Source organism: Achromobacter sp. 1L-A-4-B-C2, assembly GCF_057291955.1.
On sequence record NZ_JBXAWP010000004.1, the window covers coordinates 169139 to 284481 of the forward strand.

The 115343-nt window shown below is 65.8% G+C and carries 97 protein-coding genes, 1 pseudogene and 1 riboswitch (2 of these 99 running past the window's edge); of the genes and pseudogenes, 35 read left to right on the forward strand and 63 right to left on the reverse strand.

Translation table 11 applies throughout. The features are described from left to right. A protein-coding gene (locus tag AC0Z35_RS19460; RefSeq protein WP_485132540.1) for a DUF342 domain-containing protein crosses the window boundary here: on the forward strand, window positions 1-716 show its 3' portion. 1063 nt of this gene lie to the left of the window's left edge; only the last 716 of its 1779 coding nucleotides appear in the window; the start codon falls outside the window, past its left edge; the stop codon is at window positions 714-716. 16 nt (window positions 717-732) lie between these two features. Here AC0Z35_RS19460 and AC0Z35_RS19465 read toward each other — a convergent pair whose 3' ends face one another. The 6 genes from AC0Z35_RS19465 to AC0Z35_RS19490 are packed head-to-tail and all read right to left on the reverse strand — an operon-like array spanning window position 733 to window position 6516. Further along, window positions 733-1539 (reverse strand): SDR family oxidoreductase, encoded by an 807-nt coding sequence (locus AC0Z35_RS19465; protein ID WP_485132541.1) that lies wholly within the window; start codon window positions 1537-1539, stop codon window positions 733-735. A gap of 13 nt (window positions 1540-1552) precedes the next feature. Beyond that, the gene (locus AC0Z35_RS19470) at window positions 1553-2161 is read right to left on the reverse strand and encodes a cysteine hydrolase family protein (RefSeq protein WP_104145201.1); all 609 of its coding nucleotides are present in this window, start codon (window positions 2159-2161) and stop codon (window positions 1553-1555) included. After that, window positions 2161-2694 (reverse strand): aromatic-ring-hydroxylating dioxygenase subunit beta, encoded by a 534-nt coding sequence (locus AC0Z35_RS19475; protein WP_046806562.1) that lies wholly within the window; start codon window positions 2692-2694, stop codon window positions 2161-2163. Before AC0Z35_RS19475 ends, AC0Z35_RS19470 begins: the two co-directional genes overlap by 1 nt. After that, a complete protein-coding gene (locus AC0Z35_RS19480; protein ID WP_319308533.1) occupies window positions 2685-4028 on the reverse strand; it encodes an aromatic ring-hydroxylating dioxygenase subunit alpha in 1344 nt (447 codons plus the stop codon). The genes AC0Z35_RS19475 and AC0Z35_RS19480 overlap by 10 nt, the downstream gene beginning before the upstream one ends. A gap of 9 nt (window positions 4029-4037) precedes the next feature. Continuing rightward, window positions 4038-5282, reverse strand: coding sequence for a dienelactone hydrolase family protein (locus AC0Z35_RS19485; protein WP_046806564.1), 1245 nt, complete (start codon window positions 5280-5282; stop codon window positions 4038-4040). Window positions 5283-5337: 55 nt separating this feature from the next. Then, window positions 5338-6516 (reverse strand): ABC transporter substrate-binding protein, encoded by a 1179-nt coding sequence (locus tag AC0Z35_RS19490; RefSeq protein WP_485132542.1) that lies wholly within the window; start codon window positions 6514-6516, stop codon window positions 5338-5340. 277 nt (window positions 6517-6793) lie between these two features. On the opposite strand from AC0Z35_RS19490, the gene AC0Z35_RS19495 reads away from it, so the two are divergent. Continuing rightward, window positions 6794-7780: an AraC family transcriptional regulator gene (locus AC0Z35_RS19495; protein WP_046806566.1), complete on the forward strand. Its 987-nt coding sequence runs from the start codon at window positions 6794-6796 to the stop codon at window positions 7778-7780. Between the two features lie 49 nt (window positions 7781-7829). Here AC0Z35_RS19495 and AC0Z35_RS19500 read toward each other — a convergent pair whose 3' ends face one another. The 17 genes from AC0Z35_RS19500 to AC0Z35_RS19580 form a co-directional block, all read right to left on the reverse strand. Then, window positions 7830-8237 (reverse strand): RidA family protein, encoded by a 408-nt coding sequence (locus AC0Z35_RS19500; RefSeq protein WP_006217230.1) that lies wholly within the window; start codon window positions 8235-8237, stop codon window positions 7830-7832. A gap of 50 nt (window positions 8238-8287) precedes the next feature. Beyond that, window positions 8288-8713 (reverse strand): acyl-CoA thioesterase, encoded by a 426-nt coding sequence (locus tag AC0Z35_RS19505; RefSeq protein ID WP_046806567.1) that lies wholly within the window; start codon window positions 8711-8713, stop codon window positions 8288-8290. A gap of 45 nt (window positions 8714-8758) precedes the next feature. Continuing rightward, window positions 8759-10399, reverse strand: a complete 1641-nt coding sequence (locus AC0Z35_RS19510; protein WP_046806568.1) for an AMP-binding protein — start codon at window positions 10397-10399, stop codon at window positions 8759-8761. A 72-nt stretch (window positions 10400-10471) separates the two neighbouring features. Beyond that, on the reverse strand, window positions 10472-11641 hold the full coding sequence (locus AC0Z35_RS19515) for an acyl-CoA dehydrogenase family protein (protein ID WP_120157379.1): 1170 nt from the start codon (window positions 11639-11641) through the stop codon (window positions 10472-10474). 2 nt (window positions 11642-11643) lie between these two features. Further along, window positions 11644-12501: an enoyl-CoA hydratase family protein gene (locus AC0Z35_RS19520; protein WP_046806569.1), complete on the reverse strand. Its 858-nt coding sequence runs from the start codon at window positions 12499-12501 to the stop codon at window positions 11644-11646. A gap of 41 nt (window positions 12502-12542) precedes the next feature. Further along, on the reverse strand, window positions 12543-13334 hold the full coding sequence (locus tag AC0Z35_RS19525; RefSeq protein ID WP_046806570.1) for an SDR family NAD(P)-dependent oxidoreductase: 792 nt from the start codon (window positions 13332-13334) through the stop codon (window positions 12543-12545). Then, the gene (locus tag AC0Z35_RS19530) at window positions 13331-15682 is read right to left on the reverse strand and encodes a bifunctional salicylyl-CoA 5-hydroxylase/oxidoreductase (protein ID WP_120153697.1); all 2352 of its coding nucleotides are present in this window, start codon (window positions 15680-15682) and stop codon (window positions 13331-13333) included. The genes AC0Z35_RS19525 and AC0Z35_RS19530 overlap by 4 nt, the downstream gene beginning before the upstream one ends. 708 nt (window positions 15683-16390) lie before the next feature. Then, entirely contained in the window at window positions 16391-19006 is a 2616-nt protein-coding gene (locus AC0Z35_RS19535; RefSeq protein ID WP_104144760.1) for a sensor domain-containing protein, read from the reverse strand. Beyond that, the gene (gene siaD / locus AC0Z35_RS19540) at window positions 19007-19807 is read right to left on the reverse strand and encodes a biofilm regulation diguanylate cyclase SiaD (RefSeq protein ID WP_104144761.1); all 801 of its coding nucleotides are present in this window, start codon (window positions 19805-19807) and stop codon (window positions 19007-19009) included. Next, on the reverse strand, window positions 19804-20181 hold the full coding sequence (gene siaC / locus AC0Z35_RS19545) for a biofilm regulation phosphoprotein SiaC (protein ID WP_104144762.1): 378 nt from the start codon (window positions 20179-20181) through the stop codon (window positions 19804-19806). Before siaC ends, siaD begins: the two co-directional genes overlap by 4 nt. 40 nt (window positions 20182-20221) lie before the next feature. After that, a complete protein-coding gene (gene siaB, locus AC0Z35_RS19550) occupies window positions 20222-20761 on the reverse strand; it encodes a biofilm regulation protein kinase SiaB (protein WP_046807395.1) in 540 nt (179 codons plus the stop codon). Between the two features lie 24 nt (window positions 20762-20785). Further along, a complete protein-coding gene (siaA, locus tag AC0Z35_RS19555; protein WP_205571601.1) occupies window positions 20786-22774 on the reverse strand; it encodes a biofilm regulation protein phosphatase SiaA in 1989 nt (662 codons plus the stop codon). Between the two features lie 252 nt (window positions 22775-23026). Next, a complete protein-coding gene (locus AC0Z35_RS19560; RefSeq protein WP_046807400.1) occupies window positions 23027-23731 on the reverse strand; it encodes an ABC transporter ATP-binding protein in 705 nt (234 codons plus the stop codon). Continuing rightward, a complete protein-coding gene (locus tag AC0Z35_RS19565; protein WP_485132543.1) occupies window positions 23731-24522 on the reverse strand; it encodes an ABC transporter ATP-binding protein in 792 nt (263 codons plus the stop codon). Before AC0Z35_RS19565 ends, AC0Z35_RS19560 begins: the two co-directional genes overlap by 1 nt. Further along, a complete protein-coding gene (locus AC0Z35_RS19570) occupies window positions 24519-25484 on the reverse strand; it encodes a branched-chain amino acid ABC transporter permease (protein ID WP_104144764.1) in 966 nt (321 codons plus the stop codon). The genes AC0Z35_RS19565 and AC0Z35_RS19570 overlap by 4 nt, the downstream gene beginning before the upstream one ends. After that, window positions 25484-26404, reverse strand: coding sequence for a branched-chain amino acid ABC transporter permease (locus tag AC0Z35_RS19575; RefSeq protein WP_046807392.1), 921 nt, complete (start codon window positions 26402-26404; stop codon window positions 25484-25486). Before AC0Z35_RS19575 ends, AC0Z35_RS19570 begins: the two co-directional genes overlap by 1 nt. Before the next feature lie 131 nt (window positions 26405-26535). Further along, window positions 26536-27699: an ABC transporter substrate-binding protein gene (locus tag AC0Z35_RS19580; RefSeq protein WP_046807391.1), complete on the reverse strand. Its 1164-nt coding sequence runs from the start codon at window positions 27697-27699 to the stop codon at window positions 26536-26538. 268 nt (window positions 27700-27967) lie between these two features. On the opposite strand from AC0Z35_RS19580, the gene AC0Z35_RS19585 reads away from it, so the two are divergent. From AC0Z35_RS19585 to AC0Z35_RS19610, 6 genes are all read left to right on the forward strand, one after another. After that, on the forward strand, window positions 27968-28462 hold the full coding sequence (locus AC0Z35_RS19585) for a MarR family winged helix-turn-helix transcriptional regulator (RefSeq protein WP_046807390.1): 495 nt from the start codon (window positions 27968-27970) through the stop codon (window positions 28460-28462). Window positions 28463-28523: 61 nt separating this feature from the next. Beyond that, window positions 28524-29564, forward strand: coding sequence for a hypothetical protein (locus AC0Z35_RS19590; RefSeq protein ID WP_046807389.1), 1041 nt, complete (start codon window positions 28524-28526; stop codon window positions 29562-29564). A gap of 145 nt (window positions 29565-29709) precedes the next feature. Continuing rightward, window positions 29710-30936, forward strand: a complete 1227-nt coding sequence (gene argJ / locus AC0Z35_RS19595) for a bifunctional glutamate N-acetyltransferase/amino-acid acetyltransferase ArgJ (protein WP_046807388.1) — start codon at window positions 29710-29712, stop codon at window positions 30934-30936. Window positions 30937-30942: 6 nt separating this feature from the next. Beyond that, window positions 30943-31809: an ATP-binding protein gene (locus AC0Z35_RS19600; protein WP_485132544.1), complete on the forward strand. Its 867-nt coding sequence runs from the start codon at window positions 30943-30945 to the stop codon at window positions 31807-31809. Next, complete coding sequence (locus tag AC0Z35_RS19605; protein WP_219991637.1) at window positions 31802-32764, forward strand: Nudix family hydrolase; 963 nt, start codon at window positions 31802-31804, stop codon at window positions 32762-32764. Before AC0Z35_RS19600 ends, AC0Z35_RS19605 begins: the two co-directional genes overlap by 8 nt. A gap of 141 nt (window positions 32765-32905) precedes the next feature. Next, the gene (locus AC0Z35_RS19610; protein WP_120153681.1) at window positions 32906-33571 is read left to right on the forward strand and encodes a TetR/AcrR family transcriptional regulator; all 666 of its coding nucleotides are present in this window, start codon (window positions 32906-32908) and stop codon (window positions 33569-33571) included. Between the two features lie 12 nt (window positions 33572-33583). On the opposite strand, the gene AC0Z35_RS19615 is transcribed toward AC0Z35_RS19610, so the two are convergent. From AC0Z35_RS19615 to AC0Z35_RS19645, 7 genes are all read right to left on the reverse strand, one after another. Next, window positions 33584-35098: an efflux transporter outer membrane subunit gene (locus AC0Z35_RS19615; RefSeq protein ID WP_120153679.1), complete on the reverse strand. Its 1515-nt coding sequence runs from the start codon at window positions 35096-35098 to the stop codon at window positions 33584-33586. Next, on the reverse strand, window positions 35095-38208 hold the full coding sequence (locus AC0Z35_RS19620; RefSeq protein WP_046807384.1) for a multidrug efflux RND transporter permease subunit: 3114 nt from the start codon (window positions 38206-38208) through the stop codon (window positions 35095-35097). The genes AC0Z35_RS19615 and AC0Z35_RS19620 overlap by 4 nt, the downstream gene beginning before the upstream one ends. Beyond that, on the reverse strand, window positions 38205-41303 hold the full coding sequence (locus AC0Z35_RS19625; protein ID WP_046807383.1) for an MdtB/MuxB family multidrug efflux RND transporter permease subunit: 3099 nt from the start codon (window positions 41301-41303) through the stop codon (window positions 38205-38207). Before AC0Z35_RS19625 ends, AC0Z35_RS19620 begins: the two co-directional genes overlap by 4 nt. Window positions 41304-41315: 12 nt before the next feature. Then, entirely contained in the window at window positions 41316-42590 is a 1275-nt protein-coding gene (locus AC0Z35_RS19630; RefSeq protein ID WP_120153677.1) for an MdtA/MuxA family multidrug efflux RND transporter periplasmic adaptor subunit, read from the reverse strand. 137 nt (window positions 42591-42727) lie between these two features. After that, window positions 42728-43480 carry a cell division protein ZapD gene (zapD, locus tag AC0Z35_RS19635; RefSeq protein WP_485132545.1) on the reverse strand — a complete coding sequence of 251 codons (753 nt, stop codon included), beginning with the start codon at window positions 43478-43480 and terminating at the stop codon, window positions 42728-42730. A gap of 69 nt (window positions 43481-43549) precedes the next feature. Then, window positions 43550-44167: a dephospho-CoA kinase gene (gene coaE, locus AC0Z35_RS19640; protein ID WP_104144771.1), complete on the reverse strand. Its 618-nt coding sequence runs from the start codon at window positions 44165-44167 to the stop codon at window positions 43550-43552. Window positions 44168-44190: 23 nt separating this feature from the next. Further along, window positions 44191-45054, reverse strand: coding sequence for a prepilin peptidase (locus AC0Z35_RS19645; RefSeq protein ID WP_120153672.1), 864 nt, complete (start codon window positions 45052-45054; stop codon window positions 44191-44193). Window positions 45055-45259: 205 nt separating this feature from the next. Between AC0Z35_RS19645 and AC0Z35_RS19650 the strand changes: the two genes are divergently transcribed. Next, window positions 45260-46027, forward strand: coding sequence for a copper resistance protein NlpE N-terminal domain-containing protein (locus AC0Z35_RS19650; protein WP_046807378.1), 768 nt, complete (start codon window positions 45260-45262; stop codon window positions 46025-46027). 86 nt (window positions 46028-46113) lie between these two features. Here the strand turns inward: AC0Z35_RS19650 and AC0Z35_RS19655 are convergent, their stop codons facing one another. The 4 genes from AC0Z35_RS19655 to AC0Z35_RS19670 all read right to left on the reverse strand — a co-directional run bounded on the left by AC0Z35_RS19655 (window position 46114) and on the right by AC0Z35_RS19670 (window position 48844). Continuing rightward, window positions 46114-46728, reverse strand: a complete 615-nt coding sequence (locus AC0Z35_RS19655; protein WP_485132546.1) for a response regulator transcription factor — start codon at window positions 46726-46728, stop codon at window positions 46114-46116. 128 nt (window positions 46729-46856) lie between these two features. After that, window positions 46857-47711 carry a pantoate--beta-alanine ligase gene (gene panC, locus AC0Z35_RS19660; protein ID WP_046807377.1) on the reverse strand — a complete coding sequence of 285 codons (855 nt, stop codon included), beginning with the start codon at window positions 47709-47711 and terminating at the stop codon, window positions 46857-46859. Window positions 47712-47747: 36 nt separating this feature from the next. Further along, on the reverse strand, window positions 47748-48638 hold the full coding sequence (locus tag AC0Z35_RS19665) for a segregation and condensation protein A (RefSeq protein WP_046807376.1): 891 nt from the start codon (window positions 48636-48638) through the stop codon (window positions 47748-47750). Between the two features lie 17 nt (window positions 48639-48655). Then, window positions 48656-48844, reverse strand: a complete 189-nt coding sequence (locus tag AC0Z35_RS19670; protein ID WP_046807375.1) for a DUF3460 family protein — start codon at window positions 48842-48844, stop codon at window positions 48656-48658. Between the two features lie 171 nt (window positions 48845-49015). Between AC0Z35_RS19670 and AC0Z35_RS19675 the strand changes: the two genes are divergently transcribed. Next, entirely contained in the window at window positions 49016-50398 is a 1383-nt protein-coding gene (locus AC0Z35_RS19675) for a DHA2 family efflux MFS transporter permease subunit (RefSeq protein ID WP_370512782.1), read from the forward strand. Continuing rightward, complete coding sequence (glpK, locus tag AC0Z35_RS19680) at window positions 50385-51905, forward strand: glycerol kinase GlpK (protein ID WP_485132547.1); 1521 nt, start codon at window positions 50385-50387, stop codon at window positions 51903-51905. The genes AC0Z35_RS19675 and glpK overlap by 14 nt, the downstream gene beginning before the upstream one ends. Window positions 51906-52587: 682 nt before the next feature. Here glpK and AC0Z35_RS19685 read toward each other — a convergent pair. Continuing rightward, window positions 52588-56199 carry an indolepyruvate ferredoxin oxidoreductase family protein gene (locus AC0Z35_RS19685; protein WP_485132548.1) on the reverse strand — a complete coding sequence of 1204 codons (3612 nt, stop codon included), beginning with the start codon at window positions 56197-56199 and terminating at the stop codon, window positions 52588-52590. Window positions 56200-56372: 173 nt separating this feature from the next. On the opposite strand from AC0Z35_RS19685, the gene mutY reads away from it, so the two are divergent. Next, window positions 56373-57452, forward strand: a complete 1080-nt coding sequence (mutY, locus tag AC0Z35_RS19690) for an A/G-specific adenine glycosylase (RefSeq protein WP_162941147.1) — start codon at window positions 56373-56375, stop codon at window positions 57450-57452. 30 nt (window positions 57453-57482) lie between these two features. On the opposite strand, the gene AC0Z35_RS19695 is transcribed toward mutY, so the two are convergent. Next, window positions 57483-58313 (reverse strand): helix-turn-helix transcriptional regulator, encoded by an 831-nt coding sequence (locus AC0Z35_RS19695; RefSeq protein WP_485132549.1) that lies wholly within the window; start codon window positions 58311-58313, stop codon window positions 57483-57485. A gap of 93 nt (window positions 58314-58406) precedes the next feature. Here AC0Z35_RS19695 and AC0Z35_RS19700 point away from each other — a divergent pair, with 93 nt between their 5' ends. Further along, complete coding sequence (locus AC0Z35_RS19700) at window positions 58407-59177, forward strand: class I SAM-dependent methyltransferase (RefSeq protein ID WP_104144779.1); 771 nt, start codon at window positions 58407-58409, stop codon at window positions 59175-59177. A 104-nt stretch (window positions 59178-59281) separates the two neighbouring features. On the opposite strand, the gene AC0Z35_RS19705 is transcribed toward AC0Z35_RS19700, so the two are convergent. From AC0Z35_RS19705 to AC0Z35_RS19720, 4 genes are read right to left on the reverse strand one after another with little or no spacing between them, the layout of a single operon-like run. Further along, on the reverse strand, window positions 59282-60865 hold the full coding sequence (locus AC0Z35_RS19705; protein ID WP_485132550.1) for a mannitol dehydrogenase family protein: 1584 nt from the start codon (window positions 60863-60865) through the stop codon (window positions 59282-59284). Beyond that, complete coding sequence (manD, locus tag AC0Z35_RS19710) at window positions 60853-62064, reverse strand: D-mannonate dehydratase ManD (RefSeq protein ID WP_314365387.1); 1212 nt, start codon at window positions 62062-62064, stop codon at window positions 60853-60855. Before manD ends, AC0Z35_RS19705 begins: the two co-directional genes overlap by 13 nt. Window positions 62065-62123: 59 nt before the next feature. Further along, on the reverse strand, window positions 62124-63161 hold the full coding sequence (locus AC0Z35_RS19715) for an L-idonate 5-dehydrogenase (protein WP_485132551.1): 1038 nt from the start codon (window positions 63159-63161) through the stop codon (window positions 62124-62126). Window positions 63162-63190: 29 nt separating this feature from the next. After that, window positions 63191-63919, reverse strand: a complete 729-nt coding sequence (locus AC0Z35_RS19720; protein WP_485132552.1) for a FadR/GntR family transcriptional regulator — start codon at window positions 63917-63919, stop codon at window positions 63191-63193. A 214-nt stretch (window positions 63920-64133) separates the two neighbouring features. On the opposite strand from AC0Z35_RS19720, the gene iaaH reads away from it, so the two are divergent. Then, the gene (gene iaaH, locus AC0Z35_RS19725) at window positions 64134-65612 is read left to right on the forward strand and encodes an indoleacetamide hydrolase (protein ID WP_485132553.1); all 1479 of its coding nucleotides are present in this window, start codon (window positions 64134-64136) and stop codon (window positions 65610-65612) included. A gap of 121 nt (window positions 65613-65733) precedes the next feature. Here the strand turns inward: iaaH and AC0Z35_RS19730 are convergent, their stop codons facing one another. The 3 genes from AC0Z35_RS19730 to metH form a co-directional block, all read right to left on the reverse strand. Beyond that, a complete protein-coding gene (locus tag AC0Z35_RS19730) occupies window positions 65734-68043 on the reverse strand; it encodes a cyanase (RefSeq protein WP_485132554.1) in 2310 nt (769 codons plus the stop codon). 125 nt (window positions 68044-68168) lie between these two features. Continuing rightward, complete coding sequence (gene cynS, locus AC0Z35_RS19735; protein WP_104144785.1) at window positions 68169-68621, reverse strand: cyanase; 453 nt, start codon at window positions 68619-68621, stop codon at window positions 68169-68171. A 464-nt stretch (window positions 68622-69085) separates the two neighbouring features. After that, on the reverse strand, window positions 69086-72859 hold the full coding sequence (gene metH, locus AC0Z35_RS19740; protein WP_104144871.1) for a methionine synthase: 3774 nt from the start codon (window positions 72857-72859) through the stop codon (window positions 69086-69088). A 458-nt stretch (window positions 72860-73317) separates the two neighbouring features. Here metH and AC0Z35_RS19745 point away from each other — a divergent pair, with 458 nt between their 5' ends. The 6 genes from AC0Z35_RS19745 to AC0Z35_RS19770 all read left to right on the forward strand — a co-directional run bounded on the left by AC0Z35_RS19745 (window position 73318) and on the right by AC0Z35_RS19770 (window position 80659). Then, complete coding sequence (locus AC0Z35_RS19745) at window positions 73318-75357, forward strand: TonB-dependent receptor (protein ID WP_314365400.1); 2040 nt, start codon at window positions 73318-73320, stop codon at window positions 75355-75357. A 52-nt stretch (window positions 75358-75409) separates the two neighbouring features. Continuing rightward, window positions 75410-76468, forward strand: coding sequence for a cobalamin-binding protein (locus AC0Z35_RS19750; protein ID WP_485132555.1), 1059 nt, complete (start codon window positions 75410-75412; stop codon window positions 76466-76468). A gap of 270 nt (window positions 76469-76738) precedes the next feature. Next, the gene (locus tag AC0Z35_RS19755) at window positions 76739-77548 is read left to right on the forward strand and encodes a thiazole synthase (RefSeq protein WP_046807651.1); all 810 of its coding nucleotides are present in this window, start codon (window positions 76739-76741) and stop codon (window positions 77546-77548) included. Then, the gene (gene thiD, locus AC0Z35_RS19760; protein ID WP_314365409.1) at window positions 77545-78387 is read left to right on the forward strand and encodes a bifunctional hydroxymethylpyrimidine kinase/phosphomethylpyrimidine kinase; all 843 of its coding nucleotides are present in this window, start codon (window positions 77545-77547) and stop codon (window positions 78385-78387) included. Before AC0Z35_RS19755 ends, thiD begins: the two co-directional genes overlap by 4 nt. Window positions 78388-78567: 180 nt before the next feature. After that, window positions 78568-79248 carry a protein-L-isoaspartate O-methyltransferase family protein gene (locus AC0Z35_RS19765; protein ID WP_046807653.1) on the forward strand — a complete coding sequence of 227 codons (681 nt, stop codon included), beginning with the start codon at window positions 78568-78570 and terminating at the stop codon, window positions 79246-79248. 79 nt (window positions 79249-79327) lie between these two features. Continuing rightward, window positions 79328-80659, forward strand: a complete 1332-nt coding sequence (locus AC0Z35_RS19770) for a TolC family outer membrane protein (RefSeq protein WP_046807654.1) — start codon at window positions 79328-79330, stop codon at window positions 80657-80659. Window positions 80660-80791: 132 nt separating this feature from the next. On the opposite strand, the gene rfaE2 is transcribed toward AC0Z35_RS19770, so the two are convergent. From rfaE2 to ubiE, 6 genes are all read right to left on the reverse strand, one after another. Then, entirely contained in the window at window positions 80792-81280 is a 489-nt protein-coding gene (gene rfaE2 / locus AC0Z35_RS19775) for a D-glycero-beta-D-manno-heptose 1-phosphate adenylyltransferase (protein WP_120153649.1), read from the reverse strand. A 41-nt stretch (window positions 81281-81321) separates the two neighbouring features. Further along, the gene (locus AC0Z35_RS19780; RefSeq protein ID WP_046807656.1) at window positions 81322-82200 is read right to left on the reverse strand and encodes a ferritin-like domain-containing protein; all 879 of its coding nucleotides are present in this window, start codon (window positions 82198-82200) and stop codon (window positions 81322-81324) included. A 182-nt stretch (window positions 82201-82382) separates the two neighbouring features. Beyond that, complete coding sequence (gene ubiB / locus AC0Z35_RS19785) at window positions 82383-83936, reverse strand: ubiquinone biosynthesis regulatory protein kinase UbiB (protein WP_046807657.1); 1554 nt, start codon at window positions 83934-83936, stop codon at window positions 82383-82385. A gap of 3 nt (window positions 83937-83939) precedes the next feature. Continuing rightward, window positions 83940-84578, reverse strand: a complete 639-nt coding sequence (locus AC0Z35_RS19790) for a ubiquinone biosynthesis accessory factor UbiJ (RefSeq protein ID WP_104144787.1) — start codon at window positions 84576-84578, stop codon at window positions 83940-83942. Window positions 84579-84765: 187 nt separating this feature from the next. Next, a complete protein-coding gene (locus AC0Z35_RS19795; RefSeq protein ID WP_046807659.1) occupies window positions 84766-85767 on the reverse strand; it encodes a Tim44 domain-containing protein in 1002 nt (333 codons plus the stop codon). Window positions 85768-85944: 177 nt separating this feature from the next. Then, window positions 85945-86721 carry a bifunctional demethylmenaquinone methyltransferase/2-methoxy-6-polyprenyl-1,4-benzoquinol methylase UbiE gene (gene ubiE / locus AC0Z35_RS19800; RefSeq protein ID WP_046807660.1) on the reverse strand — a complete coding sequence of 259 codons (777 nt, stop codon included), beginning with the start codon at window positions 86719-86721 and terminating at the stop codon, window positions 85945-85947. A gap of 163 nt (window positions 86722-86884) precedes the next feature. On the opposite strand from ubiE, the gene phoB reads away from it, so the two are divergent. From phoB to serA, 8 genes are all read left to right on the forward strand, one after another. Beyond that, window positions 86885-87583 (forward strand): phosphate regulon transcriptional regulator PhoB, encoded by a 699-nt coding sequence (phoB, locus tag AC0Z35_RS19805; RefSeq protein WP_006227196.1) that lies wholly within the window; start codon window positions 86885-86887, stop codon window positions 87581-87583. Between the two features lie 12 nt (window positions 87584-87595). Then, a complete protein-coding gene (gene phoR / locus AC0Z35_RS19810) occupies window positions 87596-88903 on the forward strand; it encodes a phosphate regulon sensor histidine kinase PhoR (RefSeq protein ID WP_046807661.1) in 1308 nt (435 codons plus the stop codon). A 155-nt stretch (window positions 88904-89058) separates the two neighbouring features. Then, the gene (locus AC0Z35_RS19815) at window positions 89059-89745 is read left to right on the forward strand and encodes a heavy metal response regulator transcription factor (RefSeq protein WP_319307164.1); all 687 of its coding nucleotides are present in this window, start codon (window positions 89059-89061) and stop codon (window positions 89743-89745) included. 213 nt (window positions 89746-89958) lie between these two features. Continuing rightward, the gene (locus tag AC0Z35_RS19820; protein ID WP_120153644.1) at window positions 89959-91335 is read left to right on the forward strand and encodes a heavy metal sensor histidine kinase; all 1377 of its coding nucleotides are present in this window, start codon (window positions 89959-89961) and stop codon (window positions 91333-91335) included. 124 nt (window positions 91336-91459) lie between these two features. Next, window positions 91460-93283, forward strand: coding sequence for a copper resistance system multicopper oxidase (locus tag AC0Z35_RS19825; protein ID WP_485132714.1), 1824 nt, complete (start codon window positions 91460-91462; stop codon window positions 93281-93283). 3 nt (window positions 93284-93286) lie between these two features. After that, a complete protein-coding gene (locus AC0Z35_RS19830; protein ID WP_485132556.1) occupies window positions 93287-94264 on the forward strand; it encodes a copper resistance protein B in 978 nt (325 codons plus the stop codon). A gap of 125 nt (window positions 94265-94389) precedes the next feature. Further along, on the forward strand, window positions 94390-94845 hold the full coding sequence (locus tag AC0Z35_RS19835; RefSeq protein WP_082134595.1) for a DUF411 domain-containing protein: 456 nt from the start codon (window positions 94390-94392) through the stop codon (window positions 94843-94845). A gap of 96 nt (window positions 94846-94941) precedes the next feature. Beyond that, on the forward strand, window positions 94942-96138 hold the full coding sequence (gene serA, locus AC0Z35_RS19840) for a phosphoglycerate dehydrogenase (RefSeq protein WP_046806577.1): 1197 nt from the start codon (window positions 94942-94944) through the stop codon (window positions 96136-96138). Window positions 96139-96206: 68 nt separating this feature from the next. On the opposite strand, the gene AC0Z35_RS19845 is transcribed toward serA, so the two are convergent. Further along, window positions 96207-97094, reverse strand: a complete 888-nt coding sequence (locus tag AC0Z35_RS19845) for a LysR family transcriptional regulator (protein ID WP_485132557.1) — start codon at window positions 97092-97094, stop codon at window positions 96207-96209. 149 nt (window positions 97095-97243) lie between these two features. Between AC0Z35_RS19845 and AC0Z35_RS19850 the strand changes: the two genes are divergently transcribed. After that, window positions 97244-97675 carry a VOC family protein gene (locus tag AC0Z35_RS19850; RefSeq protein ID WP_046806579.1) on the forward strand — a complete coding sequence of 144 codons (432 nt, stop codon included), beginning with the start codon at window positions 97244-97246 and terminating at the stop codon, window positions 97673-97675. 37 nt (window positions 97676-97712) lie between these two features. Here the strand turns inward: AC0Z35_RS19850 and AC0Z35_RS19855 are convergent, their stop codons facing one another. Both AC0Z35_RS19855 and AC0Z35_RS19860 read right to left on the reverse strand, forming a co-directional pair. Next, complete coding sequence (locus tag AC0Z35_RS19855; RefSeq protein ID WP_485132558.1) at window positions 97713-98414, reverse strand: GntR family transcriptional regulator; 702 nt, start codon at window positions 98412-98414, stop codon at window positions 97713-97715. A gap of 150 nt (window positions 98415-98564) precedes the next feature. Next, window positions 98565-99203: a trimeric intracellular cation channel family protein gene (locus tag AC0Z35_RS19860; protein ID WP_046806581.1), complete on the reverse strand. Its 639-nt coding sequence runs from the start codon at window positions 99201-99203 to the stop codon at window positions 98565-98567. 234 nt (window positions 99204-99437) lie between these two features. Between AC0Z35_RS19860 and AC0Z35_RS19865 the strand changes: the two genes are divergently transcribed. After that, window positions 99438-100307, forward strand: a complete 870-nt coding sequence (locus AC0Z35_RS19865; RefSeq protein ID WP_046806582.1) for a universal stress protein — start codon at window positions 99438-99440, stop codon at window positions 100305-100307. Between the two features lie 71 nt (window positions 100308-100378). On the opposite strand, the gene AC0Z35_RS19870 is transcribed toward AC0Z35_RS19865, so the two are convergent. The 3 genes from AC0Z35_RS19870 to metX form a co-directional block, all read right to left on the reverse strand. Then, window positions 100379-101689, reverse strand: coding sequence for a muropeptide transporter (locus AC0Z35_RS19870; RefSeq protein ID WP_255444674.1), 1311 nt, complete (start codon window positions 101687-101689; stop codon window positions 100379-100381). Window positions 101690-101736: 47 nt separating this feature from the next. Then, window positions 101737-102351, reverse strand: a complete 615-nt coding sequence (metW, locus tag AC0Z35_RS19875) for a methionine biosynthesis protein MetW (protein ID WP_046806583.1) — start codon at window positions 102349-102351, stop codon at window positions 101737-101739. Further along, window positions 102348-103646, reverse strand: a complete 1299-nt coding sequence (gene metX, locus AC0Z35_RS19880) for a homoserine O-succinyltransferase MetX (protein WP_185975416.1) — start codon at window positions 103644-103646, stop codon at window positions 102348-102350. The genes metW and metX overlap by 4 nt, the downstream gene beginning before the upstream one ends. Further along, a riboswitch (SAM riboswitch) is annotated at window positions 103636-103717 on the reverse strand. (Overlaps the previous gene by 11 nt.) A 150-nt stretch (window positions 103718-103867) precedes the next feature. Between metX and AC0Z35_RS19885 the strand changes: the two genes are divergently transcribed. Beyond that, window positions 103868-104875, forward strand: coding sequence for an Ldh family oxidoreductase (locus AC0Z35_RS19885; protein ID WP_046806584.1), 1008 nt, complete (start codon window positions 103868-103870; stop codon window positions 104873-104875). Between the two features lie 22 nt (window positions 104876-104897). Here AC0Z35_RS19885 and AC0Z35_RS19890 read toward each other — a convergent pair whose 3' ends face one another. After that, window positions 104898-105794, reverse strand: coding sequence for an AEC family transporter (locus tag AC0Z35_RS19890; protein WP_046806585.1), 897 nt, complete (start codon window positions 105792-105794; stop codon window positions 104898-104900). A 119-nt stretch (window positions 105795-105913) separates the two neighbouring features. Between AC0Z35_RS19890 and AC0Z35_RS19895 the strand changes: the two genes are divergently transcribed. Continuing rightward, complete coding sequence (locus tag AC0Z35_RS19895) at window positions 105914-106276, forward strand: helix-turn-helix domain-containing protein (protein ID WP_082134597.1); 363 nt, start codon at window positions 105914-105916, stop codon at window positions 106274-106276. On the opposite strand, the gene AC0Z35_RS19900 is transcribed toward AC0Z35_RS19895, so the two are convergent. Further along, a complete protein-coding gene (locus AC0Z35_RS19900) occupies window positions 106266-106838 on the reverse strand; it encodes a hypothetical protein (protein WP_046806586.1) in 573 nt (190 codons plus the stop codon). The genes AC0Z35_RS19895 and AC0Z35_RS19900 overlap by 11 nt on opposite strands. A 43-nt stretch (window positions 106839-106881) precedes the next feature. Here AC0Z35_RS19900 and AC0Z35_RS19905 point away from each other — a divergent pair, with 43 nt between their 5' ends. From AC0Z35_RS19905 to AC0Z35_RS19915, 3 genes are all read left to right on the forward strand, one after another. Further along, on the forward strand, window positions 106882-107790 hold the full coding sequence (locus AC0Z35_RS19905; RefSeq protein WP_082134598.1) for an alpha/beta hydrolase: 909 nt from the start codon (window positions 106882-106884) through the stop codon (window positions 107788-107790). A gap of 32 nt (window positions 107791-107822) precedes the next feature. Further along, entirely contained in the window at window positions 107823-109394 is a 1572-nt protein-coding gene (gene gshA, locus AC0Z35_RS19910) for a glutamate--cysteine ligase (RefSeq protein WP_485132559.1), read from the forward strand. 85 nt (window positions 109395-109479) lie between these two features. Next, the gene (locus AC0Z35_RS19915) at window positions 109480-109998 is read left to right on the forward strand and encodes a lipocalin family protein (RefSeq protein WP_046806589.1); all 519 of its coding nucleotides are present in this window, start codon (window positions 109480-109482) and stop codon (window positions 109996-109998) included. 64 nt (window positions 109999-110062) lie between these two features. On the opposite strand, the pseudogene AC0Z35_RS19920 reads toward AC0Z35_RS19915, so the two are convergent. The 6 genes and pseudogenes from AC0Z35_RS19920 to AC0Z35_RS19945 all read right to left on the reverse strand — a co-directional run. After that, window positions 110063-111004: pseudogene (locus AC0Z35_RS19920) on the reverse strand (M14 family metallopeptidase); the annotation flags it as partial. Window positions 111005-111056: 52 nt separating this feature from the next. Next, window positions 111057-112049, reverse strand: a complete 993-nt coding sequence (locus AC0Z35_RS19925) for a Bug family tripartite tricarboxylate transporter substrate binding protein (RefSeq protein WP_120153628.1) — start codon at window positions 112047-112049, stop codon at window positions 111057-111059. A 160-nt stretch (window positions 112050-112209) separates the two neighbouring features. Next, a complete protein-coding gene (locus AC0Z35_RS19930; RefSeq protein WP_046806592.1) occupies window positions 112210-113124 on the reverse strand; it encodes a LysR family transcriptional regulator in 915 nt (304 codons plus the stop codon). A gap of 11 nt (window positions 113125-113135) precedes the next feature. Then, window positions 113136-114020, reverse strand: a complete 885-nt coding sequence (locus tag AC0Z35_RS19935) for an alpha/beta hydrolase (RefSeq protein ID WP_120153626.1) — start codon at window positions 114018-114020, stop codon at window positions 113136-113138. Then, window positions 114013-114774, reverse strand: coding sequence for a GntR family transcriptional regulator (locus AC0Z35_RS19940; RefSeq protein WP_120157374.1), 762 nt, complete (start codon window positions 114772-114774; stop codon window positions 114013-114015). The genes AC0Z35_RS19935 and AC0Z35_RS19940 overlap by 8 nt, the downstream gene beginning before the upstream one ends. A gap of 74 nt (window positions 114775-114848) precedes the next feature. Next, window positions 114849-115343, reverse strand: the 3' portion of a protein-coding gene (locus AC0Z35_RS19945; protein ID WP_046806594.1) for an ABC transporter ATP-binding protein. 198 nt of this gene lie beyond the right edge of the window; the window shows 495 of its 693 coding nt (coding positions 199-693); its start codon lies beyond the right edge, outside the window; it ends in the stop codon at window positions 114849-114851.

Genomic DNA, 115343 nt, shown 5'->3' on the forward strand with positions numbered 1-115343 from the left:
TCGAAGCGGCCCTGGTGGAAGCCGGTGGCAGCGTCACGGTCAAGGGCGGCATCATCGGCATGGCGGAAGCCTTGCAGGACCCGACCGCCACCGCGCGCACCGCGCACATCGTCTGTGGCGGCATGCTGCGCGCCAAGTTCATCGAAAACGCGATCATCAGCGCCGGGCAGGACGTCGAAGTGGAACGCGAGATCCGCCAGAGCAGCATCGCGGCGGGCGGCAGCGTCCACGTCGGGCCGCCCAACACGCAGCAAAGCGCCATCACCGGCGGCCAGATCCGCGCGCTGAACGCCGTGCGCGCCGGCACCATCGGTTCACCGTCGGGCATCCCCACCCTGGTCCAAGCCGGGCTGGACCCGCACGCCGACATCAAGCGTTCCGCGTTGACGCGCAAGCGCCTGAAGATGAACGAGGAAAAGGCCAAGCTGGAACAGCTGCTGATGTTCTTGCAGGCCAATCCGCAACGCGCCCCGGGCGACGTGGTCGAGCGCGCGCGCAACACCCACGTCAAGCTCAGCGGCGACTTGATCGCCCTGGACGAGGAAGAGGGGCAACTGGTGCGCGACCTGCAACCGCTGCACACCGCCACCGTCACCGCTACCCGCCGCTTTTGCAGCGGCGCGAAGATTCAGCTGGGCAACAAGGTGCAGGAATTCCTGGAAGACCAGGTGGGCGGCAAGGCCGGTCTGGAAGAAGGCGAGATCGTTATCCGCTAGCTCGGCTCGAGCCGGCTCAGGGTGCCAGTTCCTTGAACCACACGCGCGGCGAAATGCCACGGTCGGGGCCCAGGATGGAAAAGCCGCCGTCCACCGGGATGTCCACACCCGTCATCCACGAGGCCGCGTCCGAGCACGCGAAGCACACGGCGGCGGCAATTTCGTCGCCCGACCCGATCCGGCCCAGCGGATGAAAATGCGCCCCCACGGCGTCCGCCGCCTGGCGCGATCCGCCCGACAGCTGTTCAACGGACGGCGACCACGTCCACGCCGGCGACACCGCCAGCACGCGCACGCCGGCCGGCGCCAATTCCACCGCGAAGTTCTTGGTGATTTGCAGCATGGCCGCCTTGGATGCCGGATACAGCGCGCGCCCGGCCGCGCCGAACTTGCCGCCCGTGCTGCCCATGTTGACCACCACGCCCCCGCGCGGCAAATGCGGCGCGGCCAGCTGCGTGAAGATGGCGGCGGACACCAGGTTGGTGTCCAGCGTGGCGTGCCATTCGTCGCGCGATGACGCCAGCCCGCGGTCGGCGTACTGGCAGGCGTTGTTCACCAGAATGTCCAGCCGGCCAAAGCGCGCCAGCGCGGCGTCGATGCAGCGCTGAATCTGCGCATCCTCGCCGATGTCGGTCTCGCAATACAGCGCGCGCCCGTCCAGTTCTTGCGCCAGTGCCTGGCCGGCCGGTGCGTTGCGCCCCACCAGCACCACGTTGGCGCCCGCCGCCGCCAGGCCGCGCGCGATGTCCGCGCCCAGGCCCTGCGTGCTGCCGGTGATGATGGCGGTCTTGCCGGCCAAGCCGGGAAAGCCTGAAAAGTCCATGAAGAATCCTTGATCAATGCGGCGCGGCTGCCCAGCGCATCGCTTGCGCCACCGAACCCGTTTGCGCAATCAGCCGCATGCTGGCCAGCGAGGCCTCATGCACGGACAGGTCGGCGGACGCGCACGCGTCCTCGGCCACCATCACCTCAAAACCAATATCGGCGGCGTGGCGCACCGTGCCTTCCACCACCGAATGCGTGGCCACGCCGGCCACCACCAGCCGGCGCGCGCCGATCACGCGCAGCGTTTCCTCTAGCGGCGTGCCGTAGAAGGCGCTGATGCGGGTGTGCTTCACCACGAACTCGCGCGGGCTTGCCGCCACGGGTTGCAGCCCGTCGTAGAACTCGCTGCCCCACTGGCCCTCTGGTACCGCGCCAATCGACGCCACGTTGCGAAAGATGGCGCAGTTGGGCAGCAGGTCGGCGTAGTCCGGACGAAACGCAATGCGCACGTGCACGATAGGCAACGATTGCGCGCGCGCACCGTCCAGCAGCGCCGCCGCGCTATCCAGCAGGCGCTGGCGCGCGCCATTGTCCGCATCCAGCCCGACGCGGATCTTGCCGTCGGGATGCAGCACGTCGTTCTGGTAGTGCAGCGCCAGCACCGCGGTATCCGCCGACATCACACGAACACCTCGAACACATCGTGCACGTCGTCGCAATTGACCAGGTCCACGCGCTTCATGCGGATGCGCCAGCTGTCGCCTTCGGCGGCCAGCTTGTGCGTGTAGCGGCCCGCCAGCTGGCGCGGCTGTCGCTTGCGCCATTCGGTCATCTGGAACGCGGAATGCACCACCAGGTTGCCGCCCGCGTCCACGCCTTCCACCTGCACCCCGCCCACCAGCCGCACGCTGCGCGTAGGCGGCTGCTGCGACCAGTTGCGCGGATGCTCCAGCCGCCGGATGCGCACGTCGCGCAGCATGCGGTCTTCCCAGAACAGCGAGATATGGTCGTACGGGCTTTGCTGCCCGTGCACGCGCGGCATCCAGTACATGCCGTCCTGCGTCCACAGCGCCTGCCAGTCGTCGTAGCGGCGCTCGTCCAGCAGCCGGGCCTCGCGATACAGGAACTGCGCGATGCGGTGATACGCATCGGCGGGCACCTCGGCGGGCGACAGGTCGGCCGTGCCGACATCGAAATCCAGGTCTAGCAGCATGCGCCTTCTCCCGTGGCGGGCGCGTTCGACGCCGCGCCGGCCTCCATGTAGGTCTTCCACGCGCGGAACTGGTTGCGCATGGGCAGTTCGCTGGTGCCGTTGACGGACACCATGCCGTCCGCGTCGCTGCGGTCGCTGCCGTGATAGCGGTGCATGCTGACCCATTCGCCGCCGCGCGTGGCGTTGCCTTCCTGACAGCGGTTGTAGAGCTCGATGTCGTCGGGCATGACGTTGGACGACGGCGAATTGATGACATTGGCGTACAGCATTGCACGCTTGAAGACGCCGTCGGGCGCGCCCTTGCAGCGGAACGTCTGGATTTCGATCAGCGTGCGGTCCACGGCGATGGGGCGAATCACGCGAAATTGCTGGAACACCGTGTGAGGCGAGCCGCTGCCGTAGATGACGGTGTTGTGGCGGTTCATGCCCAGGATTTCACGCGCGCGGTCTTCACCATACGCGGCGCTCAGCGTGTCGAAGTGCGCGCGCGATACCGGATCGCGTTCGGCGGCGCCGGGGTTGAAGATGCCTTCCATATAGCCGTGGCCGTTGTCGTAGGCGCGCAGCTCCAGCTTTTCCCAGAATTCGTAGGGCTCGCCGTTGCCGTCCATGATGTGCAGCTCAAGCGGCATTTCGCCCATTTCCTTGGCCTCGTCGCGCGCCGCCGCGTAGGACGATTCGTGCGTGACGCGGGCGTGCATCGTGTCGTGCAGGTTTTCGTAGAACACCTTCCAGTTCGACCGCTGCATCACGCGGAAAATGCCGCCGGCCACTTCCACCTCGCCCACCGGCGAGCGGTCGCACAGGTTGTCGATGGACGAGCGCACGCCGCCCAGGAAGTCGACCAGCGCCGGGCCTTCCTTGGCCTGGCTGGCGAACACGAAGCCGCGATAGCTTTCCACGCGCGCCAGGCGGCGCATCGAGAACGCCGGGTCGGTGGGGTCATACGACGTACCTTCCAGGCCCTGCTTGAGCGGCACGCCCAGATGGCTGCCGTCCAGCTTGAACGTCCAGGCGTGGTACGGGCAGCGAAAGAACTTGCCCACGCAGCCCTCGCCGTCCGCCACCACCTTGGCGCCCTTGTGCGGGCAGCGGTTGTACAGCACGTGCACGCGGCCATCGGACGCGCGCACCATCAGCACGTCCTGGTCGCCCACGCGGGTGGTGTGATAGTCGCCCGTCTTGGGCACCTGGCTTTCATGGCCCACGTAGATCCAGGCGCGGCCGTAGATGCGTTGCATCTCCAGGTCGAAGATGGCCGGATCGGTGTAGACGCCTCGGTGCACGCTGTCGCCGCGCACCATCTCGGACAGTTGTTGGTCGGTGTAAGACATCAGGCGCTCCTACTTGTTCTCGCTGTCTTTCCAACGCGCCATCAGCGTGTTGGACGGCAGGGTTTCATCCAGCAACTTGGCGGCGGTCTCGCGGCCCGCCACCGGCAAGCCGGTGGGGTCCAGCAGGCCCACCTGCACCAGCACGCTGGCCTGGTCCCAATAGATGTGCTCGTGATAGAGCTTGTCGCCCCGAAACTTCACCACGGCAAGCAGCGGAATTTCCACGGTGCGGCCGGTGGGCGGCACGCCGGGCAGCATCCAGTCGATCTCGGTGGTGTGCGTGAAGCAGAACAGCAGTTCGTCCACGATCTGGGTGGCGCCCACGGTGCGCGACAGCGGAATCAGGCGCGTGTCGGGCGGGTTGCCGTTGACGAAATGGTGCTGGTAAAAACGTGACAGTTCCTTGTGGCCCACGCCGCCCGTCATGGTGGGGATGTGGTTCACGTAGGGTTCGGCCACCATCGTCGCCATCGTGGCGGCCACGTCGCGCGTGCCGAATTCGTATTCGCAGTGCTTGTCCCACAAGTACGAATAATCGAACTCGGGGCCGATGGCGCGTTGCAGCGCGGCCATGCTGCGCTGGTGCGCCATCAACGCGGCGGGCTTGTCGTAGTGATCGCCGCCCGTGCGCGCAAAAGCGTGGTCCATGCCCGGGTACACATACAGCTCGACGCCGGGCTTGCCCCCCAGCGCGTCCAGGATGCGCTGGCGCGCGGCGGGCGGACAGAAACCGTCCTGCTCGGCAATGTGCAGCACCAGGCGGCCGCGCAGGTTGGCGGCTTCGTCCAGGCTGTCTTCGATGCCCACGCCGTAATAGCCCACGGCCACGTCCACATCGGTGCGGCAGGCGGCCAGGTAGGCCAGCTTGCCGCCCAGGCAATAGCCCAGTACGCCGACGCCGCCCTGCTGCTCGGGCAAGTCGCGCAGCAGGGTGATGGTGGCGGCAATGTCTTTCAAGCCCTGCTCGACGTCAAAGCCCTGATACAGCTCGAACGCGCGCGGCATGTCGGCCGGGCCGTCGGTCAGTTCAATGCCGGGCTGCTGGCGCCAGAACAGGTCGGGCACCAGCACCACATAGCCCTCTTCGGCCAGCAGCTGCGCGGCGCGGCGCATGAAGTCGTTCACGCCGAAGATTTCCTGGCACAGCACCAGCCCCGGGCCGTGGCCCGAGGCGGGCACGGCCAGATAGGCGCTGAAGGTCTTGCCGTCGTGCGAGGGAACGGTCACCTCGCGCGTCGTGATGGATGGGGTCATGCGGTTCTCCTGTGTTGCAACGTGCCCGCGGCGCGATTGCCGTGGCGGCCGGCGCCTATTTCATCTGGCAGGCGGCGGCGAACGGGTCCTGGTACTGCGTCAGCACCGTGCCCGACAGCTTGTTGGCCAGCTTGCCGTCCGCGCCCGCCTCGACGACGCGCAGGTAGTAGTTCTGGATGGGGTATTGGTTGCGGTTGAACTTGAAGTCGCCTCGCACCGATTTGAAATCCGCGCGCCGCAGCGCCGGGCGCAGCGCGTCGGCGTCCAGCTTGCCGCCCGTTTGCCGCACGGCGCTGTCCAGCAGCATGGCCGCGTCATAGCCCTGCGAGGCATACAGCGTGGGCGTGCGCTTGTAGGTCTTCTTGAAGTCTTCGACGAATTTCCGGTTGGCCGGGTTGTCCAGGTCGGTGGCCCACTGCGACGTGTTGCGCATGCCCGCAATCGGCGCGCCCACCGCCGCGATGGTGTCTTCGTCACCCGAGAAACCGGGCGCCAATAGCGCGATGTCCTTGGACAGGCCCGCGCCGTTGAATTGCTTGATGAAGTTCACGCCCATGCCGCCGGGCAAAAAGAAAAACACCGCATCGGGCTTGCTGGCGCGCAGCCGGGTAATCTCTACGCCGTAGTCCAATTGGCCCAGCTGCGTGTAGATCTCCTCGGACAGCCCGCCCTTGTACAGACGCTTGAAGCCGTTGAGCGATTCGCGGCCACCCGGGTAGTCGGGCGCAATCAGCGCCACGCGCTTATAGCCCTGGTCCATGGCGTACTTGCCCATGGCGGCGGGGATGTCCTCGTTCTGCCAGGCCACCGCGAAAAAGTTGGGGTTGCACCCGGCGCCCGCGTAGTTCTCGGGGCCCGTGTTGGTGCTGAGGTACACCGTGTTCGATTGCAAGATGGCGGGCATCACCGGCAGCAGCACGTTCGAGAACACAATGCCCGTCATGACATCCACGCGGTCGCGCTTGAGCAGGCGTTCCACCGCCTGGCGGCCTGCGTCCGCCTTCTGCTGGTCATCGGCCACGATGACCTCGGCAGGCAGGCCGCCCAGCTTGCCACCGGTATGTTGCAGCGCCAGATTGAAGCCGTCGCGGATCTCATTGCCCAGCGCCGACCCTGGCCCGGACAACGTCGTCAGCAATCCCACCTTGACCTTGTCGGCCGCCCCGGCGCTTGCCATGGCGGACATACAGACCAGCGCCGCCAGCGCGCGCCGGCTCCAAAGATGTTGAATCATGGGCTACCCCGTTTTCGCCGCCAGCCACGCTGGCGCAAAGCTGACAGATCCCGTCTGCCGTCGGTACACGCATGCCGCCGATCGAAGTCGCCAAGCTTACGCGCCGTGACGACGCCCTCCAATACCCACAAGAGAGCTTGGGCTAGCGTATGCCGCCCGGGCGCGCCGCTCTATCCGTTTCCGCCCAGCCTTATCCGGGATTCACTTAATTCCAAACCCTGGACGATTAATTTATTCTGGCCCCAGATACGGGAGCGTTCCCGTTCCGGAGGCTTCCATGCACGGCTGGTCACGACGAGAACTTGCGCCGCTATTCAAGCGCCGCGTGTTCAGCTCCACGCAACAGGACGAGACTCGCACGCGCGTGTCCGAAGCGCTGAAGGAACACCGGCTGACCTGGAAGGGCGGCCGCGTGGACGCCGAGCTGAACCGGGGCCGGTTTGGCGCGCTGACGGTCTGTACGTTGCGCTACGGCGCCGAAGTGCATATTGAGCCCGACCGCTTGCAGGATTTCATGCTGGTGCAGGTGCCGCTGCGCGGCCGCGCGCGCATTGAATGCGGCGACGACTGCGTGGACGCCCACCCCGATTGCGCCGCCGTCATCGCACCGAACCGCCCGCTGCGGCTGCACTGGGAGGCCGGCTGCGAACAGCTGCTGTTGAAGATTCCACGCGGCAAGCTCGAAGCCATCGGCCGCCGCGCCTTTGGCGAGGCCGCCACCCTGCCGCTGGACTTCAGCCCCGCGCTGCGCCTGGACAACCCCGTGGGCGCGGCCTGGCGCAGCATGGTCACCAGCATGATTCACCTGCTGCCCACGCTGGATGACGGCGCCCTGCGCCCGCCTTCGGCATGGCTGGAACACCTGGAAGACACGCTGGTGCTGCACCTGCTGTACAACCAGCCCAACAGCTGGCAGTCGCACGCGGGCCAGTCGCCCCGCTTGCCGCGCCGCCTGACGCTGGCGGAATCGTATATGCGCGAGCACCTGTCGGCCCCGCTGACCTTGACCGACATCGCCCGCCACGCCGGCGCCAGCGCCACCGCGCTGACCCGCTTGTTTCAGGAACACCGGGATACCACGCCCATGATTGCGCTGCGCGCGTTGCGGCTGGACACGGCGCGACAAAAGCTCAAGACAGACGCCCACGCCAGCGTCACCGACGTGGCGCTGGGCGTGGGCTTTGGGCACTTGGGAAGGTTCTCGGAGTATTACCGGGAACGGTTTGGCGAACTGCCGCGCGAGACGCGGCGTGGGCAAGGGTAGAACGCGGCCCGGGGCAAAGCGCCGGAATCAAGCCGCCCTTGGCACCGGCTCAGGCAGCGGGCACCACCGCCGTCACTTCGATTTCAACCTTGGCGCGGTCCTCGACCAGGTCCGCCACTTCCACCGCCGTCATCGCCGGAAAGTGCCGGCCGATGAACTCGCGGTAGTGCTTGCCGATGGCCGGATACGCCGCCACATAGGCCTCCTTGTCGGTGACGTACCACGTCATGCGCACGATGTGTTCGGGCTTGGCGCCGCCTTCGGCCAGGATGGCGACAATGTTCGACAGCGTCTGGCGGACCTGGTCCGCCAGATCATCCGATTCGAATTGCTGCTGCCCATTCCACCCCACCTGCCCGCCCACGAACACGAGCTTGCTGCCCACCGTCATTTCGGTAAGCACACCATTCGAATAGCCCCGGGGCGCCATCCAATCCGGCGGTTGCAGAATCTTCATAACGTCTCATCCTATTTATAAAAAACAAACGACTGGGTGGTCTCGCGGCGTCAGGCCGCGGGAACCAGATAAGCCTGCATGCGTTCCCGCAGGTCGGCAGGCATGGGCATGGACTTCATCGTCCGTAAATCCACCGTCACGATCGTCAGCGTGGCCGACAAGCGCAACTGTCCGTCCGGCCCTTCAAAGCGCACCAGCGCCTTGAACGACGCGCCGCCGATACGCTGGACTTCAAGCGTTTGGCGCAGGCGTTCATGCCAGCGGCTGGGCGCGCTGAAATCGCACGTCACCGACGCCATGGGCGTGCCGATATGCCGGTCCACATGCAGGGCATGGAAAGGCAGGCCCATGCCCTTGTCGAACCATTCTTCGACAAAGTCATTGATCATTTCAAAATAGCGGGGGTAGAACACAATGCCCGCCGGGTCGCAATGACGAAAGCGGACTTCTACCTGACTGGTGAATGCTGCGGCCATGATGAGTTCCTGAGTTTCTGATTTCCTGATTTCCCGACTTCGCGTTCAAGCCATCTTGCGCAGTGCAAAGCGTTGCAGCTTGCCGGTTTCGGTACGGGGCAATGCGGCCACGAATTCAATGGCGCGCGGATATTTGTACGGGGCGATGCTGGCCTTTACGAACGCCTGCATGTCGGCCACCAACGCATCGCTGGCCGTGTAGCCGGGCTTGAGCACCACAAACGCCTTGACCAACTGGCCGCGCTCGTCGTCCTGCGCGCCGACCACGCCGCACTCGGCCACGGCTTCGTGGCGCAGCAGCGCGTCTTCCACTTCCGGCCCGGCGATGTTGTAGCCGGCCGAGACGATCATGTCGTCGTTGCGCGCCTGATAGTACAGATAGCCGTCATCGTCCTGCATGAACGTGTCGCCCGGCAGGTTCCAGCCCTGCTGTACAAACCGGCGCTGGCGCTCGTCGGCCAGGTAGCGGCAGCCGGTGGGGCCTTTGATGGCCAGTCGGCCGACCGTGCCGTTGGGCACCGGCTTCATATCGTCGTCCACCACTTGCGCCACATAGCCCGGCACCACCTTGCCGATGGCGCCGCGCTTGACGGCCTCGGGCGGGCTGGACACGAACACATGGATCATTTCGGTGCCGCCGATGCCATCGATCATTTCGATGCCGCTGGCCTGCTTCCACAACTGACGCGTGGCGTCCGGCAACGCTTCGCCCGCCGACACGCTTTTCTTCAGCGACGACAAATCAAACTTGCCGACCAGCGCGGCCATCTGGCGGTAGAACGTGGGCGCGGTGAAAACGATGGTGGCGCGGAAGTCCTGGATCAGCTCAAGCAGGCTTTCCGGCGACAGCTTTTCCGCCAGCACCGTGCTGGCGCCCACGCGCAGGGGAAAGCACAGCAGCCCGCCTAGGCCAAACGTGAAGGCCAGCGGCGGCGTGCCGCAGAAGATATCGTCGGGGCCGGGCTTGATCACATGCTTGGGGAACAGGTCGCACATCGCCAGCACGTCGCGATGAAAGTGCATGCAGCCCTTGGGCGAGCCCGTGGTGCCGCTGGTAAAGGCGATCAGGCACACGTCGTCGGCGGCGGTATCGCAAGCGGTGAAATCGTCGGGCTTGGTGGCGGCCAGCGCGTCCAGCGCATCGGGCGCGGCATCATTGAAAAACATCACCTGCGTCAGCTGCGGGCAATGATGCTCGTGGTCGGGCTGTGCGCAGAACTGCGCTTCTTCCTTCAGGCGCGCATCGCACAGCACCGCCTGGATCTGCGCCTTTTCGATGATCTGCTTGAGTTCCTTGGCGCGCAGCAGCGGCATCGTCGGCACCGTCACCAGCCCCGCCTTGATCGCGGCCAGCCAGGCCGCCGCCATCATCGGGTTGTTCGGTCCGCGCAGCAGCAGACGATTGCCGGGCGCGAGGCCCATGTCCTCGGTCAGCACGCGCGCAATGCGGTTGGTCAGCGCGGCCAGCTCGCGATAGCTCATCGTGGCTTGCTTGTCGCCGTCGCGCCAGCGCAGCGCAACGCGATCGCCAAAGCCGCGATCGGCCATGGCATCCACCAGTTCAACAGCGCAATTGAACCGCTTGGGGTAGGCCACGTCGGGGCCATCAAGCAGGAACTCGGGCCATTGATCGCCCGGGGGTAGATTGTCCCGGGCAAAGGTGTCGATGTGGGCGGATACTTCCATGAAATTCCCCTTGATGTGCGATGCGGTGCGGTGTGGTTTTTTCTTGCTGGAAGGCGAGGGCTCGATGGCCCCTTACGACTTCAACAATTCACGGGCAATGATCAACTTCTGCACTTCGGTGGCGCCTTCGTAAATACGCAGCGCTCTGATTTCCCTGTAAAGCTTCTCCACCGGCATCCCCGATACCACGCCCGCGCCGCCAAACATCTGCAAGGCGCGGTCGATCACGGTCTGCGCCGATTCCGTGGCCGTCATCTTGGCCATCGCGGCTTCGCGCGTGGTGCGCAGCTTTTGCACGTCGCGCATCCACGCGGCGCGATACGTCAGCAACGCCGAGGCGTCGATGGCGGTCGCCATGTCGCCCAGCGCGGCTTGCGTCAGTTGCAGGTCGGCCAGCGTCTGGCCGAACATGCGGCGCGACTTGGCGCGCGCCAGGCCTTCGTCCAGCGCGCGGCGTGCAAACCCCAGCGCTGCCGCCGCCACCGAGGCGCGGAAAATATCCAGCGTCATCATGGCCAGCTTGAAGCCCTGGCCCGCATCGCCCAAACGATGCGAGGCCGGCACGCGGCAATTGTCGAACGTGATCGTGGCCAGCGGGTGCGGCGCGATCAGTTCGATGCGTTCGCTGACGTCAAACCCCGGCGTGTCGGCATCCACCACGAAGGCACTGATACCGCGCGCGCCCGGGGCCTCGCCGGTGCGAGCGAAGACCACATAGAAATCCGCGATGCCGCCGTTCGAGATCCACGTCTTGGTGCCGTTCAGTACGTAATGATCGCCGTCCTGCCTGGCTTCGCAGGCCAGCGCGGCCACGTCGGAACCGGCATCGGGTTCCGACAGCGCAAAGGCGGCAATGGCTTCGCCCCGCGCCACGCGCGGCAGGTAGCGTTGGCGCAATTCGTCCGAGCCCATCAACGAGATGGCGCCGCTGCCCAGCCCTTGCATCGCAAAGGCAAAATCCGCCAAGCCTTCGTGGCGCGCAAACGTTTCGCGCAGGATGCACACGGCGCGCGAATCGACTTCCGGCAGCGCGCCGCCCCAGGCACCGCCCGGGCCGCCCGCCACCGCGTAGCGCAACCAGCCGGCCTGGCCCATGGCCTTGACCAGCTTCTTGCACGCGGCGTCCGCGTCGTGATGGTCAACGTCGCCCAGCGACGCCTCGCACCAGGCGTCCACCTCGTGCGCCAGCTTGCGGTGCGCATCGTCAAAAAAAGGCCAGTCCAGCCAGCTTGCGTCACGCATCATCAGTTCCCCTCGAAGACCGGCTTTTGCTTGGCCACGAAGGCCTCGTAGGCGCGATGGAAGTCCCGCGTCTGCATGCAGATGGCCTGGGCCTCGGCTTCAGCCTCGATGGCCTCGTCCACGCCCATGTTCCATTCCTGATGCAGCAACTTCTTGGTGACGCCATGCGCGAACGTCGGGCCGGCGGCCAGTTGCGCGGCCAGCGTCTGCGCGGCTTCGGCCAGCTTGGCCGAATCATGCAGCGCGTTGAAGAAACCCCAGCTGGCGCCCTCGTCCGCCGTCATGGCGCGGCCGGTGTACAGCAATTCGGATGCGCGGCCCTGGCCGATCATGCGCGGCAGCAAGGTGCACGCGCCCATGTCGGCGCCCGCCAAACCCACGCGGGTGAACAGGAACGCTGTGCGCGCGGCCGGCGTGCCCAAACGCATATCGGCGGCCAGCGCCACCATGGCGCCCGCACCCGCGCACACGCCATCCACCGCCGCCACGATGGGCTGCGGGCAGGCGCGCATCGCCTTGACCAGGTCGCCCGTCATGCGGGTGAAGTCCAGCAGCTCGGGCATGCTCATCTTGGTCAGCGGCCCGATAATCTCGTGCACATCGCCACCCGAGCAGAAGTTGCCGCCCGCGCCCGTCACCACCACGACCTTCACGTCGGTGGCATACACCAGCGAACGGAACAGGTCGCGCAGTTCGGCGTACGAATCGAACGTCAACGGGTTCTTGCGTTCGGGCCGGTTCAGCGTGACCGTGCCGATCTTGCCGTCGGCCGACACCTCCCACAGAAACGTCTGCGCCTGATAGCCGGCCAGCGGACGCTTGTGGTGCTTCATGGTGTGCTCTTCGGACTGCTTGCTCATGGTGTCTCCGTTCGTTATCCAGGGGTTGATGGGGCGCCGGCCTAGCCGGTCATCACTTCGCCGCCGTCCACGGCGATCGCCTGCCCGTTGACCGAGGCAGAGGCCGGCAACGCCAGCCATGCCACCGTTTCGGCCACTTCCTCGGGCTGCACCAGGCGGCCCTGCGGGTTGCGCTCGGCCAGTTTGGCGCGGGCGGCGTCCGGCGTCATGCCGGTCTTGTCGACGATATTGGCCACCGCGCCGCGCACGATGTCGGTCTCGGTGTAGCCCGGGCACACCGCGTTCACGGTGACGCCCTTCTGCGCGGTTTCCAGCGCCAGTGAACGGGTCAGCCCGATCACGCCATGCTTGGCGGCGCAGTAAGCACTGACATACCCATAGCCGATCAGGCCCGCCGTGCTGGCCACGTTGATGACACGGCCCCATTTTTCTTGCAGCATGCCGGGCAACGCAGCCTGGATGCAGTGAAACGTGCCGGTCAGGTTCACCGCGATCATCTGGTGCCACAGCGCGGCGTCGGTGCGGTCAAAGCGCTGGCTGACCGCCTGGCCCGCGTTGTTCACCAACACCAGCACCGGGCCGAATTCTGCTTCTGCCTGTGCAAACGCGGCGCGTACCGACGCTTCGTCCGCGATGTCGGCGCTAACGGACTGCACCTGCCCCAACGCGGCCAGGCTATCCGTGGCCGCTTCCAGCGCCGCGCCATCACGGCCCAGCAGCGTCACGCGTGCACCACGCGCCAGCAGCGCACGCGCGCTGGCCAGCCCGATGCCGCGCGCGCCCCCCGTCACCAAGGCGTGGCGCCCCGCCAGCGGTTGCGCAAGACTTGTCATTTGATATCCAGTTGCGCCATCGCGGCAGCGCGTTCGAAGTTGGTTTCCAGCTGGCGCTTGCCTGCAAAGTACTGGCTGGGCCAGGCCACATCGCGGTAGCCGACGCGCGCCGCTTCACGCAGCGTCCACGAGGCATCGGCCAGATGGGGACGCGCCAGTGCGCACAGGTCCGCCCGGCCCGAGGCGATGATGCCGTTGGCATGGTCCGCTTCGAAAATGGCGCCCACCGCGATGGTGGGAATGCCCGCCTCGTTGCGCACGCGGTCCGCGAACGGCGTCTGGAACATGCGGCCGTAAACCGGCTTCTCTTCCTTGCTGACCTGACCGGACGAGCAATCGATCATGTCGGCGCCCGCCGCCTTGAAATGGCGCGCGATCTCCACCGCGTCGTCGGCGGTGATGCCGCCTTCCACCCAATCGCTGGCCGAAATCCGCACCGACATCGGCTTGTCCTGCGGCCACACCTCGCGCACCGCCTTGAAGACCTCCAACGGGAAGCGCAAGCGGTTTTCCAGGCTGCCGCCGTACTCGTCGTCCCGATGGTTCGTCAGCGGCGAAATGAAACTGGACAGCAGGTAGCCGTGCGCGCAGTGCAGCTCCAGCCAATCGAAACCGGCCGCTTGCGCGCGCCGAGCCGCCGCCACAAAGTTGTCGCGCGCATCGTCCATGTCGGCACGCGTCATCGCGCGCGGCGTCTGCGACACCCCTTCGATGTACGGCAGCGCCGAGGCCGATAGCAACGGCCAATTCCCTTCCGCCAACGGGTGATCGATCTTCTGCCAGCCCAGCTGCGTTGACCCCTTGCGGCCCGCATGGCCCAGCTGCACACCGATCCGCGCATCGCTATTGCCATGCACGAAATCCACAATGCGCTTGAACGCCTGCGTCTGCTCGTCGTTCCACAGGCCCGGGCACCCCGGCGTGATGCGCCCATCCGGCGACACGCAAGTCATCTCAACCATGACCAGCCCCGCGCCGCCCATGGCGCGCGCCCCCAGGTGCACCAGATGAAAATCACCCGGCACGCCGTCCGTGCACGAATACATCGCCATCGGCGACACCAGAATGCGATTCTTCAAGCGCACGCCGCGCACCTGATACGGCGTCAGCATCGGAATGGCCGGACGCTGACCCGGCGCCGCCGGCGCACCGGCACGTTCCGCAATCCAGCGCTCAAACCCTTCCAACCACGCCGGATCACGCAAGCGCAGGTTTTCATGCGAGATGCGCTGCGAACGCGTCAGCAACGAATACGCAAATTGCTCCGGCTCCAGTTCGGCGTAACGCTCAACGTTCTCGAACCACTCGGTGGAATTGCGCGCCGCGTTCTGAATCTTCAGCACCTCGACGCTGCGCACCTCTTCATAGTGCTTCAGCCCCGCCTCGACGCTGCCCTCGGCGCCGCTCAGGCAGCGCGCCAGCTCGATGGAATCCTCAAGCGCCAGCTTGGTGCCCGAGCCAATGGAAAAGTGCGCCGTGTGCGCCGCATCGCCCATCAGCACCACCGGCACCCGACGCTGACCGCGCGCCGTCTCCAGCGTATTCCAGTGCACCCAGGTGTTGCAGATCACCCGCGGGAAACGGATCCAGATCGCCGAGCCACGCAGGTGCGACGCATTGCTGATCAGCGCATTGCCATCCAGCCAGGGCGCAAACAGCTTTTCGCAGTACGCAATGCCCTCTTCCTGGCTCATCTGCTCAATGCCCGCCGCCTGCCACGTCTCTTCAGGCGTCTCGACAATAAACGTCGACATGCCATCTTCGTACCGATACGCATGCGCCTGGAACCAGCCGTGTTCCGTCTGCACGAACGCAAACGTGAACGCATCAAACACCTTCTTCGTGCCCAGCCACACAAAGCGGCAACGGCGCTGGTCAATATCCGGGTGGAACGTATCCGCGTAACGCGTACGGATCTGGCTGTTGATGCCGTCCGACGCAATCACCAGGTCCGCGTCGTACTCGCGGGCAATGGCCTGATCGTCCTGAACAAAGTTCTCGAACACCAGCTTCACGCCCACATCCTCGCAACGCGCCTGCAAGATGTTCAACAGCTTCTTGCGCCCAATCCCAATAAAGCCGTGCCCGCTGCTGCGGATGCTGCGGCCCTTGAAATGGATGTCGATGTCATCCCAATGGTTGAACGCATCGCCAATGGTCTGAGCGGACACGGGATCGGCTTCACGCAAGTTCTGCATGGTGGCATCCGAAAACACCACGCCCCATCCAAAGGTGTCATACGGACGATTACGTTCGATGACCGTCACTTCGTTAGCGGGGTTCTGCAACTTCATGAGCAGACCAAAATACAGGCCGGCGGGACCGCCGCCGATGCAGACTATTTTCATTGCCGTATACGCTCCGAGGTACGCGACAGTCGCTCGTGTATCGGAGCGGGGCGCCGCGGATATTTAGGTCTGGATAGTTTAGGCTTGAAATATATACCTGAAGTGAGGGGTGCGCAAATGCGGGAAAGCTATTAGGAAAACCAGAAAAAAGGGACACGGCAACGAACGTCACCGCGAAAAAGACAAACCGTACAGACCGCAAAATAGTGCCGCACCCGCCGCGCGGAGCCAGCAAGGCAAATCGAAAGAAAGGAATAGAAGCAGGGGAGAGAGGCAGAGAACGAGAGCCAGAGCCAGCGCGCCAACGCACGCAAGACCCGCCCCGAAAAGCGCGAGAGCGCCCCCCACCGACGCACAAAAGCGCGTAAGCCCCAAAAGGCCGCCCGCGCGGCCGGCCTGGGGCGGGCCCCGCAAGACCTTCCGCCCCACCCCACCCGTGGCTAAACCCTCAAGAACCCCACCCGCCCCAGCGACCGATCACAATGCCCGATCGCAGCCCGGCGCGGCGGCGGCACGGGGCGGTGGGGAGTCGATAAGCCCGAGGGAATCCGAAGGCAGTCGCCGCAGGCGACAACGAGGATGACGACGGGGCAGTCCGGAGCGAAGGCTCCGGACCGCAATCGTTGACCCGCCGCCCCGTGCCGTCGCCGCGCCGGGCGTCAAAAGAACCCAACACCCGCCCCTAGAACGCCAACCCAAAACAGCCACCTACCTCCCCCGCAACCACTCCTCCAACTCCCCCGCCGGCAACGGTGGCGAAAACAAAAACCCCTGCCCCGCCGCGCACCCCTGCTCGATCAAAAACCGTCGCTGCTCTTCATTCTCGACGCCTTCAGCCACCACAGGCAGGCTCAAGCTTTCACCAATCCGTATCACCGCACTGGTCAACGCCCGCGCCGCATCATCGCTTTCCAGCCCCTGCACAAAGCTGCGATCCAGTTTCAGCTCATCGACGATCAGCCGCCGCAAGTGCCCCAGGCTGGAATACCCGGTTCCGAAGTCATCCATCGACAGCCGCACCCCCAGGCGATGCAGCTCCGCAATCGTGCGCAGCGTCCCGGCCGTGGCATCCAGCACCACCCCTTCCGTGATCTCAAGCATCAGATCCGCCGGCGCCAGCCCAAACTCCGCCAACGTCGCCGCAATCATCCGGGGCAGATTCAGATTATGGAAATTCGTGGCCGACAAGTTCACCGACACCGACGGCACCCGCAAACCGTTATTGCGCCAGATCGCCAACTGCGAACACGCCTCGCGCAGCGCCCAGTCCCCCAGGTCGCCGATCAGCCCGCATTCCTCGGCCAACGGCACGAACCGCGCCGGCGAAATATCGCCCAACGTCGGATGGCGCCATCGCGCCAGCGCCTCAATTCCATACAGACTGCCGTTCTTCAACCCCACCTGCGGTTGATAATGCAGCCGCAACGCCTTCGCTTCCAACGCATCCCGCAGCGCCGCTTCCAGCGCCAGACGTTCTTGCGCCTGACGGTTCATTTCCGCGCTGAAGAAAGAAATGCGGTTCCGCCCCGCCGTCTTCGCCTGATACATCGCCATGTCCGCATGGCGCAGCAACGTATCCATATCGCGGCCGTTCTCCGGGAACACGCTGATCCCGATACTGACCGACGGATTCAACGTCACGCCACCCACCGAAAACGGCTGGGCCAACGCCACCAGGACATGTTCCGCCGCCGCCGTCAGACGGCCATGCTCGAAGTCCGGCATCAGCATCACAAACTCGTCGCCCGACAAGCGGCCCACGATGTCCGACGCCCGCGCCAGCCGGCGCAAACGCTGCGCCACATCCCGCAGCAACGCATCGCCGATGGGATGTCCCAGCGTATCGTTCACCTGCTTGAACCGATCCAGGTCCAGGAACAACACCGCCACCCGCTTGCGTTCCGGCTCCGCCCGCGCAATCGCCTGCTCGGCCTGCGCCAGCAACAGATTGCGGTTCGGCAAGCCCGTCAGCTCGTCATAGAACGCCAACTGACGAATCCGCGCGCGCGCTTCCTCGCGTTCCAGCGCCAGCGCGCACAGATACACACACACATCCACCAGCCGATGATGAAAATCGTCCGGCAGGCGGCGTTCGCGGAAGTAAAAGCCGAACGTACCGATCACCCGGCCATCGCTGGACTTGATGGGCGACGACCAGCATGCCTTGATGTCTTCAGGCAGCGGCAGATGGCGGTAGTCGTCCCACAGCGGGTCCGTCGCGATGTCCGGCACGATGACCGGCCGACCCAGGAACGCCGACGTGCCGCAGGCGCCCACATTCGGACCAATCTTTACCCCGTCCAGCGCGCTGGAGTAGGCGTCCGGCATGCTCGGCGACGCCAGCGGGCGCAGATGCCCCGTATCGTCCACCCGCAACACCGTCGCCGCCACTTCGGGCGCCAGGCGCTCGACCTCGCGGCACACCATGTTCATGACCTCGACCACCGACGCCTCGTTCACCATGGCTTGCAGCACGCGGCGTTGCAGCACCTCGTGCACCTTGGTGGGCGTAATGTCGGTCAGCACATCCACGATGTTGACCAGCGTGCCACGGTCATCGAAGACCGAGTTGGCCATGACCGACACCCACAACGGCTTGCCGCAGCGGTCATAGACCAGCACGTCTTTATGGAAGCCTTCGCGGCAAGCGATGCGGCGGTCCAGTTCTTCGCGCGTGCCGCCGTCCGGGCGTCCGCCCGCCAGCAACTCGCCCAGTTCCTGATGCAGCGCGTCGCCGCGCGCAAAGCCCAGCATGCGCTGAAAGCCGTCGTTCACGTAGACGATGCGGCCATCGCAACCGGACACTGCCACCGCGTTGCCCGTTTCGTTGATGCCCAGCAGCAGCAAGCGAATCTCTTCCTGCCGTTCCGCGTCGGCAATCGACTTGCGCGACACCACCGACACGCGCGTGATGGCACCGTCCTCGTCGGGCAAAGGCAGGTACGTGGCTTCGATCCACAGGCTGCCGCCGTCCTTCATGCGGTAGCGACACGTGCCGGAAAAATGTTCGCCCCGACGCAAGCGCGTCCAGATGCGTTCGCCGCTGGCGATGCCCTTGCCTTCATCCATGCTGTCGCACAGCATGTCGTGGCGCAGCGTCAGCGCCTCTTCGCGGGTATAGCCAACCGCCGCCAGGAAATTGGCGTTGGCCTTCAATAGCGCGCCATCGGCGTCAAAGTCGAACAGCAACAGCGCCCGATCCATCGACGCCAGGTAATTCTGGGTATGCCACGCGGCGCCCTGGGGGCCCGCGCTTGAAACGCTTGCCTGATGAGTGTCAAGCATAAGGGGCTCCATACCGGAAAACAGCAGTTCCGGTTTCATTCAGCGCTTTGGAAAACCAAGGGCGACGCGATCGCGTCCGTCCTGCTTGGCCAGATACAGCGCCTGGTCCGCTCGGCTTAGCGTTTCGGAAAAGGTTTCTCCGGATTGGTAGTGCGCCATGCCGATGCTGACCGTCAGCCTCAATACGTCGTGCTCGCCCGCCGCCACCGCCAGCCCGCGCACCGCGCCGACCAGCCTGTCCATGACGCCTTGGGCGGCTTCGGGTTGCGTGTTGGGCAGCATCACCAGGAATTCTTCGCCACCCCAACGTCCGCATAGATCACCGGCGCGCAGGCTTTCGCGCAGCACCCCGGCCAGTTCAACCAGCGCGCGGTCGCCGGTTTCGTGCCCATAGCGGTCGTTGACCGCCTTGAAGTGGTCCACATCCAGCATGGCAACCACGAAGCTCTCGTTGCTGCGCGAGGCGCGGCCCACTTCCTGCTTGATCATGTCCATCAGCGCGCGCCGGTTCAGCAGGCCCGTCAGCGGATCGCGGCTGGACGTTTCCTCCAGCGCGGTGTTCAAGTCCCGCATCATGTTCTGGTAGTGATCGGAAATGCGGGCAATGCGCGTCAAGCGGCGCAGTTGGCGGTCGAACTGGTCGCACAGGCCCAGCTCGCGCTCGTGCGCCATCGATTGGTACGCGTCCGACAACTGCGTCACGCGTTCGATACGCGCCATCTGTTCGGCCGTGTGCCGCCACAGCGCTTCAAGCGCCTCGCGCAGCGGGTGGCCGGTATGGGCAGGGTCCGCCAGCAGTTCGGCGATGCGGCGATCCAGCTCGGCGGCGCCCGGCTTCATTCGCGGCCAACCACCGAAAACGGAAAGGTGCAGTCTTCCTTGAATTCCTCGGCCAGCTCGCCGACGCGTTCGTTGCGCTTGTCGTAGAACCAGGTCACGCTGACCGGCTGGCCCTTGCAATGGGCCGCTTCCAGCAGGTCGAAGATGTCCATGACGGATTTGATGCTGCTGGTGTTCAGGTACAGCAGCTCCAGTTCCAGGCGCAACGGGGCCGTCGTGCCCAGCAGATAGGCTTCGACCCATTCAATGACCGGGCCGAACAATTCAAACGAATTCTCGGGGTAGGAGTCGCCGCGCATCGCCAGCACGCCGGCAGCGGCGTCGGCGGTGATGGCGGGCGTGGACTGCGTCCCGGGAATGTTCAGGTCTTTCATCAGATACTCCGAAAATGATTCTTGGCTGCGCACGTAGCCTTCAGATCACAACGCTAAGGCTGAAGAACGCAATGCCCTCGCCCGCCGTGGGCGTCAGGCTGGCTTCCAGCGGAGCGCCGGCGCGCCGCGCAATATCGATCAGGCCCAGGCCCGCGCCCGAGGCCACGCCCTGGGCGCGCGGCTTGTGCAGCTGCGCCTTGTATTCGGCCTTGAGCGCCGCCTTGTCCAGCGCGGCCAGTTCGCGGATGCGCGCAACCAGCGCGTGGCCGTCCTCGGCCTTGACCCGGTTGCCCGCCGACACCACGTAGCGGCTTTCGTCGCGGCGGCCAATGACCACCGTGGCGCAGGCTTCGGCATCGCCATTGGCGGTGGCGTATTGGCGGATGTTCTGGATCATTTCGATATAGACCGAAAAGACATCCATGGCTTCCGCCGGTCGCGCATGTTCCGCGTTCAGGTAGTTCTTGAGCGCGTTGCCGATTTCCTCGATCAGGCTGCGGGAGATCGGCCCGTTAAAGCAAAGCAGGGTCCGGTTCTGGTTGAACCGTTCGCCCAACGCGTAGAGATCGGAGGCATTCATAGGGGGTTACCGCCCTGATAACGTTTATTCGAAACGGAAAGACAGCAGGGTGATGTCGTCACGCTGGGGACGGCCACCCTGGTACTGCGCCAGCGCCTGCGAAAACGCGGCTGCTTGCTCGGTTAACGGCTGCCGCGCGTGTCTCTTGAGCATTTCCGCAAAACGCGTGTTGCCGAAACCGAATCCGTGCTCGCCGCCGGCCTGGTCCAGGAAGCCGTCGGTGGCCAGGTAATACGTCCAGCCGGATTGCAGCGGCACGTCGATGTTTTCATAGACGCCCACCCGCTTGTCGCCCAGCGCGCGCTTGCCGCCCTGGATTTCGCGCAGGGTCTCGCCATCGCTGGCGTACAGGCTGATCTTCGCGCCGGCATAGCGCAGGCGCGCGGATTGGCGGTCAATATATACCAGGCCCGCATCGGTATTCGTGGCCAGCGCGCGCGGCAATTGCGCATCCGCAAGCATCGCGCGGATGGCGCCGTCGGTGCGGGTTAGCACCCCGGCCGGGTCGCTGGGGCCGACCTCGGTAATCGCCAGATCGATCGCGGCGCGCGCCAGCATCGTCATCAGCGCGCCCGGCACGCCGTGGCCCGCGCAATCCATGATGCCCAACAGGCAGTTGGCGCCATCGGAACGGAAAACGTAGAAGTCGCCGCCGACCACATCGCGCGGCTTCCACAGCACGAAGTGGTGCGCGCCCAGCGATTGCGTCATCTGGCGGTCGGGCAGGATAGCGCGCTGGATCAGGCTGGCGTAGTCGATGGAATCGCCGATCTTCTTGTGCGCGGCCGCCATGGCGCGGTTGGCGTCTTCCAGGGCAGAGGTGCGCTCGCGCACCTTGCTTTCCAGTTCGGCCGTGTGCTGGCGGACCTTGTCGGCCATGACGCCGAACGCGCGGCTGAGGTCGCCGATTTCGTCCTGGCCGCCCGGCGGCAGGCGCACGTCGTAACTGCCGTCGGCGATGGCGCGTGCCGATTGCTGCAAGCGGCGCAAGGGGCGCAGCATCAGGCGTTCAATGGCGTAGCCAAAGCACAGCAGCATGGCGGCGAACAGCACCACCAGGCCGATGGCGGCCGGCCACAGCCAGTCGGTGTCCAGCACGCGCGCGGCGCCCAGGTCCACCAGGGTGAGCACGTGCCAGTGCAGTTCGGGCATATACGCCACCGACACCAGCTGGCGCGCGCCATCCATGACGACCCAGGCCGTCTGCACCGATTGCGGGTCCGCCTGCGCGGCATGCATGGCCGCGCGCAACTCTTCCCGGCCCGGCCCCGCGTCCAGCAGGCTGAACACCCGCCCGCGGTCCGCCGCGCCGCCGCCCGCGCCCGAGTTATAGGCGATCAGCGTGGGGTCCATGTGCGCCTGGATGGCGCCGTCTTCGTCAACGATGATCGGCGTAACGCCAGGTTGGCCGCTGTTGACGAATTCGCGCAGGAAGCCGCCCACATCCAGCCCCGCACCGGTCAGCCCCACCACCTTGTCGCCGTCGCGCACCTGCGCGTTGATCCAGACCTTGGTGGTCTTGAGCTTCAGGTCTGGGTTGACGTTGATGTTGTACTTGGCCGGCGACTTCAGCGTGGCGTAGAACCAGCCGTCGTCCGCTGCCGAGGGGCTGAGCGTATAGCGCGGCGCCTCGGACAGCGGCTGGTCGTCGTTGAAGTAGTAGTTGCCGGAGGCGGCGCTGGCGATAAAGTAGGCGCGCCCAAGCAAGTCGCGCCGATAGCCGTCGGCCTCGCGAAAGAACAGCTCGCGGGCGGCGGGATCGTTTTCGTTGCGCAGCCAGCGGCGAGTGACTTCGCTGTCGGCCAGCCGCAACGACAAGGCCAGTTCGCGCGACACCGGCGCCAGGATGCGTTGCCGGTTCAGCTGCGTGAAGTTATCGGCGAAGGCGCGTCCGAAGTGGTCCCGGACGCCGTCCAGCACCAACCAACCGATGACGGCGGCAGGCGCCAAGGCGACCACGCACGCCAGCAACAGCGCCATCAATGATTTTTTGCGCAAACCCCATTTCGCCATGCGAAGTCTTCCTGACAACTTGATAAGACATAACGTGCGTCACGTGCGTACCCAGTCGGCAAGCACACGCGATGGGGACAGGCGCGACAAGTGTAGAGAACAGCGGGGGCTTTTGAAACAGCTGCAAACGTCTGGATTCGAGCCAGACACCTTGTGTTTCAACGCAGCAATGAAAATGGCGGTTTATTGCGTTTTATTTCCTACTTTTTTCTTATTATTTTTCCGCTCACCCGCCCCTGTGCAGCTTTATTACTACACGCCCAGATAGCGTTCCCATAGGCCACGGTCCGCGTCCAGCGCGGGCGAGTCGCCCGTCCAGACCACTTTGCCGCGTTCCAGGATGACGTGCTGATCCGCCAGGCTGAGCAACCTTTCGACATATTTATCGATGACCAGGATGGTCTGCCCGGCTTCGCGCAGACGCGCCAGGCAATGCCAGATCTCTTCGCGGATCTTGGGGGCCAGCCCTTCGGTGGCTTCGTCCAGGATCAAGAGGCGCGGATTGGTCACTAGTGCCCGGCCGATAGCCAGCATCTGCTGCTCGCCGCCCGACAACTGGTTGCCCATGTTGCGGGCGCGTTCGCGCAGGCGGGGGAACAGGTCGAAGACGCGGTCGGGCGTCCACGGGTCGGTAATGTCGGGGTTGCGGCCCGCCACGAAAGCGGTCAGGTGTTCGCGCACGCTCAGGTTCGGAAAGCACTGGCGACCTTCCGGCACGATGGCCACGCCGGCCCGCGCGATACGGTCCGTGCTCCAGCCGCTGATGTCCTGGCCCGCAAAGTGAATCTTGCCGCCGCGCAGCGGCAACTGGCCGAACAGGGTGCGCAGCAGCGTGGTCTTGCCCATGCCGTTGCGGCCCAGCAGCGTCACCACCTGCCCCGCGCCAATTTGCAGGTCCACGCCGAACAGCACCTGGCTGGCGCCGTAGCCGCTCTTGGCCGATTCAATGGTCAGCATCATGCGGTCTCCTCGTCGCCCAGGTAGGCTTGGCGCACTTCGGGATTGGCGCGGATGTCGTCGGGGGTGCCGGTGGCGATGACGCGGCCATACACCAGCACCGACAAGCGGTCGGCCAGGCGGAACACCGCCTGCATGTCGTGTTCGACCAGCAGCATGGCGGCCCGGCCGCGCAGGCTTTCGATCAGCTCGGTCAGGCGGACGGTTTCGTCCGGCCCCATGCCGGCCATGGGCTCGTCCAGCAACAGCACACTGGGACGCGCGGCCAGCGCCAGCGCGAATTCCACCTTGCGCTGCTCGCCGTGCGGCAGGGTGCCGGCCGGGCGGTCCAGCAGACTGGCATCGATGGCGCATTCACGCGCCAGCTCGCGCGCCTGTTCGTACAGCGCGGCCTCGGCGGCGCGCGGCTTCCAGAACCGGAAGCTGCTGCCCGCGTGCGCCTGCACCGCCAGGACCAGGTTGTCCAACACGTTGGACTGCTTGAAGATATTGGTGATCTGGTACGACCGGGACAAACCGGCCGCCACCCGCTGGTGCGCGTTCAGGCCGGTCACGTCGCGTCCGCCGACCGTCAGCGTGCCGGAGTCGGCCGCCAAGGTGCCGGACAACAGATGGATCAACGTGGACTTGCCGGCGCCGTTGGGACCGATCAAGGCGTGGATCTCACCCGGATTCAAGGACAGCGACACATTGTCGGTGGCCACCAGCGCACCAAAGCGGCGCACCAGGCCGGTGGCTTGCAAGGCGGGCGTATTTGCCGAGGTGGCCTGGGCAACGGATGACAGGCTCATGATCCCACCTTGCCGGATTGGGCAGCGGCGCGTCCGCCGAACATCGGGCCGAACAGGCCCACCAGACCGCGCGGCGCGCCGAACACCACGCACAGCAGCAACACGCCCAGCGGCAGGTGCCAGTATTCCGTCCACAAGCGCAGCACTTCTTCCAGCGTCAGCATCACGACCGCGCCGGCCACACCGCCCCAACGCAGCCCGATGCCGCCCACCAGCACCATGATCAGCAGGTTGGCCGACTGCGTCCAATGCATCAGGCTGGGGGAAATGAACAGGTTGTGATTGGCCAGCAGCGCGCCCGCCAGGCCCGCCGCCGCGCCGCTGAGCGTGAACGCCACCAGCTTGATGCGGTAGACGGGATAGCCCATGGACTCCATGCGCGATTCGTTTTCGCGAATGCCCTGCAAGGCGGTGCCAAAGCGCGACGACACCACGCGGCTGAACACCCACATCAGCAGCGCAAACAGCACCAGCACCAGGTAATAGAAGCTGACGTCATTGGCCAGGTCGATGCCCGGCAAGGTGGAATAGCCGGGCAGGTTCAGCCCGTCTTCCCCGCCGTACTGGCGCAGCGAAATGAAGATGTAGAACAGCATCTGCGCGAACGCCAGCGTGATCATGATGAAGTAGACGCCACGCGTGCGCAGCGAGATCGCCCCCGTGATCGCGGCCAGCACGGCCGCCAGCAGCATCGCCACCGGCCAGACGATAAACGCCGATGTGATGCCCGACATCGCCAGGATGCCCACGGCGTAGGCGCCCGCGCCAAAGAAGGCCGCGTGGCCCAGCGCCACCATGCCGCCGTAACCCAGGATCAGGTTCAGGCTGGTCGCGGCCAGGGCGTAGATCAGCACGCGGCGCACGAATGAAATGTAGAAGTCCAGGCCCAGCGCGGGCGCGATCAGCGGGAATGCCGCCAGCGCCAACAACAGGACCACCGTCCAGATTGTGCTTTTCATCATCAACCCCGCGCCGGAAAGAGGCCCGAGGGCCGGAACACCAGCACGGCCGCCATCAATACGTAGATGGCGATGGCGGCCAGCGTCGGACCGACACTGGACGCGACAGCGGGCGAAAAGACCTGGCGCAGCAACATGGGCAGGAAGGCACGCCCCGCCGTGTCGACCATGCCCACCAGCAAGGCGCCGACAAACGCGCCACGAATCGATCCGATGCCGCCGATGACGATGCACACCAGCACCAGGATCAGGATTTCTTCGCCCATGCCGACCTGCACCGACGTGATCGGCCCCAGCAACGCGCCGGCCACGGCGGCCAGCATGGCGCCCAGCACGAACACGCCCAGGAACAGCAAGGGCACGCGCACGCCCATCAGCGTGGCCATCTGGCGATTGGACGCGCCGGCCCGCACCAGCACGCCGGCGCGGGTGCGCGTCACGAACCAGTACAGCCCTGCGGCGGCGGCCACGCCGAACACGATGATCATCAGCCGATAGGCCGGGTACAGCAGGTCGGGCAGCAGCCGCACCGGACCTGACAACACAGCCGGCATGTTCAGCATGACGGGCGCCGGCCCCCAGATCATCTTGACCAGGTCATTGGCGATAAGGATGACGGCGTAGGTGCCCAGCACCTGGGCCAGATGGTCGCGCAGCGCAAGGCGGCGGATAAGCGTCAGTTCCAGCACCACGCCGACCAGGCCGGTGGCGACGGCCGCCACCAGGACGGCGGCGGTAAATGAACCTGTGCGCTGCATGGTTTCGGCGGCGACATAGGCGCCGGCCATGTAGAGCGAGCCGTGAGCCAGATTCATGATGTCCATGATGCCGAAAACCAGGGTCAGCCCGGCCGCGATCAAAAACAACATCAACCCAAACTGCAGACCGTTCAGCAATTGCTCGACGATCAGCGTAAACGTCATGAACACTTCCCCCTGCCGCGCGCCTGGATGGCGGTGCGCGTGCGATTCAAACCTACATGGGACGGCGGCGCGCGCCGGCCGCGTCCGGCTGGGCCGGAAACCACGGCTGACGCGCGCTTGGGCGTCTTACCTCAGAGCTTGCACTCGCCGACGTAGACGTCCTGGTACTTGTCGAACACCTTGCCGACCAGCTTGTTGGTGATGCGGCCGCTGCCGTCCTTGTCGACGACGCGCAGGTAATAGGCCTGGATCGGATAGTGGTTCTTGCCGTAGGTGAAGCTGCCGCGCACCGACGGGTAGTCGGCCTTTTCCAGGGCGGCGATGACGGCCGCGCGATCCGAGGCCTTGCCGCCGGCCTGCTTGACGGCGGCGTCCATGGCCATGATCACGTCGTACGCCTGGGCGGCGTAAACCGACGGGTAACGGCCGTTGTATTCCTTGCGGAAGGCGTCCACGAACACCTTGTTCTGCGGCACGTCCAGGTCATGCGCCCACTGGGCGGTGTTGTACATGCCCAGCATGGGTTCGCCCACGGCCTGGATCACGTCTTCGTCAGCCGAGAAGCCCGGGCCGATCAGCTTGACGCTTTGCGACAGGCCGGCCGACACGAACTGCTTGACGAAGTTGATGCCCATGCCGCCCGGCAGGAAGATGTAGACGGCGTCCGGTTTGGCGGCGCGAATCTGCGCGATCTCGGCGGCGTAGTCGATCTGGCCCAGCTTGGTGTAGACCTCGTCGCCCGGGGCGGTCTTGTAGCCGCGCTTGAAGCCCGTCAACGCGTCCTTGCCCGCCGGATAGTCGGGGGCCATGATGAACATTTTCTTGAAGCCACGGTCGGCGGCGACCTTGCCGGCGGCTTCGTGGAAGGCGTCGTTCTGGTACGACGTGCCGAACCAGTAGTTATTGCACTGGGCACCGGCGAACTGGCTGGGGCCCGGGTTGTTCGACAGGTACGGCACCTTGGCGGCGAACAGGGCGGGGCCGACGGCCAGCGCCACGTTCGAGCCGATCGGGCCGGTGAAGAAATCGATTTTTTCGCGCTGGATATAACGCGTGACCAATTGGCGGGCCTGGTCAGGGTTGCCGCCCATGTCGGTCTGCACGAATTCGGCGGGCTGGCCGCCCAGCTTGCTGCCCAGTTGCTTGATGGCCAGGTTGAAGCCATCGCGCGCTTCGGCGCCCAGCGCCGAGAACGGGCCGGAGATATCGTTGGCGATGCCGACCTTGACGGCGTCGGCCATGGCCACGGCCGGAACCAGCGCGGCGGCGGCGATAAGGGAAGTGATCAAACGCATGGTGGTGTGCTCCGTGCGCGAGCCCGCGCAGAGGGTGTTCTTATTGAGGGTGCGATTCGAATGACTTCTGCGCGCGGCATAGGGAAAGCTGGCGCGGTTCATAGTTTAGGTTTAAAGTATTCTTCAAAACAAGACTAGGGTTTTTACCAGCGGGGTTTCTACCGCGGGTTTACCAGCCCCCCATCAACGATGACCACTTCGACGACACGCTGGGTACGGCGCACGCGCGACAGTACCCGACATCTTGCCGAACCTCAAGAAAACGCCGATGACTGACGCTCCTGATCTCGAATCCCGCGCCGCGCCCGACGACCACCATGCGTTGCGCCTCTGGCTGCGCATGCTCACCTGCGCCAATCTCGTCGAAAGCGAGATCCGCAGCCGCCTGCGTAACGAGTTCGACACCACCCTGCCCCGCTTCGACCTGATGGCGCAATTGCAACGCGCGCCCAAGGGCATGAAGATGGGCGAGCTCTCGCGGCACATGATGGTCACCAACGGCAATATCACCGGCATTACCGACCAGCTTGAAAAGGAAGGGCTGGTGGTGCGCACCAAGGTCGAGTCCGACCGCCGCAGTTCGCTCATCAAGCTCACGCCGCAGGGCAAGAAAAGCTTTGCCCGCATGGCGCGCGCCCATGAAACCTGGGTCAAGTCCATGTTTGGCGACCTGCCCGAGTCCACCCGCAACGCGCTGTTCCAGGCGCTGGGCGAACTGAAGCTGCAAGTAGTGGCCACCCGCTCGGAATCGGCCAAGCCATAAGCCCGCGCTTTGCCCCCGCCAGCGCTGAAAACCGACCCCGGTTTGGCGCATAATTGCCGCCATGATTCCGGTTTCCCTTCCTGGCGGTAATTTCTATGTGCTGATGGCAGCGTCGCTGGCCTGCCTGGCGACCTTGCTGACCTGGCTGGCCGTGCTGGCGACCACGCCCAGCGCGCGGCTGTGGCTGGGCGACCACCGGCGCATCGGCACGACGCTGATGACCATTCTTGCGCTGGTCGGCGCCATCTTTCCTTATCAGCAGTTCAGCCTGTGGTTTGCCGCCCACCGCGACGCCGAGGCCGACGCCGGCCGCAAGACCACGCTGGCCCACGCCACGCGCCTGTCCGGCGTGGACATGCCCGCCGGCACCGTGCTCAGCCTGACCCGGCCGGGGGAACTGGCCTCGTTCGACCGCGCCGTTTTCCCCGACGCGCAACCCGCCGCCATCCTGGGCGTGTCCGCCACCCGCCTGTTCCGCTACGCCGCCACGCCCAAGCAACCCGAAACCCTGTCCGTGGAAATTGCCCGCGACCAGGCCCAGGAAGGCTGGCTGTGCGCGCACGGACATCGGCTGGAATTCGTGTTGCAAGGCGGCCAGCCGCGCTTTGCCAGCTGCCATCTGGCGGTGGGCAATACCCTGGACCAGCAGCCGGTGCCGCCGGGCGCCTGGTTGAAAGTGGACGAGGCCGCGCGCGGCACGCCGCCCGACGCGGGCGCCAGCACGCCGCGCTGGTTGCTGCGTACCGAGGGCAGCGACGCGGTGACGTTGCGCCAACTGCCCTTGCTGAAGGTGGACATGCGGCTGGACAGCCAGCGCCGCCTGCTGGATTTTGAAGGCCTGCTGGCGCGCGAGACGACGCTGGGCGCCATGACCTACCCGCCCGGCACCCGCGTGCTGGCCGCCAACCCGCGCCTGCCCGGCGCGCAAGCAGGCGACCTGTTGTTTTCGCCGTCGCGCGGGCGCTCGGCGCGCCGCAATGGGGGTGAAGACGTCGACGCCGGCAACTCGGTGCTGCAAGCGCCCGACGGCACGGTGCGCAGCGTGCTGACCAACCGCCAGGCCGGCGTGCTGGACGTGGCGGCCATGCGGATGGCCCCCTGACCGCCTTGCCCGCCAGGGGCCACCCTGCCCCACCAGCCGCCGCCTGACAAACCCCTGCCGCAAACCGGTGGGATAATACGAAGCTTTCCCCCGCGCGCCGCCTTACCGGCGGCGATTTTGTCCTGCCTACTCAAGAGACGAAGTCATGGCCGTTAATTTGCAGATCCCCTCCGAGTCCGAAATTTTTCCTGTAGCCGGTGTTGAAATCGGCGTCACCGAGGCCGGCATCCGCAAAGCCAACCGACGTGACCTGACCGTGTTCCGCCTGGCCGAAGGCACCAGCGTGGCGGGCGTGTTCACGCGCAACCGCTTCTGCGCCGCCCCGGTGCAGGTCTGCCAGGCCCACCTGGCCGCCGGCGGCCCCATCAGCGCGCTGGTCATCAACACCGGCAACGCCAACGCCGGCACGGGCGAAGAAGGCTTGAAGAAAGCGCAGGACACCTGCGAAGCGCTGGGCAAGCTGCTGGGCGTGCCCGCCGCCGAAGTCCTGCCGTTCTCCACCGGCGTCATCCTTGAGCCCCTGCCGCTGGACCGCCTGGTCGCCGGCCTGCCGGGCGCCATCGCCAACCTGGGCGCCGACCATTGGTCCAGCGCCGCGCACGGCATCATGACGACCGACACGCTGCCCAAGATCTCGTCGGCCAAGGTGCTGATCGACGGCAAGACCGTCACCTTCACCGGCATCAGCAAGGGCGCCGGCATGATCCGCCCCAACATGGCGACCATGCTCAGCTTCCTGGCCACCGATGCCGGCATTGCCCAGCCGCTGTTGCGCAAGCTGGCCGGTGAAATCGCCGACGCGTCGTTCAACCGCATCACGGTTGACGGCGACACGTCCACCAACGATTCCTTCATCATCGCCGCCACCGGCAAATCGGGCGTGAACGTCAACAGCGAATCAGACGCCGCCTACGCCGCCGTGCGCGACGCGCTGACCGCCGCCGCGCTGGAGCTGGCCACCAAGATCGTGCGTGACGCCGAAGGCGCCACCAAGTTCATGACCATCCGCGTCGAAGAGGCCGGCACCACCGAAGAAGCGCTGAAGGTGGCTTACGCCGTGGCGCATTCGCCGCTGGTCAAGACCGCGTTCTTCGCGTCGGACCCCAACCTGGGCCGCATCCTGGCGGCCGTGGGCTACGCCGGTATCGACGACCTGGACGTGTCAAACATCCGCCTGTGGCTGGACGATGTGCTGGTGGCCAAGAACGGCGGCCGCAACCCCGACTACCAGGAAGCCGATGGCCAGCGCGTGATGAAGCAGGCCGAAATCCTGGTGCGCATCGCGCTGGGTCGGGGCCAGGTGTCTGACACCGTCTACACCTGCGACTTCTCGCACGAATACGTGTCCATCAACGCCGACTACCGTTCGTGATCGGCCATGAGCGCTAGCGAGTTCACCACCCTTATCCAGCGCGCCGAGCGCGTGTTGGCGCAGCTTGAGGCCTTTCTGCCGCCGGCCACGCCCGAGATCGACTGGAGCGCGCACGCGTTCCGTTGGCGCAAGCGCGGCTCGCGCGGTTGGCTCGATGCGGTGCGCCACGTGGCGCGCATCGACATGCAGGACCTTCAGCACATCGAGCGCCAGAAGGCCACCATCGACCGCAACACGCAGCAGTTTCTGGCGAACAAGCCGGCCAATAACGTGCTGATGACCGGCGCGCGCGGCACCGGCAAGAGCTCGCTGGTCAAGGCGATGCTGGCGGCGTACGGCGACCAGGGCCTGCGCCTGATCGAAGTGGACAAGTCCGACCTGGGCGACCTGGCCGACATCGTCGAACTGGTCGCGCCGCGCCCCGAACGCTTCATCGTCTTCTGCGACGACCTGTCGTTTGAAGAAGGCGAGCCCGGCTACAAGGCGTTGAAGTCGGTGCTGGACGGCTCGGTGTCGGCCTCGGGCGACAACGTGCTGATCTACGCCACGTCCAACCGGCGTCATCTGATGCCCGAATACATGAGCGAGAACCTTCAGGCCAAGTATCAGCCCGATGGCGAAATCCACCCCGGCGAAACCGTCGAGGAAAAGATCTCGCTGTCGGAACGCTTTGGCCTGTGGCTGTCGTTCTATCCGTTCAAGCAGGATGACTACCTGGACATCGTCTACCACTGGCTGCGCGAGCTGGGCTGCCCGGAGGCGCACATCGAGCCCTCGCGCACCGAGGCGCTGCAATGGACGATTGAACGCGGATCGCGTTCGGGCCGCGTGGCCTATCAGTTCGCGCGCGATTGGGCGGCCCGCCATGTCTGAAAAGATCGTTGACGTTGCAGCGGGCCTGATCCTGCGTCCCGACGGCATGCTGCTCTTGGGCCAGCGGCCCGAGGGCAAGCCCTGGTCGGGCTGGTGGGAGCTGCCGGGCGGCAAGCTGGAACCTGGCGAAACGGTGCTGCAAGCGCTGGCCCGCGAATTGCAGGAAGAGCTGGGCATCCGCGTGACGCAGTCGCGCCCGTGGGTGACCTATGTGCATGTCTATCCCCACACCACGGTGCGCCTGGCGTTCTGCCATGTCACGGCGTGGGAAGGCGAACCGCAAGGACTGGAAAACCAGCGCCTGGAATGGGTCAACCCCGCCAACGCGGCATCGGTCGGCGACTTGCTGCCCGCCACGCTGCCGCCGCTGCGCTGGCTGCAACTGCCCACCACTTATGGCATCAGCTCGATCGGCTCGCGTGCGGGCGTGGCCGCGTTCCTGGGCCGGCTGGACGCAGCGCTTGCGCGTGGCGTGAAGCTCGTGCAACTGCGTGAACCGCAATGGCCCGATGGCGCCGGTGCGGCATCGCTGCATGAAGTTTTTCAGCAAGTGATCAAGCGCTGCCGCGCCGCCGGCGCGCGTGTGCTGGTCAACAGCGCGCACCCCGCCGCATGGTGGAAAGAAGCCGACGGCGTACACCTGCGCACTGCGGATGCCGCCCGCTTGCACGCACGGCCCGAATTGCCGGCCGGCGCGCTGGTTGGCGTGTCCGCGCACGACAACGCGCAAGTCGTCCACGCCCGTGAACTCGGCGCCGACTTTGCCGTGCTGGGTCCCGTGCTGGACACGCCCAGCCACCCTGGCGCCGCGACGCTCGGCTGGGAAGGCTTTGTGGCGGGTAATCGCGACGCGGGCATACCCGTATTCGCGCTGGGCGGCCAGTCCACCGCCACCGTGTCGCACGCACTACGTCATGGTGCGCACGGCATCGCGGGTATACGTGGCGTGATCTAACTACCCTGCGGGGCCGGAAGTCTGGCAAGATGTAAGTCTTATCGGCCCCGCCGCCGGCTCGTCCGGCGCCGCTCCGGTCCTGATAGCCGGGTGCCCCGCGTGGCGGGCCACGACAGCTCTCTCGTCATGAAGGAACCTGTCATGTCCCGCCGTGCGAATACCGAGCGCCAAATACTCCAAGCCCTTGAAGCCCAGATCCTGGAAACAGGCATGGGCGGAGTCGGCATCAACGCCATCGCCAAGCGCGCAGGCGTCAGCAAAGAACTCATCTACCGCTACTTTGACGGCATGTCGGGCCTGCTGCTGGCGTGGATGAAAGAACAAGATTTCTGGACACGCAACCCCGGCTTGTTGACCACGGAGGAATCCAGCCAGCGCACGCCGGCCGATCTGATTCTGACGATGCTGCGCGCGCAGATTGAAACGCTATCAGGCAATGAAACCTTGCGCGAGGTGCGGCGCTGGGAGCTGATCGAACAGAACGACGTCACCGCAACGCTTGCCGAACGCCGCGAAAATGCCGCGCGCGGATTCATCGAGCGCGTTGACGAACTTGCGCCTGACGTAGACGTGCCCGCCGTAGCGGGCGTGATACTGGCCGGGGCGGTCTACCTGACATTGCGCGCCAAAACCGCCACGCACTTTTTAGGCTTGCCGCTGCATGAGCCTGAAGGCTGGGCGCGCATCGACAAAGCGCTGGAATACCTGGTCGCGCACAGCTTTCCGGATGAGCTCAATGCCGAAGCGTTATCGACATTGGAAGCGCGCCGCCAAAGCAGCGCGGCGTCCGGCGAACCCGTCGTGTGAACGGCTGCGCGCTCAGTTCACGGGGGCCGTCGTCGAAGCGGGCGCTGGCGCCGCGTCGGCCTGCTGCACCGCTGGCAGGCCATCCCACCCCCCACCCAACGCCACAATCAAATTCACGCTGGCCACCAGGCGCGTGCCCAGCAGGCTTAGCGCATTGCGCTCGCTGTTAAGCGCGGTGGCGTCCACTACCGCCACGCTCAGATAGTCCACCAGGCCGGCCTTGTACTGGTTCTGGATCAGGCGCAACGACTCGCGCGCGGACTCCAGCGCGCGGCGTTGCACGGTCTGTTCGTTTTCCATGACGCGCAGCTGGATCAGATAGTCCTCAACTTCGCGCAGGCCCACCAACGCCGCTTGGCGATAGGCCGCCGCTTGCGAGTCGTAGGCGGCGCGCGCCTGTTCGACTTGTGCGGCGCGCGCGCCGCCATCGAACAGGGTCAGCGCCAACGCCGGGCCCAACGACCAGAAGCGCGCGGGCGCCGTCAGCAGGTCGGCGAACTGGCCGTTGCGAAAGCCGCCGTCGGCCGACAGGATCAGCGAGGGGAACCACGCGGCCTCGGCCACGCCGATCTGCGCATTGGCCGCGGCCGCGCGACGTTCTGCGGCGGCGATGTCCGGCCGCCGCTCAAGCAGTTCGGACGGCAGCCCCACCGGAATCTGCGGCAGCTGCAAGGCAAATACCGCCGGCGGCAGGCTGAACTGCGACGGGGCCTGCCCCATCAACACGGCGATGGCGTGCTCGTACTGGCCGCGCTGCCAGTCCAGGTCAATCGACTGGGCGCGCGTGCTTTCCACCTGCGTGCGCGCCACGGCGATGTCGGCCTGCCCCGCCACGCCCACTTCATAGCGGTTTTGCGTCAGTTGCAGCGACTTTTCATACGCCGCCACGGTAGCGTCCAGCAAACGTTTCTGTTCGTCCAGCACGCGCAGTTGCAGATAGGTCTGCACCAGCGCCGCCTGCGCGCTCAGGCGCGTGGCGGCCAAGTCGGCCAGGCTGGCCGCCGCGCTGGCCTCGGACGATTCCGTGCTGCGGCGCACGCGTCCCCACACGTCCAGTTCCCAGCTGACGCTACCCGTCACGGAATACTGGTTCGACACATTGCTGCCATTGCCTGACGACGATGACGAGCCCGTGCCGACGCCCGCGCGCGACATGCCGGCGCTGGCGCCCACGGTGGGATAGAAGCCCGCGCGCGCGGCGCGCACCAGGCCCAGCGCCTGACGGTAGTTGGCCTCGGCCTGGGCAATGGTCTGGTTCGACGTGTTCAAGCGCTCGACCAGCGAATTCAACGTGTCGTCGCCATACACCTGCCACCACTTGCCACGGTCGGCCACGTCACGCGGTTCCGCCCGCTTCCAGCCGTCTACCTGCTCTTGCCCCTGCCCTTCCTTGTAGGACGCGCCCACATCCAGCGCGGGGCGTTGGTAATCAGGGCCGACCGCGCACGCGCCAAGCAGCGCGCACAGCGCCAGCGTGACGGCGCTGCGGGGTAGGAAGGATGCGGCAAACGGCTTGGGTCGGATCATGTAGGTTCTATGGAAGCAGGGGCGTCATTTCGCCGGGCGCGCCAGCGCGATGCCCACAGGCGAAAACGGTCCAGGTAAAGATAGACCACGGGGGTGGTGTACAGCGTCAGGATCTGGCTGAGGACCAGGCCGCCCACGATGGTGATGCCCAGCGGCTGGCGCATCTCGACGCCCGCGCCGGTTGCCAGCACCAGCGGCAGCGCGCCGAAGATGGCGGCCATGGTCGTCATCATGATGGGGCGAAAGCGCGTCACGCACGCCTGGAAGATCGCTTCACGCGGCGCCATGCCCTGCACGCGCTGCGCTTCCAGCGCAAAGTCCACCATCATGATGGCGTTCTTTTTCACGATGCCGATCAACAGGAACACGCCGATCAGCGCAATCAGCGTGAAGTCCTGCCGCACCAGCAGCAGCGCCAGCAGCGCGCCCAGCCCGGCGGACGGCAAGGTGGACAGGATCGTCAGCGGATGCACGAAGCTCTCGTACAAAATGCCCAGCACGATATACATCGTGACCAGCGCCGCCAGGATCAGCCACGGCTGCTGCGCCAGCGTTTGCTGCAAAGCGGCGGCGGTGCCCTGGAAGCCCGCCTGGATCTGGTCCGACGGCAAGCCGATGCGCGCCACGGCCGCATCGATGGCGGCGGTGGCCTGGCCCAGCGACACGCCGGGCGCCAGGCTGAACGACACCGTGTCCGCCACGAACAAACCCTGGTGCTGCACGCTGAGTGGCGCGTTGCCGTTTTCCAGGCTTGCAAACGCCAGCAGCGGCACGCGCGCGCCGGTCGACGTGATGACTTCCACCTGCTTGAGCGATTCAATGTCTTCGGCAAACCTGGGCTCCAGCCCCAGCACCACGTGGTACTGGTTCAGCGGCCCGTACATCACCGACACCTGCCGCTGGCTGAACGAATTGTTCAGCACCGTGGATATCGTGGACATGCTGACGCCCAGCCGCGTTGCGGCCTCGCGGTCGATCACCAGGTTGATCTGGCGGCCCTTGTCCTCGACGTCGGTATCCACGTCGGTGATTTCAGGAATCTTCGCCATCGCCTGCTGCACCTTGGGCATCCAGGTGCGCAGCAATTGCAGGTCGCCCGACATCAGCGTGTAGTCGTACGAGCCCTGGCTCTGACGCCCACCGATGCGGATGTCCTGCTGCGACACCAGGAACATGCGCGCGCCCGGCATGTTTTGCAGTTTGCCGCGCAGCCGGTTGATGACCACATCGGCCGACACCTTGCGCTCTTCCAGCGGCTTGAGCTGGATCTGCATGAAGCTGCTGTTGCTGCCGCCGCGCCCGCCCGCGTACCCCGTCATGCTTTGCACCGCCGGGTCCGCCAGCACCACCTTGCGCAGCGCGTCCAGCTTGGGAACGGTGGCCTGGAACGAGGTGCCCTGGTCGACCCGGAAAAAGCCCAGCAGCTGGCCCGTATCCTGCTGTGGGAAAAAGCCCTTGGGCACCGCCATGTACAGGTACACGTTCAGGCCCACGGCCACGGCCAGCGTCAGCATCATCAGGCGCCCATGCGCCAGCGCCCAGCGCAGGCTGCGGCGATAGCCGTCCAGCATGGCTTCAAAGCCGCGTTCGGACCAGCGCGCGAGCCGTCCGGGCGGCTTGGCGTCCTTGGGCTCGGGACGCAACAGCCGCGCGCACATCATGGGCGTCAACGTCAACGACACCACCAGCGACACCATGATGGCGGCCGACAGCGTGACGGCGAATTCGCGGAACAGCCGCCCCACCACGCCGCCCATCAGCAGGATGGGGATGAACACCGCCACCAGCGACAGGCTCATGGACAGCACCGTGAAGCCCACTTCGCGCGACCCGCGCAGCGCCGCGCGCATGGGCGACATGCCGTTCTCGACATGCCGCATGATGTTTTCCAGCACCACGATGGCGTCGTCCACCACAAAGCCGGTAGCCACGATCAGCGCCATCAGCGAAATGGTGTTCAGCGTGAAGCCGCACATATACATGATGCAGAACGTGCCGATCAGCGATACCGGCACGGCCACGCTGGGGATGATGGCCGCGCGCCAGCGGCGCAGGAACAGCAGCACCACCAGCACCACCAAGCCCACGGCGATGATCAGGGTGAGTTCGGCTTCGTGCAGCGATGCGCGGATGCTGGGCGTGCGGTCTTGCGCGACCGTCATGTTCACGTCGGCCGGCATCAGCGCCTGCAACACGGGCAGCTGCGCGCGCACGGCGTTCACGGCTTCGATGATGTTGGCGTCGGCCTGCCGACGCACGATCATCAGGATGGCCTTTCGGTCGTTGTAGAAGCCGGTCTGATACAGGTCTTCGACGGAATCCTCGACCTTGGCCACATCCGACACGCGCACCGGCGCGCCGTCTTTCCAGGCCACGATCAGCGGCCGATATTGCTCGGCGCGGCTGAGCTGGTCGCTGACCATGATCTGCCAGTGGTAGCGGTCGTTTTCCAGCACGCCCTTGGGGCGGTTCGAGTTGGCGTTGGCCAGCGTGCTGCGCAGCTGGTCCAGCGACACGCCGCGATTGGCCAGCGCGCCGGGCAGCACCGTGACGCGCACGGCCGGCAGCGAACTGCCGCCCACGGTGACTTCGCCCACGCCGTCCACCTGCGCCAGCTTCTGCGCCACGATGGTGGAGGCGATGTCGTACAGCTGGCCCTGGCCCAGCGTGTCGGACGTCAGCGCCAAGGTCATGATGGGCGCGTCCGACGGGTTGGACTTGTGATACGTGGGATTGCTGCGCAAGCCGGAAGGCAGCAACGAACGCGCCGCGTTGATGGCGGCCTGCACGTCGCGCGCCGCGCCGTTGATATCGCGCGACAAATCAAATTGCAGCGTCACGCGGGTAGACCCCTGCGAGCTGCTGGACGTCATTTCAGTCACGCCCGCGATGCTGCCCAGCGACCGCTCAAGCGGCGTGGCCACGCTGGATGCCATGGTCTCGGGGCTGGCGCCGGGCAGGCTGGCCGACACCGAAATCGTGGGGATATCCACCTGCGGCAAGGGCGCCACCGGCAACAGGAAAAACGCCAGCAGCCCCGCCATCACAACCGCCACGCTAAGCAGCGTGGTCGCTACCGGCCGGACGATGAAGGGCGCCGACATGATCATGACGCGTCCCCGGCGGCGGGCGCGCGCACGCCACGCCAGCGGCGCGACAGGCGGTCGAACATCAGGTAGATGACGGGCGTGGTGAACAGCGTCAGCACCTGGCTGAGCAGCAGGCCGCCCACCATCACCAGGCCCAGCGGCTGGCGCAATTCAGCGCCGGTGCCCGAAGACAGCATCAGCGGCAAGGCGCCGAACAGGGCGGCAAGCGTGGTCATCAAGATGGGCCGGAAGCGCAGCAGCGCGGCTTCATGGATGGCGGCGCGCGGGCTCAGGCCGCGCTTACGCTCGGCGTCCAGCGCGAAGTCGATCATCATGATGGCGTTCTTTTTCACGATGCCGATGAGCAGGATGATGCCAATGATGCCGATCATGTCCAGCTCGGTGCCGCTGATCAACAGCGCCAGCAAGGCGCCCACGCCGGCGGACGGCAGGGTCGACAGGATGGTGATGGGGTGGATGTAGCTTTCGTACAGCACGCCCAGCACGATGTACATGGTGACGACGGCGGCCAGGATCAGCCACAACGTGCTGGTCAGCGAATTCTGGAACGCCAGCGCGGCGCCCTGGAAGCGGGTCTCGACCCCGGCGGGCATGCCGATCTCGGCTTCGGCGGCGGTGATGGCTTCGACCGCGTTGGACAAGGACGCGCCCGGCGCCAGGTTGAACGACACCGTGACCATCGGGAACTGGTCCAGCCGGTTCACGGCAAGCACCGTACGCCCTTCGGTGATGTGCGCCACGGACGACAGCGGCACCTGCGTGCCCGCGGCCGTGGGCACATGGATCTGCCCCAGCGCGGACGGGTTCATCTGGAACTGTGGCTGCACTTCCAGCACCACGCGGTACTGGTTCGATTGCGTGAAGATCGTGGAGATCAGGCGCTGGCCGAAGGCGTCGTACAGCGCTTCGTCGATGACGGCGGCGGTAATGCCCAGGCGCGAGGCCGCATCGCGGTCGATCTCGACCCAGGTCTGCAAGCCGTCGTCCTGCAAGTCATCCGTTACGTCCTTCAGGCCCGGCACCTGGCGCAGCCGGTCCACCAGCTTGGGCGTCCATTCGCTCAGCACCTTCAGGTCGGGGTTGGACAGCGTCATCTGATATTGCGTGCGGCTGACGCGGTCTTCGATGGTCAGGTCCTGCACGGGCTGCATGTAGACGGTCAGGCCGTCCTGCTTGCCCAGCGATTCCTGCAAGCGCGCCATCACCGTGCGCAAATCGCCGCTGCGCTCGGCTTGCGGCTTTAGGGAAATCTGCATGCGGCCGGCGCTAAGCGTGGCGTTGCTGCCGTCGACACCGATGAACGAGGACACGGCCTGCACGTCCGGATCTTGCAGCACCAGCCGCGCGGCGGCCTGCTGGCGTTCGGCCATGGCCGGGAACGAAATGGATTGCGGCGCCTGCGTGATGGCCTGGATCAACCCGGTGTCCTGCTGCGGGAAAAAGCCCTTGGGCACCACCATGTACAGCACCACGGTCAGCGCGAACGTGCCCAGCGCCACCAGCAAGGTCAGCGGCTGATGGCGCAGCACCACTTGCAGCATCCGGTCATAGCCGGCGATGACGCGATCAATGAAGTTGCCGGTGGCGGTGTGAAAACGCCCGTGCTTCTGTTCCGATTCCGCGCGCAGCAGGCGTGCGCACATCATCGGCGTCAGAGTCAGCGACACCACCAGTGAAATCAGGATGGACACCGCCAGCGTGATGGCGAATTCGCGGAACAGCCGGCCCACGACTTCGGTCATGAACAACAGCGGAATCAGCACGGCGATCAGCGAGAACGTCAGCGAGATCAGCGTGAAGCCGATCTGCGAGGCACCCTTGAGCGCCGCCTGCATCGGCGTTTCGCCTTCTTCGATGTGGCGCGCGATGTTCTCGATCATGACGATGGCGTCGTCCACCACGAAGCCGGTGGCGATCGTCAGCGCCATCAGCGTCAGGTTGTTGATGGAGAACCCGGCCAGATACATGATGCCGAACGTGCCCACCAGCGACAGCGGCACCACGACGCTGGGGATCAGCGTGGCGGTCAGGCTGCGCAGGAACACGAAGGTCACCATCACCACCAGCCCCACGGCCAGCAGCATTTCAAACTTCACGTCTTCGACGGAATCGCGGATGGTCTGCGTGCGGTCGGACACCACGGTGACATCCAGCGTGGCCGGCAGCGCGGCGCGCAGCTGCGGCAACAGCGTCTGAATGCGGTTGACCACGTCGATCACATTGGCGCCGGGCTGGCGCTGGATGTTCAACAGGATGGCGGGCTTGTCGCCGGCCCATGCGGCCTGGCGCGTGTCTTCGGCGCCTTCGACCGCGCGCGCCACGTCGGACAGGCGCAGCGGCGCGTTGTTCTTGTAGGCGATGATCAGGTCGTTGTAGTCGGTGGGCGACTTCAGCTGGTCATTGGCGTTGATGGTGGTGGAACGCAGCGGGCCGTCCAGGTTGCCCTTGGGCTGATTGACGTTGGCGCCCACGATGGCGGTGCGCAGGTCGGACATGGCCAGGCCGTTGGCGGCCAGCGCCTGCGGGTTGACCTGCACGCGCACGGCCGGGCGCTGCCCGCCCGCCACGCTGACCAGGCCCACGCCGGGGATCTGCGACAGCTTCTGCGCCACCCGCGTGTCGACCAGGTCGCGCACCTGCGGCAAGGGCATGGTGGGCGATGTGATCGCCAGCGTCAGCACCGCGGCATCGGCGGGGTTGACCTTGTTGTACGTGGGCGGCACCGGCAGGTCGCTGGGCAGCAGGTTGGATGCCGCGTTGATGGCGGCCTGCACCTGCTGCTCGGCCACGTCCAGTGGCAACGTCAGGTTGAACTGCATGGTGATGACCGACGCGCCGCCCGAACTGGTGGACGACATCTGGTTCAAGCCCGGCATCTGCCCAAACTGCCGTTCCAGCGGGGACGTGACCAGCGAGGTCATCACGTCGGGGCTGGCCCCGGGGTACAGCGTCACCACCTGGATCGTCGGGTAGTCCACCTCGGGCAGCGCCGACACGGGCAACATGCGGTAGGCGATGAAGCCGGCAATCAGGATGGCCACCATCGCCAGCGTGGTGGCGACGGGGCGCAGGATGAACAGACGCGACGGACTCACGATGCGCTCGGCTTATTTGGACGGCGGCGTGGTGCCGGCAGGGGCGCCCGCGCCCAGCGTCTTGTCGCGGGTGGCGGGAATGACTTCGGCGCCGCCCACGATTTCAACCTTGGCCCCGGCGCGCAGGCGGTCGGTGCCTTCGGTGACGACGCGGTCGCCCGGTTGCAGCCCTTCGTTCACGGCGACCATGCCGTTGTTGATGGCGCCCAGCTTGACCTGGCGCACGGCGATGGTGTTGTCCGGCTGCACCAGGAACACAAAGGCGCCGGCCGAGCCTTGCTGGATGGCGGCGGTGGGGACGGCGGTGACGTCCTTGCGCGTCAGCACGTGCAGGCGCACGTTGACGAACTGGTTCGGGAACAGCGCGTCGTCCGCGTTTTCAAACTTGGCCTTCAGTTTCAAGGTGCCGGTGGTGACGTCGATCTGGTTGTCCAGCGTTTCCAGCACGCCGGTGGCGATACGGCGCGTGTCGGCGCGGTCGTACGCGTCAACGGCCAAGGTTCGGCCGGCCGCGATTTCGCCACGCACTTCGGGCAGCTGGGTTTCCGGCAGCGTGAAGACGACGGAGATGGGCTGGGTCTGGGTAATGACAACCAGCCCATTGGTATCGGAGCTGGACACCAGATTGCCCCGGTCCACCTGGCGCAGGCCCAGCCGGCCGCTGATGGGCGCGGTGATGCGGGCGTAATCCAGCTGCAACTTGGCGTTGTCCACGTTGGCCTGGTCGCTTTTGACGGTGCCTTCGTATTGGCGCACCAGCGCGGCCTGGGTGTCGACCTGTTGCTTGGCGATGGAGTCCTGCTTGAACAGGGCTTGATAGCGTTGCAGGTCGCGCCGCGCGTTTTCAAGCTGGGCCAGATTCTGCATCTGCGTGCCGCGCGCCTGGTCCAGCGCCACCTGGAAGGCGCGCGGGTCGACTTGCGCCAGCACATCGCCGGCCTTCACTTGCTGGCCTTCCTGGAATTTCACATCGACCAGTTCGCCGCTGACGCGGCTGCGCACCGTGACCGTGTTGTACGCGGTGACGGTGCCCAGGGACTTCAGGTAGATGTCGATGTCCTGCTTGGTGGCGGTTGCGATGCGCACCGGCACGGGCAGGTTGGCCATCGCGGCCGCGGGGGGCCGGCCGCCGCCCGGGCCTCGCGCGCCGGCCGGACCGCCCTGCTTGGCAGAGGGCCGCAGCACCAGCCAGGCAATACCGGCAACCACCAGCAGCAACACGACCAAGCCGCCAATGCGGCGGCGGGTCCAGCGGGACGGTGGGGAAACAGGACGACTTTCGGACATGGAAACGGTTCCGGCACTAATGCAGAAAGCCGTATTGTCTACTAGTCGGGTTCCGTTTCGCGCATCGCGGGCGCCAGTTGAAACTGGCCGCAACAAGAATCAGCCTTGCGGCGGCCGTAGGCGGGCAAGGCAGCAGCCTACGAGCTGCACAACGTCATCTGAAAGGCGACGTCGCGGGCCACCTGCTGGGGCTTGAATTCGCCGTCTTGCGTGGAAAAACGTATCCAGATCATGTACTTATTGGCGCTGATCTCGGGGAATACGCCTTGCTCGGGGTCGACCCACACGCGCAGCAGATGAAACTGCTTGCCGCCCAGCATCTGCTGGTAGGCGCCCTGCTCGGCCACGATGTCGGTCTTGCGGCCGGACTCGCGCAGCAGCCGCAACGCCAGCGTCAGCCCGTCGTACAGGGCAAGAAACGGTGAGATCCAGGCCTGAAGGTCCGCAAGGCGGGCGGCTTCGGATTTGTTCTGCCAGGCAAAGTAGGACGGCATGTCGACCTGCGTGGCGCTGCCCGGCACGGACAAGCGACCACGCAGGCTGGTCAACCATTCGTTTTCGCGCAGCGACTGGCCGGTCTTGCCGGGCGCGGCCAATGCCGTGGCCACTTTTTCCAGTTCGCGCAGCATGGCTTCCAGCGCATCCTGCGCCACGCCGGGGTGATCGCGCAGACCCACCAGCGCCATGCGCTGGCGTTCAAGGTCTTGCAGCACGGCGCCTTTCACGTCCGTGCGTTCGCAGGCGTCAAGCAAATCGAAAAGAGAAGTAACGGCAACCTGATGTTGGCGTGAATCCCCTGCCTGAGCAAAGAAGAACAACCTGTCGAACAGGTATTCCAATCGCAGGTAGGCGCGGATGCGCTCATTGAAGGGGTATTCGTAAACAATCACGCTTTTTTACAGGCCCATCAGTGGTCAGCCAGCCGGCCGGGATGTGGAAGGGTGCCGGCCCGCTTGCGCTTACCGGCCCTGGGTGGTCGCCAGCGCAAGCCAGCGGTCATGCAAGGTCTTTGCCTGCGCGCGCAATTGCTCGGGTGTTGTGGCGCCGTCGTTCATGATGACGTCGTCAGCGGACTCCAGGCGGACTTGCCGCGCAGCCTGTGCCGCCATAATACGCCTGATGGCGGGCTCCGTCAGCCCGCTGCGAGCCTGCACGCGAGCCACCTGTGTGTCGGGGTCGCAGTCCACCACGCAGATGCGGTCAACGCGCCCGCGCCACCGCTTTAAGGACTCCACCAAAAGCGGCACCACAAAGACCAGATACGATCCGGTCGCGGCCGCCGCCTGGCGCCGTGTTTCTTCGGAGATGATGGGATGCAGCACGGCTTCAAGCCGCTGCCGCACGGCGGGGTCGGCGAAGGCGCGCTCGCGCATCCAGTCGCGGTTCAGCGCACCGTCCGGGGTCAACGCATCGGCGCCGAACTCGGTCGCGATGGCGGGCATGGCCGCGCCATTCGCGGCGGTCAGCGCGCGCGCGATTTCATCGGTGTCGACCAGCGTTGCGCCCCAGTCCGCCAGCATGTCGGCCACGCGGGACTTGCCCGACCCGATGCCGCCCGTCAGCCCAATCTTGAACATGATGCCTATCCTTTCCCGCCGGCTCACGCCTGGCGCATCAACAACCACAAGCCCTCGTCGCCACCCAACAGCAACATCACGATACCGGCCAATGCCAGGTAGGGTCCGAAAGGCAGCGGCTGCCCCCGGCCCGCGCGACCGCTGAGCGTGAGCGCGCCGCCGATCAACACGCCCACCAACGAGGCCGCCAGCAACAGCATCGGCAGCGACTCGGCGCCAAACCAGGCGCCCAGCGCGGCCAGCAATTTGAAGTCGCCATAGCCCATGCCTTCGCGCCCGGTCAGCAGCCGGAACAGATGGAAGATAACCCACAGGAACACATAGCCGGCCACCGCGCCGATCACTGCCAGCGGCAAGGTGGTGAAGGTGCCGAACAGGTTGACGAGCAGGCCGGCCCAGACCAGCGGCTGCGTCAGCACATCAGGCAGCAGCGTGGTTTCAAAATCGATCCAGCCCAAGGCGATCAGCATGGCCGACAAGCCCATGGCGCACAAGGCGACGGGCGTGGCGCCGTAGCGCCAGGCGCAGGCGGCGAACACCAGGCAGGTCAGCAATTCAATGGCGGGGTAGCGCCACGCAATCACGGCATCGCACGCGGCGCAGCGGCCCCGCAGCAAGAGCCAGCCCAACACCGGCAGCCGCCTCCAGCCACGCACCGGCGCGTTGCAGGCAGGGCAATGCGATGCCGGATGGAACAGACCGTCGGGGCTGTCGGGCCGCGCCCGGCCCACCGCGTCCAGGCATTGCGCCTGCCATTCGCGTTCCATCATGCGAGGCAGCCGATAGGTCAGCACGGTCAGCCAATTGCCGACGAACAAGCCCGCCAACGCGGCCAGCGCAATGAAGGCGCCCAAGGGAATATCGAAAGCGTGTCGCAGCACGTTCATGCCCGCCCGCGACGAAGGCGCGCGCCAGACCCAGCGCCAGATCCCGCGCCCTGTCCGTCGGCCAAAAGGCCGACAGCAAAACGGCGGCCGTGTCGTTTATTGTGCATAAAGTACTGACTACACCCAAGAGTGGCTAAGGGAACGTATCGAATCTTCGCATAAGTGCGTAAAATCGGAGACAGACTCAATTCACGGATAAGCTGCCATGACCGCCCGCGTCGACATCGTTACCCGATCCCGCAAACTCAGCGTCATGGGGCTGCTGCTGGCCGGTACCGCACTAGGTGCGGCAGGCTGCGCCCAGCAAAAAACCGAAGGCTATTACGACCCCCCGGCTGAAAGCACGGTGACCGATGCCCAGTACCAGGGTTCGGGCGCCGGCTACCGCAGCGTCATCCGCGCGCCGTCGCAAGTGCAAATCGCCCTGAAGCCCGACGCCCGCAAACCCCAGAACCAAGCCGCGCAAGCCGCTGCCGGTGGCCAGACCACGGAAGACGGCCAGCCTGTTCCGGAAGGCGCCGACAACAGCGCCGCCGTTGCCGCTTCCACGCCCGCCCCGGCTGCCCCGCCCAATGCCGCGGCCCACAGCCTGGTGCCACAGCCGCAGACCTACATGGGCACGTTGCCGTGTTTCTCGCCCGCCATGCAATGCACGGCGCAGCGCGTGACGTTGACCCTGGCGCCCAACGGCCGTTGGCGTGGCCGCACGGCCTACCTGGAAAACGACCCGAACAAGGGCCCCGCCGTAACCGAACAGGGTTGCTGGGACGCCACCGACGAACGCCCGCCGCGCGTCATCATGATGGACGGCAACGGTAACGTCCGCGCCGAGTTCGTGGTGGCCGCCAACAACGTGCTGCGCGTGCGTTCGATCGCCGGCCAAACGCCCAACTTGAACTACAACCTGACCCGCCAGCCGGATCTGGACCCGATCGACGAGTTGGCCAAGGCCGCGGCGCCCAAGTGCCCGTAACGCCGGCATAACGCAACAACCCGATCCCGCCGGGCCCGCCGAACACCTTGTTCGCGGGCCCGGCGTTTTTTTGGGCCCCGTGCCGGCTAATCATGAGTGTCCGCAGGGTCGTCCGTGGGGTCATCCGTGGGGCCATCCGTGGGGTCGTCCGTCGGGTCGTCCGTCGGGTCATCAGATGCTGCGGGATCGACTCCATATCCCAGCGGCGGTTCGTGCAGCGTCGTGCTGGACGCCATAGGGGGGAACATGGCGGCGGAATAAATCCCGGGGATGATCGGCTGCGAGACGATGGGCAAATTTGCGTCGGCGGGCAGCGTGGGAGAGCCAGTCATCGGCCTGCCTCCAGCCATACCCAGCGCGGGCCGTGAACCCGTGGCCGCGCCCCGCTCAGCACCCCGCTCAGCACCCACCCCGGCACCCCGCTCGGCAGCCAACGCCGCATCCACTGCCGCGGCTTCGAGAATGGGCGACGCCCCGGAACGGCCGTGCGCGCACAGGCGGCAGGCCAGCTCCATGGCGTTGCGGGTATGTAGTTTGGCGAAGATGCGGGCGCGATGGGCTTCCGCCGTGCGCAGCGAAATACCCAGGTCGATGGCGATCACTTTGTTCGGCCTGCCGGCCGCCACATAGTCGACGATCTGCCTTTCGCGGGGCGTCAAGGCGACAAGCGCTGCATCAAGGTCGGGACGGGGAACACGCATGGGGCGACTCGTTTTTTGCAATGTAGGATTACAAGAAGTCTGCCCTCCCCCTAATAACGGCGAAAGCTAGCAATTCTGTCAGGGGTCGGGATGCCGCAATCTGCGGTCCCTACCCTGTTCATGCGGGATCAGGCCGTGTAGGCCAATTCCAGGTTGTCGATCAGACGCGTCGCGCCCAGCTTCGCGGCGGCCAGCACAACGACCGGCTCGCCGGCCTGCAAGTCGGCAGCCTCGGGGCGCTTCAGATCGCGCTGGCGGCGCAGGGCCACGTAATCGACCTTCCAGCCGCGCCGGGTCAGCTCGTCAATGGCGTCGCGCTCCAGGGCTTCGGCATTGCGCTCGCCCTGCGTCAGACGCTGGCCGATCTTCTGCAAGCCCGCATACAGCGCGGGCGCTTCGGCGCGTTCTTCCGGAGTCAGGTAGCGGTTGCGCGAGGACAGCGCCAGGCCGTCATCCGCGCGCACCGTTTCATGGGCCAGCACCTCGACCGGCAGCTGAAACTGGCGGCACATATTGCGCACGACCATCAGCTGTTGGTAGTCCTTCTTGCCGAAGACGGCCACGCGTGGCTGCACGCACGAGAACAGCTTGAGCACCACCGTGCTGACGCCCTCGAAGAAGCCCGGACGGAACTCGCCTTCCAGGATGTCGCCCAGATCGTCCGGCGGCTGCACACGGTAGTTCTGCGGCTCGGGATACATCTCGCGCTCATTCGGCGCGAACAGCACGTAGACGTCGCGCGCCTGCTCCAGCTTTTCAATATCAGCCGCCAGCGTGCGCGGGTATTGGTCGAAGTCCTCGTTCGGACCGAATTGCAGCCGGTTCACGAAGATGCTGGCGACGACGGGGTCGCCATGCTGGCGCGCCAGCTTCATCAGCGACAGGTGGCCTTCGTGCAGATTGCCCATCGTGGGCACGAACGACACGCGGTTCTGGCCGCGCAGGTGATCGCGCAATTCCTGGATGGTGTGTACGACTTTCAAGGGAACTCTCCGGGGTTGGGGGCAGCCCGGTCAGGATCAGGCCGCGACCGCCGCCACGCTGGTGTAAGCCAGGCGGACATAGATGGGCGCATAAGGCTCGGCCTGCGTAATTTCCAGCAGGGATTCGCGAGCCAGTTCCAGCATGGCGATGAAATGCACGACGACGACAGCCGCCGGCGCGCCTTCGCGGACGCGCTCCATGAACAGGTCGCCAAATTCCATGAAGCGCACATCGTTCAGGCGCCGCAGGATATGCGTCATGTGGTCGCGCACCGACAGCTGTTCACGCGTGATGTGGTGGTGCTGGTTCAGCTTGGCCCGCTTCATGATGTCGGCCCAGGCCAGGCGCAGATCGTCCACGCTGACCTCGGGCATCATGCGTTCAACGCTGAGGTCCGCCACGGCCTGGCTGCTGACAAAATCGCGGCCCAGTTGCGGCAGCTTGTCCAGCTTTTGCGCGGCCAGCTTCATCTGCTCGTATTCAAGCAGGCGACGCACGAGTTCGGCGCGCGGGTCTTCGGGCTCTTCGCCGGTGTCGGTCTTCTTGACCGGCAGCAGCATGCGCGACTTGATCTCGATCAGCATGGCCGCCATCAGCAGATATTCGGCGGCCAGCTCTAGATTGGTGATGCGGATCTGGTCCACATAAGACAGGTACTGCCGCGTGACATCCGCCATCGGGATGTCCAGAACGTTGAAGTTCTGCTTGCGGATCAGGTACAGCAACAAGTCCAGCGGCCCTTCGAACGCCTCAAGAAACACCTCCAGCGCGTCCGGCGGAATGTACAGATCCGTCGGCATCTGGAACAGCGGCTCGCCGTACAGGCGCGCGAACGCCACGCTGTCGACGGTGTCTGGCGTGCTGTCCACAGGCGGTTCCACTAGCTTGGCCAGTGCCTCGCCAGGGACTGAAGGGTTACGGGACATGTCTGCCGCAACGGGAATCAGTCTGCCGAATACACGTACGGTTTTTGCGGCACGCGGGCCGCGCGGAAGCCTTCGAGCAGTTCCGGATCTTGCGGTTTGTCCCAAAGACGGGCGCGGCCTTCACGCTGGCGTTCTTCCGTGCCAGGGTGCGACTGCTTGAAGTCTTTCAGGAAAAGGGTGATCTCGGATTCGTAGTTGGTCGCCATGACGCCAATTTCAGTAGGTTGCAGATCCGACGAGTTTACTTCACGCGGGGCCAATTCCCCGGCGTTACAATCGTCAGGCACCCAACGCCCCCCTCCGCCATGTCAGCCGAATCCGTCGCCGCAGCCAATCCCGCACCCCCCTCAACCCCGGATGCGGTGCGCGCAGCGCGCATGATTCCCTTCATTGTCGGCTGCGCGCTGTTCATGCAGATGCTGGACGCCACCGTGGTGGCTACCGCCCTGCCCGCCATGGCCCGCGCCTTGGGCTCCACCCCCGTGCGGCTGAACGTGGCCATTACGTCCTACCTGCTCTCGGTGGCCGTGTTCGTGCCCGTCAGCGGCTGGGCGGCCGACCGCTACGGCGCGCGCCGCGTATTTGTGGCCGCCATCGGGCTGTTCACGCTAAGTTCCGTTGCCTGCGCCCTGTCTCAGGACCTGCCCCAGCTGGTCGTGGCCCGCATCGTCCAGGGGATGGCCGGCGCCATGATGGTGCCCGTAGGTCGCATCATCCTGCTGCGTACCGTGCCCAAGCAAGACCTGCTCAAGGCCATGTCATTCCTGTCCATCCCGGCCCTGCTGGGTCCGGTGATCGGCCCGCCGCTGGGCGGCTTCATGGTCACCTATATGTCGTGGCACTGGATTTTCCTGATCAACATCCCCATCGGCGTGCTGGGTATTGCGCTGGTGCTGCGCTATGTATCTGAAATCAAGGAAGCATCCGCCCCGCGCCTGGACTGGCTGGGCTTTCTGCTCAGCGCGGTGTGCCTGGCCGCGCTGGTCAGCGGCTTTGAAGCCATCGGCCGCGACATCATGCCGCTGCCCATGCTGCTGGGCCTGATCGCCGTGGGCGCCGCGTGCGGTTTCCTGTACGCCTGGCACGCCCGGCGCATCGACCACCCCATCATCGACCTGTCCTTGATGCGGATTCCCACCTTTGCCATCTCGACGCTGGGCGGCAACCTGTGCCGCTTTGCGGTGGGCGCCACCCCCTTCCTGCTGGCCATGCTGCTGCAAGTGGGCTTTGGCCTGACCCCGTTTTCTGCCGGCCTCATCACCTTTGCCAGCGCCGCCGGCGCCCTGCTGATGAAATTCGTGGCCACGCCCATCGTCCGCCACTTCGGTTTCCGGCGCGTGCTGACCGTGAACGCCCTGTTGACCGGCGTGTTCATCATGGTCTGCGCCACCTTCACGCCCACCACGCCGGTGTGGCTGATGATCGCCATTTTGCTTGTCGGCGGCTTCTTCCGGTCGCTGCAATTTACCGGGGTAAATACGCTAACCTATGCCGACATCCCGCCGTCCCAGATGAGCCGCGCCAGCAGCTTTGCCGCCATGGCGCAGCAACTGGGCATCAGCCTGGGCGTGGGCGTGGCCGCGGTGACGCTGAACGTCAGCATGACGTTGCGCGGCGCCGAAACGCTGGCGATCAGCGACGTCGTCGCCGGCTTTATCGTCATCGGGCTGATGTGCATGGTCTCGACCCTTTCCTTTAGACGCCTCGATCCGCAAGCCGGGGCACACCTGAACGGCGCCAAAAAAAGTGACGACGAATGAATTTGTCCTAGCCCTGGACCAGGGCACGACCAGCTCCCGAGCCATCGTGTTCGACCGCGAATGCGTGGTCCGCGGTGTCGGCCAGCGTGAATTCCGCCAGCACTACCCCCGGCCCGGCTGGGTTGAACACGACGCCAACGAAATCTGGCACAGCCAACTGGACGTGGCCCGCGAAGCCCTGCGCAACGCTGGCGCCACCGCCGCCGACGTGGCCGCCATCGGCATCACCAACCAGCGCGAAACCACGCTGATCTGGGAACGCGCCACCGGCCGCCCGCTGGCCCGCGCCATCGTCTGGCAAGACCGCCGCACCGCACCGCTGTGCGACCAGTTGCGCCGCGACGGCCACGCCGACTTCCTGCAATCGCGCACCGGCCTCGTCGTGGACGCCTACTTCTCCGGCACCAAGCTTGCCTGGCTGCTGGACCACGTGCCCGGCGCCCGCAAGATGGCCGAACGCGGCGAACTGGCATTCGGCACCGTCGACACTTGGCTGATCTGGCAACTGACTGGCGGCGCCGTCCACAGCACCGATTGCAGCAACGCGTCGCGCACCATGCTGTTCGACCTGCACACGCAAGACTGGAACGACGACATCCTGGCCTTGCTGAACATCCCGCGCAGCGTGCTGCCCAAGATCGCGCCCAGCAGTGCCGTCGTGGGCGACGCCCTGCCCGAATGGCTGGGCGGTTCGATCCCCATTGCGGGCGTAGCCGGCGACCAGCAGGCCGCCACCTTCGGCCAGGCCTGCTTCACGGCCGGCATGGCAAAGAACACTTACGGCACCGGCTGCTTCATGCTGATGAACGTCGGCGACCAACCGGTGCAATCCAAGAACCACCTACTGTCCACCGTGGGCTGGGGCCTGCCCCAAGCCGACGCCGGCAAGTGGAAGCCCACCTACATGCTGGAAGGCGGCGTGTTCGTTGCCGGCGCCGCCGTCCAATGGCTGCGCGACGGCCTGGGCATCATCCAGCGTTCCGAAGAAATCGAATCCCTGGCCGCCAGCGTCTCCGACACCGACGACGTCTTCATGGTGCCCGCTTTCGCCGGCCTGGGCGCCCCCCACTGGGACCCCTACGCCCGTGGCACCCTGGTGGGCCTGACCCGCGGCACCACCCGCGCCCACATCGCCCGCGCCACACTGGAATCCATCGCCCTGCAAAGCGCTGAATTGCTGACCTGCATGAACGGCGACAGCGGCATCGCGCTGACCGAACTGCGCGTAGACGGCGGCGCCGCCCGCAACGACCTGCTGATGCAAATGCAAGCCGACCTGCTAGGCGTCCCCGTCGTCCGCCCCCGCGTGCCCGAATCCACCGCCCTGGGCGCCGCCGGCCTGGCGGGCCTGGCGGTAGGCTTCTGGAGCAACCTGGAAGAGTTCGCCTCCAAATGGCAGGCCGAACGCACCTTCACCCCCACCTGGCCCCAAGCCGTACGCGACGCCAGAATGAAACGCTGGCGCCAAGCCGTAGACCTCTCCAAAGGTTGGAGCGCGCCCGCCTGAAGGCGGACCGGGGCGCAAAACCAGCGCCCGCCCCCCCCGAAGCACCACAATCCCCGCATTCGCGCAGCGCCCCCGCCCCGACGCACCACAATCCCCCCCATTCGCGCAGCGCCCCCGCCCCGACGCACCACAATCGCCGCATTCGCGCAGCGCCCCCGCCCCGACGCACCACAACCGCCGCATTCGCGCAGCGCCCCCGCCCCGACGCACCACAACCGCCGCATTCGCGCAGCGCCCCCGCCCCGACGCACCACAACCGCGTAAGCCCCAAAAGGCCGCCCGCGCGGCCGGCCTGGGGCGGGCCCCGCAAGCCCTTCCGCCCCACCCCTCCAGTAGGCAAGAACCAAAAGAACGCCCCCCCTCCCCAGCCCCCCTCAGCGCCAACTGACGCAGCCTGGCGTGGTGGTGGCGCGGGGTGGCGGGGAGTCGATAAGCCCGAGGGAATCTGAAGGGAGCCGAAGGCGGACGAAGATGACGACGGGGCAGTCCGGAGCGAAGGCTCCGGACCGCAATCGTTGACCCGCCGCCCCGCGCCGCCGCCGCGCCAGGCGTCAAAAGAACCTGCTCCGCTCCAAAGACCCAAACCGCCCCTGGCCCTAAATCCAAGCTTCAAATCCAAGCTTCAAATCCCAGCATCAAAACCCAGCATCCCCCCCAACCTCAACTCCCACCCCATCCCCCCTCAAGCCGCCCGAACCCCAATCGCCACCACCCTCGCACTAAATTCCTTCAACAACTCCTCCCGCACCAAAGCCGCCCGCGCCACCGCCTCCTCCTTCACATGTCCATACCCCCGAATCTCCTCCGGCACCCGCGCTAACGCCACCGCCCTTTCCAGATTCCCCCGATTCAACTTCACCAAAATCGCCGACAACGTCTCCCGATACTCCCGTATCAGCTCGCGCTCTGCCCGCCTCTCCGCCGTATACCCGAACACATCCAACCGCGTCCCCCGCAACCGTCGCATCTTTGCCAGCACCCCGAACACCTTCAGCATCCCCGGCCCATAAGCACGCTTGACCAAATGCCCCGCCTTGTCGCGCCGCGAGAACAGCGGCGGCGCCAGATGGAAGTGCAGCTTCCAGTCCCCTTCGAACTGTTCCCCGATCTTCTTCACGAACTCCCCATCCGAATACAGCCGCGCCACCTCGTATTCGTCCTTGTAGGCCATCAGCTTGAAATAGTTGCGCGCCACGGCAACCGCCAACCGATGCGTGCCCGTGGCTTCCTGTTCCGCGCGCGCCACCTTGTCGACAAGGTCCGTGTACTGCTTGGCATACGCCGCGTCCTGGTATTGCGTCAGAAACGCCTTGCGCACCGCCACCACCTGCGCCAATTCACCGGTTGGCTTTTTCAAGTCCGTCACCGGCGCCGCGCTGCGCGGCCGCTTGAGCTCGATGATGTCTTGCGGCCCCGCCAACGGCACCCCGCCGTTCGCCATCAACCGCATCACGTCCGCCGGGTCGTGCGCCGCGCGGCGCCCCCACGCAAACGCCGCCTGATTGTTCGCCACCTGCTGACCGTTCAATTCAATTGCCCGCAGCAACGCCTCGCGTGACAACGGCAGCCAGCCCTTTTGATACGCATATCCCATCATCAACGGGTTGGAGTAGATCGCGTCGCCCAACAACACCACCGCCATCGCCGCCGCATCCACCGCGTACAAATTGTCCTTGCCGCACGCGGCTTGCAGATCCGCCGTCAGGTCCGCGCCCGGCAGCGTCCAGTCCGGGTTCGACACAAACGCCGCCGTGGGCGCGGTGTCGCTGTTCAACAGCACCTTCGTGCGGCCCGGGCACACCCGCGCCATGCTGTCCGCGCTGGTCGCCACCACCAAGTCGCCCGCCAGCACCAGATCGGCCTCGCCCATCGCCACGCGCGTATTCAACAGATGTTCCGGCGATTGCCCCAGCACCACATGCGAATACACCGCGCCGCCCTTCTGCGCCAGACCCGCCATGTCCAGCACCGAACAGCCCTTGCCCTCAAGATGCGCCGCCATGCCCAACAACTGCCCGATCGTCACCACGCCCGTGCCGCCCACGCCCGCGATAAACACGCCATAAGCGTGATCCGGCACCGGCACGCGCGGCTCCGGCACGCCCTCGTCGACGACGCCTTCCTGCGACAACGCCTGCGGCTTCTTCAGCTTGCCGCCTTCCACCGTCACGAAGCTGGGGCAAAAGCCCTTCAAACAGGAAAAGTCCTTATTGCAGCTGGATTGATTGATCTTGCGCTTGCGCCCAAACTCCGTTTCCAGCGGCTCCACCGACAGGCAATGCGACGCCGTTGAACAGTCTCCGCAGCCTTCGCACACGCGCTCGTTGATGACCACGCGCCGCGCCGGGTCCGCATACGCGCCGCGCTTGCGGCGACGCCGCTTTTCCGTTGCACAGGTCTGGTCGTAGATCAGCACGGATACGCCCGGATGCTCGCGCAAATCGCGCATCACCGCGTCCAGCTCATCACGATGCAGCACCGGAACATCCGGCGCCAAACCCGGCGCGTCCTTGTACTTGTCCGGCTCGTCCGTCACCACCACGATTTTCTCGATTCCCTCGGCCGCCATCTGCCGCGAAATCATCGGCACGCTGATGGGTCCGTCCACCGGCTGCCCGCCCGTCATCGCCACCGCGTCGTTGAACAGAATCTTGTAGGTGATGGGCACCTTCGCCGCCACCGCCGCGCGGATCGCCAACAGCCCCGAATGGAAATACGTGCCGTCGCCCAGGTTCGCGAACACGTGTTTTTCTTCCGTGAACGGCGCCTGCCCTATCCAGGGCACCCCCTCGCCGCCCATCTGCGTGTACACCTCGGTATTGCGGTCCATCCACCGCACCATGTAGTGGCAGCCAATGCCCGCCATCCCGCGCGAACCTTCCGGCAAACGCGTCGACGTATTGTGCGGACAGCCCGAACAGAACCACGGCTTGCGCTCCTGCACCACGCGCGGCCGTGCCAGCGCCTGTTCGCGATCCTGAATGAATTGCAGCCGCGCCTCGATACCCGCGCGCACATCGTCCGGCAACGCAAAGCGCAGCAGCCGCGCCGCAATCGCGCGCGCCACCATCGCGGGCGAAAACTCGTAATGCGCCGACAGCAGCCAGTTGCCCTGCGGCACCGACCACTCACCGCCATCCTTGTCGTCGAATTTACCCACTACCCGGGGAATCTTCTTGCCGCTGCCGATCCAGCTGAACAACTCTTCCTTCAGCTGGTATTCCAGCACCTGGCGCTTTTCCTCGACCACCAGAATCTCGTCCAGACCGTCGGCAAACTGCTGCATGCCGGCGGACTCCAGCGGCCACACCATACCCACCTTGTACAAGCGCAGGCCGATGCGTTGGCACACGGCCTCGGTCAAGCCCAAGTCCGACAGCGCCTGGCGCGTGTCCAGATACGCCTTGCCCGACGTCATGATGCCAAAGCGCGCATCGCGTTGCGGCACCTGCCACAGCTCGCGATTCAGCTTGTTGGCGCGCGCGTACGCCAGCGCCGCGTACAGCTTGTAGTCCAACAGCCGCGCCTCTTGTTGCAGCGGCGTGTCGGGCACCCGGATGTTCAGGCCGTCGGGCGGCAACATGAAATCTTCCGGCAACTGAATTTGCACGCGATGCGGGTCCACGTCCACCGACGCCGACACTTCAACGATGTCGGTAATGCACTTCATGCCTACCCACACACCCGCATAGCGGCTCATCGCCCACCCGTGCAGCCCGTAATCCAGCACCTCTTGAACGCTGGACGGAAACAGCGCCGGAATCATGCACGCCTTAAGGATGTGATCGCTTTGGTGCGGCAAGGTCGAAGACTTGGCCGGATGGTCGTCGCCCGCCACCACCAGCACGCCGCCATGGCGCGACGTGCCCGCGGCGTTGGCATGCTTGAAGACGTCGCCGCAGCGGTCCACGCCCGGCCCCTTGCCGTACCACATGCCGAAGACGCCGTCGTACTTGGCGCCCGGAAACAGGTTCACCTGTTGCGAGCCCCAGACCGCCGTGGCGGCCAGGTCTTCATTGACGCCCGGCTGAAATTCAATGTGGTGCGCCTTCAAGTGCCTGGCCGCCTTCCACATGTTCTGGTCCACCCCACCCAGCGGAGAACCCCGGTAGCCGGACACGAAGCCCGCGGTGTTCAACCCCGCCCGCGCATCGCGCACGCGCTGCATCATGGGCAGGCGCACCAGGGCGTGGATGCCGCTCATCCAGGCGCGGCCGGATTCCAGGGTGTACTTGTCGTCAAGTTGGACGGATTCAAGCGCCGTGCGTACGGCGGCTGGCAGGGGGGCATTCATGTGTACTCCAAAATCCTGGAGGCCCCCTCCAGCTTCGCGAGCCGCCTCGCTTGACGGTCACGCGGGCCAACAAGGGCCGTGAAAGTGAAGTCGTGGCGCGTTAGCGCTGTAGTGCCGATAGTTGTAACCGGTCGCCCCCACCCCGGCAATAGGGCGATGCGATAATTGCCGCCATGGACTTCGCCCCGAGAATCGTCGCCTGGCAACGCCAGCACGGCCGCCACGATCTGCCCTGGCAAAACACGCGTGACCCCTATCGGATCTGGCTATCCGAGATCATGTTGCAGCAGACGCAAGTGGCCACCGTCATCCCGTACTACGAACGTTTCCTTCAGCGTTTTCCGGACGTGGCCGCGCTGGCCGCCGCCAGCCAGGAAGACGTGATGCCGTATTGGGCCGGGCTGGGCTACTACGCCCGCGCGCGCAACCTGCATCGCTGCGCGGTGCAGATCGCTGAACTGTGGAACGGACGCTTTCCGCCTTCGGCCGAAGCCATCGCCACGCTGCCCGGTATCGGCCGGTCCACCGCCGCCGCCATCGCCGCGTTCGCCTACGGCGAGCGCTCGCCCATCCTGGACGGCAACGTCAAGCGCGTCTTCACGCGCCACTTCGGCATTGCCGGCGACCCCGCCAAGCGCGAGGTCGAAACTCGCTTGTGGGCATTGGCCGACGCGCAGGTCGAAGCGGCCCCCGGGCTGGACATGGCCGCCTACACGCAAGGCTTGATGGACCTGGGCGCCACGCTGTGCACGCGCGGCAAGCCCGCCTGTGAACGCTGCCCCATGGCGGACACCTGCGTCGCCCGCCGCGAAGGCCGCCAGGCCGAACTGCCCACACCCAAGGTACGCAAGGCGATTCCTGAACGCGAGACCGGCATGTTGGTGTTGCAGCACCAGGGCGCTTTCCTGTTGCAGCAGCGGCCTGAACCGGGCATCTGGGGCGGCCTGTGGAGCCTGCCTGAATTCGACGTGGCCGGCGACCCCGACGCCGCCTCGCGGGCGCTGGGACTGGAACCGGAACAGCGCTTCGAACTGGCCGCTTTCGCCCACACGTTCACGCACTATCGCCTGCACATCCGTCCGTGGCTGGTGCCCGTGCGCGCCGCCCGCTTGCGCGAATCGCCCGTGCCGGAACGCTGGGTGCCCGCCGACAAGCTGGCATCCATGGCGCTGCCCGCGCCGGTCAAGAAACTATTGCAGGGGCTGGTCGACGCGGGCATGCAGGACAGCCTGTTCTGCACGGCCAAGCGCTGAAAAAAAGGCAGCTCGCGGCCGCCCCGCGAACTATCTGTCTTCAGGCGCCGAGCCGCTCAACAGCATCACCAGTTTCAGGTCGGGGTGCGTGGCCAGTCGGAACGTGATCTGCTGAAACGCCAGCTTGCCGTCGCGGGGATGCTGGAATTCACGCAGGCCGCCTTCGCGTTCCACCACCGCATGGCGCGTCCACCAATGGGCGAACACCGGGCTTTGGCGATTCAGCGTGTCCAGCAGGCCAAGCACGGCTGGCTCATCCAGATGCGCGCCCGCGTCGGCGCGAAATTCCGCCACCACGCGGCGCGCGCGCTGATCCCAATCCACCACCAGGTCACGGGCGGCCGGGTCCAGGAAGATGTAGCGCAATAGATTCGGTTCGGCATCGCGCTTGGGCCAGTTGTCGAACAGGTCGCGCAGCGGCTCGTTCCACGCCAGCACATTCCACGCGCGGTCCAGCACATAGGCCGGCGCGTTGATGGCGTCCACGCATTCCTGCAAAGGGCCGGGCGCGGCGCCTGCGTCATCGCGCGCGTGCTGGGGGTCGGCGCAGTCGGCAAGGTCGAACAGGTAGGCGCGTTCGGCGCGCGCCAGTTGCAGCACACCCGCGATGCGCGACCACACGGACGGCGACACCGAGACTTCCCGGCCTTGCTCGATCCACGTGTACCAGGTGACGCTGATCCCGCAAAGTTGCGCCACTTCTTCGCGTCGCAGGCCCGGCGTGCGGCGCCGCATGCCTTCGGGTAGACCCGCCATCTGGGGCGTAATGCGCGACCGCGCGCTGCGCACGAATTCGCCTAGCGCCTGGCGGCGCAGGGGCGATCCATCTTGGTTGGCCGCGCTTTGGGGGGGAGTAGTCATACCAGGATAAGCAATGGACTTGTACGTGTATAAAGGCCGGCCTATCTTAGCGCCTGCACCTTACACCCCGCACAACGCCAACCAAGGAATTTCATGACCGCCAGCACCCACGACGCCGCCGTCGACCGCCAGTTCAGCCCCCGCGCCACGGCGTACCTGACCAGCGCCGTCCACGCCCAGGGCGAAGACCTGCTGCAAATGGCCGGCATCGCGCGCGAACACCCACAGGCACGCGTGCTGGACCTGGGCTGTGGTGGCGGCCACGTGACGTTTCACGTGGCGCCCGAAGTCCAGGCCGTCACCGCCTACGACCTGTCCCAGCAGATGCTGGACGTGGTGGCCGGTGAAGCCGCCAAGCGCGGATTGGCCAACGTGGCCACGCGCCAGGGCAAGGCCGAATACCTGCCCTTTGCCGATGGCGAATTCGACGTGGTGATGTCGCGCTATTCCACCCACCACTGGCAGGACGCCGGCCGTGGTCTGCGCGAAGCGTTCCGCGTGCTCAAGCCCGGCGGCATCGCCGTGTTTGCCGACGTGGTCTCGCCCGGCGAGCCGCTGCTGGACACCTGGCTGCAAACGATTGAAGTGTTGCGCGACACGTCCCACGTGCGCGACTATTCCGTGGCCGAATGGACGCGGATGCTGACCGAGGCAGGCTTCACCTTGCAGGGCCTGTCGCCGCGCCGCCTGCCGCTGGAATTCCAGACCTGGGTGACGCGCATGCGCACGCCGGACACGTTGGTTGCGGCGTTGCGCCATATGTTCAGCATTGCGCCCGATGTGGTGCGCGCGCATTTCGATGTGCAGGACGACGGCTCGTTCACCAGCGACACGGCGACGATCGTGGTGAAAAAGCCGGGGTGATGAACACGGCTACGGAAACAGGCCATACGGAAACAGCCCATACCGAAACAGGCCACACGTAAACGGGCCTAGGTGCAGGCCTAGGTGCAGGCCTACGTGCAGGCCTACGTAAGCAGGCCCTGCGCGCTCAGCGCCCCCGCCACGCCCCGCGTGCGCAGCGCATGCGCAGCTTGCGACACGGCCCGCACAAAGCGCGGGTCGTCGCCCAAGTCGCCAAACACCGCGGTCACGCCGATTAGCGTTTCGGTCCAGGCTTGCATGGCGGCCGGCCCGGCGCTGCGGGCATCAACGGCACGCTCCGCCTCGGCAAGCCGTTGCGCCAACTCTGCCGCCATCGGGTCCTGGATGTCATAACGCCGCCCCGCCTCGTCAACGCCGCGCAAGAAGTGCAGCCACGCGGCCACCGCCAGCGCCAGCTTGTCGATCGGCATATCCGCCGCCAAGCGGGCACGCACGGTGTCCAGCAAGCGTTGCGGCAGCTTCTGCGAACCGTCCATCGCAATCTGCCGAGTCTGGTGTTTTAACGCCGGGTTCTCGAAGCGCTGCAACAGCCGCTGCTGATAATGCGCCAGGTCCAGGCCCGGCAAGGTGGGCAGCGTCGGCACGATTTCGTCCTGCATCAACGCGGCCAGATAAGCCTTCAGCGCCGGCTGGGCCATCGCTTCGTCCACCGTCGCCCAGCCCGCCATCACCGACAGATAGGCCAGCGCCGAATGCAGGCCGTTGACGGTGCGCAGCTTCAAGGTTTCAAACGGCGCGGCATCCGACACGAAACGCGCGCCGCCCGCCGCCCAGTCCGGCCGACCGGCGGCAAACTGGTCTTCGACCACCCATTCCAGATAGGGCTCGCCCACTACCGGCCACGCATCGTGCAGGCCCAGCGCGCGTGCCACGGCGCGGCGATCCTCGTCGGTTGTACGAGGCACGATGCGGTCCACCATGGAACACGGGAACGCGCACGAGGCATCGATCCATGCCGCGAGGGCCGGGTCAAGCTGCCGCGCAAACGCCAGCACCATGCCGCGCAGCAGATGCCCGTTGCCGGGCAGGTTGTCCAGCGACATCAAGGTGATTGCGCCCCGCCCCGCCGCGCGCCGCTGCTGCAAGCCCCACACCAGATAACCGATGGTGCTGCGCGGCGCCAGCGGATGGGCAAGGTCGTGCACGATGTCGGGGTGTTGCAGGTTCAACCGGCCAGTGGCCGGATCGTGGCAATAGCCCTTCTCGGTCACGGTCACGCTGACGATTCGCGTGTCCGCATGGGCGATGCGCGTCAGGACGGCGTTGGGATCTTCGGGCGCGACCAGGGTTTCGATCAGGCAGCCGATCACCGCAATCTGCTGTTGCAGGCCGCCGCCCGCGCCTGCGCCCAAACCTGCGCCCTGGCTCGCGCTGCGTAGCGCCAACGCGTACAACCCCGCTTGCGGCGCCAGCGCATCGCGCGTGTCCGTCTGCCGCAACGACACGCCGCAGATGCCCCAGCCCACGTCCACGTCCACGCCCGCGCCCGCATGCAGCGCGGCCTCGTTGACCGCCGCCAGATGCGCGCGCGCGAATGCCCCCAAGCCTAGATGCACGATGCCCACGCGCAAGGCGGCCCGGTCATACGTGGGCCGCGTCACCGCATCGGGCAATGAGGCCAATCGCTCAGGCGCAAGCCGCGCGGCGTCGGCCGCTACCAATTCCACAGCGTGCCGTCCTGCTGCAAGCGGTTGACCGGCAGGTAAGCACGTTTATAGGGGTACTTGGCCGCCAGCGCTTCATCGATGTCCACGCCATGGCCCGGCACGTCGCCGGGGTACAGCATGCCCTGGTTGAACGTATAGGCGTGCGGAAAGACGGCGTCGGTTTCCTCGGTGTGGCGCATGTATTCCTGGATGCCGAAGTTGGGCACCCACAGGTCAAAATGCAACGCCGCGCCCATGCACACCGGCGACAGGTCGGTAGCGCCGTGGCAGCCGGTGCGCACCTGGTACAGCGCGGCCAGGTCCGCGATACGGCGCAGATGCGTAATGCCGCCCGCGTGCACCACGGTGGTCCGGATGTAGTCGATCAGCTGGTTCTGCACCAGGTCCTTGCAATCCCAGATGGAATTGAAGATCTCGCCCACGGCCAGCGGCGTGGTCGTGTGCTGCCGGATCAGGCGAAAGGCGTCCTGGTTTTCAGCCGGGGTCGCGTCTTCCATCCAGAACAGGTTGTAGGGTTCCAGCGACTTGCCCAGCCGCCCGGCTTCGATCGGCGTCAGGCGGTGATGCACATCGTGCAGCAGGTGATGATCAAAGCCCAGCTTGTCGCGGATGCGTTCGAACAGTTGCGGCGTGTGACGCAGGTATTTTTCGGTGGACCAGTCATGTTCGCTGGGCAGGTCGGCGTCGGCGGGCTCGTAGAACAGGTTGCCGCGCCCCACGCCATAGACCTTGTCCAGCCCCGGCACCCCGCTTTGCGCGCGGATGGCGTGATAGCCCATGTCGGCATAGCGCAACACTTCATCCAGCGTGTGCTCGATGTCCGAGCCATTGGCGTGGCCGTAAACCATGACGCCGCTGCGGCTCTTGCCGCCCAGCAACTGATACAGCGGCATGCCGGCCGCCTTGGCCTTTAAGTCCCATAGCGCGGTGTCCACGGCGGCGATCGCGGTCATGGTGACCGGGCCGCGCCGCCAGTACGCACCTTTGTACAAGTACTGCCAGATGTCCTCGATCTGATGCGCGTCGCGCCCGATCAGGCAGGGGATCACGTGTTCGGTCAGATACGCCGACACCGCCAGTTCGCGCCCGTTCAAGGTGGCGTCGCCGATGCCCGTCAGCCCCTGGTCGGTCTCTATCTTCAGGGTCACGAAGTTGCGGCCCGGCGAACAAACGATCACGCGTGCATTCGTAATTTTCATTGTGGTTTTCCGAGTAGACAGCGGGGGGCAGGGATAGGGGTTGGCCGGAGCAGGCCGCGTCAGAACGTCACCATTACCTTCATCGCCAAATGCCGATCGGCCGCCAGCGCGAAGGCGTCATGCACGTTGCGCACCGGCACCGCCGCCGTCAGCAGCGGCGACACGTCCAGTACGCCACGGCTCAGGTAATCCACCGCCCAGGCGTACTCGTCGACGAAGCGAAAGCTGCCGATCACCGACAGGCTTTTCACCATGATCTGATTGAACGGGCATTGGTCGCTGCTGCCGTTCAAGGTTCCTACCGTGACGATGACGCCGCGCGGGCGCGTGACGCGGATGCAGTTGGCCAACCCCGCGTAATTGCCGGACGCTTCAAAGCACACGTCGACCGTGCCCTTGCCCGCGGCAAGCGCGTCGATGGCGCCGGGGTCGGTAGCGGCATTGATGGTGCGCGTGGCGCCCACGCGGGCGCAGGCGGCCAGCGTTTCATCCACGATGTCCACCACCGTCACGCGGCTGGCGCCGGCCAGCCGCGCCGCCATCAGGATCAAGGCGCCGATGGGGCCGGCCCCCACCACCATCACCGACTTGCCCAGCAGACTGCCAGCGCTGCGCACCGCGTGCAGCGCCACGGCCAGGGGTTCGCCAAAGGCCGCCAGTTCGAACGACAAGCTATCCGGCACGGGCAGGCATTGCGCGTCCTGCACCACAACCTGTTCGCGCATGGCGCCCTGCATGTGCGGATAGCGGCTGGCACTACCAAAAAAATGCACCGCTTCGCAGTGGTTGGAATCGCCTTGACGGCAATAGCGGCACACGCCGCAGGTGCGGGCCGGGTCCAGCGCCACGCGGTCGCCCGGCTTCACGGCGGTAACGGCGGCGCCGACTTCAAGCACCTGGCCAGAGGCCTCGTGGCCGGGCGTCAGCGGTTCGCGGATGACAAAGTCGCCCACCCTGCCATGACGGTAGTAATGCAGGTCCGACCCGCAGATGCCCACCGCCTTGATGGCCACGCGCACCTGCGTCGCGCCCAACGCTTCAGGCGCCTGTACGTCCAGACGCAGATCCTGTGCACCATGAATTGCGCAATTCAACATGCTGGTGTGCCCCTATGTGACGGGATGCGCTATCGCCACCCCTGGGCGAATTCGCCGATGACGCGTTCCAGGTGCGCACGCATCGCCAGCCTGGCCGCCTGCGCATCGCGCGCAACCAGCGCGCTGAAAATTCGCTGATGGTCTTGCTGCGATGCCTGACGCAAATCCTGCGAATGGAAATGCTGTTCTATCTTTTCCCAGATCGGGCCTTGGGCCTGGTCCCACATTGACGTTACCGTCGCCAGCAACACGCTATTGCCGGTGGACTGCGCGATAAGAAGGTGAAAGCGCCGGTCGGCCTCTTGGTTGGCCGCCTTGTCCGTCATCTGCTCGCGCATGGTGGTCAGCGCCTCGAAGATGCGGTCCAGGTCGGCATCGGTGCGCGTCGTGGCGGCCAGCGCCGCCACCTCGGACTCGATCAGGCAGCGCGCCCGCAGCAGTTCAAACGGCCCGGCCCCCGCTTCCTGCGCGGGCGGCAGGCGGGCCACGCCGGGCTTGGGTTCGCAGACATAAATACCCGACCCGCCCCGCACTTCCACGACCCCTTGCAGTTCCAGCGCGATGATGGCTTCGCGCAGCGCGGTGCGGCTGACATCAAAGCGTTCAGCCAGCGCGCGTTCGGCCGGCAACCGCTTGCCGACGGCGAATTCGCCTTGGGCGACCAGGGCGTGGATCTGCGCGGCCAGCCGCACGTAGGCGCGGTCCGGCGCGGGCTTGCTGGCCGGCTCTTCGGGTTTGGGGATGAGTTGCAGCGTCATGGCATATTGAAGTGGTCTGACCAAATAATATTTGGTTCACCAATCCTAGGCATCATGGTTTACCAGTAGCCCGTCGGCAAACCGTCGGTAAACAGTCGGCGCCCCCCCCGTGAACCAAGTCCTGGGTGGCCAGGCGTAGCGGCCGCGCTCGACACGCCCGCCCGCTAACGGTATAGATGGCGGTTCCATCAACCGTGCCTAAGGGAACCGCGCCATGTCCGATTCATCCAAGCAGCCCACCTCCGCGCCGCCCTTGCCTCATGCTCACGGCGACGACGTGCTGGCCGCCCTGACCGTCGGCCAGGCCGCGGCCCTGATCCGTGAGGGCCGCTTGTCCAGCGAAGCGCTGACCCAGGCCAGCCTGACCCGTATCGACGCCCACGCCGCGCTGAACGCCTTCATTACCGTGGACCACCATGGCGCACTGGCCCAGGCCCGCGCCTACGACGCGCAACCGCACGGCGGCCCGTTGGGCGGCGTACCCATCGCCATCAAAGACAACATCCACGTTGCCGGCCTGCCCAACACGGCCGGCACGCCCGCGCTGAAGTCGTTCCGCCCGGCCGAGGACGCGCCGGTGGTGCAGCGGCTGCGCGCGGCGGGCGCGGTCATCGTTGGCAAGACCAACATGCATGAACTGGCGTTTGGCGTGTCGGGCTACAACACCGCGTTTCCCGGCCCGTTGGGAGACGGCACGCGCAACGCCTATGACACCAGCCGCATCGCAGGCGGCTCGTCGTCGGGCAGCGGCGCCGCCGTGGGCGCGCGCCTGACGCCGGCCGCCATGGGCACCGACACCGGCGCATCGGTGCGGCTGCCGGCGTCGGTGAACGGCGCCGTGGGGTTCCGGCCGTCCGTCGGGCGCTATGACGGCGCGGGCATCACGCCCATTTCGCATACCCGCGATACCCCGGGCCCCATTGCCAACAGCATGGACGACATCGTGCTGCTGGATGCCGTGCTGGCCGACGACAACGCACCGCTTGCGCCCCTTGCCGCTGAAAACGTGCGCCTGGGCCTGGCCAGCTATTTCTGGAACGACCTGGAACCCCAGGTGCGCGAGGTCACCCACGCCGCGCTGCAAAAGCTGCGCGACGCGGGCGTGCAGTTGGTGGAGATCGACATGCCCGAGCTGCCTGCCGCCAACGCCGCGGTCGGCATGCCACTATGCCTGTATGAACAAAAGCCGGACCTGACCGACTACCTGCAACGCTACGACACGGGCGTGAGCTTTGACGAGGTGGTGGCGCGGATATCCAGCCCCGATGTCAAAGGCATTTTTGAAGGCTTGATCGTGCCCGGCGTATTGCCCACCCCGGATGGTCAGGTACTGGCGCTGCAACCCTTGTACGAGCGCGTGATCTCGCACCAGCGCGATGAACTCATCGACGTCTATCGCCGCGCGTTCAAGGAACACCGGCTGGACGGCCTGCTGTTTCCCACGCTGCCGATCCTGCCGCTGCCCGCTACGCCGCAGGCCAGCAGCTTCGAAGCGTTCAGCCGCCTGGCCCGCAACGTGGACCCGGGCAGCAACGCCGGGCTGCCGGGCTTGAGCATCCCGGCCGGGTTGTCGAAAGAAGGCTTGCCCGTGGGCTTGGAGATAGACGCGCTGCCGAACGCAGACCGCGCGGTGCTGGCGATTGGGCTGACCCTTGAACGCATCCTGGGCCGCATCGCCCCGCCGTCGGCCTGACGATAGACGACACGCGTGACAAACAAACGGGTCGAGGCATCGTGCTTGCGCCGGTGCGCCTCGACCTGGTCTTACCTGCTGCGGCGCCCACCACGGCGAGCATGATTGCGCCCGTTATGTGTCACGCATCGAAAGGCTCGAAGCGACCGCTCAGTTCGATTGCCACGCGATCGCCGTCCGCGTGGGGAATCCGGTCGACGCTTATCCGAAAGTCCGTCGTCGACATCACGCCATCGCCCAACCGTTCGGAAAACAGCGTCTTCATCGTCGGGCCGTACATGGCAAAGATCTCTCTGAAAGCGCGCATCAACGGGTCGTTGGGACTGAGCCGGACAAGGGCCGACCTTCCCGCGGGCGGCGTTGGCGGCGCGGTGTAGACCACCGACTCCAGCGTGGTGAAGACCTTGGCGGCTTCACTGTTCAGGCTGGCGGCATTGCCCCCGTTAGCCGCCAACACCAGACCCGCCACCGCGTTGACCGAACTCATGAACGCGCCTTCTAGCCAGCCGCCCAGGTGGCTGAAGCTGTCAGACGCGATGAAGAAGCGGCTGTCCAGCTCGGGATGCTGGGCGTGCGTGTGATAGCGAAAGCAGAAATTGCTTTGGTAGTGGTCACCGCTCAGGTCAAGCTTGAAGCCGCCGGCCGAACCATTGGTCGTCCAGTCGAACACAAAGCGGTTCTGCACCTGGATCTTTTTCAGGATATCGACAAACCACCAGCGCTTGTAGACGTCTTCGCCGGGAAACTTGATGTCCTTGTCGGCGCGATTGATCATGCGCGTAAACATGCCGTTGGCGTCGTTTTCGCCCGCGCTTGCCGGCGGGTTTTGCGGATACGCACCGAAGTCGCGTTGCAGGCGGGTGGAGTCGTCGTCCCAGGTGTAGCTTGCCAGCACGCTGGAATAATCCGCGCTGATCGAGCTTGGCACGATGTAGCTCGTGGCCAGGCCGCTATCGGACACGACGGCCTTGATGGGTTCCGAAACGCCGTCCGGTAGTGTCAGCATCGGCAGGTTAGCCAGATCGGCATTGCTGATCGTGCCGAAGATTTTCGAGGACCGCACCATGCGCAACATGCTGATCGCGGTGACGGCGCGGGCGTTCGGAATGTCGCTGGTGGTGCTGAGCAGCAAGGGCGGCAACACGTCGGTAAACGCGCGTCCTTCCAGCCCCATAGTTTGATCGCCGAACGTGACGCTGGCACTGGGCTGCGTGGCATAGCCGGCCCGGGTCACCAGGCCGATCAGTTGTTCGTGCGGCAGCGCCAGAATCACGTAATCGAATGACTGGTCCAGCAGTTTGTCGCTGCCGGGCGCATAGTGCGCGACCACGGCGGTGTTCGCCCCGGAAACCTTGCGATGGAACACATCGGACACGCGACCTTGAATCGGGGTGACGCTGAATTTATTCGCCGGTGCACTGGCCAGCGTGGTCGTGTAAAGCTGGCGGATGAAGTCGACGTTCTCGACCACGGGCAAGGTGTATTCGTTGGAATAATCCCAAAGGACCAGCCGCATCATTTCGACGATGGAGATGCCGAACAGCGATTTGAATCCGCCCGTGCCGAAACCGAATCGGGCAAACAGTTCTACATAGTAGTTTTCAGTATCGTCGGGGCTCAGGCCCGGCAGTGCGGGCAAGGACGCGCCGTACTCCCGGATGATGGTGCGCACGGCGCCTTCCAGAGTGGTGCCATCGTTGTCCGCGATAAATCGTTTCCAGTCCCGGTCGATTTCCTGCAACAACGCATCGGAGCTGGTATCCGTGGTCAGGATCCGAATGACATCGAGCGGCGTGCGCGGGCCAATGGGCAGCAGCGCCGGCACGCCGTCGCCGACCAAGCGCGACGACACCAGGTCGCGGACCGCCCGCGTGGGCGAATCGGGGTCCTGCCACGCATTGCCCTTGTAGCGGTCGGCGCGGTGCCCGAATACGAATTCCGTAGCGATCTTGCCCGGGTTGGGAAACACCTGCACTTTCGCTGCCGCGCCGAACACGCGCTGCGCATACTGCCAGGTCAGGCCGGCGCTTTCCGGAAAGCGCATCGCGCCCACCTCGTACACCGTGCGGTCATCGGACTGCACGGCCAGGACACGGCCTGCCTTCTTACCCTTGACGGTCAAGCCTCGGGCCAGATCGAACAGAAAACTGTCCGGGTCCGATTCATACAGCGAGACGTTCACCGTCCCCGTCGTGTCGTTCACCATGCGCGACAGCTCGTTCAAGGCAGCGATGCCTGCCGCGCCCGCGCCCACGATTGCGACACGCAGATTCTTGCCGGCGGGCAAGGTGCCAAGCGGTTGCTGCACGATGGTGGGATAAACGATCCGCGCGGAATCGGGATGGCGGAAATACCGGCCGACTTTGGCCACGTCGGCGATGGTTTTTGCATCGGGCGCTTTGGCAAGATTGCGGATTACAGTGACGCTCATCTCGTCCTCCTTGGTGAGTGACGGAAGGGGCTTGCAGGGGTCTGATCGAGGGATGGCCTCGCGGGCCTGACCAGCTATGAAAGGCGGGGCCGCGACGCCTGTCACGGCCCCGCGCGGCACGAGATTCAGTTCATCGTGAACGGCATGAACTTGCCCGTCATCTGAAGCCGCACGCGGGGACCGCCCGCGTCTTCGGTTTTGTCCACCACCAGGTCAAAATCCGTAGTGGACATGACGCCATCGCCGAATTTTTCCGAGATCAGCTGCTTCAGGGTGGACCCGTAGATCAGCAGAAACTCATAGAAGCGATAGACGGCGGGATCCGTGGGAATCAGGGCTTCCAGCGAGCCCCGGTCGGGCGACGTCTGAAGAATCAGCTTTTCCGTGTTGGTCAGGCCCAAGCTCAGCAGGCCGTCCAATTTGCCGACGTTGAGTTCGGACAACGGCATCTGGCCCAGGCATGCCGCGGTGGCCTTGGCAAGGGGCAGTCCGAGCGCATCTGCAATCGCCTGCCACTTGATATTCGTTTCCAGTTTCTTGATCAGGATCTTTTCGATAAGCGCAGCGCGCATCTTCATCTCGTTCTCCTAGCATTGAAAAGCACAGGAAATGACACGACGACCGATAACGGCACAGCATCCGATTACTACAGGGAAATTGAAAGTAAAGACTTACGTACTCGGACAAGCCGGCGTTTTTTATTATTGATGTTGCAACTGTGATTCGACGCCAGCAGATACCACCATCGACCGCACATGAACGTAAAGCGTTGAATTTAAATAGACATTCAAGCTTGAAGGCGATGTTACTTGCGGCTTCTGCTTATTAACTGGAATACATACGTAGACATATATATTCTGATTCTTCCTATACCAGTCCTATACCACTCCGATACCAGTCCGATACCGGCCCGAAAGGGCTCAGATATCTTTTGGGCCTCTTCCCGCGTACCAAAGCACGGCGGGCCGGCCCATCGACTGGGCCGGCCCGCCTATAACAGCCTGGAAAGGAACTCAGGCGCGCCCCGGCGCGCCTGCGGGGATCACCCCAGGTTTGGCGCCAGCGTACGCTTCAGGTCTTCAATGCCGCGGCCGCTGCGCTTGGCGTAGTCTTCAAGCTGGTCTTCGCCGATGACACCCACGTTGAAGTACTGCGATTGCGGGTGGCTGAAGTAAAAGCCCGACACGCTGGACGCCGGGTACATGGCGTAGCTGTCGGTCAGCATCATGCCGATGTCGCTGCCGTCCAGCACGCGGAACATATCGGTCTTGACCACGTGTTCCGGGCACGCCGGGTAGCCGGGCGCGGGGCGGATGCCCACGTACTTTTCGGCGATCATGTCTTCGTTGGACAGGGCCTCGTCGGGCGCGTAGCCCCACAGGTCCTGGCGCACGCGGGCATGCAGGCATTCGGCGAAGCCTTCGGCCAGGCGGTCGGCCAGCGACTTCAACATGATGCTGGAATAGTCATCCAGCGCCTTCTCGAATTCCGCTTCCTTTTTCTCGATGCCGATGCCCGCCGTGACGGCGAACATGCCGATGTAGTCCATCTTGCCCGACGACTTGGGCGCAATGAAATCCGCCAGCGACTTGTTGCTGACGCCCTCGCGCTTGGCGCCCTGCTGGCGCAGGTTGCGATACGTGAACAGCACCTCGCTGCGCGTTTCGTCCTTGTAGATTTCGATGTCTTCGTCGTTGACGCTGTTGGCCGGGTAGAAGCCCACGACGCCGTTGGCCGTCAGCCAGCGGCCTTCGACAATGCGCTTCATCATGGCCAGGCCATCGGCATAGACCTTGCGGGCCTGCTCGCCCACGACCTTGTCATCAAGAATGGCGGGGAACGGGCCGAACAGGCTCCATGTCTGGAAGAACGGGCCCCAGTCCACGTACTTCACGATCTCGGCCAAGTCATAGCTCTTGAACGTGCGACGGCCGATGAACTTGGGGCGCGGCGGCGTGTAGTTGTCCCAGTCGATGACGGGGCGCGACGCGCGCGCGTCCGCCAGCGGCAGAATCGGCGTGGCCTTGCGGTTGGCGTGGCGACGGCGCACTTCCTCGTATTCCTTGGCCAGCTCGGCCAGGTACGTTTCGGATTGGTCCGACATCAGGTTGGTGGCCACGCCGACCGAGCGGCTGGCGTCGGGCACATAGATGACCGGGCCTTCGTAGTTGGGCGCGATCTTCACGGCCGTATGCACGCGGCTGGTGGTAGCGCCGCCGATCATCAGCGGCAGCTTGCGGCTGCGGAAGTAATCGTCGCGCTGCATTTCGCTGGCCACGTAGGCCATCTCTTCCAGGCTGGGCGTGATCAGGCCTGACAAGCCGACGATGTCGGCGTTTTCTTCCTTGGCCTTTTCCAGGATCTGCGCGCAGGGCACCATCACGCCCATGTTCACGACTTCGAAGTTATTGCATTGCAAGACGACAGACACGATGTTCTTGCCGATGTCGTGCACGTCGCCCTTGACGGTGGCGATGACGATCTTGCCCTTGGCGCGCACGTCGCCGCCGGCCGCCGCGATCTGGCGCTTTTCTTCTTCGATGAACGGGATCAGGTGGGCCACGGCCTGCTTCATGACGCGCGCCGACTTCACCACTTGCGGCAAGAACATCTTGCCTTCGCCGAACAGGTCGCCCACGACGTTCATGCCGTCCATGAGCGGGCCTTCGATGACTTCGATGGGGCGACCGCCCCGGTCAAAGATCTTCTGGCGCACCTCTTCGGTGTCTTCCACGATGAAGGTGGTGATGCCGTGCACCAGCGCGTGCGACAGGCGCTGCTCGACGTCCGCCTTGCGCCAGGTCAGGTCTTCTTCGCGCTTGGCGCCCGAGCCCTTCACGCTGTCGGCAAACTGCACCAGGCGTTCGGTGGGCGTGCGTTCGTCGGACGGGTCCGTCTTGCCGACGGGGTCGGGGCGGTCCAGCACCACGTCTTCGACCAGGTCGCGCAGCTTGGGGTCCAAGTCGGCGTACACGCCCAGCTGGCCGGCGTTGACGATGCCCATCGTCATGCCTTCCTTGACCGCGTAATACAGGAACACGGTGTGGATGGCCTCGCGCATCGGCTCGTTGCCGCGGAACGAGAAACTGACGTTGGACACGCCGCCCGAGATGCGGGCGTGGGGCAGGTTTTGGCGGATCCAGCGGGTGCCTTCGATGAAGTCCACCGCGTAGTGGTTGTGTTCGTCGATGCCGGTGGCGACCGCGAAAACGTTCGGGTCGAAAATGATGTCTTCCGGCGGAAAGCCTTCTTCCTCGACCAGGATCTTGTACGCGCGGCCGCAGATTTCCTTGCGGCGCTCCAGCGTGTCGGCCTGGCCCAATTCGTCAAAGGCCATGACGACCACGGCCGCGCCGTAGCGGCGGCACAGGCGGGCGTGATGGCGGAAGGGCTCGATCCCTTCCTTCATGGAAATGGAGTTGACCACCGCCTTGCCCTGCACGCACTTCAGGCCGGTTTCGATGACTTCCCATTTCGAACTGTCGATCATTACCGGCACGCGCGCGATGTCGGGCTCGGACGCGATCAGGTTCAGGAAGCGGTGCATGCAGGCCACCGAATCCAGCATGGCCTCGTCCATGTTGATGTCGATGATCTGCGCGCCGTTCTCGACCTGCTGGCGCGCCACGGCCAGCGCCTCGTCGTACTTTTCCTCGCGGATCAGACGGGCAAACATCTTGCTGCCCGTCACGTTGGTGCGTTCGCCCACGTTGACGTACAGCGTGTCCTCGTCGATGTTCAGTGCTTCCAGGCCGGACAGGCGCGTCTTGACGGGAATGTCCGGCACGACGCGCGGCGTCAGCGCCGTGACCTTGTCGGCGATGGCGCGAATGTGGTCCGGCGTGGTGCCGCAACAGCCGCCCGACATGTTGACCAAGCCGGCGCGGGCGAATTCTTCCAGCAGCGCGGACGTGTCGGCCGGCGTTTCGTCAAAGCCGGTTTCGGCCATGGGGTTGGGCAGGCCGGCGTTGGGATACACGCAGACGTAGGTGTCGCAGATCTTGGACAGCTCGGCCACATACGGGCGCATCAGCGCCGCGCCCAGCGCGCAGTTCAGGCCGATGGTGATGGGGCGCGCATGGCGCACCGAGTTCCAGAAGGCTTCAACGGTCTGCCCCGACAGAATGCGGCCGGACGCGTCGGTGACGGTGCCCGAGATCATGACGGGCAGACGGATGCTGCGCGCCTCGAACACTTCTTCGGTGGCGAAGATGGCGGCCTTGGCGTTCAGCGTGTCGAAAATGGTTTCGATCAGGACGATGTCGATGCCACCGTCCAGCAAGCCGTTCAACTGTTCTATATAGGCCACGCGCAATTCGTCGAACGTGACGTTGCGCGCGCCGGGGTCGTTCACGTCGGGCGAGATCGACGCGGTCTTGGGCTGCGGGCCCAGGGCGCCGGCCACGAAGCGCGGCTTGTCCGGCGTGCTGTAGGCGTCACAGGCCTGGCGCGCCAATTGCGCGGAAACCAGGTTCAGTTCGTAGGCCAGTTCCGGCAGGTCGTAGTCGCCCTGCGCGATGGTGGTGGCGCCGAAGGTGTTGGTTTCGATGACGTCGGCGCCCGCTTCCAGGTATTGCCGATGGATCTCGGAAATGACATCGGGGCGCACCAACGACAGCAGCTCGTTGTTGCCCTTGACGTCTTTGCCGTGGGCCGCGAAACGCTCGCCCCGGAAGTCGGCTTCGCCCAGCTTGTAGCGCTGGATCATGGTGCCCATGGCGCCGTCCAGGATCAGGATGCGCTTGCCCAGCAGGCGGGCGAATTCGCCACCCTGGGTATAGGCTTCGGGCGGGTACGGCAGGCGGGGATACGACACGGGCAGGTCCAGATAAAGTTGGCCAACAGCGGCGCGGATGTGGCTAAAAAGCGAAAAACGCCGAAAAAACAAGCCCTGATCGTAACAAAACGGGGTCTCTCGCGCCCTCGGGTGATACAGTTTCGGCCCCGAACCGGTGCTTTCGGCGCATCAGGCTGGCAAGAACACAACACTTGCCTGTCCGCGTGCGAAAGGTAAACGGGAAACAGGAAGATGCCCGCCCGGGCCGCCGCGCCGCCTTGCCCCCCAGCAGGCAGCCGGCAAGCCCCGCGTCCAGCCTGTGCTGCCCCCGCAACGGTCCCCATGCGCTTTTCAAGCCCATGGCAGCCCGATACCGGCCAGTTCGCTCGTCAGGAAGTCCGTCGCCGCCGCCAGGCCAGCCTGGTGCGCCGTGGCGCGCGGACGTCCTTCCATCGTGATTGGCCTGCGGGGTCGCGGGTCGCATCGAGGTTATGTAGATGAAAGCCCGCTCTATCCGGCGTTACGCCGGCGCCCTGCTCTGTTCCGCTCCGGCCATCGCCGCCGCCCAGCAAGCTGCCACCTCCGAACTCGACCCGGTCATCGTGACCGCCCAGCGCGTGCCGACCGACGGCCGCACGCTTCCAATATCGATTTCGGTGATCACCGCCCAGGACATCGCCGCCAGCAGCGCGCGCACCATGCAGGACCTGCTGTCGACGCAGGCCGGCGTCAACCTGATCAACACCAGCAGCTCCAGCGACAACGCGATTGTCGATCTGCGCGGCTTCGGCATCACGGGCGCCAGCAACACGCTAATCATGATCGACGGCGTCAAGCAGAACACCAACGACCTGTCGGCCCCCAGCCTGGGCGTGGTGCCGCTGGACCAGGTGGAACGCATTGAAATCGTGCGCGGCAGCGGTTCGGTGCAATACGGCGGCGGCACGACCGGCGGCGTGATCAACATCATCACCCGGTCCGATTTCTCGAAAGAACCGGTCACCGCCCGCGCCACCGCCACGTTCGGCAGCTATGGCCTGCGCCAGTACGACGCGGCCGTCGCCATGAACAACCAGAAGGTGGGCGTTGACGCCTACCTGCAATCGCTGCACACCGACGGCTACCGCGACCACAGCGGCGAGCGCCGCGAAGGTGGCGGCGGCGGCATCACGCTGCGCCACGACAACGGCTCGATCCGGCTGTACGGCCGCACCACCACGCAAAAGCTGGAGTTGCCCGGCCCGCGCCTGATCAGCCCGTCGACCGGCGTGAACGAATTCCAGGACGACCCGCGCGGCGCGAAGAACGATGTGGACTTCGTCAAGACCACGTCCACCACCTTCGGCCTGCAAGTCGAGCAGGCCATTGGCGTGGGCACCTTGTACGCCGACCTGTCCACCCGCGAAAAGAAGCTGAACGGCCTGACGTATGACGGCTTTGGCGACACGCTGCGCGACCAGAAGCTGGAAGAGAACATCGCCAGCGTGCGCTATCGCCTGCCGATCAACGGCGGCCACAGCCTGGTGTTCGGCGCCGACGCGCAAGAATCCAAGACCACCGCCAACCAGAACGCCTACTACGACTTCGAACCGTCCAAGTGGCAGTCGCGCCAGCACCAGTACGGCCTGTTCGCCGAAGGCCTGTTCCGCGCCACCGACAGCACCACGGTCACGGCCGGCGTGCGCCGTCAGTACGCGTCGGACGACCTGGAAGTGTTGAGCGGTTCGGGCACCCCGTCGGATCGCAGCAACCACCTGACCGCCTGGCAGCTGGGCGTGCGCCAGGACCTGTCCGCCGGCTTCGGCCTGTACGGCAAGGTCGGCCGCAGCTTCCGCCTGCCCAACGCCGACGAACTGCTGTCGGTGCAAAGCCCGCTGGCCGCGCAAACGTCCACCGACAAGGAAATCGGCGTGACGTGGCAAGGCGCCGCCAGCAGCGCCCGCCTGTCGTACTTCCGCTATGACCTGACCAACGAAATCCAGTACAACCCGCTGGCCGACGGCATGTGGGGCCCGGGCACCGGCGCCAACACCAACCTGGACCCGACCCGCCGCCAAGGCATCGAACTGGAAGGCCGCACCGCCGTGTCCAGCAGCGTCACGCTGGACGCCAACCTGACCTGGATGGAAGCGCAATTCCGCTCGGGCAACTACGCGGGCGTGGACCTGGCCGGCAAGACCGTGCCGCTGGCGCCCAAGTGGCTGGCCAACGCGGGCGTGACGTGGCGCCCCACCGATGCGTTCCTGTGGAACGTGTCGGCGCAGTATGTGGGCAAGTCGCGCATGGACAACGACCAGGCCAACCAGTTCGACAAGGAACTGGATGCCTACGTGCTGTTCAACACGAAGGTCGCGTACAAGTTCACGCGCAACGTCGAAGGCGCCATCGGCGTGAACAACATCTTTGATCGCCAGTACGCCACCTACGGCATACGCGGCGGCAATGCGTCGTTCGAAATGCTGGGGCCGGTTGCCAACTACAACCTGTACCCGGCGCCGGGCCGCAATTTCTACGCCTCGCTCACGCTGCGCTATTGATGGCGGACATCCGATATAGTCGGCGTTCTTTGCTGACCTTATCGGCTCTTGCATGACGTTCGCACGCGCATTGACCCGCCCCCGCCCGGGGCGGTCCCTGAAGGGGTCCCTGGGCCTTGTGCTGGCCCAGGGCGCCCTGCTGGCTTCGGCGACGACCATGGCCGCAACGTCGGTCGCATCCTCCGCTGCATCCTCCGCCGCATCCTCGGCCGCAACGTCGGCCGTACTCTCGGCCGCAACGTCGTCCGCACCCTTGGCCAGTACCCCGGCCGCTACCCCGGCCGCAACGCCCGCCGGCACCGCCGTCCACACGCAGGACGACAAGGGCCGCGCCGTCGCGCTGGCCGCGCCCGCGCGCCGCGCCATCACGCTGGCGCCGCATGCGACCGAACTGGTATTCGCAGCCGGCGCGGGCGACTATCTTGCCGCCACCATCCGCGGCAGCGACTACCCCCCGGCCGCGCGCCAGGTGCCCGTGATCGGCGACGGCACGCAACCCGACGCCGAGCGCGTGGCCGCCGTCCGCCCCGACCTGCTGATCGCCTGGCAACCCAGCGCCGCGCAACCTGTCGTACGTGTCATGGACAAGCTGGGCGTGCCGGTGTTCTACAGCGACCCCTTGACGCTGGCCGCCATTCCCGACGCCGTGGAACGCATGGGCGTGTTGTTCGGCACCCAGGCGCAAGCCGGACCGGCCGCCGCGCAACTGCGCGCGCGCCTGGCCGCCCTGACCGCGCGCTACGCTGGGCGCCGCCCGGTGCGCGTCTTCGTCCAGGCCGGGCTGGACCCGATCTACACCCTGAACGACAGCAGCATCGTCAGCGACGCGCTACGCATCTGCGGCGGCGTCAACGTCTTTGGCCAGGCGCCCGTCGTGGCCCCCCAGGTCAGCCTGGAAGGCGTGCTGGCCGCGCGGCCCGAGGCCGTGCTGGCAGGCGTGAGCCGGCCTGAAGACACCGCCCGCAACCTGGCCGCGTGGCAGGCGCTGGGGCTACCCGCCGCCCGGCTGGGGCATGTGTACGGCGTGGATGCCGACGCGCTGTATCGGCCGGGCCCGCGCCTGATCGACGCGGCCGAGGCCATCTGCGCCGATCTGGACCGGCTGCGCTGATCCGTTCCTTGCTGATCCGTTCTTTGCTGATCCTTTCTTGCTGATCCTTTCTTGCTGATCCCTTCTTGGCGATCCCTTCTTGGCAATCCCTTCTTAGCGATCCCTTCTTGCTGATCCCTGCTTGGCAATTGCCGCAATCCTTGAAAAACGGAACGCGGCTTCCCAGGGACTTCCGCATGCGGCGCGACATCGTGCTTTATCATTCTCGAAAGCCTTTCAGTCAGCCTCCCGCGGGTATCGCTGCGCGCACCCGCCCTTTGAAACACCGCCATGACCACACAAGACACTCTCACCATCGCCGGGCGCGCCTATTCGTCGCGCCTGCTTGTCGGCACCGGCAAGTACAAAGACTTCGAACAGACCCGCGCGGCGCTGGATGCCAGCGGCACGGAAATCGTCACCGTTGCCATCCGCCGCACCAACATCGGCCAGAACGCCGGTGAACCGAACCTGCTGGACTACGTCCCGCCGTCGAAATTCACGCTGCTGCCCAACACGGCCGGCTGCTACAGCGCCGACGACGCCGTGCGCACGCTGCGCCTGGCGCGCGAACTGCTGGACGGCCATGACCTGGTCAAGCTGGAAGTGCTGGGCGACCCGCACACGCTGTTCCCCAACATGCCGGAAACCCTGAAGGCCACCAAGACCCTGGTCGACGACGGCTTCAAGGTCATGGTCTATTGCACCGACGACCCCATCCAGTGCCGCATGCTGGAAGACATGGGCGCCGTGGCGGTGATGCCGTTGGCGTCCCTGATCGGCTCGGGCATGGGCATCCTGAACCCCTGGAACCTGCGCCTGATCATCGACCAGGCCCGCGTGCCGGTCGTGGTGGACGCCGGCGTGGGCACTGCGTCCGATGCCGCCATCGCCATGGAACTGGGCTGCGACGCCGTGCTGATGAACACCGCCATCGCCGCCGCGCAAGACCCGATCCTGATGGCCAGCGCCATGAAGAAGGGCGTGGAAGCCGGCCGCGAGGCCTTCCTGGCCGGCCGCATGCCCAAGAAGCTGTACAGCGGCGCGCCCAGCTCGCCCACCGAAGGGCTGATCACCGGCGGCCCGGGCGCGCAGAAATGAGCTCGCGCCAACAGGACGGCAACGCCCGTCCCATTCCCAACGCGTTGACCATCGCGGGCGTCGACCCCTCCGGCGGCGCCGGCATCCTGGCCGACGTCAAGGCCATGAGCGCGCTGGGCGCGTACGGTTGCGCCGTCATCGCGGCGCTGACCGCGCAGAACACCCAGGGCGTCACCGGCATTTCGGCCGTGTCGCCCGCCTTCGTGGGCTTGCAGATCGACACGCTGTTCACCGACGTGCGCATCGACGCCGTCAAGATCGGCATGCTGGGCCAGTACCCGGTGATTGAAATGGTGGCCGAAAAGCTGGCCAAGTGGACCCCGGCGCACGTGGTGCTGGACCCGGTCATGGTGGCCAAAAGCGGCGACCTGCTGCTGGAGAACGATGCCGTGGGCGCCATGCGCGAGGCGCTGCTGCCGCAGTGCACGATGCTGACGCCCAACCTGCCCGAAGCCGGCGTGCTGCTGGAAGAGCGGCCGGTGGAAACCGTCAAGGAAATGCGGCGCGTGGCCGAACGCCTGCGCAACAAGCTGGCGCACTCGGGCGAACGCTGGGTGCTGGTCAAGGGCGGCCATCTGCCCGGCAACGAAACCATCGACCTGCTGCACGACGGCGACCGCATGATCGAACTGCCCGGCCACCGCATCGAAACGGCCAACACCCACGGCACCGGCTGCACCTTGTCGGCCGCGCTGGCGGCCTTGCTGCCCCAAATCGGGGACGTACCAGAGGCCGCGCGCCGCGCCAAGGCCTACCTGACCGAAGCCATCCGCCACGCCGAACGGCTGTCGGTAGGATCGGGCCACGGGCCGGTCCACCACTTTCACGCCTGGTGGTAGCAGGCCCGGCGCCCCGCCATGCAAGCAGGGGTTGCGGATTATCGCGGCGCTTTTCGAAGCGCCGCGGTCGTTTCAGGCATCGTCACCCGGGCTGAAACGCCTGCTTGGCCCGAGCGCCGTCACAGGACGCTACGAATCGGTACAATGGCCGCCTGATTCCTCTGTTTTTTCCTGACCGTCATGAACGCTTCGACCCTGCCCGACGTAGAACAAGCCCGCTTCAATATGGTGGAACAGCAGATCCGCCCGTGGGACGTCCTGGACGCCAACGTGCTGCAAGCGCTGTTCGATGTGCGCCGCGAACAATTCGTTCCGCCGGCCCTGCGCGCCTTGGCGTTTTCCGACCTGGAACTCCCGCTTGAAATCAATGCGGTCAACACCCGCCAGACCATGCTCGCCCCCAAGGTTGAAGCGCGTCTGGCGCAAGACCTGCAATTGACCAAATCCGACTGCGTGCTGGAAATCGGCACCGGTTCGGGCTACCAGGCCGCGCTGCTGGGCTATCTGGCCCAACAGGTGACCTCGGTTGAAATCGACAGCCGCCTGGTGACGTTCGCGCAGCAAAACCTGCAAATGAACAACGTCACCAACGTCAAGGTCGAAACCGGCGACGCCCGCAACGGCTGGGGCTCGACTGAATACGACGCCATCCTGGTCACGGGTTCGGTGCCCGTCGTGCCGGACGCGCTCAAGTACCAGTTGCGCGTGGGCGGCCGTCTGGTCGTGATCGTGGGCCAAGCCCCCGTCATGACGGCCTGTCGCATCACCCGCACCACCGCCGCCAGCTTTGAAACGGTGAACCTGTTTGAAACCGTGATCAAGCCGCTGCGCGGCGTCGCGGTATCCCAGTTCAAGTTCTAAACCCTATCCCCGCCGCCCCGTGCCAGCCCCGCGTCGGGGCCTGGGCACCCTGGGGCGGCCCGGCGTATCGTTGAAAATCATGCGCGTCCGATTGCTTACGGCTTTACTGGTTTTTACCGCCGCCGCAAGCGTCGGCCCGTTGCCCGCATTTGCGCAGAACCTGATCCAGGTCTGGCAAGCCGCCCTGGGCAATGACCCCACCTATGCCGCCGCCCGCGCCAACTATCGCGCCGGGCTGGAAAAAGAACCGCAAGCCCGCTCGCTGCTGCTGCCGCTCATTTCGGCCGAAGCCGGCGGCGCATATCAGGAAACGCGCAGCACGCGCGGCCTGGGCGTGGCCTACAGCGGCGGCCGTGGCGTCTGGGATCTGGCGCTGACGCAGCCGCTGTTCGATTGGGGCCGGTGGCAAAACTACGAGCAGTCCAAGCTGATTGTGGCCGATGTCGAAGTGCAGTTGCAGCAGGCCTATCAAGACCTGCTGCTGCGCGTGGCGGACGCCTATTTCAACGTGCTGTACGCGCAAGACGCGCTGACCGCGACCGAGGCCGAGAAGGCAGCCGTGGCGGGTCAGCTGGAGTCGGCCAAGCGCAATTTCGAGTTGGGCAACTCCACCGTCACCGACACCTATGAAGCGCAGGCGCGCTACGACCTGGTGGTTGCACAGGAATTGCGTCTGCAAAACGATCTGGACGTGCGCCGCGACGAACTGGCCAAGATCATCGGCACGGCGCCTGGCGCGCTGGCCGAACTGCCCTACGGCGTGCAACTGCCGTCGCCACAGCCGGCCCGCGTGAACGACTGGAGCACGCAAGCCGAATCGTCCAGCCTGGACGTGCTGCGCGCGCAGTTGCTGACCCGCATCGCCGGCCGCGAAATCCAGATCGCCAAGAGCGGCCACTATCCCACCCTGAACCTGCGCGCCACCAGCGGCAGCGCCAGCGACGCCATCATGCGCAACGCGGCGCCGGGCAAGCCCATCGACAACACGGTGGGCGTGGTGCTGTCCATTCCGCTGTATTCCGGTGGCGGTGTGTCGTCCCAGGTGACCGAGAAGGTGCAGCTGGAACAAAAGGCCCGCCACGACTTCGAAACCGCGCGCCGCCAGGCCATCCAGGCCGCGCGCCAGTACTACACGGGCGTCACCAGCGGACTGGCCCGCATCCAGGCGCTGGAAGCCGGCGAAAAATCCAGCCGCGCCGCCGTCGAGGCCAACCGCACCGGCTACGAAGTCGGCGTGCGGATCAATCTGGACGTGCTCAATGCGCAGCAGCAGTTGTACGCGACGCAGCGCGATCTGGCGCTGGCCCGCTACAGCACGGTGCTGTCGGGGCTGCGGCTAAAGGCCACCAGCGGCATCCTGGCGGAAACGGATCTGGAAGCCATCAACAGGTTGCTGCGGGAACCGCGCTGAGGCGGGGGATCGGGCTGGGGATCGGGCTTGGATGCGGTGGGATGGGCTACGGGCTACGGGCTACGGACAAAAAAGGCGGCTTGCACAAGCCGCCTTTTTTCATGCCCTGCATAGGCTCAACGCCCCTTGGCTTCAGCCGCCCTGGATCTTTTTCACCAGCGCCGTCGTGGACCGCTGGAATTCGAACGGTATGGCCACGGCGCGACCACCCCAGCTTTTGACCAGGGCCGTTTCCGGCAACGTTTCCATGTCGTAATCGCCGCCCTTGACGATCAGGTCGGGCTTGATCTGGCCGATCAGCGCTTCGGGCGTGTCTTCGTGAAACGACGTGACCACGGTCACGCAGCCCAGCGCGGCCAGCAGCGCGGCGCGGTCTTCCATGCGGTTCAGCGGGCGCTCGGCGCCCTTGCCCAGGCGGCGCACCGATTCATCGGTGTTCACCGCCACCACCAAGGTCGCGCCCAACTGCGCGGCCTGGTCCAGATACGTGGCATGGCCACGATGCAGGATGTCGAAGACTCCGTTGGTGAATACCAGCGGCCTGGGCAGGCGGCCGGCGGCAACGGCGGCGATGCATTCGTCGCGGGACAGGACTTTGGATTCAAAACGGGCGGCGGACATGCGGCGATTATATCCGCGCGCCCACCGCCCGAAACTAGCGTTCAGGCGCCGCCCAGGATGATCTGCTTTTCCTTCGGTACGACCAGCGCCGTCATTTCCTTGCGGTAGCGGTTCAGGTCCTTCACCGTTTCAAAGCTGCGATCCATCAGCTTGGACAGGATGTGCAGAATGCGGCTGGCCACCTTCTGTTCCCAGATACCGTCAAAGCGGATCTGCGTGTCCAGCCAGTGCTCAAGCCAGCCCGGCTCGGGCAGGCGCGACTGCACCGTGTCGTTGGGGAACAGGTCTTTGTTGACGTGCAGGTTGGTCGGGTGCAGCGCCTGCTGCGTGCGCCCGGCCGACGCCATCAGCACGCCGATCTTCGAGAACGCCAGGCGGGCTTGCTCGCTGGTGTCCTGGCCACGGTCGTGCAGCGCGCGGCGCATGTATTGCAGGTACGCGCCGGCATGGCGGGCTTCGTCCTGCGCCACGGTCTTGTAGATGGCCTTGATGACCGGCTCGGTGTGCCATTCGGCAGCGCGACGATACCAGTGGTTCAAGCGGATTTCGCCGCAGAAATGCAGCATCAGCGTTTCCAGCTCGGGCGCCGCGTCGAATTCAAAGCGCACGTTGTGCAGCTCTTCTTCGGTGGGCACCAGGTCGGGCCGGAAGCGGCGCAGGTATTCGATCAACACCAACGAGTGCTTTTGCTCTTCAAAGAACCACACCGACATGAATGCGCAGAAGTCGCTGTCCCCGCGGTTGTCGCGCAGGAACATCTCCGTGGCGGGCAGCGCCGCCCATTCGGTGATGGCGTTCATTTTGATCGTTTGCGCTTGCTCGTCAGAGAGCTTGCTGCGATCGAAATCTCCCCAGGGGATGTCGTGCGCCATGTTCCAGCGCACGGCTTCCATGGTCTTGAAGAGTTCAGGATAAAGCATGGTCTGCCCTTGTATTCGTCCCGCTTGCGGGGCGATAGAAATTAATGAATGGCGCGCGCGTCTTTCCGGCGAGTGACGCTGCTTTCATCCACCGCAGCGCTATTTTTCGCCGTTTCCCGCGAAGCTATGATGACCGTTTCATGAATGAAACATGACAGAGTTCGTCTAGACCATCGCGCCGCCTATCGGGTCAAGGCCCAGATTGCGACCCCGATCGCAAGAGCCAACACCCCAACCAGCGCTGCAACCAGCCGGTTGTTCTGTTCCTGGGCGCGCCGCAGGTGAATCATCTCGGCCAGCAGCGCGGGCGAGACGTTCGGGCGGCTCAGGTGGTCATGGACCAGCCTGGGTAAAGCGGGCAGCATTTGCGACCACTGCACGGCTTCTTTTTCCAGGCTTTGACGCAGCCCCTTGAATCCGACACGCTGGCGCATCCAACGTTCCAGATAGGGCTTGGCGGTCTTCCAGAGATCCAGGTCGGGATCGAGCTGGCGGCCCAATCCCTCGACGTTCAGCAACGTCTTTTGCAGCAGCACCAGCTGCGGCTGGATCTCGACATTGAACCGGCGCGACGTCTGGAACAGGCGGAGCAGAACCTGCCCCAGCGATATTTCGGACAACGGCCGGTCAAAGTACGGTTCGCAGACGGCGCGCACCGCGCCTTCCAGTTCTTCTTCGCGCGTGTCGGCCGGCACCCAGCCGGACTCGATGTGCAACTGCGCCACGCGGCGGTAATCGCGGTGGAAGAAGGCCAGGAAATTCTGCGCCAGATAGTTCTTGTCGAATTCGGACAACGACCCGACGATGCCGAAGTCCAGCGCGATATAGCTACCCAGCGTGTCGGGGCGATCCGACACGTAGATGTTGCCCGGGTGCATGTCGGCGTGGAAAAAGCCGTCGGTGAAGACCTGCGTGAAGAAGATTTCCACGCCGGTGCGCGCCAGGGTCGGGATGTCGATCCCGGCCTCGCGCATGCGTTCCACCTGGCCCACCGGCATGCCGTACATGCGCTGCATGGTGAACACGGTGGACGCCGTGTATTCCCAGATCACTTCAGGCACGATCAGCATGTCGCCGCGGCCCGATTCCGGGCCGAAATTGCGGCGCAGCTGGCTGCAATTGGACGCTTCGCGCACCAGGTCCAGCTCGTCGTGCAGGTACTTGTCGAATTCGGCCACGACTTCGCGCGGCTTCAGGCGGCGGCCATCGGCGCCCAGGCGCTCGATGATGCGCGCCACGATCTTGAGCAGCGACAGGTCTTTTTCGATGATGCCCAGCATGCCCGGGCGCAGCACTTTCACGGCGACTTCGCGGCCGTCGTGCAGCACGGCAAAGTGCACCTGGGCGATGGAGGCGGACGCGACCGGGTCCACGTCGAACTGCGCGAACAGCTTTTCAGGCGGCGCGCCCAGCGCGGCCTCGATGCAGGCCGCGGCCTGCGCGGACGGGAACGGCGGCACGCGGTCTTGCAGCAAGGCCAGTTCGTTGGCGATATCCGCCGGGATCAGGTCGCGGCGCGTGGACAGCACCTGGCCAAACTTGACGAAGATGGGGCCCAGGGATTCCAGCGCCAGGCGCAGGCGTTGCCCACGCGGCTGGCGCGGGCGGGTGCCCAGGCGGATGACGCGCAGCAGGCAGGTGGCCAGCGGATGATTCAGGCTGGACAGGACCAGTTCGTCCAGGCCATAACGCAGCGATACGACGATGATGCGAATAAGGCGCAGCAGGGGAAACATATATCAGGCGCCCCGCTTTGCACTGGCGGACGCCAGACGGGTTTGCAGGGCGGTGGCCGAACGCGCCAACGCGTCGGTGCTGGCGGTGAGCTCGGCCAGATCCAGGCGCCATTGCTCCAGCGCCGGGCGGCCCACCAGTACGCCGCTTTCTTCAGCCAGGTATTCAGACACGTTTTCCGCCAGGCGCTTGCCGGCGTGACGCGCGCCATCGGCCGCCGAGCGGGCGCCGCCGACGATGCGCAGTGCGGCGATATCGCCCACCACGCGGGCCAGGGCGTCTTCGGGATCGAAGCGCAGCTGCTTGGCAAGGTCGGCTACGACCTGGGCCAGCGCGGCGTCGCCCGAAATATGCGTGGCCTGCGCGAAATCGGGCGTTTCACGGTCAGCGCCCAAACGCGGCAGGGGCAGCTTTTCAGGCGCCACCGTCAGCGTCACATCCGGCACCACGGCGGGGTCGGCCTGGGACGCCAGGCCTTCGCTATCGATCGTCAGGCCCAGCGTGAAGCCACCCAGCGCAAAACGCACCGTCTTGCCGGCGTGCCGCGCCAGGCGCTCGCGCGCCCATTCTTCGCGCCTCAACAGGGCGTTGAGCGCACTGACAGCCATTCGAGAGGGCGTGGGCAAGAAGGAAAAAGGCAGCATGACGGTGTGCAACACCCCGGGGCAGGGCTTGCCGCAATTAGTGGCTAAATCGGGAGTGTAACGGGTTAGATGGGACCGCGTTTAGTACAACGGGACAAGGAAAAACCGGCCCTTCTAGGGCCGGTTCGAGTGGATGCCCTGGGGCATCCGGCAACGGAGGACAGAGTCAGCCCCGATCAAACAGCGTTTAGCTGGCCAGATCCACGGGGATCTGTTGAATGCCGGCCAAGAGCCAGCCGCCATTGGCGGGCTTGAACAGGTTCCAGACTTCTTCGAAGCGGAAGGCTTCGGCGCCCGGGGCCTCGCGCAGCATGCCGGAGAAGCGCACGCTGGCCAGGTGGCCGTCGGACACGGTTTCGATACCCAGCATTTCGGCGTTCAGCAAGACCACTTCGGTCTTGTTGGGCGCTGCGCCGCGCTCGGCCAGTTGCGGCTTGAGCTCGGTGATCAGGTCATCGGTCAGGAAGTCGCGCAGGCCATCGGTGCTGCCGCTGTCCCACACGGCCTGGATGCGCACGAACTGCTCCTTGGCCTGCTTCAGGAAAGCGGGCGTGTCGAAATCACCCGGCACGAACCAGTTGTTGTCCTCGCCGGCCTTGGGCAGCACGGCCGGAGGCGCCACCGGGGCGGCAGCGGCAGCGGCCGGAGCGGCGGCGGCGGTCGGCTTGAGCGCTTCACGCCACATCGGCTGCTGTTGCTGGCCGGGTGCGTTGTTGGCGCCATTGAACGCGCCTTGCGTTGCCGTACGCGGACCCGCGCCACGCAGGCGGCGGATGATGAACATGACGGCGAACACGACAGCGGCGATCAGCAGCGCGGAACCGAGGAATTCGGCGAACGCGCCCGACAGGCCCATGCTGGACAACAAGGCGGCGATACCCAGGCCGGCGGCGATGCCGGCGATGGGGCCAAGCCAGCGCGACGCGCCGCTCTTGGCGGCGGCGCCCGCGGCACCGGCCGTGGCTGCACCGGCGGCTGCCGGGGCGGCGGTGGCGCCGGCCGTGTTGTTGGCGGCGGCCGGCGGCGTGGTGGCCTGGCGCTGCTGGGTCACATTGGAGGATTGGCGGCCGACGCTGCTGCCGCCACCCGCACGACGGGCTTCGGCATCAAACGATGCCGTCACCAACGCCGCGCCGGAAACGGCGATGAGCGCTGCGGCGACAAACCGCGAAAGACAGAATTTGGTCATAGAGTTAGCTCCCTCGTACTCGCGCCCCCGCTGCCCCGAGCAGCAAGGAGTCCCACGGACAGCGGGACCTATTCGCGACTTTTCTTACAGTAATCTGAATGTCGTAAGAATAACGGACAAGATGCCGCCCCACAAGTTCCCCGTGGGGGGACAAATCATCCGATGGACACGCCGGGCTCAGCCCAGGCGCACGCCCTCGTGCAGGGCGGCGATGCCGGCGGTCAGGTTGAAGTACTGCACCCGTTCCAGCCCGGCGCTGCGCAGCATGTCGGCCAGGGTTTCCTGGTCGGGATGCATGCGGATGGATTCGGCCAGGTAGCGGTAGCTGGCCTCGTCCTTGGCGACCTTCTTGCCCAGCCAGGGCAGCACATTGAAGGAGTACCAGTCATAGGCGGGGGCCAAGGGCTTGGCCACGCGCGAGAATTCCAGCACCAGCAGCTTGCCGCCCGGCTTGAGCACGCGGGCCATTTCAGCCAGCGCGCGGTCTTTATGCGTCATGTTGCGCAGGCCGAAGGCCACGCTGACGCGGTCGAAATAACCGGTGGGAAACGGCAGGCGCTCGGCGTCGCAGACGGCGGTGGGCAGCAACAGGCCCGCGTCGGTCATGCGGTCGCGGCCCACGCGCAGCATGGAATCGTTGATGTCGGTCAGCCAGACTTCGCCGGTGGGGCCGGCGCGCTTGGCGAAGGCCTTGGCCAGGTCGCCCGTGCCGCCCGCGATATCCAGCACCTTCATGCCGGGGCGGATGGCGGCGCGGCCAATGGTGAAGGCTTTCCAGACCCGGTGCAGGCCGGCGGACATGAAATCGTTCATGACGTCGTAGCGCTGGGCAACCGAATGGAAGACTTCGGCAACCTTGCGGGCCTTTTCGCCTTCAGGCACCGTTTGAAAGCCAAAATGCGTGGACTGGGCGTTGTCCTGCGCGGAATGTTGCGATTCGGAGGGGTTTTGCATGGTGAATTCCCGATATATCGTGGCAATGGTAGCCTATCGGCCCCCAGCGGCGGCGCGAAGAACCTGCCTGCGGGACGCCCTGCGGTCACATACCTGAAATATTGCGGCCATACTATCGCAATGTTCGCGCCGCGCCGGCGCTCAGAAGCGTGCCAAATTCGCCATGTCCAGCACCATCCTCGTCGTCGAAGACGAACCCGCAATCCAGGAACTGATCGCCGTCAACCTGTCCTTCGCGGGGCACAAAGTGCTGCGCGCCTTCGACGCCGACCAGGCCCAGACCCTTATCCGCGCCGAACTCCCTGACTTGATACTGCTGGACTGGATGCTGCCCGGCACTTCCGGCCTGGCGATGGCGCGCAAGCTGCGCAACGACGAGCGCACCCGCGCCGTCCCGGTCATCATGCTGACCGCCAAGGGCTCCGAGCAAGACAAGGTCGACGGCCTGGAAGCCGGCGCCGACGACTACATCACCAAGCCGTTCTCGCCCAAAGAGCTGATGGCCCGCATCAAGGCCGTGCTACGCCGCCGCGCGCCGCAGCTGACCGACGACGTCATCGACGTGGGCGGCCTGAAACTGGACCCGGTCACGCACCGCCTGTCGGGCAACAGCCAGTCGCTACAGATCGGCCCCACCGAATTCCGCCTGCTGCACTTTTTCATGACGCACCCGGAACGCGTGTTCTCGCGCTCGCAACTGCTGGACCAGGTCTGGGGCGACCACGTGTTCGTTGAAGAACGCACGGTTGACGTCCACATTCGCCGCCTGCGCAAGGCGCTGGAACCCAGCGGCCACGACGCGCACGTCGAAACGGTGCGCGGCAGCGGTTACCGGTTTACGGCACAGCTGCCCACGCGGTAAAACTGCCGCACGATGATCTGGCTGCGCACACTTTTCCTGGTCGCCCTGTGGGCGGTGATTGCATTACTGGCGCAATGGCTCATAGGAGATCCTTGGGGCTGGCTGGTGTTTTGCGCCGCGCTGACCTCCATGTTGCTCTGGCGCAGTTGGCGCCTGACGCTGGTATCCCACTGGGCCAATCACCCGGACACCTCTCCTCCCGCTTCCGTCGGGCCATGGGACGACATCCTTGCTCCCCTTTACCGCTATACCCGCGCTCGCGCCAGGGAACTGGCCGAAACCCGCGACACCATGCAAGGCATGCTGGCCGCCGCCCAGGCCTTGCCGGACGGCGCGGTCACGCTGAATGAAGACTTTCAGATTGACTGGTGCAACCGCATGGCGCGCCAGCATCTGGGGTTGCGGCTGCCGGCCGATCGTGGCCACAACCTGCTGAACCTGCTGCGCGCGCCCGAGTTCGTGGAATACGCGCATCGCCCGGCCTGGCCAGAGCCCATCCTGGTGCGCCTGGGCCAGCAAGGCCAGGAACGGCTGATGATGATGCAGCTGACCGCCTACGCCAGCAATCAGCGGCTGCTTATTACCCGCGACGTCACGCAGATCGAGCGCCTGGAAACGACGCGCCGCGATTTCGTGGCCAACGTGTCGCACGAGCTGCGCACGCCGCTGACCGTGCTGGCCGGCTTTCTGGAAACGCTGCGCGACATGCCGGCTGACGCGCTGCCCGAAGAACAGCGCGCGCAGTACATCGACATGATGCATGAGCAAGCGCAGCGCATGCAGGCCATCGTGGAAGACCTGCTGACCTTGTCCACGCTGGAATCGTCGCCGGGCAGCGACCCGCGCGCCATCAACATGGGCGCGCTGCTGCAAAAGGCGCGCCAGCAGATCGAGGCGCTGTCGGGCGGCCGCCATGTGCTGGAATGGCATATCGACGACACGCTGGACGTGCTGGGCGCGGAAACCGAACTGACCTCGGCGCTATCGAACCTGCTGACCAACGCGGTGCGCTACACGCCGGACGGCGGCACGATCACCGTACGCTGGGAACGCGAGGCCGATGGCGGCGCGCGCTACAGCGTGCAGGACACCGGTATCGGCATCCCGGCCCGCCACCTGCCCCGACTGACCGAACGGTTCTATCGCGTGGACCGCGGGCGTTCGCGCGCGGTGGGCGGCACCGGCCTGGGGCTGGCGATCACCAAGCACATCGCCATGCGCCACGACGCCGAACTGCTGATCACCAGCGAACCGGGCAAGGGCAGCGTGTTCGCCCTGCGTTTTCCGCCGGAGCGCATCGCGATCGGCGAAGCGGCATAGAAGGCGCGTTGCCGACGCCGGGCTGACGACCCGGCGTAGACGCGCACGGCGGGCGCCGGATCGCCCCCGTCTTCCCCAGCGCCACGGCCAGCGCCCGGCCTATCGGCCCCGCGCGGGCGCCGCGCGGGTGGGGCGCGGGTGGTAAATTCCCGGCCATGCGCATCCTGGTCATCGAAGACGAACCCAAGCTGGCCGACTACCTGAAGAAGGGCTTGTCGGAGCAGAGCCATGTCGTGGACCTGGCGCGCACTGGCGTGGACGGACTGCATCTGGCGCTGGAAGGCGACTACGACCTGATCGTGCTGGACGTGATGCTGCCCGGCGTGGACGGCTTCGGCATTCTGGCGGCCGTGCGGGTTCGCAAAAACACCCCCATCCTGATGCTGACCGCACGCGATGCGGTGGAAGACCGCGTGCGCGGCCTGGAAGGCGGCGCCGACGATTACCTGGTCAAGCCCTTTGCTTTTTCTGAACTGCTGGCGCGTGTGCAGGCGCTGCTGCGCCGCGGCCGCGCGCAAGAACCCACGCTGCTGCGGCTGGCCGACCTGGAGCTGGACCTGGCCAGCCGCCGCGCCCAACGCGGCGGCCGCCGGCTGGACCTGACCGCCAAGGAATTCAGCCTGCTGGCGCTGCTGCTGCGCCGCCAGGGCCAGGTGCTGTCGCGCACCACGCTGGCCGAACAGGTGTGGGACATGAATTTCGACAGCGATACCAACGTGATCGACGTCGCGGTGCGCCGCCTGCGCGGCAAGCTGGACGACCCGTACGACACCAAGCTGCTGCACACGGTGCGCGGCATGGGCTACGTGCTGGAATCGCGCCACCCGCCGCTGCCGGCATGACGCGGGCTGCCCAGTGGCCGCGCCGATGAAGCTGCCTCCATGTCGCTGCTCCCATGTCGCTGCCCCATGTCGCTGCCCCATGTCGCTGCCCCATGTCGCTGCCCCATGTCGCTGCCCCATGTCGTTAGCCCCATGTCGCTAGCCCGATAACGCTGCCCGCATGACGCCACCCCCATGAAGCCGCCCCGCTCTCGCCCGCCCCGCATCCGCTCCATGCAGGCGCGACTGACGCTGCTGCTGGGCGCCATCGCGTTGCTGGTTTCCAGCCTGGCGGGCGCGACCTTGTTCTGGGCGTTGAAGCGTGAAGTGGAACGCCAGGAAATTACCGAGGTCAGCGGCAAGCTTGAACTGATCGACCACCTGATCGACATGCAGAACAGCGCCAGCGGCCTGCACGACCTGGCCGCCACCTTCGACGAGATGCGCGCCGGGCAGGGCCAGCTGGGCATCTGGATCGTGGACGCGCAAGGCCATGCCGTCTACGGCGGGCCGCCGCCCGACACGCTGGAAACGGTGGACGGCCGGCAGGTGGTGCTGCAAAGCGCCGACGGCGGCCGCATGCGTGGCCTGCGCGTGGCCATGAACGACCGCATCCTGCCCGGCGCCCACCTGACGGTGGCCGTCAGCACCCGCACCAGCGGGCAATTTTTGTATGCCTACGGCACCGCGTTGGTGCTGATCTGCGCGCTGTGGGTCGGCGCGACGGTCGTGCTGGCGGCCTGGGCGGTGCGCCGCAGCATGGCGCCCACCCGACGCCTGTCCGAGCAGGCCGCGCGCATCCAGCCCGACAACCTGGCGCATCGGCTGCCGCTGGCCGACACCGACCGCGAACTGCATGAGCTGGTCATATCGTTCAACCGCACGCTGGAGCGGCTGCAAGCGGCCTACCAGCAGATGGAAGGCTTTAACGCCGACGTGGCGCATGAGTTGCGTACGCCGCTGGCCACGCTCATCAACGGCACCCAGGTCATGCTGTCCTCGCCACGCGATGCCGCCGAACTGCGCGACGCGCTGGCATCCAACCTGGAAGAACTGGAAGACCTGAAAACGCTGGTCAACGACATGCTGTTTCTGGCCCGCGCCGACCGTGGCGAACTGGCCGCCGATCTGGCGCCGGTATCGCTGGCCGCCGAGGCGCGCCGCGTGGCGGACTATTACGAAGCGATGTTGGAAGAGCAAGGCGTGCATCTGCGCTGCGAGGGCGATGCCAAGGTGGTGGCCAACGCCGGGCTGGTGCGCCGCGCGCTGGCCAACCTGATCGCCAACGCGATCAAAGCCACACCGGCCGGCCGGGACATCGTGGTGTTGTGCTCGGCCGTGCCGGGCGGCGCGAGGGTCGAAGTGTGCAACCCCGGCGCCCCGATTCCTGCCGCCGACCTGCCCCGCATCTTCGACCGGTTCTTCCGGTCGGGCCAAAGCCGCGCCCCGCGCAGCGAAGGCCACGGGTTGGGCTTGGCCATCGTGCGCGCCATCGCCCGCATGCACGGCGGCGACGTCGACGCAACGTCGGACGCCAACGGCACGGTGGTGGGCATCACGCTGCGTGGACCGGGGGCCTTCCGGTCCGATTTCCCGCACGACGTGGCGTAGCAGTATCCGCCGGGCGGGACGTCGAACATTACAAAAACGTAATCTACGCGACAGGATCGGGTCACCGCCGCCTTCCTACAGTGTCATCACGGTCATTCCATCAAGGATTCTTGTGAAAGACGCTATGCCGCGTATCGGCCACGACACGCCCTTCGCCGTCCCACGCGCGGCTCTCTCGCGCCGCCGTTTTGTACAGGGCCTTGCCACCGGTGGCGCCTTGGCGTCGCTGGGCGCCTGGCGCTCGGCGCTGGCGGCCTCCACCGGCCCTGCCGCCACCGAACTGCGCGGCACCGAGTTCCATCTGGAAATCGGCGAGACGCCGGTGAACTTCACCGGCGCGGCCCGCATCGCCACCACCGTCAACGGCCAATTGCCCGCGCCGCTTCTGCGCTGGCGCGAAGGCGACACCGTCACGCTGCATGTGACCAACCGGCTGCGTGAACAGACGTCGATCCACTGGCACGGCATTCTGCTGCCGTCGGACATGGACGGCGTACCCGGCCTGAGCTTTGGCGGCATCGACCCCGGCCAGACTTTCACCTACCGGTTTCCCGTGCGCCAAAGCGGCACGTACTGGTATCACAGCCACTCGGGCTTTCAGGAACAGACCGGCTTGTACGGCGCGATTGTCATCGACCCTCACCATCCGCCCGCCATCGCCGCGGACCGCGATTACACGGTGCTGTTGTCGGACTGGACGGACGAAGATCCCATGCGCGTCTTCAATAAGCTGCGCGTGATGCCCGACTACTACAACGGCATCCAGCCCAGCGTGCAGAGTTTGTCCGCCGACGCGCAAAGCCGGGGCTGGGGTCCCGCGTTGTCCGAGCGCCTGATGTGGGAACAGATGCGCATGAACCCCACGGACCTGGCCGACGTGTCGGGCGCCACCTACACGTTCCTGACCAACGGCGCGACGCCCGCCGGTAACTGGACGGGCCTGTTCAAGCCGGGCGAACGCATCCGGCTGCGCTTCATCAATGGATCGGCAATGACGTACTTCGATGTGCGCATTCCCGGCTTGAAGATGACGGTGGTGGCCGCCGACGGGCAGGACGTGCGGCCGGTGGACATCGAAGAATTTCGCATCGGGGTGGCCGAAACGTATGACGTGATCGTGGAACCGAAGGACGCGCGGGCCTACACGATATTCTCGCAAGCCATGGACCGCTCGGGCTATGCGCGCGCCACGCTGGCGCCGCGTGCCGGCATGCAGGCCGAGGTGCCGGAATTGGACCGCGTGCAATGGCTGGGCATGATGGACATGGGCATGGCGCATGGCGCGCCGGGTGATGTGCCCGCTGACACCGGTGCGTCGGGCCACGGCGCCATGGATCACGGCGACGCGCACGCCAAGCACCCCACGGAAGCCACGGACGCCACGCATGCCATGCCAGCCACGCCATCCGCGCAAGGTGGCATGGTGCAGGTCAAACACCCGTACCCGACGGAGCGCGGCGTGGGCAATTCCATGTTGCCGGACGTCGTATCCACGCGCCTGGACGACCCTGGCGTGGGCTTGCGCGACAACGGCCGCCGCGTGCTGACCTACGCGGACCTGCACTCGGTGCATCCTCCCGAGGACAACCGCGCGCCGTCGCGCGAAATCGAATTGCACCTGACGGGCAACATGGAACGCTACATGTGGTCGTTCAACGGCGTGAAGTTTTCGGACGCCAAACCCATCTTGCTGCGCTACGGCGAACGCGTGCGCTTCGTGCTGGTCAACGACACGATGATGACGCACCCCATCCATCTGCACGGCCTGTGGAGCGACCTGGAATCGCCCGACGGCGCGTTCCAGGTGCGCAAGCACACCATCACGCTGAACCCGGCGCAGCGCCTGAGCTACCGCGTCAGCGCCGACGCGCGCGGACTCTGGGCGTATCACTGCCACCTGCTGTATCACATGGAGGCCGGCATGTTCAGAGCGGTCGTGGTGGAGTAAATGATGAGACCCCTTACCTCCCTGATGGGCCTGTGCGCCCTGTCGATAACGCTGGCCACGACGGTCGCCTCGGCCCGATCCGCCGATGTCGATCATGGCGCGATGGATCATTCCGGCATGGATCACGGCGCGGCGCAAGCGCCCGCCCCCGCCGCAACGGATCACGGCAACATGGACCATGGCGACATGGGGCACGACGGCACCCCCCAAGCCGCCCCGACGGCCCCCGCCGCGCCGCCCGTGGGCAGCCTGCCTGCCAGCGATGGGGCGGCCACCGACGGGGCGGCCCCCGCTGGGGCGGCCGAACGCGGCTACGACAGCTACGGCATACACCCGCACATGATGGACGACATGCCGGCCTGGCAGGTGCTGTTCGACAAATTCGGCGTGTCACGCAACCGCGATGGCCAGAACGCGCTGCAATGGGACGGGCGCTTCTGGTTCGGCACGGCCACCGACCGGCTGCTGGTCAAATCGGAAGGCGAACGCGAGAACGGCGAGGGCTCGGACGGTAAAGTCGAAGCGTTCTGGAGCCACGCCGTCTCGCCGTTCTGGGACCTGCAACTGGGCGCGCGCCGAGACATCGGCACCGGCCCCAAGCGCAATTGGGCCGCCATCGGCATCGAAGGCGTGCTGCCCTACAACATCGAACTGGAAACCACCGCCTACGTGGGCGCGTCGGGTCGCACGGCACTGGCGCTAAAAGCGGAGTACGACCTGTTGTTGACGCAACGGCTGATCTTCACGCCCGAACTCGAAGCCAGCCTGTACGGCAAGTCCGACCCCGCGCGCGGCATCGGTTCGGGGCTGTCCGAAGGCTCGCTGTCGTTCCGGCTACGCTACGAAGTCACACGCGAATTCGCCCCGTATATCGGCGTAGCCTTTGACCGGAAGTTCGGCCAGACAGCGCGCTACGCGTCCGACGCAGGCGCCAGCCGATCGCAGACTGCGCTGATGGCCGGCGTGCGATTCTGGTTTTGACCGCCGTGGCCGCATCGACGCCGCTGCCGGCACCATCACAGTCACTGTCACGGCCACGGTCACGGTGACGGCCAGCGTGATGCTCACGGCGCCTATTTTTCATTTCTCTTCCCGATCGGAGCATCATGAACGTTTCCCGCCTGACCCGCCTGGTTCTTGCCGCCGCGCTGTGCGCGCCGACCTTCGTCATGGCCCAAGGCCCCGTCAAGGTCGAGGTCTGGAAGACGCCCACCTGCGGCTGTTGCGAAGACTGGGTCAAGCACATGCGCGATAACGGCTTCACCGTCACCACACACGATGTGCAGGACACCGGCCCCATCCGCCGCAACGCGGGCATGGCTGACTACGGGTCGTGCCACACCGCGATGGTCGACGGCTATGCGGTCGAAGGCCATGTGCCGGCACGCGACGTGCGCCGCCTGCTGCTGGAAAAGCCCGACGCAGCCGGCTTGGCCGCCCCCGGCATGCCGCTGGGATCGCCCGGCATGGACGGCCCCGAATACGGCGGCCGAAAGACGCCGCACGACGTGCTGCTGGTGGACAAGCAAGGCGGCGCGCGGGTGTACGAGGCCTACCGTTGAAACAATTCATCCACACCGCCTCAATGGCTACTCCTTGCAGTGCAGCAAAAATGCGCCACAATAAATAACTCGTACTTCTCACCACCCCTGGCAGTCATGGCAAAAATCGTCCTGTTCGAGAACATCCATCCGAGCGCCCGCGCGGTCTTCGAAGCCGCCGGCTACACCGATATCGTCACGCACGCCGCCGCATTGCCGGCGTCGCAGCTGCACGACGCCCTGCGCGGCGCGCAGGTGGCGGGGATCCGTTCTCGCACGCACCTGGATGCCGCCTTGCTGTCCAGCCCCGACCTGCGCGTGGTGGGCTGCTTTTGCATCGGCACCAACCAGGTCGACCTGGACGCGGCCATGCAGCGCGGCATCCCGGTGTTCAACGCGCCGTTTTCCAACACCCGCTCGGTTGCCGAGCTGGTGCTGGGCGAAGCCATTTTGCTGCTGCGCCGTATCCCCGAAAAGAATGCCCGCGTGCATCTGGGCCATTGGGACAAGAGCGCCGCGGGCGCCTTTGAAACCCGTGGCAAGACGCTGGGCATCGTGGGCTACGGCAACATCGGCTCGCAGATCAGCACGCTGGCCGAAGGCCTGGGCATGCGCGTCGTCTATCACGACGTCGAAGCCAAGCTGCCGCTGGGCAACGCGCGCCCCGCCGGCACGCTGAACGAGCTGCTGGAACAGGCTGACGTCGTCACGCTGCATGTGCCGGGCGGCAAGTCGACCGAGAACATCATGAACGCGGAAACCATCGCGCGCATGCGTCGCGGGTCCATCCTGATCAACGCCTCGCGCGGCGCCGTGGTGGACATCGATGCGCTGCACGCGGCGCTGAAGTCCGGCCATCTGGCCGGGGCGGCGCTGGACGTGTTCCCGACCGAACCCAAGAGCGCGGACGAGCCCTTGGCCAGCCCGCTGATCGGCATGCCCAACGTCATCCTGACCCCGCACATCGGCGGCAGCACGCAGGAATCGCAAGAGAACATCGGCCGCGAAGTGGCTGAAAAACTGGTGCGTTTCCTGCAAGCCGGCACCACCAAGGGCGCGGTCAACTTCCCCGAACTGCCGTACCTGGAACCGGCCGGCGCCACCCGCATCCTGCACGTGCACCGCAACGCGCCGGGCGCGTTGGGCACGCTGGACAACCTGATGGCGCAACACGGGCTGAACATCGTCAGCCAGACGCTGCAAACCAAGGGTCAGATCGGCTACGTGATCACCGACGTGGAAGGCCAGGTGGATGACATCGTCATGACGACGCTGCGCAGCCACCCCATCACGGTCCGCTGCGACCGGCTGTAAAGGCCGACAGGCGCGTGGCCCGGTCCGCAAAGCACGCGGATCGGGCCACGCGCTTTTTTATTGCGCGCTCAGGATCGTGGCGGTGGCTGTATTTGGGTCTGCGCGGCCGCCACCAGGCATTCCGCCATTTTCTCGCGCACGCTGCCGCTGTCGAAAGGCAGGCGGCCGATGATGCCGATGTCCCGGTGAAACGCATGTTCCTCCAGCGGCACCAGCCGCAAGCCCGTCAGATCCAGGCCGCGCAATTGCGGCAATAGCGCCACGCCCAGGCCGTGCCGCACCAGGTTGGCGATGGCGTCAATCTCGTCCAGTTCGACGGCCTCGTGCACATTGATGCGGTGTTTCTTCAGAAAGATATCCACCACGCGCCCGCCGAACGACGCCCGGTCGTAGCGGATGAAAGGCTGCGTGGCCAGCACATCGCGCCACGGCGCCAGCGGCATGGCCTCGGGCATGGCCAGCACCACGGGTTCGCTCAGCAGGCGCTGCCAACCCAGCTCGGGCGGCAACGCGAAGGGCGGGCGGATCAGCACCGCCATGTCCACTTCGCCCGCGTCCACCTGACCCAGCAGGGACAGCGAAACGCCGGGCACGATGCGCACCCGCACGTCGGGATACACCGCGCGAAAGCGGCCCAGCGCGTCCACCAGCAAATCGTGCTGCACCGAGGCGATGGCGCCGATGCGCAATGACCCGCTCACGTGTCCCGCCCCGGCCGTGGTGACCAGGCGCTCGGCCATGGCCACCAGTTCTTCGGCCTGCGGCAGCATCTCGCGGCCATGGGCGTTCAGCACCGCCGCGCGCGCGCCCCGGTCAAATAGCGCCACCCCCAGATATTCCTCCAGCCGCTTGATCTGGGCGCTGACGGCGGACTGCGTCAAACCCAGGTGCGCGCCGGCGCCGGTGAAAGTGCCATCCCGGGCCACGGCAATGAAGGTCTTGAATTCTTTGATCACGAACAATCAATTTTTTTGGGTCTAAGGCACAAAAAATATCGTTTTTCAATCAAAAAAACAATCCCTAAACTAGGCGCTGGTGCTAAATACAGCACGCTGCACCCTGCGGGGATCCGCAGTCCGACCTTTTTGAATGACCCGGAGTTTTCATGACCGCCCAAACCAACCTGCCGCCGTTCCACTTGGCCTTTCCGGTCCGCGACCTGGCCGAAGCCCGCGCCTTCTACGGCGAAAAGCTGGGCTGTCCGGAGGGCCGTAGCTCGCCCGAATGGATCGACTTCAACTTTTACGGCCACCAGATCGTTGCCCACCTGGCCCCCAGCGAATGCGGCCACAACGCGACCAGCGCCGTGGACTCGCACAACGTGCCGGTCCGCCATTTCGGTGCGGTGTTGTCGATGGAACAGTGGGAAGCCATGTCCAAGCGCCTGATCGACGCGGGCACGGAATTCGTCATCGAGCCCTACATCCGCTTCAAGGGCGAAGTCGGCGAACAAGCCACGATGTTCTTCCTGGATCCGTCGGGCAACGCCCTGGAATTCAAGGCGTTCAAGAACATGGATTCGCTGTTCGCCAAGTAATCCCGCCGACCGCGCGCAACCGGCGTGACCCGCCGGTTTACGCGCTGCGGTAACGCGGGTTTGCCTCTTGCGCGGCCTGTTCGGCGGCTTCGAGATACGCCTCGATAATGCTGGGCAGCACTTCGTGCACATAGGTTCGCGTCAGCTGGGCCGCGCGGTCCACATCGCGGTTGGCCAGCGCCAGCGTAATGCCGTGGGTGTATGACTGGATGGTGTGGTTTTCCATCGAGCGGCGGGCCAGCAGGAATCGCAGCGGCTCGACCTGTTCGTAAAGCTTGCTCAACATGCTGGTCAGCGGCGTGTTGCCGGTGTAGCGGGCGCAAGCCAGATAGAACTCGCGCGCGGCGGCGATGCAGGCGCGCGCGTCTTGCTTTGCCATCGATGCGGCGATGGCCTCGTCGTAGCTGCGCAACTCGGCCACCAGCGGCGCCAGGTCGTCCATGTCGGCCAATTGCCGCAGGCAATAGGCCTCAAGCTCGGCGCGCAGCTGGTACAGATGGCGGATTTGCGTTTCGGTATAGAGCGTGGCCCGAAAGCCCTTGCGTTGGATATGCGTGACCAGGCCGCCCAATTCCAGCAGCCGCAAGGCTTCGCGGATGGGGCTGCGGCTGGTGCCGAATCGCTGCTCCAGCTCTTGCTCACGCAAGGGCTGACCGGGCCGGATAGTGCCGTCCACTATCAATTCACGAATCTGTTCCTGAAGAAAATACGGAATCGTGGCGGGCGCTTTTACGTCCAATCGGCTCCCCTTGACTGCCCGAGGCATGTGTTGAGAGACCGAAAGATACTAGAAATTTATTGAAACACAAATAAGAAAATTGTTGCAGAGCCCCGGTGTGGCCCCCCGGCAGGCGGAACGGCACGCACTGCGGCGAGCACTGCGGCTGGCTCAGTCCCAGTCGTCGCGATACACGAACTTGGGCATTTGCCAGTTAAAGCGCAATGCCAGCAGGCGCAGGGCCAGGCCCGCCGCCAGCGCCAGCGGCACGGCCGCGTTGGCCGACAGCCCCAACGACTGCCCGCCCAGATACAAGGCCCCGGTCACCACGGACACGCTGGCGTAAAGCTCCTTGCGAAACAGCAGCGGCACCTCGTTGCAGAGCACGTCGCGCAGCACCCCGCCCGCGCACCCGGTGATCATGCCGCTGATGAGCACGACCGTGATCGGCAGCTGCATCATCTGCGCCACCTGGCAACCGATCACGGTGAACGCCACCAGCCCCAGCGCGTCGGCCAACAGGAACAGGCTGCGCAGGCGCCGCATCACCGGCGCGATCAGGGCGGTCAGAATCGCCGCGCCGCCGGTCATCCACAGGTACTCCGGGTGGATGACCCAGGTAAGCGGGTAATGCCCCAGCAAGACGTCGCGCAGCGAACCGCCGCCCAGCGCCGTCACGCACGCAATGATGCACACCCCCATCCAGTCCATGTCGCGCCGGCCGGCCGACAACGCCGCGGTCATCGCCTCGGCCACGATGGCGACCAGGTACAACGTGTGCAGCAACAAGGGGGAAATGTCAGAAAGCATGGGGAAGAATCAAGAAAGCCGGTGATGTAACCCGCCCATTGTATTGAGCCTGACCCCGCGCAAGCGGCCATTGCGGCGCCCGACCTCATCGCTTACGCTGGTCCGTGCGTTGATATCGATCAATCCCCAGTCCGCGTCGCGGCGAGACAATGGGGCATTGCCCCCGCAAGGGAGGTACCTGCCAGGCTGGCGGACGCGGGAGTCGCCACTCTGGCTACAACCGGGAGATAACGTATGACACAGCAAATCGGCCCCATCCTGTTGGCCACGGACCTGAGCGCGCGTGGCGATCGCGCCCTGGACCGTGCCTTGCAGTTGACGAAAGAACTGGGCACCAAACTGATCGTGTTGCACGTCATGGAAAACCATGCCAACTCGGCGCGCCTGACCACCCCGGTCTGGCGGCGGCTGTCCAGCGACCACAAGGCCCTGGCAGAGCGCGAGCTGGCGGAAGACCTGGCCGCCGCCGATGTGCCGACCGAAGTGGTAGTGGTGTCGGGCGATCCGCTGGCGCACATCACGGAAACGGCCGACAGCTTTGGCTGCTCGCTGATCGTCACCGGCACCGCTCGCGACGAAACGCTGGGTCGGCTGCTGTTGGGCACCACCGTCGAAAAGCTGGTGCGCCAGGCACGCCAGCCCGTGCTGGTGGTCAAGACCCGGCCGCGTCGGCCGTACCGCGACGTGCTGGTCGCCACTGACTTCTCCGACGGCTCGCGCCATGCGTTGCGCGCGGCGCTGCAACTGGTGCCCAACGCCAACCTGACGCTGTTCCACGCGTATGACGTGCCGTTCCAGGGCAAGCACACCCCCGAAGACGCCGTCTCGCGCAGCTTTCACCAGGAAGCCGAGCAAAGCGCGCGCGAGTTCACGGCCAGTACGCCGGAACTGGCGGGGCTGACGCCGCCCAAGGTGGTGCTGGAAGCGGGCCAGCCGGAGACGGTCTTGTCGGAATATTCCTTCCACCACCGCTCGGACCTGGTCGTGACCGGCACGCATGGCCGCACGGGCATCCTGCGCACCGCCATCGGCAGCGTGGCCGAACGCCTGCTGGAATCGTTGCCCAGCGACGTGCTGATCGTCCGCCTGCACGACGAAGACTGACGCCGCGCGCGGGTCGACAATAAAAAGGCGGCGCCCGGTGCGCCGCCTTTTTCATGGGCTGAGGCCTGCCTTCAGGCCTGGTCGCCCTGCTTTTCCATCGCGTCGATCGTGCCGCGCAGCCTATGCAGCAGCACGAGCCCCGGCAGCGCGATCAGCACCGTCAGCAAGAAAAATCCCGGCCAGTCCAGGCGCTCGACCAGCGGCGGAGTCAGCGGCCCCGCCAGATAGGTACGGCCCACGGCCGACAGCGCCGACAGCAACGCAAACTGGGTCGCCGAAAACCGGCGCTGGCACAGCGCCATCAACAAGCCCACGAACGAAGCCGTGCCCAGTCCGCCACACAGGTTTTCAATGCCGACGCCAGCCGCCATCAGCGACAGGTTCTTGGGGCTGACCGCGATCAGCCAATACGCCAGGTTCGACACCGCCTGCAACAGCCCGAAGGCCATCAGCGACCGATACAAGCCCCAGCGAGCCATCAGCGAGCCACCCGCCAGCGCCCCCACGATGGTGGCCGCCAGGCCCAGCACCTTGTTCACGGTGCCGACCTCGGTAGGCGTGAAGCCCGCGCCCCGGATCAGGAAGGTGGTGGACAGCGCGCCTGCGAACGCGTCGCCCAGCTTGTACAGCACGATCAGCAGCAGGATCGCCAGCGCGCCACGGCGCGTGAAGAACTCGTGCAGGGGCTCGCCAATGGCCGCGCCCAGCGTACGGGGCGCGTGGGCGACGTGCTCGGGCTCGGGCGCCAGCAGCGTGGCCACCGCGCACAGCAGCATCAGCGCGCCCATCAGCACATAGGTGTAGCCCCAGCCGATCCATTGGTCCGCCAGGATCAGCGCCAGCCCGCCGGAGGCGATCATCGCCAGCCGGTAGCCCATCACCTTCACGGCCGCGCCCGCGCCCCGTTCTTCCTTGCGCAGCACGTCAGTGCAATAAGCGTCGAACGCGATGTCCTGCGTGGCGGACAGGAAAGCGACCACCACCGCCAGCAAAGCCAGCGGCATCAAGGCGTTGGACGGCGACAGCGCGCCCATTGCCATGATGGTGATGGCCAGCAACAGCTGCGTCACCAGCATCCAGCCGCGCCGCCGGCCGAGCAGCGGCGGCACATAGCGGTCAACGAAGGGAGCCCAAAGAAACTTGAGGGTGTAGGCGGTGCCCACCAGCGTGAGGAAACCAATTTCCTGCAGCGGCACGTTTTCGACCGTGGCCCAGGCCTGCAAGGTACCGCCTGTCAGCGCCAAGGGCAGTCCGCTGGCAAAGCCCAGGACCAGCAAGGGGGCTACGCGGGGGCTGGTATAGACGTTGGATACAGCGGTGATGACGGTCTCCTGAAACGCGCCGCACGGCGCAACAGGCGTTGCGTCGCGGGCTTGCGGCATTTTAGGGCCTGTTGCCGCGCGCCGTCAGGAGGATCGGTGTCGGAATGTCAGGGCGTGGCAAAACGGTACACCGCCAGCGTGCTGCGCCAGCTGGGAAACAGCTTGACCTCGTGGCCTTCGTTGAACGTGGCGCGTTCAAGAATGCGCAGGTTCAGTTCGCCAGCCAGCTGTTCGAAATCGCGCAGCGTGCACAGGTGGATGTTCGGCGTGTTGTACCACTGATAGGGCATCTGGCCGGTGACCGGCATGCGCCCCCGCAAGATGGCCCAGCCATGCGGCCAGTAGCCGAAGTTGGGAAACGACACGATGCCGTGACGCGCCACGCGCGCCATTTCCCGCAGGATATGTTCGGTGCGGTGCATGGACTGCAAGGTTTGCGACAACACCACGGTATCGAACTGTTTGTCGTCAAACAGCGCCAGCCCGTCTTCCAGGTTCTGCTGGATGACTTCCACCCCGCGCCGCACGCACGCGATCACGCAGGTGTCGTCCAGTTCAACGCCCGCGCCGCGCACCTGGCGGTGGTCCCGCAGGTGCGCCAGCAGCGCGCCGTCGCCGCAGCCCAGGTCCAGGACGCGGCTGCCCGGTTCGATCCAGCCGGCGATGCGCGCCAGGTCAGGCCGCAGCGCGGCATGGGCATAGCGGGGGGTCACGGGATTCATTCGGAGCGTCCTTCGGTCTGCGCGGCGTCAGCGGTCAGGCCAAGTTCGCGCGCGATGCGTTCGTAGTAGCCACGGACCACCGCGTGATAGCGGGCGTCTTCCAGCAGGAAGGCGTCGTGCCCGTGCGGCGCATCGATTTCGGCGTAGGTGACGGGGCTGGCGTTCTTGAGCAGCGCGCGCACGATTTCGCGTGAACGCTCGGGCGGGAAACGCCAATCGGTCGAAAACGACACCAACAGGAAATCGGCCTTGGCAGGCGCCAGCGCGCGCGCCAGGTCGCCGCCCGTGGTGCGGGCCGGGTCGAAATAATCCAGCGCCCGCGTGATCAGCAGATAGGTATTGGCGTCGAAATAACGGGTGAACTTCTCGCCCTGATAACGCAGGTAAGACTCCACTTCGAATTCGACGTCGTAGCCGTAGTGGTAGGCGCCGTTTTCGGCCGGCGCGCGTTGGGCGCGGCCGAATTTTTCGGCCATGTCGTCATCGGACAGGTAGGTGATGTGGCCGATCATGCGGGCCACCGACAGGCCCCGGCGCGGCACCGTGTCTTCGGCGTAGTAGTCGCCGCCGTGGAAATCCGGGTCGGTAATGATGGCGCGGCGCGCCACTTCGTTAAAGCCGATGTTCTGCGCCGACAGGCGCGGCGTGCTGGCGATCACCACGCAGTTGGCCACGCGGTCGGGCAAGGTGATGGCCCAGCTCAGCGCCTGCATGCCGCCCAGCGATCCGCCCATCACGGCGGCAAAGCGTTCGATACCGAAGTGGTCGGCCACGCGGGCTTGGGCGCGTACCCAGTCTTCCACTGTCAGCACCGGAAACGCCGCGCCCCAGGGCTTGCCCGTGGCCGGATTGATGCTGGCCGGCCCGGTCGAACCGAAGCACGAGCCCAGGTTGTTGACGCCGATGACGAAGTAGATATTGGTGTCCACCGGCTTGCCGGGGCCGACCATGTTGTCCCACCAGCCCACATCGCTGGGGTTGTCGGCCGCTTGCCCGGCGACGTGGTGCGACGCGTTCAGCGCGTGGCAGATCAGCACGGCATTGGTGCGCTGCGCGTTGAGCGTGCCGTAGGTTTCCACGGCAAGTTCGTAGGCAGCCAACGATTGGCCGCTAAGCAACGGCAGCGGTTCATCGAAGCGGATGAAGGTGGGTGCGACCAGGCCGACGGAACCGGGATCAACGGTGTCGGAGGTCGTGACGGTGGCGGGAGCGAACCCGCTGGCCGGATCAGCGGCCAAATCGGCGGCCGAATCAGCGGCCGAATCACCGGCCAAATGTTGGGCAGGAGTGGTCATACGGACCTCTTTAGCTGGATTTATTGGAAGGCGCCCGCAAGCGGATCAGGCAAATCGGCGCCGAAATATGGGTGCTGCATTGGGTGCAGCGACAGGAATTCTAGCATTGCCGGCAGATGCTGCAAGGGCGCCGGCCTGGTGCGAAAATGCGTGTTATCCGCGACATCCCCTGCCCGCCTTCGTTACGCGGGCGCGCGAATCGCCCCTCTGACAGGAAGGATATGGCTCACATCTATCTGGACGAACTGCAACACCTGGCCGCCGCCGCGCTGGCTGCCGCTGGCGCCAACCCGGCCATGGCCGACAGCACCGCGCGCGCCCTGGTTTTCGCGGAAAGCCAGGGCATCAGTTCGCACGGCCTGTCGCGCGTGCCGTTCTACGCGGGGCATTTGCGCGCGGGGCGCGCCATCGGTTCGGCCGTGCCGCGCATCGTGCACGAACGCGGCGGCGCGGCGCTGATCGATGCGGGCTCGGGGCTGGCATTTCCGGCCTGCGCGATGGCCGTCGAGCAAGCGGCCGTGCGCGCCCGCGAACATGGCATCGCCTTCATCGGCGTGGCCAACAGCCACCATTTTGGCGAAGCGGCCTATCACCTGGAGGCGCTGGCGGACGCCGGGCTGGTGGCGCTGGCGCTGAGCAATTCGCCAGCCGCCATGCCCGCCTGGGGCGGCAAGCGGCCGCTGTTCGGCACCAACCCCATCGCCGCCATCTTCCCCCGCCGCAATGGCGCCCGGCTGGTCATCGACCTGTCGCTGTCGCAAGTGGCGCGCGGCAAGCTGATGATCGCCGCGCGCGACAACCAGCCCATTCCACTGGGCTGGGCGCTGGACGCCAATGGCGAACCCACTACCGATCCGAAAGCCGGGCTGGCCGGCAGCATGCTGCCCGCGGGTGGCGTCAAGGGCGCGATGCTGGCGCTGATTGTGGAATTGCTGGCCTGCGCGCTGACGGGCGCGCACTTCGGTTTCGAAACCGAATCGTTCTTCGTCGACGCCGGCGGCCCCGCTCAACTGGGGCAGGCGTTCATGGCGATCGACCCCGGCGCGCTGGCGGGCAACAACGCCTATCTGGAACGTGTCGAAACGCTGGTGGACGCCATGCTGGAAGATGATGGCGTGCGCCTGCCGGGCGACCGCCGCCGCAAGTTGCGCGACGAAGCCATCAAGCACGGCGTGGACGTTCCTGACCCGCTGATGGCGCAACTGCGCGACATGGCCGGCGTGGCCTGACTGCCCGGCGGAGTCTGCGTCGTCAGGCGCCGTGGGTGAACCAGAGCATCAGCGGCGCCAGCAGCAGGAACACCACGGTCGACACCAGCACGGCGCCCGCCGCCGTGTCGCCCAGCGTCGTGTAGCGCTTGGCGTACATGTAGCTGACCACCGCGCACGGCATGGCCATCTGCAGGGTCAGCGCGCCGGCCAGCACGGGCTCAAGGTCCAGCGCCCACACCACGGCCAACCCCGCCGCCAAGCCCACCACCAGCCGTATCGCGGCCACCTTGGCGCCGTCGCGCAGGCCGTTGGACGGGATCAGGGCCAAGGCGTGGCCCAGGCTCAACAGCATCAAGGGCACGGTCACCGCGCCCAGCATATGGGCGGTGTCAATGACCCAGGCCGGCACCGGCACATGCAGCAGCCGCAATGCCACCGCCACCACAGAGGCCAGCAGAATGGGGCTTTTCCAGCTGCCCTTGGTATTGACGCCCGGCAGCAGCCGCACGGCAATGGTGTGCATGACGAAAGAATTGACCGCGAAGAACGCCACCGCCACCGACAGGCCCGCGTCACCGAACGCCAACTGAGAGATAGGCAGGCCCAGGTTGCCGGCATTGGGCAGGCTGGCCGTGGGCAGCAAGGTGCGCACCGGCAGCTTCCACACTTTGAGCAGCAGCGCGCCGACCAGCGCACACAGCAGCAACGCCGCGACGGTAGCGATCGCCACATCCGCCAGCGCGCGGTCATCCAGGTGCGTCGTCACAAAGGTATGGAACACCAGCGCAGGCGTGGTCACGGACGTCACCAATGTGGTGATGAACGCGCCGCCAAAGGGGATATCGCGCTTGCCCCACAGCACCCCGATGCCCACGCAAGACAACAAAGGCAGCATCAGCACGATGGCTGACAGGTAGAACTGGGCGATGGCCAACATACAACTATTCCGTCAAAGATAAGTGGATCAATGCGCGAAAGCATCAACGCTTGCTTGGCCGCCGCGCGGGCCGCAGCATGCAGCAACTTCACTACAAGGGGGCACTGCCCCGGGCCACCATGACCGCACCGCTTCGCTTCGCCGCGCTTCGAGGATCATCCGCATTCCAGCGCTTGTGCGCCTTCCATCCGGACCTGGCCCAGCGCGGCGGGCCGCTATCATCATTGGGGCCGCCGATGCCCGCGATGCATTCGCTGGGCAAGCTGCCCCCCTACAAAGCGCTGTCCGACCGCCAGGCGGCGTGCCTGTATTGGGCGGCGGCGGGCAAGACCAGTTGGGAAACCAGCCGCATCCTGGACGTCGCGGAAAGCACCGTGAATTTCCATTTGCGCAACGCCTGCACCAAGCTGGGCGTACGCGGGCGCCGCACGGCCGTGGTGGTGGCCCTGCGCCACGGGCTGCTGGACAGCGTCATCGAGTAACCGGGTTGGCCGGGCCCGGCTTGCCGGGGTTGACCACCACCGATCTCAGGAATTCGCGCGCGCGTTCGGCGGGCAGGCTTTCCTGGGTGCCGGCGGCCACGGCCTCGATCAGCATGGTGTCGGTGACCCAGACCTTGGCCACCAGCCAGCCGGGCTTGCCCATGGCCTTGCCGTGCACTTCGAAGTCCTGCCCATAAGCCGGCCATTCCGTGGGCGGCGGGGCCTGCATATTGGTGTACAGCGAATGCATCAGCGCCATGCCCAGCGCCTGCTTGGCGGCCGGGTCGGCGGCAATGTCCGGCGGCAGCGGGGCCGAGCCCACCGCGAACACGGCCTCGCCCACGGTTGCGCTCGACAGGGTAAAACGCAGGGTATGGGTGTCCAGGCGCAAGTCCCGGGTATCGGTCGAGACCCGGTCGGGGAATGCCGCGCGCACGTGGCCGTCGGCCACGTCCACTTCGCGCCAGTTGTAACGGGGCGAGCAGGCGGCAACCAACAAGGCCAACCCTACAAACAGGCCGGCTTTCTTGAACATGAAACGAAACAGCGATGAAATCGTCATTACCGTAGACCCGACGGCCCATTCATTTCGAGGAATGCTGAAATTGTCGCCGATTTCCATCACCCCCGCGCCCGACGGCACGCCATTGGCCAACTATCTTTGGCCCGCCGCGCCCAATGTGCCGCCCCCTGTTACCGGGCCGGGCACGCCCAGCGTGTACCTGATGCACGGCCTGAGCGAACACGCCGGCCGCTATGACCGCCTGGCCCGCTGGCTGGCCGCACGCGGCTGGACCGTGGGCGCGCACGATCACCGCGGCCATGGGCGTTCCGGCGGCCCGGCCGCTACCCTGGCCCACCAGGACGACCTGGTCGTGGACGCCGTCGACCGCCTTCGCGCCTGGACCGCGCTGCAAGGCCGCCCGCCCATTGTGCTGGCCCACAGCCTGGGCGCGCTGGTGGCGGTGCGCATCGCCCTGCGCCGCCTGGCCGAGCTGGACGCGCTGGTGCTCAGCTCGCCGCCTTTCGTCGTGAACGTGCCGATGTGGGTGCGCCGCACCCTCACCTGGATGTCGCTGCATGCGCCCGACCTGCGCGTGCCCCATGGCCTGGCGCCTGCCCGCATCTCGCACGACCGGGCCGTCGTCAAAGCCTACCGATCCGACCCGCTGGTGCGCCGGCGCATGACCGGCCGGCTGGCCCGCTTTGTCGACGAAGGCGGCCGGGAATCGCTGCGTGAAGCCGATCTTCTGCCCTGTCGCACCCTGTTGATGGTGGCCGGCGACGATTCCATCGTGGCCGCCGAAGGCAGCCGCCAATTCGCCCAGCGCGCGCCCGCGCAATTGCTGACCCTGCGCTGGTACGACACCGCCTGGCACGAAATTTTCAATGAAACGGCCCCAATTTCTGATCCGGTTTATGCTGACCTGGACGAATGGCTGGCGCGCACGGCGCAGGCATTGTCCCTGCCCCCAGTACTGACTCCCTCGGCACAGGAGGCCGGCACCCCGTAAAATCCCGCGACAGACCCAAACGAGAAGAATCCGTGACTGATACCGCCGCCAACCGCCTCTCCCGCCTAGAGGCCAACCGCTCGCTGCTGACCCAGACGTTGCGAGGCATTGAAAAAGAAGGCCTGCGCGTGGACGAGCAGGGCATTTTGTCGCGCACGCCCCACCCGGCCGGCCTGGGTTCGGCGCTGACCAATGAACACGTCACCACCGATTACTCGGAATCCCTGCTTGAGCTGATCACCGGCACGCACACCGACGTCGACGCGCTCTTGGCCGAGCTCACCAACACCCATCGCCACGTGTACAGCGTGCTGGATCACGAGCTGATCTGGAACCAGTCCATGCCGGCCACGCTGCCGGCCGAAGCCGACATCCCTATCGCCTGGTACGGCAAGTCCAACACCGGCATGCTCAAGCACGTGTATCGCCGCGGCCTGGCCGAGCGCTACGGCAAGCGGATGCAATGCATCGCCGGCGTGCACTACAACTTCTCGCTGTCCGAGGATTTGTGGTCCGTGCTGGACACGCAAGCCGGTTCCGCGCAAGACCGCCGTTCGCGCGGCTATATCGGGCTGATCCGAAATTTCACGCGCTATTCCTGGCTGCTGATGTACCTGTTTGGCGCGGCGCCCGCGCTGTCCAGCGACTTCCTGAATGGCCCTGACCACCCGCTGGAACGCCTGGGCGACCACACCCTGTACCTGCCCTACGCCACCAGCCTGCGCATGAGCGATCTGGGCTATCAGAACAAGGCGCAGTCGCAGCTCAAGCTTTGCTACAACGACCTGGATACCTTCCTGGGCCGGCTGTACGACGCCGTGACGCAAACGTGGCCCGACTACGAGAAGATCGGCACGCATCGCAATGGCGAATGGATCCAGCTGAACACCAACGTGCTTCAGATCGAAAACGAGTACTACTCCAGCATCCGCCCCAAGCGTGCCACCGGCCGCTGCGAACGCCCCATCACCGCCCTGGCGGAACGCGGCGTGCAATACGTGGAAGTGCGCTGCCTGGATATCGACCCCGAATCGTCCGTGGGCATCGACGCCGACACCAGCCGCTTTGTCGACGCGTTCCTGCTGTTTTGCACGGCATCGGACAGCCCGTTCTTCCCCGCCAACGGCTACTGTCAGCGCAGCGCCGACAACTTTTCCACCGTCGTCAAAGAAGGCCGCAAGCCCGGCCTGATGCTGGACCGCGAAGGCAAGCCGGTGGCGCTGAAAGAATGGGGCCACGAATTGCTGGACCAGATCGCGCCGTACGCCGCGCTGTTTGATTCGGCCCTGGGCGGCACTGCCTACGCCGATGCGCTGGCCGCGCAGCGCGTCAAGCTGGACCAGCCCGAGGCCACGCCGTCCGCGCGCCTGTTGCAGTCGCTGACGCAAAGCGGCCTGTCGTTTCACGACTACTCGCTGGCGCAAAGCCGCAAGCATGCGGACACGCTGCGCGCACAAGCCCTGCCGTCGGACCTGGCGGCGGCCTATCAACAGGCGGCAACGCAGTCCACCGAAGAGCAGCAGCGTATCGAGCAGTCGGACACGGTGGACTTCGCGACCTACGTGGCGCGCTACCACGAGGCCCTGAAGGCCCCGCGTAAATAAGGCGTATCGTTAGGGTTTGCGTACGCGGCGCCTGCCTGACGGGCAAGCGCCGCGCTTCGGTCAGTCTCACTCTGGAGGTTTTTCAATGCGCCGCACCGCAACATTCCTGATGGCCCTGGCAGCCAGCGTGGGCATCGCCCATGCCGCGCCGCCGCCCATGCAGACCGTGGATTCGGTGGACCTGAAACGCTATGTCGGCATGTGGTACGAAATCGCCAATTTCCCCATGTTCTTCCAGCGCAATTGCGTCGGCGATACCACCGCCGAATACACCGCGCACCCCGACGGCACCATCGGCGTGAACAATCGCTGCCGCACCAAGGACGGCGATATCGACTCCGCGTCCGGCACCGCCACCGTCGTGGAAGGCAGCAACAACGCCAAGCTTGAAGTCACCTTCTTCAAGCCGTTCAAGGGCGATTACTGGGTGATCGGCCTGGACCCGGAATACCGCTGGTCCGTGGTGGGTACGCCCGACCGCAAGTACCTGTGGATTCTGTCGCGCTCGCCGCAATTGCCCAAGGAAGAATTGGACAAGGCCCTGGCTGCCGCGAAGGCGCAGGGCTACGAGCTGGACGAATTGCGGTACACCCCGCAGAAATAAGCAGAACGCCGGCTAGCGCCGGCTCCCGCCAAGAGTCGCCCTGCTCGGCGCGGCTCGGCGATCAGCCCGCGTAGTCGCGGGCCAGGCGCACCACCGTCACGCCGGGCTTCAGCTGGCGCAGCGACGGCATGATCAACGTGCAGTTGTCATAGGGCGTCACGATCGGCTGGCCATCTGCCCAGCCGATCACCGAGCCGGCTTGCGCCAGCGTTTCCAGGCCGGTCCAGGGTTGCGCAAACGTCACGTCCATCGACGGCGCCACCACGGCGTCCGTCACTTCCAGCACGCGTTGGGTATCGGGATCGGGCAGCAGCCAGCCGGCCGGCACATCGGCCGCGTCCACCACGCCGGATTCCACCAACATGCGAGCCACCATGTCTCGCGCGACATCGCGCGAGGCCAGCTCGCCATGGAAACCGCATTCGATCAGCAAGGCACACGCGTCGTCGCGCGCGGCATCGCCGAACTGCGCAAAGTCGCGCATGCGCACACCGTCTTTGTGGCCGGCGTCCACGATCACATGCTGCGGCGCCTTCAGGCGGCGCGCCAGTGCGATGTTGCGCGGCAAGACGCCCGTCAACAACAAGGGCGCGCCCGGCTCGTGCATGGAATGCAGGTCCAGCAGCCAGTCCGCACGCTGCACCCAGGGGCGCAGCGCCGCGCCTCGTTGGCGGTCGGCGGTGGTGGGGTTGTCCAGGCGCTCGGCGCTCCAGACGCGGTTCATGTCTTCGGTAACGAAGCGCGAGGCATCGTGCTTGGCCAGATCGAAGCGATCAAACGCGTCCAGGTTGCAGAAGGCCAGCGTCAGGCTGCCCCGGCGCGGCTTCACGCCGGCCGCCAGCAGATCCTTCAGCGCCCACGCGCCGCACAGTTCGTTGCCGTGCACCAGCGCGCTTACCATCAGCGCACGCCCCGGCACGCCGGAATCAAAATGCCAGACGCCCGGCGTATCGGTATTGCCCGCGCGTTCGGCGGCGAGGTCGGGAACGGGAAGCTGAAATTGCATGGTGAGATCCGCTTTCTGACGTAGGTGCTGGGGGCCGATTACTGGGGGGCGATCACTGCGCTTCGATCTTGGCGGCCTTGACCAGTGCGCCGTACTTCTTGGTTTCTTCGGCTTGGTAGGCCACCAGGTCGACGCCCGGCTGGGCCACTTCGCCGCCCGCCTCTTGCATCTTCTTGCGGAACGATTCGGACTTCAGCGTTTCGTCCAGCACGGTGCGCAGCTTTGCCACAACCGGCTCGGGCAAGCCGGCGGGGCCGTACAGCGCAAACCACAGGTTGATATCGACGGATTCAAAGCCGGGCGTGGCGGCCAGCGGCGCGATTTCCGGCGCGGCCGGCGAACGCTTGTTCTCGGTCAGGCCCAGCGCCACGATGTTGCCGCTGCGCACTTGCGGCAGGCCCGAGGACAGCACCAGCATGCCGTAGTCCAGCTGGCCGCTCATCAGGTCCGTCACCAGCGGCGACACGCCGCGATACGGCACGTGTTCGGCGCGCGTGCCAGTGGCCTGGTTGATCATTTCACCGGCCAGATGCAGCGTGGTGCCCACGCCGGACGAGCCGTAGTTGAACGTGCCCGGCTCCGCGCCGCGCAGCTTTTGCAGGTAGTCAGCGGCCGTCTTCACGCCGGAATTCTTGCTGGCCGCCAGCAGCATGGGCTGCGAGGCCACCAGCCCCAGGGCCGTGAAGTCCTTGGCGCTGTCGTACTTGACCGCCGTGTTGATCATGCGGGCAATCACCATTTCGTTGGTGGAGCCCAGGAAAATCGTGTAGCCGTCCGGCGCGGCGCGTGCCACGCGCTGAGCGCCGATGGTGCCGCCTGCGCCGCCCACGTTTTCAACCACGACGGTCTGGCCCAGGCGCTTGCCCAGCTCTTCGCCCAACAGGCGCGCCGTCAGGTCCAGGCTGCCGCCGGCGGGATAGCCCACCACCAGCGACACGCTGCGGGCCGGGTAATCGGCGGCGAAGGCGGCCGGGGCGGTTGCCACGGCCGAGGCGGCACAAAACGCAACAAGCGCTGCGCGCAGCGGATGCAGTACGGACTTCATGTTTTCTTCCTTGGGGTGCTGAGGGGTGGACGGCGTGGCCGTCTCGTTGGAGGTATAGGCTGGTATTTTCGCGGCGGCCGTGTGACACCGTCGTGCCGAAACGGCACATGCCCGTGCTTATCCTGCCCAGCCTGCAAGCTTGCCTGGCACGATGCCGGCCTCAGGCCTTGCGGTTCGCCGTGGCCTCCCAGGCCGCCTCCGCCAGATCCGTCAGGCGCGCGCGCGGCCGATACAGCCGCACCTCGAAGGCGATCTCTTCGCTGCGCCCACCCAGGGCCACCAAGGCGCCGCGACGGCAATCGGCCGCCACCATCGACCATGGCAGCCACGCCACGCCCAGGCCCTTGGCCACCGCGCCATGCGCCGCGTCCAGCGAATCGCTGCGCACGAACGGCGTCAACGCGTACGGCGTGGTTTCCAGGCGGTCGCCCACGATGCGTTCCATTGCCAGCCCGCCCGTGTAGGTGATCAGCGGCACGGCGGGGCCGCCGTCTTTCAGCGCGTAGCGAGCGCGGCCGCGCGCGTCCGCCTGGCTGACGGGCACCAGCTTGTCGGTGGCCAGCGTCATGTAGCGATAACGCGCCGGGCTCAGCGGCACCGACAGCGCCGGGTGTTCGTAGCAACACAGCAAGTCCACCTTGCCCTGCTCCAGGCGCACCACCAGGTCTTTTGCCTGGCCCGTGGACAACTCAACCTGCGTACCTTCGGTCAGCACCTTGGGCGCGCGGTGACGCAGCCGGGCGATCCAGTCGGCCACCAGCGTACGCGCCAGGCTGCGGCCGGTTGCGATGCGCAGCACCGCCTCGCCGCCCGCGCCCGAACTGCGGATGCGATGGCGCACCAAACCCATCTGTTCGACCACCTGCGTGGCCGTCTTGAGCAGCGCCTCGCCTTGCGCGGTCAGCGTCACGGGCAGGTGCTGGCGTTCGACCAGCGGCGCGCCCGCCCAGGCTTCCAGCGCGCGGATGCGCCGGCCGAACGCGGGGTGCGTCACATGGCGCAGCTCGGCCGCGCGCACGAAACTACCCGTGCGCGCCAGCGCGATCAAGTCTTCAAGAAGTTTCAGGTCCGCCATCTGCAACGCCGTCAGCGATCGCCCAGCCCCATCATCGCCAAGGTGGCGCGGGTGAGCGGGCTGTCGGCGTCTTCCAGTTCATTGACCAGGTCGAAGTGGTTGCAGTGCGGTGTGGCAATGCGCGTGGACGCAAGGCCCGCCGCGTTCCAGGCGGCTTCAAATGCCGCCGTCTGGTTCTTGAAGCCCTGCGTCTCCAGCCCGCCGACCGCCAGCAGCATCGGGCCGGCCTGCTCGGGCAGATGGAAAATGGGGCTTTGATGCGCGGCCTGCTCGGGCGTCAATCGCAGCCAGGTATTGGGCAGGATGTCGCACAGCGGGCGCAGGTCGAACAGGCCGGACAAGGCCAGCGTGCCCTTGATGATGTCGTCCGGCACGCCATAACGCGCGGGCCAGCCGGGCGCGACCAGCATGCCGGCCAGATGCCCGCCGGCCGAGCTGCCGCCCACGTAGATGCGTTCCGGGTCCACGCCATAGGCCGCCGCGTTCTGGTACAGCCAGGCCACCGCGCTGCGCACTTCGCGCACCACTTCGCCCAGGGTGGCTTCGGGCACCAAGGTGTATTCCAGCGTGGCCACGGCTGCGCCCGCCGCGTTGAAGGCCTCGGCCATGACCGGCGCGTCTTCCTTGCGCTGGGCGCGCCAGTAGCCGCCGTGAATGAAGACGAATACCGGCGCCGGCGCGCGCGACGCGGCAGGCAGGAACAGGTCCAGACGTTCGTCCTGGCCCATGCCGTAGCGCAGGTCCAGCACGGCGGGGCGGCGCGAGCGCACGCGCGCGGACGACTCCGCGTAGCGGCGCACGCAGGCATCAAAGTCCGCCACCGATTCACGCGCGTTGTATTGCACCTCGCGTTCGGCGATGGTGGGAAAGAAAAGGTCGATGTCGGGCTTATGCATGTCGTGCCTGGGGGTCGGGCTGTGAAATGATCCGTTCGATGAATTGCGCGGTCTTGCGGTAGTGCGCGGCCAGCATGGCCACCGAGCGCTCGGCGTCGCGGGATATCGCGGCGTCCAGCAGCTGGCGATGCTCGTCGTCAACGTTGCGCTCGGGCCCGTAGGCGGTGGCGCCCGCACGCGCCGGGCGCCGGTAGCGTTCGGTTTGCGCATACAGCTGGGTGGACAGGTCCAGCAGCCAGTGCGAGCGGCAGGCGCCGATCAAAGCGTGATGGAAATCCAGGTGGCGGGCTTCCAGCAGTTCTTCCAGTTCGTCGGACGGCGCGGGGGCCTGGCCGGCGCGCTGGGCCGCCAACGTCAGCGCGTGATACGCGCCCACCAGCCGCGTTTCCCAGGCGTCGTCCGCGTTGGCCAGCGACCGCCGCAGCGCGTCGCAGTCGATCAGGATGCGGGTTTCACAGGCGTCCCACATTTCGTCGACCGACAAGGGCGCGATGCTGAACCCGCGCGACGTGGTGTTCACGACCATGCGTTCGCTGCGCAAGCGGTTCAGCGCTTCGCGGATCGGCGAAAAGCTGCTGCCGTAGCGCTGCCGCAGCAATTCCAGCCGCAGCGACTGGCCGGGCGCGAAGGCGCCGCTCATGATGTCGCGTCGAAGCAGGCGGTAGACCTGCTCGGACAGCGTGATGTCTTCAACGTCGGCGTTCCCGTCCGATCCGGGATCGTCCTGGCGGGAAGCTTTGATTCTTGGCTTCAACATGCTCTCCAGATGTCAGCGGCGCGTCCGCCGATCCGCGCACAGGCGGCTCATTCTACTCGCGCGCGGCGGCCTCATATTCCCAGATAACGCTGCGCCAACTCGGGCTGCGCCGACAGCTCGGCCGGCTTGCCCGACCAGGCCACGCGGCCCTTGTCGACGATGTAATGGCGGTCGACCAGCGTTGCCATTTCGGGCAGGTTCTTGTCGATGACCAGAATGGTCTGGCCTTCGGACTTCAGTGCGCGCAGGCAACGCCAGATTTCCTGGCGGATCAGCGGCGCCAGCCCTTCGGTGGCCTCGTCCAGGATCAGCAGCTTGGGGTTGGTCATCAGCGCGCGGCCCACCACCAGCATCTGCTGTTCGCCGCCCGACAGCGTGCGCGAGGACTGCGCGCGCCGCTCTTTCAAGCGCGGAAACAGCGTGAACACGCGGTCCAGGTCCCAGCCGCCCGGCGCGGCGCGCGCGGTGGCCACCAGGTTTTCCTGCACCGTCAGCGACCCGAACACCCGCCGCCCTTCCGGCACCAGCCCCACCCCCAGGCGCGCGACCGTGCTGGGCGCGGACCG

Coding starts and splice junctions, on each gene's coding strand:
- AC0Z35_RS19770 (WP_046807654.1), top strand. CDS start 79,328: ATGCGCGTCCGATTGCTTACGGCTTTACTGGTTTTTACCGCCGCCGCA.
- cynS (WP_104144785.1), bottom strand. CDS start 68,621: ATGAAGATGCGCGCTGCGCTTATCGAAAAGATCCTGATCAAGAAACTG.
- AC0Z35_RS19615 (WP_120153679.1), bottom strand. CDS start 35,098: ATGATCCGACCCAAGCCGTTTGCCGCATCCTTCCTACCCCGCAGCGCC.
- AC0Z35_RS19495 (WP_046806566.1), top strand. CDS start 6,794: ATGCACGGCTGGTCACGACGAGAACTTGCGCCGCTATTCAAGCGCCGC.
- AC0Z35_RS19750 (WP_485132555.1), top strand. CDS start 75,410: ATGACGTTCGCACGCGCATTGACCCGCCCCCGCCCGGGGCGGTCCCTG.
- AC0Z35_RS19695 (WP_485132549.1), bottom strand. CDS start 58,313: ATGACTACTCCCCCCCAAAGCGCGGCCAACCAAGATGGATCGCCCCTG.
- AC0Z35_RS19915 (WP_046806589.1), top strand. CDS start 109,480: ATGCGCCGCACCGCAACATTCCTGATGGCCCTGGCAGCCAGCGTGGGC.
- AC0Z35_RS19895 (WP_082134597.1), top strand. CDS start 105,914: ATGACCGCACCGCTTCGCTTCGCCGCGCTTCGAGGATCATCCGCATTC.
- AC0Z35_RS19870 (WP_255444674.1), bottom strand. CDS start 101,689: ATGCCGCAAGCCCGCGACGCAACGCCTGTTGCGCCGTGCGGCGCGTTT.
- AC0Z35_RS19930 (WP_046806592.1), bottom strand. CDS start 113,124: ATGGCGGACCTGAAACTTCTTGAAGACTTGATCGCGCTGGCGCGCACG.
- AC0Z35_RS19605 (WP_219991637.1), top strand. CDS start 31,802: ATGTCTGAAAAGATCGTTGACGTTGCAGCGGGCCTGATCCTGCGTCCC.
- ubiB (WP_046807657.1), bottom strand. CDS start 83,936: ATGTTTCCCCTGCTGCGCCTTATTCGCATCATCGTCGTATCGCTGCGT.
- AC0Z35_RS19585 (WP_046807390.1), top strand. CDS start 27,968: ATGACTGACGCTCCTGATCTCGAATCCCGCGCCGCGCCCGACGACCAC.
- AC0Z35_RS19645 (WP_120153672.1), bottom strand. CDS start 45,054: ATGAACGTGCTGCGACACGCTTTCGATATTCCCTTGGGCGCCTTCATT.
- siaD (WP_104144761.1), bottom strand. CDS start 19,807: ATGAAGCCGGGCGCCGCCGAGCTGGATCGCCGCATCGCCGAACTGCTG.
- AC0Z35_RS19565 (WP_485132543.1), bottom strand. CDS start 24,522: ATGAGCCTGTCATCCGTTGCCCAGGCCACCTCGGCAAATACGCCCGCC.
- AC0Z35_RS19885 (WP_046806584.1), top strand. CDS start 103,868: ATGGCTCACATCTATCTGGACGAACTGCAACACCTGGCCGCCGCCGCG.
- AC0Z35_RS19665 (WP_046807376.1), bottom strand. CDS start 48,638: ATGTCCCGTAACCCTTCAGTCCCTGGCGAGGCACTGGCCAAGCTAGTG.
- AC0Z35_RS19815 (WP_319307164.1), top strand. CDS start 89,059: ATGCGCATCCTGGTCATCGAAGACGAACCCAAGCTGGCCGACTACCTG.
- AC0Z35_RS19475 (WP_046806562.1), bottom strand. CDS start 2,694: ATGCTGCTAGACCTGGATTTCGATGTCGGCACGGCCGACCTGTCGCCC.
- manD (WP_314365387.1), bottom strand. CDS start 62,064: ATGAAAATTACGAATGCACGCGTGATCGTTTGTTCGCCGGGCCGCAAC.
- AC0Z35_RS19610 (WP_120153681.1), top strand. CDS start 32,906: ATGTCCCGCCGTGCGAATACCGAGCGCCAAATACTCCAAGCCCTTGAA.
- AC0Z35_RS19485 (WP_046806564.1), bottom strand. CDS start 5,282: ATGACCCCATCCATCACGACGCGCGAGGTGACCGTTCCCTCGCACGAC.
- iaaH (WP_485132553.1), top strand. CDS start 64,134: ATGTCCGATTCATCCAAGCAGCCCACCTCCGCGCCGCCCTTGCCTCAT.
- phoB (WP_006227196.1), top strand. CDS start 86,885: ATGTCCAGCACCATCCTCGTCGTCGAAGACGAACCCGCAATCCAGGAA.
- AC0Z35_RS19755 (WP_046807651.1), top strand. CDS start 76,739: ATGACCACACAAGACACTCTCACCATCGCCGGGCGCGCCTATTCGTCG.
- AC0Z35_RS19835 (WP_082134595.1), top strand. CDS start 94,390: ATGAACGTTTCCCGCCTGACCCGCCTGGTTCTTGCCGCCGCGCTGTGC.
- serA (WP_046806577.1), top strand. CDS start 94,942: ATGGCAAAAATCGTCCTGTTCGAGAACATCCATCCGAGCGCCCGCGCG.
- AC0Z35_RS19535 (WP_104144760.1), bottom strand. CDS start 19,006: ATGAAACCGGAACTGCTGTTTTCCGGTATGGAGCCCCTTATGCTTGAC.
- AC0Z35_RS19500 (WP_006217230.1), bottom strand. CDS start 8,237: ATGAAGATTCTGCAACCGCCGGATTGGATGGCGCCCCGGGGCTATTCG.
- AC0Z35_RS19860 (WP_046806581.1), bottom strand. CDS start 99,203: ATGCTTTCTGACATTTCCCCCTTGTTGCTGCACACGTTGTACCTGGTC.
- siaC (WP_104144762.1), bottom strand. CDS start 20,181: ATGAAAGACCTGAACATTCCCGGGACGCAGTCCACGCCCGCCATCACC.
- mutY (WP_162941147.1), top strand. CDS start 56,373: ATGGACTTCGCCCCGAGAATCGTCGCCTGGCAACGCCAGCACGGCCGC.
- AC0Z35_RS19600 (WP_485132544.1), top strand. CDS start 30,943: ATGAGCGCTAGCGAGTTCACCACCCTTATCCAGCGCGCCGAGCGCGTG.
- AC0Z35_RS19765 (WP_046807653.1), top strand. CDS start 78,568: ATGAACGCTTCGACCCTGCCCGACGTAGAACAAGCCCGCTTCAATATG.
- AC0Z35_RS19850 (WP_046806579.1), top strand. CDS start 97,244: ATGACCGCCCAAACCAACCTGCCGCCGTTCCACTTGGCCTTTCCGGTC.
- AC0Z35_RS19670 (WP_046807375.1), bottom strand. CDS start 48,844: ATGGCGACCAACTACGAATCCGAGATCACCCTTTTCCTGAAAGACTTC.
- AC0Z35_RS19530 (WP_120153697.1), bottom strand. CDS start 15,682: ATGAAAATAGTCTGCATCGGCGGCGGTCCCGCCGGCCTGTATTTTGGT.
- AC0Z35_RS19780 (WP_046807656.1), bottom strand. CDS start 82,200: ATGCTTTATCCTGAACTCTTCAAGACCATGGAAGCCGTGCGCTGGAAC.
- AC0Z35_RS19470 (WP_104145201.1), bottom strand. CDS start 2,161: ATGTCGGCGGATACCGCGGTGCTGGCGCTGCACTACCAGAACGACGTG.
- AC0Z35_RS19465 (WP_485132541.1), bottom strand. CDS start 1,539: ATGGACTTTTCAGGCTTTCCCGGCTTGGCCGGCAAGACCGCCATCATC.
- AC0Z35_RS19825 (WP_485132714.1), top strand. CDS start 91,460: ATGCCGCGTATCGGCCACGACACGCCCTTCGCCGTCCCACGCGCGGCT.
- AC0Z35_RS19490 (WP_485132542.1), bottom strand. CDS start 6,516: ATGATTCAACATCTTTGGAGCCGGCGCGCGCTGGCGGCGCTGGTCTGT.
- phoR (WP_046807661.1), top strand. CDS start 87,596: ATGATCTGGCTGCGCACACTTTTCCTGGTCGCCCTGTGGGCGGTGATT.
- AC0Z35_RS19510 (WP_046806568.1), bottom strand. CDS start 10,399: ATGGAAGTATCCGCCCACATCGACACCTTTGCCCGGGACAATCTACCC.
- argJ (WP_046807388.1), top strand. CDS start 29,710: ATGGCCGTTAATTTGCAGATCCCCTCCGAGTCCGAAATTTTTCCTGTA.
- AC0Z35_RS19520 (WP_046806569.1), bottom strand. CDS start 12,501: ATGAGCAAGCAGTCCGAAGAGCACACCATGAAGCACCACAAGCGTCCG.
- AC0Z35_RS19700 (WP_104144779.1), top strand. CDS start 58,407: ATGACCGCCAGCACCCACGACGCCGCCGTCGACCGCCAGTTCAGCCCC.
- AC0Z35_RS19820 (WP_120153644.1), top strand. CDS start 89,959: ATGCAGGCGCGACTGACGCTGCTGCTGGGCGCCATCGCGTTGCTGGTT.
- AC0Z35_RS19620 (WP_046807384.1), bottom strand. CDS start 38,208: ATGATCATGTCGGCGCCCTTCATCGTCCGGCCGGTAGCGACCACGCTG.
- siaA (WP_205571601.1), bottom strand. CDS start 22,774: ATGGCGAAATGGGGTTTGCGCAAAAAATCATTGATGGCGCTGTTGCTG.
- AC0Z35_RS19655 (WP_485132546.1), bottom strand. CDS start 46,728: ATGCGTGTTCCCCGTCCCGACCTTGATGCAGCGCTTGTCGCCTTGACG.
- AC0Z35_RS19830 (WP_485132556.1), top strand. CDS start 93,287: ATGAGACCCCTTACCTCCCTGATGGGCCTGTGCGCCCTGTCGATAACG.
- ubiE (WP_046807660.1), bottom strand. CDS start 86,721: ATGCAAAACCCCTCCGAATCGCAACATTCCGCGCAGGACAACGCCCAG.
- AC0Z35_RS19570 (WP_104144764.1), bottom strand. CDS start 25,484: ATGATGAAAAGCACAATCTGGACGGTGGTCCTGTTGTTGGCGCTGGCG.
- AC0Z35_RS19865 (WP_046806582.1), top strand. CDS start 99,438: ATGACACAGCAAATCGGCCCCATCCTGTTGGCCACGGACCTGAGCGCG.
- rfaE2 (WP_120153649.1), bottom strand. CDS start 81,280: ATGTCCGCCGCCCGTTTTGAATCCAAAGTCCTGTCCCGCGACGAATGC.
- AC0Z35_RS19650 (WP_046807378.1), top strand. CDS start 45,260: ATGACCGCCCGCGTCGACATCGTTACCCGATCCCGCAAACTCAGCGTC.
- AC0Z35_RS19890 (WP_046806585.1), bottom strand. CDS start 105,794: ATGTTGGCCATCGCCCAGTTCTACCTGTCAGCCATCGTGCTGATGCTG.
- AC0Z35_RS19505 (WP_046806567.1), bottom strand. CDS start 8,713: ATGGCCGCAGCATTCACCAGTCAGGTAGAAGTCCGCTTTCGTCATTGC.
- AC0Z35_RS19900 (WP_046806586.1), bottom strand. CDS start 106,838: ATGACGATTTCATCGCTGTTTCGTTTCATGTTCAAGAAAGCCGGCCTG.
- siaB (WP_046807395.1), bottom strand. CDS start 20,761: ATGAATGCCTCCGATCTCTACGCGTTGGGCGAACGGTTCAACCAGAAC.
- AC0Z35_RS19715 (WP_485132551.1), bottom strand. CDS start 63,161: ATGTTGAATTGCGCAATTCATGGTGCACAGGATCTGCGTCTGGACGTA.
- AC0Z35_RS19925 (WP_120153628.1), bottom strand. CDS start 112,049: ATGAAGTCCGTACTGCATCCGCTGCGCGCAGCGCTTGTTGCGTTTTGT.
- AC0Z35_RS19575 (WP_046807392.1), bottom strand. CDS start 26,404: ATGACGTTTACGCTGATCGTCGAGCAATTGCTGAACGGTCTGCAGTTT.
- AC0Z35_RS19630 (WP_120153677.1), bottom strand. CDS start 42,590: ATGTCCGAAAGTCGTCCTGTTTCCCCACCGTCCCGCTGGACCCGCCGC.
- AC0Z35_RS19720 (WP_485132552.1), bottom strand. CDS start 63,919: ATGACGCTGCAACTCATCCCCAAACCCGAAGAGCCGGCCAGCAAGCCC.
- coaE (WP_104144771.1), bottom strand. CDS start 44,167: ATGTTCAAGATTGGGCTGACGGGCGGCATCGGGTCGGGCAAGTCCCGC.
- AC0Z35_RS19525 (WP_046806570.1), bottom strand. CDS start 13,334: ATGACAAGTCTTGCGCAACCGCTGGCGGGGCGCCACGCCTTGGTGACG.
- AC0Z35_RS19745 (WP_314365400.1), top strand. CDS start 73,318: ATGAAAGCCCGCTCTATCCGGCGTTACGCCGGCGCCCTGCTCTGTTCC.
- thiD (WP_314365409.1), top strand. CDS start 77,545: ATGAGCTCGCGCCAACAGGACGGCAACGCCCGTCCCATTCCCAACGCG.
- AC0Z35_RS19935 (WP_120153626.1), bottom strand. CDS start 114,020: ATGCATAAGCCCGACATCGACCTTTTCTTTCCCACCATCGCCGAACGC.
- AC0Z35_RS19590 (WP_046807389.1), top strand. CDS start 28,524: ATGATTCCGGTTTCCCTTCCTGGCGGTAATTTCTATGTGCTGATGGCA.
- AC0Z35_RS19790 (WP_104144787.1), bottom strand. CDS start 84,578: ATGCTGCCTTTTTCCTTCTTGCCCACGCCCTCTCGAATGGCTGTCAGT.
- metW (WP_046806583.1), bottom strand. CDS start 102,351: ATGAATCCCGTGACCCCCCGCTATGCCCATGCCGCGCTGCGGCCTGAC.
- AC0Z35_RS19675 (WP_370512782.1), top strand. CDS start 49,016: ATGATTCCCTTCATTGTCGGCTGCGCGCTGTTCATGCAGATGCTGGAC.
- metX (WP_185975416.1), bottom strand. CDS start 103,646: ATGACCACTCCTGCCCAACATTTGGCCGGTGATTCGGCCGCTGATTCG.
- AC0Z35_RS19685 (WP_485132548.1), bottom strand. CDS start 56,199: ATGAATGCCCCCCTGCCAGCCGCCGTACGCACGGCGCTTGAATCCGTC.
- AC0Z35_RS19480 (WP_319308533.1), bottom strand. CDS start 4,028: ATGTCTTACACCGACCAACAACTGTCCGAGATGGTGCGCGGCGACAGC.
- AC0Z35_RS19580 (WP_046807391.1), bottom strand. CDS start 27,699: ATGCGTTTGATCACTTCCCTTATCGCCGCCGCCGCGCTGGTTCCGGCC.
- AC0Z35_RS19515 (WP_120157379.1), bottom strand. CDS start 11,641: ATGCGTGACGCAAGCTGGCTGGACTGGCCTTTTTTTGACGATGCGCAC.
- AC0Z35_RS19795 (WP_046807659.1), bottom strand. CDS start 85,767: ATGACCAAATTCTGTCTTTCGCGGTTTGTCGCCGCAGCGCTCATCGCC.
- AC0Z35_RS19730 (WP_485132554.1), bottom strand. CDS start 68,043: ATGAGCGTCACTGTAATCCGCAATCTTGCCAAAGCGCCCGATGCAAAA.
- AC0Z35_RS19560 (WP_046807400.1), bottom strand. CDS start 23,731: ATGCTGACCATTGAATCGGCCAAGAGCGGCTACGGCGCCAGCCAGGTG.